This is a genomic window from Sinorhizobium chiapasense, assembly GCF_036488675.1.
GTDB classification, from domain to species: Bacteria; Pseudomonadota; Alphaproteobacteria; order Rhizobiales; family Rhizobiaceae; genus Sinorhizobium; species Sinorhizobium chiapasense.
In genome coordinates, this window is record NZ_CP133148.1 from 3,401,377 (window position 1) to 3,485,000 (window position 83,624).

At 62.2% G+C, this 83,624-nt stretch carries 83 protein-coding genes, 1 tRNA gene, 2 rRNA genes and 1 pseudogene (2 of these 87 only partly in view); 33 read left to right on the top strand and 54 right to left on the bottom strand.

Annotated elements, in window-relative coordinates:
* The 4 genes in view from RB548_RS16320 to mnhG are tightly spaced (at most 2 nt apart) and all read left to right on the top strand, a layout consistent with a single transcriptional unit that may run on beyond the window.
* Positions 1-30: the end of a monovalent cation/H+ antiporter subunit D gene (locus RB548_RS16320; protein WP_331372292.1), read on the top strand. Its footprint begins 1,587 nt before the window's first position; 30 of the gene's 1,617 nt are visible here — the last part of the coding sequence; the start codon falls outside the window, past its left edge; it ends in the stop codon at positions 28-30.
* 2 nt (positions 31-32) lie between these two features.
* Positions 33-521, top strand: coding sequence for a Na+/H+ antiporter subunit E (locus RB548_RS16325; protein WP_331372293.1), 489 nt, complete (start codon positions 33-35; stop codon positions 519-521).
* Positions 514-795, top strand: a complete 282-nt coding sequence (locus RB548_RS16330; protein ID WP_153436990.1) for a K+/H+ antiporter subunit F — start codon at positions 514-516, stop codon at positions 793-795. The genes RB548_RS16325 and RB548_RS16330 overlap by 8 nt, the downstream gene beginning before the upstream one ends.
* The gene (gene mnhG, locus RB548_RS16335; protein ID WP_331372294.1) at positions 792-1,163 is read left to right on the top strand and encodes a monovalent cation/H(+) antiporter subunit G; all 372 of its coding nucleotides are present in this window, start codon (positions 792-794) and stop codon (positions 1,161-1,163) included. Before RB548_RS16330 ends, mnhG begins: the two co-directional genes overlap by 4 nt.
* A gap of 166 nt (positions 1,164-1,329) precedes the next feature.
* On the opposite strand, the gene cobM is transcribed toward mnhG, so the two are convergent.
* Complete coding sequence (gene cobM / locus RB548_RS16340; RefSeq protein WP_331372295.1) at positions 1,330-2,088, bottom strand: precorrin-4 C(11)-methyltransferase; 759 nt, start codon at positions 2,086-2,088, stop codon at positions 1,330-1,332.
* 59 nt (positions 2,089-2,147) lie between these two features.
* Positions 2,148-3,383, bottom strand: coding sequence for a precorrin-6y C5,15-methyltransferase (decarboxylating) subunit CbiE (gene cbiE, locus RB548_RS16345; RefSeq protein ID WP_331374994.1), 1,236 nt, complete (start codon positions 3,381-3,383; stop codon positions 2,148-2,150).
* Between cbiE and RB548_RS16350 the strand changes: the two genes are divergently transcribed.
* Positions 3,361-4,161: a cobalt-precorrin-6A reductase gene (locus tag RB548_RS16350; protein ID WP_331372296.1), complete on the top strand. Its 801-nt coding sequence runs from the start codon at positions 3,361-3,363 to the stop codon at positions 4,159-4,161. The two genes, cbiE and RB548_RS16350, sit on opposite strands and share 23 nt — an antisense overlap.
* On the opposite strand, the gene RB548_RS16355 is transcribed toward RB548_RS16350, so the two are convergent.
* From RB548_RS16355 to ung, 6 genes are all read right to left on the bottom strand, one after another.
* Positions 4,125-4,889, bottom strand: a complete 765-nt coding sequence (locus RB548_RS16355; RefSeq protein WP_331372297.1) for a precorrin-3B C(17)-methyltransferase — start codon at positions 4,887-4,889, stop codon at positions 4,125-4,127. The two genes, RB548_RS16350 and RB548_RS16355, sit on opposite strands and share 37 nt — an antisense overlap.
* Positions 4,886-5,638, bottom strand: coding sequence for a precorrin-2 C(20)-methyltransferase (locus RB548_RS16360; RefSeq protein WP_331372298.1), 753 nt, complete (start codon positions 5,636-5,638; stop codon positions 4,886-4,888). Before RB548_RS16360 ends, RB548_RS16355 begins: the two co-directional genes overlap by 4 nt.
* Entirely contained in the window at positions 5,635-6,267 is a 633-nt protein-coding gene (locus RB548_RS16365) for a precorrin-8X methylmutase (RefSeq protein WP_331372299.1), read from the bottom strand. The genes RB548_RS16360 and RB548_RS16365 overlap by 4 nt, the downstream gene beginning before the upstream one ends.
* 2 nt (positions 6,268-6,269) lie before the next feature.
* Positions 6,270-7,646 (bottom strand): precorrin-3B synthase, encoded by a 1,377-nt coding sequence (gene cobG, locus RB548_RS16370; RefSeq protein ID WP_331372300.1) that lies wholly within the window; start codon positions 7,644-7,646, stop codon positions 6,270-6,272.
* 115 nt (positions 7,647-7,761) lie between these two features.
* A complete protein-coding gene (cobF, locus tag RB548_RS16375) occupies positions 7,762-8,532 on the bottom strand; it encodes a precorrin-6A synthase (deacetylating) (protein WP_331372301.1) in 771 nt (256 codons plus the stop codon).
* Positions 8,533-8,749: 217 nt separating this feature from the next.
* Positions 8,750-9,457: a uracil-DNA glycosylase gene (gene ung, locus RB548_RS16380; protein WP_331372302.1), complete on the bottom strand. Its 708-nt coding sequence runs from the start codon at positions 9,455-9,457 to the stop codon at positions 8,750-8,752.
* Between the two features lie 199 nt (positions 9,458-9,656).
* Between ung and modA the strand changes: the two genes are divergently transcribed.
* The 3 genes from modA to modC all read left to right on the top strand — a co-directional run bounded on the left by modA (position 9,657) and on the right by modC (position 12,399).
* A complete protein-coding gene (modA, locus tag RB548_RS16385; protein ID WP_331372303.1) occupies positions 9,657-10,445 on the top strand; it encodes a molybdate ABC transporter substrate-binding protein in 789 nt (262 codons plus the stop codon).
* A 191-nt stretch (positions 10,446-10,636) separates the two neighbouring features.
* Positions 10,637-11,329 carry a molybdate ABC transporter permease subunit gene (gene modB / locus RB548_RS16390; RefSeq protein ID WP_331372304.1) on the top strand — a complete coding sequence of 231 codons (693 nt, stop codon included), beginning with the start codon at positions 10,637-10,639 and terminating at the stop codon, positions 11,327-11,329.
* Complete coding sequence (modC, locus tag RB548_RS16395; RefSeq protein WP_331372305.1) at positions 11,326-12,399, top strand: molybdenum ABC transporter ATP-binding protein; 1,074 nt, start codon at positions 11,326-11,328, stop codon at positions 12,397-12,399. The genes modB and modC overlap by 4 nt, the downstream gene beginning before the upstream one ends.
* Positions 12,400-12,431: 32 nt before the next feature.
* Here the strand turns inward: modC and RB548_RS16400 are convergent, their stop codons facing one another.
* The 3 genes from RB548_RS16400 to RB548_RS16410 form a co-directional block, all read right to left on the bottom strand.
* The gene (locus tag RB548_RS16400; RefSeq protein ID WP_331372306.1) at positions 12,432-13,127 is read right to left on the bottom strand and encodes a hypothetical protein; all 696 of its coding nucleotides are present in this window, start codon (positions 13,125-13,127) and stop codon (positions 12,432-12,434) included.
* 148 nt (positions 13,128-13,275) lie between these two features.
* Positions 13,276-13,668, bottom strand: coding sequence for a winged helix-turn-helix domain-containing protein (locus RB548_RS16405; RefSeq protein WP_331372307.1), 393 nt, complete (start codon positions 13,666-13,668; stop codon positions 13,276-13,278).
* A gap of 56 nt (positions 13,669-13,724) precedes the next feature.
* A complete protein-coding gene (locus RB548_RS16410) occupies positions 13,725-14,462 on the bottom strand; it encodes an SDR family oxidoreductase (protein WP_331372308.1) in 738 nt (245 codons plus the stop codon).
* Between the two features lie 272 nt (positions 14,463-14,734).
* Here RB548_RS16410 and RB548_RS16415 point away from each other — a divergent pair.
* The 5 genes and pseudogenes from RB548_RS16415 (at position 14,735) to lpdA (ending at position 21,356) form a co-directional block, all read left to right on the top strand.
* Positions 14,735-16,065, top strand: a pseudogene (locus tag RB548_RS16415) (NAD(P)/FAD-dependent oxidoreductase).
* A 358-nt stretch (positions 16,066-16,423) separates the two neighbouring features.
* Entirely contained in the window at positions 16,424-17,656 is a 1,233-nt protein-coding gene (locus RB548_RS16420) for a 3-methyl-2-oxobutanoate dehydrogenase (2-methylpropanoyl-transferring) subunit alpha (RefSeq protein WP_331372309.1), read from the top strand.
* A gap of 1 nt (position 17,657) precedes the next feature.
* Positions 17,658-18,671 (top strand): alpha-ketoacid dehydrogenase subunit beta, encoded by a 1,014-nt coding sequence (locus RB548_RS16425; protein WP_331372310.1) that lies wholly within the window; start codon positions 17,658-17,660, stop codon positions 18,669-18,671.
* A 2-nt stretch (positions 18,672-18,673) separates the two neighbouring features.
* Positions 18,674-19,954 (top strand): dihydrolipoamide acetyltransferase family protein, encoded by a 1,281-nt coding sequence (locus tag RB548_RS16430; RefSeq protein WP_331372311.1) that lies wholly within the window; start codon positions 18,674-18,676, stop codon positions 19,952-19,954.
* Between the two features lie 7 nt (positions 19,955-19,961).
* Positions 19,962-21,356 carry a dihydrolipoyl dehydrogenase gene (gene lpdA, locus RB548_RS16435; RefSeq protein WP_331372312.1) on the top strand — a complete coding sequence of 465 codons (1,395 nt, stop codon included), beginning with the start codon at positions 19,962-19,964 and terminating at the stop codon, positions 21,354-21,356.
* Between the two features lie 138 nt (positions 21,357-21,494).
* Here the strand turns inward: lpdA and RB548_RS16440 are convergent, their stop codons facing one another.
* From RB548_RS16440 to hmgA, 5 genes are all read right to left on the bottom strand, one after another.
* Complete coding sequence (locus RB548_RS16440) at positions 21,495-22,676, bottom strand: acetyl-CoA C-acyltransferase (RefSeq protein WP_331372313.1); 1,182 nt, start codon at positions 22,674-22,676, stop codon at positions 21,495-21,497.
* Positions 22,677-22,883: 207 nt separating this feature from the next.
* Complete coding sequence (gene purU, locus RB548_RS16445) at positions 22,884-23,768, bottom strand: formyltetrahydrofolate deformylase (RefSeq protein ID WP_331372314.1); 885 nt, start codon at positions 23,766-23,768, stop codon at positions 22,884-22,886.
* A gap of 166 nt (positions 23,769-23,934) precedes the next feature.
* Positions 23,935-24,588 carry a maleylacetoacetate isomerase gene (gene maiA / locus RB548_RS16450; RefSeq protein WP_331372315.1) on the bottom strand — a complete coding sequence of 218 codons (654 nt, stop codon included), beginning with the start codon at positions 24,586-24,588 and terminating at the stop codon, positions 23,935-23,937.
* Positions 24,589-24,604: 16 nt separating this feature from the next.
* Positions 24,605-25,621: a fumarylacetoacetate hydrolase family protein gene (locus tag RB548_RS16455; protein ID WP_331372316.1), complete on the bottom strand. Its 1,017-nt coding sequence runs from the start codon at positions 25,619-25,621 to the stop codon at positions 24,605-24,607.
* A gap of 83 nt (positions 25,622-25,704) precedes the next feature.
* On the bottom strand, positions 25,705-27,066 hold the full coding sequence (gene hmgA, locus RB548_RS16460; protein ID WP_331372317.1) for a homogentisate 1,2-dioxygenase: 1,362 nt from the start codon (positions 27,064-27,066) through the stop codon (positions 25,705-25,707).
* Between the two features lie 75 nt (positions 27,067-27,141).
* Between hmgA and RB548_RS16465 the strand changes: the two genes are divergently transcribed.
* Entirely contained in the window at positions 27,142-27,600 is a 459-nt protein-coding gene (locus tag RB548_RS16465; RefSeq protein ID WP_331372318.1) for a MarR family winged helix-turn-helix transcriptional regulator, read from the top strand.
* Positions 27,601-27,661: 61 nt separating this feature from the next.
* Here RB548_RS16465 and RB548_RS16470 read toward each other — a convergent pair whose 3' ends face one another.
* Positions 27,662-28,141, bottom strand: coding sequence for an Lrp/AsnC family transcriptional regulator (locus RB548_RS16470; protein ID WP_331372319.1), 480 nt, complete (start codon positions 28,139-28,141; stop codon positions 27,662-27,664).
* 132 nt (positions 28,142-28,273) lie between these two features.
* On the opposite strand from RB548_RS16470, the gene hppD reads away from it, so the two are divergent.
* The gene (gene hppD, locus RB548_RS16475; RefSeq protein WP_331372320.1) at positions 28,274-29,386 is read left to right on the top strand and encodes a 4-hydroxyphenylpyruvate dioxygenase; all 1,113 of its coding nucleotides are present in this window, start codon (positions 28,274-28,276) and stop codon (positions 29,384-29,386) included.
* 79 nt (positions 29,387-29,465) lie between these two features.
* Here hppD and RB548_RS16480 read toward each other — a convergent pair whose 3' ends face one another.
* On the bottom strand, positions 29,466-30,251 hold the full coding sequence (locus RB548_RS16480; RefSeq protein WP_331372321.1) for a helix-turn-helix transcriptional regulator: 786 nt from the start codon (positions 30,249-30,251) through the stop codon (positions 29,466-29,468).
* Positions 30,252-31,264: 1,013 nt separating this feature from the next.
* Between RB548_RS16480 and RB548_RS16485 the strand changes: the two genes are divergently transcribed.
* From RB548_RS16485 to RB548_RS16505, 5 genes are all read left to right on the top strand, one after another.
* Positions 31,265-31,960 carry a hypothetical protein gene (locus RB548_RS16485; protein ID WP_331372322.1) on the top strand — a complete coding sequence of 232 codons (696 nt, stop codon included), beginning with the start codon at positions 31,265-31,267 and terminating at the stop codon, positions 31,958-31,960.
* 148 nt (positions 31,961-32,108) lie between these two features.
* Positions 32,109-34,187, top strand: a complete 2,079-nt coding sequence (locus RB548_RS16490; RefSeq protein WP_331372323.1) for a hypothetical protein — start codon at positions 32,109-32,111, stop codon at positions 34,185-34,187.
* A gap of 17 nt (positions 34,188-34,204) precedes the next feature.
* Positions 34,205-36,310, top strand: a complete 2,106-nt coding sequence (locus RB548_RS16495; RefSeq protein ID WP_331372324.1) for a type I secretion system permease/ATPase — start codon at positions 34,205-34,207, stop codon at positions 36,308-36,310.
* Positions 36,307-37,656: an HlyD family type I secretion periplasmic adaptor subunit gene (locus RB548_RS16500; RefSeq protein WP_331372325.1), complete on the top strand. Its 1,350-nt coding sequence runs from the start codon at positions 36,307-36,309 to the stop codon at positions 37,654-37,656. Before RB548_RS16495 ends, RB548_RS16500 begins: the two co-directional genes overlap by 4 nt.
* A gap of 11 nt (positions 37,657-37,667) precedes the next feature.
* Positions 37,668-38,162, top strand: a complete 495-nt coding sequence (locus RB548_RS16505; protein WP_331372326.1) for a hypothetical protein — start codon at positions 37,668-37,670, stop codon at positions 38,160-38,162.
* Between the two features lie 8 nt (positions 38,163-38,170).
* Here RB548_RS16505 and RB548_RS16510 read toward each other — a convergent pair whose 3' ends face one another.
* Complete coding sequence (locus RB548_RS16510) at positions 38,171-38,953, bottom strand: bifunctional allantoicase/(S)-ureidoglycine aminohydrolase (protein WP_331374995.1); 783 nt, start codon at positions 38,951-38,953, stop codon at positions 38,171-38,173.
* A 491-nt stretch (positions 38,954-39,444) separates the two neighbouring features.
* Positions 39,445-39,948 (bottom strand): hypothetical protein, encoded by a 504-nt coding sequence (locus RB548_RS16515; protein ID WP_331372327.1) that lies wholly within the window; start codon positions 39,946-39,948, stop codon positions 39,445-39,447.
* Between the two features lie 307 nt (positions 39,949-40,255).
* On the opposite strand from RB548_RS16515, the gene RB548_RS16520 reads away from it, so the two are divergent.
* The 4 genes from RB548_RS16520 to tnpC all read left to right on the top strand — a co-directional run bounded on the left by RB548_RS16520 (position 40,256) and on the right by tnpC (position 43,543).
* A complete protein-coding gene (locus RB548_RS16520; RefSeq protein ID WP_331372328.1) occupies positions 40,256-40,783 on the top strand; it encodes a tetratricopeptide repeat protein in 528 nt (175 codons plus the stop codon).
* A 422-nt stretch (positions 40,784-41,205) separates the two neighbouring features.
* Positions 41,206-41,529: a transposase gene (locus RB548_RS16525; protein WP_040669324.1), complete on the top strand. Its 324-nt coding sequence runs from the start codon at positions 41,206-41,208 to the stop codon at positions 41,527-41,529.
* A 23-nt stretch (positions 41,530-41,552) separates the two neighbouring features.
* The gene (gene tnpB / locus RB548_RS16530) at positions 41,553-41,870 is read left to right on the top strand and encodes an IS66 family insertion sequence element accessory protein TnpB (RefSeq protein WP_158539472.1); all 318 of its coding nucleotides are present in this window, start codon (positions 41,553-41,555) and stop codon (positions 41,868-41,870) included.
* A 74-nt stretch (positions 41,871-41,944) separates the two neighbouring features.
* Positions 41,945-43,543: an IS66 family transposase gene (gene tnpC, locus RB548_RS16535; RefSeq protein WP_331371316.1), complete on the top strand. Its 1,599-nt coding sequence runs from the start codon at positions 41,945-41,947 to the stop codon at positions 43,541-43,543.
* 184 nt (positions 43,544-43,727) lie between these two features.
* On the opposite strand, the gene RB548_RS16540 is transcribed toward tnpC, so the two are convergent.
* From RB548_RS16540 to RB548_RS16605, 14 genes are all read right to left on the bottom strand, one after another.
* Positions 43,728-44,300 (bottom strand): hypothetical protein, encoded by a 573-nt coding sequence (locus tag RB548_RS16540; RefSeq protein WP_331372329.1) that lies wholly within the window; start codon positions 44,298-44,300, stop codon positions 43,728-43,730.
* A gap of 269 nt (positions 44,301-44,569) precedes the next feature.
* Positions 44,570-45,874 (bottom strand): ATP-binding protein, encoded by a 1,305-nt coding sequence (locus tag RB548_RS16545; RefSeq protein ID WP_331372330.1) that lies wholly within the window; start codon positions 45,872-45,874, stop codon positions 44,570-44,572.
* A gap of 15 nt (positions 45,875-45,889) precedes the next feature.
* Entirely contained in the window at positions 45,890-46,837 is a 948-nt protein-coding gene (locus RB548_RS16550) for a type II secretion system F family protein (protein WP_331372331.1), read from the bottom strand.
* A 7-nt stretch (positions 46,838-46,844) separates the two neighbouring features.
* Positions 46,845-47,798: a type II secretion system F family protein gene (locus RB548_RS16555; protein ID WP_331372332.1), complete on the bottom strand. Its 954-nt coding sequence runs from the start codon at positions 47,796-47,798 to the stop codon at positions 46,845-46,847.
* Positions 47,795-49,246, bottom strand: coding sequence for a CpaF family protein (locus tag RB548_RS16560; RefSeq protein ID WP_331372333.1), 1,452 nt, complete (start codon positions 49,244-49,246; stop codon positions 47,795-47,797). The genes RB548_RS16555 and RB548_RS16560 overlap by 4 nt, the downstream gene beginning before the upstream one ends.
* Before the next feature lie 20 nt (positions 49,247-49,266).
* Positions 49,267-49,869, bottom strand: a complete 603-nt coding sequence (locus RB548_RS16565; RefSeq protein WP_331372334.1) for a L,D-transpeptidase — start codon at positions 49,867-49,869, stop codon at positions 49,267-49,269.
* On the bottom strand, positions 49,866-51,008 hold the full coding sequence (locus RB548_RS16570) for a pilus assembly protein (RefSeq protein WP_331372335.1): 1,143 nt from the start codon (positions 51,006-51,008) through the stop codon (positions 49,866-49,868). Before RB548_RS16570 ends, RB548_RS16565 begins: the two co-directional genes overlap by 4 nt.
* A 27-nt stretch (positions 51,009-51,035) precedes the next feature.
* A complete protein-coding gene (locus tag RB548_RS16575; protein WP_331374996.1) occupies positions 51,036-51,608 on the bottom strand; it encodes a TadE/TadG family type IV pilus assembly protein in 573 nt (190 codons plus the stop codon).
* Positions 51,609-51,958: 350 nt separating this feature from the next.
* Positions 51,959-52,456 (bottom strand): TadE/TadG family type IV pilus assembly protein, encoded by a 498-nt coding sequence (locus tag RB548_RS16580; RefSeq protein WP_331372336.1) that lies wholly within the window; start codon positions 52,454-52,456, stop codon positions 51,959-51,961.
* Positions 52,453-54,069 (bottom strand): pilus assembly protein TadG-related protein, encoded by a 1,617-nt coding sequence (locus tag RB548_RS16585; protein ID WP_408642378.1) that lies wholly within the window; start codon positions 54,067-54,069, stop codon positions 52,453-52,455. Before RB548_RS16585 ends, RB548_RS16580 begins: the two co-directional genes overlap by 4 nt.
* 90 nt (positions 54,070-54,159) lie before the next feature.
* The gene (locus RB548_RS16590) at positions 54,160-54,516 is read right to left on the bottom strand and encodes a pilus assembly protein (protein WP_331372338.1); all 357 of its coding nucleotides are present in this window, start codon (positions 54,514-54,516) and stop codon (positions 54,160-54,162) included.
* Positions 54,482-55,972: a type II and III secretion system protein family protein gene (locus RB548_RS16595; RefSeq protein WP_331372339.1), complete on the bottom strand. Its 1,491-nt coding sequence runs from the start codon at positions 55,970-55,972 to the stop codon at positions 54,482-54,484. The genes RB548_RS16590 and RB548_RS16595 overlap by 35 nt, the downstream gene beginning before the upstream one ends.
* 64 nt (positions 55,973-56,036) lie before the next feature.
* Complete coding sequence (gene cpaB, locus RB548_RS16600; RefSeq protein WP_331372340.1) at positions 56,037-57,047, bottom strand: Flp pilus assembly protein CpaB; 1,011 nt, start codon at positions 57,045-57,047, stop codon at positions 56,037-56,039.
* 103 nt (positions 57,048-57,150) lie between these two features.
* The gene (locus RB548_RS16605) at positions 57,151-57,351 is read right to left on the bottom strand and encodes a hypothetical protein (RefSeq protein ID WP_331374997.1); all 201 of its coding nucleotides are present in this window, start codon (positions 57,349-57,351) and stop codon (positions 57,151-57,153) included.
* Positions 57,352-57,671: 320 nt separating this feature from the next.
* On the opposite strand from RB548_RS16605, the gene RB548_RS16610 reads away from it, so the two are divergent.
* On the top strand, positions 57,672-58,190 hold the full coding sequence (locus RB548_RS16610) for a prepilin peptidase (RefSeq protein ID WP_331372341.1): 519 nt from the start codon (positions 57,672-57,674) through the stop codon (positions 58,188-58,190).
* 47 nt (positions 58,191-58,237) lie between these two features.
* Here the strand turns inward: RB548_RS16610 and RB548_RS16615 are convergent, their stop codons facing one another.
* The gene (locus tag RB548_RS16615) at positions 58,238-58,390 is read right to left on the bottom strand and encodes a hypothetical protein (protein WP_331372342.1); all 153 of its coding nucleotides are present in this window, start codon (positions 58,388-58,390) and stop codon (positions 58,238-58,240) included.
* Positions 58,391-58,471: 81 nt separating this feature from the next.
* Here RB548_RS16615 and RB548_RS16620 point away from each other — a divergent pair, with 81 nt between their 5' ends.
* Complete coding sequence (locus RB548_RS16620; protein WP_331372343.1) at positions 58,472-61,033, top strand: GcvT family protein; 2,562 nt, start codon at positions 58,472-58,474, stop codon at positions 61,031-61,033.
* 121 nt (positions 61,034-61,154) lie between these two features.
* Here the strand turns inward: RB548_RS16620 and RB548_RS16625 are convergent, their stop codons facing one another.
* From RB548_RS16625 to RB548_RS16635, 3 genes are all read right to left on the bottom strand, one after another.
* The gene (locus RB548_RS16625) at positions 61,155-61,313 is read right to left on the bottom strand and encodes a hypothetical protein (RefSeq protein ID WP_283964825.1); all 159 of its coding nucleotides are present in this window, start codon (positions 61,311-61,313) and stop codon (positions 61,155-61,157) included.
* A 107-nt stretch (positions 61,314-61,420) separates the two neighbouring features.
* A complete protein-coding gene (locus RB548_RS16630) occupies positions 61,421-62,251 on the bottom strand; it encodes an AraC family transcriptional regulator (protein WP_331372344.1) in 831 nt (276 codons plus the stop codon).
* A gap of 70 nt (positions 62,252-62,321) precedes the next feature.
* Positions 62,322-62,621, bottom strand: coding sequence for a DUF1127 domain-containing protein (locus RB548_RS16635; RefSeq protein WP_331372345.1), 300 nt, complete (start codon positions 62,619-62,621; stop codon positions 62,322-62,324).
* A 315-nt stretch (positions 62,622-62,936) separates the two neighbouring features.
* On the opposite strand from RB548_RS16635, the gene RB548_RS16640 reads away from it, so the two are divergent.
* Both RB548_RS16640 and RB548_RS16645 read left to right on the top strand, forming a co-directional pair.
* Entirely contained in the window at positions 62,937-63,866 is a 930-nt protein-coding gene (locus tag RB548_RS16640) for a TauD/TfdA dioxygenase family protein (RefSeq protein ID WP_331372346.1), read from the top strand.
* A 146-nt stretch (positions 63,867-64,012) separates the two neighbouring features.
* Positions 64,013-64,267 (top strand): hypothetical protein, encoded by a 255-nt coding sequence (locus RB548_RS16645; RefSeq protein WP_331372347.1) that lies wholly within the window; start codon positions 64,013-64,015, stop codon positions 64,265-64,267.
* 76 nt (positions 64,268-64,343) lie between these two features.
* Here RB548_RS16645 and RB548_RS16650 read toward each other — a convergent pair whose 3' ends face one another.
* Entirely contained in the window at positions 64,344-64,589 is a 246-nt protein-coding gene (locus tag RB548_RS16650; protein ID WP_331372348.1) for a hypothetical protein, read from the bottom strand.
* Positions 64,590-64,930: 341 nt separating this feature from the next.
* On the opposite strand from RB548_RS16650, the gene RB548_RS16655 reads away from it, so the two are divergent.
* Positions 64,931-65,731 (top strand): alpha/beta hydrolase, encoded by an 801-nt coding sequence (locus tag RB548_RS16655; protein ID WP_331372349.1) that lies wholly within the window; start codon positions 64,931-64,933, stop codon positions 65,729-65,731.
* Positions 65,732-65,812: 81 nt separating this feature from the next.
* Here the strand turns inward: RB548_RS16655 and RB548_RS16660 are convergent, their stop codons facing one another.
* The 10 genes from RB548_RS16660 to RB548_RS16705 all read right to left on the bottom strand — a co-directional run bounded on the left by RB548_RS16660 (position 65,813) and on the right by RB548_RS16705 (position 76,445).
* On the bottom strand, positions 65,813-66,313 hold the full coding sequence (locus RB548_RS16660; RefSeq protein ID WP_331372350.1) for a cupin domain-containing protein: 501 nt from the start codon (positions 66,311-66,313) through the stop codon (positions 65,813-65,815).
* Between the two features lie 399 nt (positions 66,314-66,712).
* Complete coding sequence (locus tag RB548_RS16665; RefSeq protein WP_331372351.1) at positions 66,713-67,741, bottom strand: trans-3-hydroxy-L-proline dehydratase; 1,029 nt, start codon at positions 67,739-67,741, stop codon at positions 66,713-66,715.
* A gap of 19 nt (positions 67,742-67,760) precedes the next feature.
* Entirely contained in the window at positions 67,761-69,452 is a 1,692-nt protein-coding gene (gene lhpI / locus RB548_RS16670; protein ID WP_331372352.1) for a cis-3-hydroxy-L-proline dehydratase, read from the bottom strand.
* Entirely contained in the window at positions 69,449-70,450 is a 1,002-nt protein-coding gene (locus RB548_RS16675) for a 4-hydroxyproline epimerase (RefSeq protein WP_331372353.1), read from the bottom strand. The genes lhpI and RB548_RS16675 overlap by 4 nt, the downstream gene beginning before the upstream one ends.
* Before the next feature lie 13 nt (positions 70,451-70,463).
* The gene (locus RB548_RS16680; RefSeq protein ID WP_331372354.1) at positions 70,464-71,714 is read right to left on the bottom strand and encodes an NAD(P)/FAD-dependent oxidoreductase; all 1,251 of its coding nucleotides are present in this window, start codon (positions 71,712-71,714) and stop codon (positions 70,464-70,466) included.
* A gap of 7 nt (positions 71,715-71,721) precedes the next feature.
* Positions 71,722-72,444, bottom strand: coding sequence for an amino acid ABC transporter ATP-binding protein (locus RB548_RS16685; RefSeq protein WP_331372355.1), 723 nt, complete (start codon positions 72,442-72,444; stop codon positions 71,722-71,724).
* Positions 72,437-73,087, bottom strand: a complete 651-nt coding sequence (locus RB548_RS16690; RefSeq protein WP_331372356.1) for an amino acid ABC transporter permease — start codon at positions 73,085-73,087, stop codon at positions 72,437-72,439. The genes RB548_RS16685 and RB548_RS16690 overlap by 8 nt, the downstream gene beginning before the upstream one ends.
* Positions 73,088-73,099: 12 nt before the next feature.
* Positions 73,100-73,765: an amino acid ABC transporter permease gene (locus RB548_RS16695; protein ID WP_331372357.1), complete on the bottom strand. Its 666-nt coding sequence runs from the start codon at positions 73,763-73,765 to the stop codon at positions 73,100-73,102.
* 173 nt (positions 73,766-73,938) lie between these two features.
* Complete coding sequence (locus RB548_RS16700) at positions 73,939-74,745, bottom strand: ABC transporter substrate-binding protein (RefSeq protein ID WP_331372358.1); 807 nt, start codon at positions 74,743-74,745, stop codon at positions 73,939-73,941.
* Positions 74,746-74,927: 182 nt separating this feature from the next.
* Entirely contained in the window at positions 74,928-76,445 is a 1,518-nt protein-coding gene (locus RB548_RS16705) for an aldehyde dehydrogenase (NADP(+)) (protein WP_331372359.1), read from the bottom strand.
* A gap of 137 nt (positions 76,446-76,582) precedes the next feature.
* Between RB548_RS16705 and RB548_RS16710 the strand changes: the two genes are divergently transcribed.
* Positions 76,583-77,620, top strand: coding sequence for an Ldh family oxidoreductase (locus tag RB548_RS16710; protein WP_331372360.1), 1,038 nt, complete (start codon positions 76,583-76,585; stop codon positions 77,618-77,620).
* Positions 77,621-77,740: 120 nt separating this feature from the next.
* Here RB548_RS16710 and RB548_RS16715 read toward each other — a convergent pair whose 3' ends face one another.
* Both RB548_RS16715 and RB548_RS16720 read right to left on the bottom strand, forming a co-directional pair.
* A complete protein-coding gene (locus RB548_RS16715) occupies positions 77,741-78,703 on the bottom strand; it encodes a dihydrodipicolinate synthase family protein (RefSeq protein WP_331372361.1) in 963 nt (320 codons plus the stop codon).
* Between the two features lie 126 nt (positions 78,704-78,829).
* Positions 78,830-79,534 carry a GntR family transcriptional regulator gene (locus tag RB548_RS16720; protein WP_331374998.1) on the bottom strand — a complete coding sequence of 235 codons (705 nt, stop codon included), beginning with the start codon at positions 79,532-79,534 and terminating at the stop codon, positions 78,830-78,832.
* A gap of 471 nt (positions 79,535-80,005) precedes the next feature.
* On the opposite strand from RB548_RS16720, the gene RB548_RS16725 reads away from it, so the two are divergent.
* The 3 genes from RB548_RS16725 to RB548_RS16735 all read left to right on the top strand — a co-directional run bounded on the left by RB548_RS16725 (position 80,006) and on the right by RB548_RS16735 (position 81,441).
* Positions 80,006-80,161 (top strand): hypothetical protein, encoded by a 156-nt coding sequence (locus tag RB548_RS16725; RefSeq protein WP_408642379.1) that lies wholly within the window; start codon positions 80,006-80,008, stop codon positions 80,159-80,161.
* A 138-nt stretch (positions 80,162-80,299) separates the two neighbouring features.
* A complete protein-coding gene (locus RB548_RS16730; RefSeq protein WP_331372362.1) occupies positions 80,300-80,590 on the top strand; it encodes a glycine zipper 2TM domain-containing protein in 291 nt (96 codons plus the stop codon).
* A 203-nt stretch (positions 80,591-80,793) separates the two neighbouring features.
* A complete protein-coding gene (locus RB548_RS16735; protein WP_331372363.1) occupies positions 80,794-81,441 on the top strand; it encodes an HdeD family acid-resistance protein in 648 nt (215 codons plus the stop codon).
* A 219-nt stretch (positions 81,442-81,660) separates the two neighbouring features.
* On the opposite strand, the gene RB548_RS16740 is transcribed toward RB548_RS16735, so the two are convergent.
* The 3 genes from RB548_RS16740 to RB548_RS16750 form a co-directional block, all read right to left on the bottom strand.
* Positions 81,661-81,737: transfer RNA gene (locus tag RB548_RS16740), tRNA-Met, on the bottom strand.
* An 89-nt stretch (positions 81,738-81,826) separates the two neighbouring features.
* Positions 81,827-81,941 (bottom strand): 5S ribosomal RNA (gene rrf / locus RB548_RS16745).
* 222 nt (positions 81,942-82,163) lie between these two features.
* Positions 82,164-83,624, bottom strand: a 23S ribosomal RNA gene (locus RB548_RS16750); it runs 1,440 nt beyond the window's last position.

Consider the following 83,624-nt stretch of genomic DNA (forward strand, 5'->3'; position numbering starts at 1 on the left):
CTTTCCGCACCAAGGGCAGGAGGGCAATAGCAATGCGCACCTGGTTCCCCTATCCGCTGCTGTCGACCGCGCTGCTCGTGATGTGGTTGCTTTTGAACCAGTCGCTGGCGCCGGGCTCGATCCTCATCGGCCTCGTTCTCGGCATGGTGCTCGGCTGGGTGACGCTCAAACTGCATCCGGCAAGATCCCATCTTCACCGCGTCGGTCGCGCGGCCGGCTTCGCTCTTGAGGTCCTCGCCGACATCGTCCGCTCGAACATCGCCGTGGCGTCGATCATCCTGCGCGCTGGCCGCGTCCCCGCGAATGCCGGCTTCCTGACCGTCGACCTCGACCTCGAAGACGAGAACGCCCTTGCGCTGCTGGCCTGCATCATGACGGCGACCCCGGGAACGGCGTGGCTCGAATACGACCGCCGCCAGAAGACCCTGCTTTTCCATGTGCTGGACTTGCAGAGCGACGAGGTGTGGCGCGGCACGGTCAAGCGTTACGAAGCGGCGTTGAAGGAGATATTCCATGACTGAGCTCGCGATCACCTGGTCGGTGCTCCTCTCCCAGGTCATGCTCGGGCTGGCGATGGCCTGTGCGCTCTATCGTATCGCCAGGGGGCCACGCGCGCAGGACAGGATCCTCGCGCTCGATACGCTCTATATCAACGCGATGCTGATGCTGCTCTCCTTCGGCATCCGCAGTGCGAACACGATCTATTTCGAGACCGCCCTGATCATAGCGCTGATCGGCTTCGTCTCGTCGATCGCCTTCGCGAAATTCCTGATGCGCGGCGAGGTAATCGAATGAGCCATCTGACCGGCCTGCCGACCTGGGCCGCCTTCGGCGTCTGCACATTGCTGCTTTTCGGCGCGGCGACCACGCTGATCGGTTCGCTCGGTCTGCTGCGTCTTTCCAATTTCTACGAGCGACTGCACGCGCCGACAATTGCGACGAGCGGCGGCACGATCCTGATCTGCGTGGCGTCGATGCTCTGTTTCGCCGTGCTGCAAAGCCGCTGGATCTTCCACGAGCTGCTGATCATCTTCTTCGTCACCGTGACGACGCCGGTGACGCTGGCACTGCTCGGCCAGGCGGCGCTCTACCGCGACCGCTTTGAAGAACGAAACGGCGTGCCGCGCAAGCCCAACCCGGACAGCGAGAAAGGTACCGACTGATCGATTCTAACAAGTTAGAGCAATTCCAGGAAAAGTGTGTAACGGTTTTCCGTCCGGAATTGCGTAATTTCAAAGAGTTAGACCATTTCATTGTTTCAAAGAAACAATGAAATGGTCTAGAGCGGGATGCGGGCGAAAAACCGCACACACTTTTCCTCGTCCCGCTCTATTCGCGGCCGCGAAAGCGGCGCTGGTAGGCGGGGTCGTAGAGCGAACTCTCGCGGAAGTCCGCGGCTTCGAGGCCGGGTCCGACGAAGATCAGCGCCGTGCGTTCGATCGGCTCGAGCGCGACCCTGGCGGCGATGTCGCCGAGCGTGCCGCGCAGGACCCGCTCGTCCGGCCAGGACGCCTTGACGACGATCGCAACCGGGCAGTCGGCGCCATAGAACGGCGTCAACTCCTCGACGACCCGATCGAGCGCATGGATCGCGAGATGGATCGCCAGCGTTGAGCCCGTGGCACCGAAAGCGGCAAGCGTCTCGCTGTTCGGCATCGGCGAGGCGCGGCCGGAAATGCGGGTGAGTACCAGGCTCTGCGCCACGGCCGGAATGGTCAGTTCTCGGCCGAGCGTCGCGGCGGCCGCGGCAAAAGCCGGCACGCCGGGCGTCATGGTATAGGCGATGCGATGCTTCTCAAGCCGGCGGATCTGTTCGGCGACCGCGCTCCAAACGGAAAGATCGCCCGAATGCAGCCGGGCCACGTCCTCGCCGGCCTCTGCGGCGCGAACATATTCGGCTTCGATCTCATCGAGCGACATTGGCGCCGTATCGACGATGCGGGCACCGGGCGGGCAATACTGCAGCAGCTCGGGCGACACGATCGAGCCGGCATAGAGGCAGACCCGGCAGCGTCCGATCAGATCTCTCCCCCTGACCGTGATCAGGTCTGCCGCACCCGGGCCCGCGCCGATGAAATGAACCGTCATATCCTATCCTCTTACATTCGCTCGCCGGAACGCGGGCGGAAAGCCGCGCACAGTTTTCCTCATCCCGCCTTGACCCAGCACCATTGGGTGATCGGCATCGCCGGTCGCCAGCCGGTCATCGTTCCGACCGGCGAGGCCCGGGCGACGCCGATGCGGATCAGCGAGCCGCCAAGCCGCGCGTGCTGCGCGATCAGAACCGCCTCCATTTCCGTCGTTACCGCGTTCGCCACCAGCCGTCCGCCGGGGCGAAGCGCGGCGATCGCGGCATCCATCACGCCGGGCTCGCTGCCGCCGCCGCCGATGAAGATGACGTCCGGCGATGCAAGGCCCTGAAGCGCCCCCGGCGCTTCGCCCTCGACCACCGCCAGCCCGGGCACGCCGAAGCGCGTCGCATTGCGGCCGACGCGCGCGGCACGCTCGGGCGAGGCCTCGATGGCGATGGCGCGCATCGCCGGGTCAGCCAGCATCCATTCGATGGCGATCGAACCGGAACCGGCGCCGACATCCCACAGCAGCTCGCCCTTGCGCGGAGCCAGCGCCGAAAGCGTCAGCGCGCGCACTTCGCGCTTGGTAATCTGGCCGTCATGTTCGAACAGGGCATCGTCGAGACCGGCGGCGAGCGGCAACACGCGCGCGTTGGAATCGGCAACGACTTCAATGGCGCAGACGTTCAAGGAATGCGGGTCTTCGAGAGCGAAGCTCGATGCGATCTGTCGCGAGATACGTTCGCGCTCGCCACCCAGTGCCTCCAGAACGGTAAGCCGGGATTGACCGAAGCCGCTGTCGCAAAGGAGCGCGGCAAGCGCCTTCGGACCACCGCCGTCCGAGGTCAGCGCCAAGACACGAGCGCCCGGCTGCAGATGCGGCCGGATCAAATCGAGCGGGCGCCCATGCAGTGAAACCGTCGCCACGTCCTGCAATGCCCAGCCGAGCCTCGACGCCGCAAGGCTGAAGGACGATGGTGCAGGAATAGTGCGCATTTCCGCTGCATCGATCCGGCGTGCAAGCGTGGCGCCGACGCCAAAGAGGAACGGGTCGCCGGAGGCAAGCACGACAAGGGGGCTGCCCCGCCTTGCAACGATCGCCTCGACGGATTTTTCGAAGGGGCTCTGCCAGGCCTGGCGCTCGCCCGTTATCAAGGAGGCCACAAGCTCGAGATGCCGGGCTCCGCCGAAGACCACCGGCGCGGTCGCAATCAGCCGCTTGGCCTCGTCGCCGAGACCCGCTACACCATCCTCACCGATACCGATGATCACCAACCAGGGGGCGACGATGGCCGAAGCGCTGTTCGACATGTCAGCCATGGACAGACCTCGCATTCTGATCCTCGGCGGCACGACGGAGGCGCGGCAGCTCGCCGAGCGTCTTGCGGCCGATTCTCGCTACGATGCGGCCGTCTCGCTCGCAGGCCGTACCGCCGACCCGCGGCCGCAACCACTGCCGACCCGTCTTGGCGGTTTCGGCGGCGCAGAAGGGCTTGCCGCCTTCCTCAAGGCGGAGAATGTCGCGCTGCTGATCGATGCGACGCATCCCTTCGCCGCCCGCATTTCTCAAAATGCCGCTGCGGCGGCGGAAGCAACCGGAACGCCGATTTTTGCGCTCCGCCGCCCCGCCTGGGAACTTGAACGCGGAGACCGCTGGACGCGCGTCGAGAGCGTGGCCGAGGCCGTGTCCGCACTCGGTGGAGCGCCGCGCCGCGTTTTCCTGGCAATCGGCCGGCAGGAGGCGTTCCACTTCGAGAAGGCCCCGCAACATAAATATATCGTTCGCAGCGTCGACCCGGTGACTCCGCCGCTCGCCCTGCCCGACGTCACAGCAATTCTCGCCAGCGGTCCTTTCGCGGAAGCGGACGAGATCGACCTGTTCGAGGAACACGATATCGAGATCGTCGTCGCCAAGAACAGTGGCGGCACCGCGACCTATGGCAAGATCGCCGCGGCGCGCAAGCTCGGGATCGAGGTGATCATGGTCGAGCGCCACAAGCCCGCCGACGTATCGTCGGTCGGCAATTGCGATGAGGCGCTCGAACGCATCCATCAGAGGCTTTCCCCGGTAAAGGACCGCGGCGTGTAGACCAGATCGGGCTTGCCGTCGCGTGGAACGATGCGCGTTTCCGCAGAGCCGATGATCACGCAGGTGGCCATGTCGGCGCGGCTGGCATCGGCCTCGCCGAGCGGCATCACTGTGATGTGCTCATCCGGCCGGCCGGCCGCGCGGCCGAAGATGACCGGGACGTGCGGCGGCAGAACCTGCCGCAGGATGGCGAAAGCCTCTCCGAGCTGCCATGGTCTCGCCTTGCTGATCGGATTGTAGAGCGCGATCACCAAGCCGGCCTCGGCGGCAAGCCGCAGCCTTTTCGTGATCACCTCCCAGGGCTTCAGATTATCAGATAGCGACATGGCGCAAAAATCATGGCCAAGCGGCGCACCGATGCGCGCGGCGACTGCAAGCATCGCGGTCACGCCGGGCGTGATCACCAGATCGACCTTGCGCCACTCGTCTGGCCCCTTGTCGATCGCCTCGCAGACGGCGGCCGCCATGGCGAAGATGCCCGGATCGCCACCCGAAACGACGCAGACGTCCGCCCCCGCCGCGGCGCGGGCAAGCGCCGCCTGGGCCCGATCCAGCTCTTCGCGATTGTCGGAGGCGATGCGGTGCTGGTCGGCCCTAAGGTCGAGACGGTCGAGATAGGGACCATAGCCGAAGAACTCGGTCGCGGCGGAAATCGCCTCCCGGGTCTCGGGCGTCATCTGCGCCGGATTGCCAGGCCCCGTACCGACGATGAACAGCCTGCCGGTCATCGTCTGTTCTCCCGGGGACGGTCCGTCCATCCCGGTACGAGCACCAGCGAGAAATAGGGTGCCGCGTCGTCGGGCTTCTCGCCAAGTGGGATCATCGCGGAATTCTTCATCGTGCCGCGTTCGACATAAACGGCCGCGTCGAGCTTGCCGGCGGCAGCAAGCGCCCGGCGGATTTTCGGCAGGTTGCGGCCGACCTTCATGATCACTGCGGCCTCGGTATCCGCAAGGCGGCGTTGAAGCTCGCCCTCGCCCATCGTGCCGGGCAGAACGGAAAGGACATCATCGCCCTGAACGAGCGGCAGCCCTGCGAGCGACCAGCAGCCGGACATGGCGGTGATGCCCGGAATGACCTCGACCGGGAACCGGCCGGCGAGCCGCACATGCAGGTGCATGTAGGACCCGTAGAAGAGCGGGTCGCCTTCGCTGAGTACGGCGACGGTGCGCCCGGCGATAAGATGCGCCGCAACAGCCTCGGCGGAAGCATTGTAGAAATCGGTGATCTGGCTCTTGTAGGCGCAGTCGTCCTTGTCGATCTCGGTCGTCACCGGATAGTAGAGCGGCAGCTCGATGAGGCCAGGCTTCAGAAGGCCCTCGACCACCGCACGACCATTGCCGTTGCGTCCCGCCTTGGCGAAATAGGCGACGACATCCGCCTCGCCGAGCGCCCGCACCGCCTTCACCGTCAGAAGCTCGGGGTCGCCCGGTCCGGTGCCGACGCCAATCAATCTGCCCATCTCGACCGCGCTCACAGGCCCGGCCTCGCAAGAGAGTTGAGCGCCGCGGCCGTCATCGCGCTGCCGCCAAGACGGCCGCGCACGATCGCGAAGGGAACGCCGTAGGAATTTTCGGCGAGCGCGTCCTTCGATTCCGCCGCACCGACGAAGCCGACCGGCATGCCGAGGATCGCCGCCGGCTTCGGCGCGCCGTCGCGCAGCAGTTCAAGCAGGTAGAACAGCGCCGTCGGCGCATTGCCGATCGCAACGACGGAGCCGGCCATCCGTTCGCCCCAGAGTTTCAGCGCCGCCGCGGAGCGCGTGTTGCCGATCTCGGCCGCAAGCGTGACCGTGCGCGGATCTCGAAGCGTGCAGATGACGTCGTTGCCTGCCGGCAGCCGCGCTCGCGTCACGCCATGCGCCACCATTTCCGCATCGCAGAAGATCGGCGCGCCGCTCTTCAGCGCCGTGCGCGCCGCGGAAACGAAATCCGGCGAGAAGACAAATTGGCGCGCGGCCTCGACCGACCCGCAGGCATGCACCATGCGCACGGCGAGATCGGCCTCCTCCTCGGAAAAGCCGGAAAGATCGGCCTCCGCGCGGATGATCGCAAAGGAACGCTCATAGATGGCGTTGCCATCGCGGATATAATCGTAGTCCGGCATTTCTATCCCTGTTCAAACGCGGCGGCGATACGCGCGGCCCCGAGCCGTGTAAGACAGGACCGCGCCGATTCGCCAGCGTCTTTGTTTTTCCGCACCAGCGCACCGAGTTGCGCGAACGCGGACCTTATTCCATTCGCATCCGTGTAGGCGCTCGGCGCGACGGAAGCAGTACCATTTACGACAAGCGCATATCCTGATGGCGCACCGACAAGCGTCAGCTCCGCAGATGACGGTCGCGCGCATCCCTTGGAACAGCCGGAGAGATGCACGGTCACCGAACCGTCGAGCAACTCGGGTGCTGCGTCGACCACGACCCGTGCCACGGCTTTGGTTTCCATCATCGCGGACGCGCAGGCGCCCGAGCCGGCACAGGTGGCAACGTGATTGCGCGGATCATCCGGGGCAATGCGGAAGCCCAGCGAGAAGGCGAGGCGTTGCACTACCGCGGCGGCGGCACGATCGAGCCCGAGCACGAAAAGCCCATGTCCCGGTGCAAACCGGATCTCGGCCGCACCCAGTTCCTCGGCTTTGCACAGGAGGGCCGTCAGGCTGGCCGCATCGGCCTGGGCGAAGGCGAGGCCTACGCCAAGCACGGTGGTGCCATCGGCGAGCCTGTGTAGGCCGGCAACCGGCACCGCCGGTTCCGTCGCCAGGATCAGTCCCGCCGGCTGACGCGTTTCGCCTGCCAGTTCGTTTTTCACCGCCTCCGCATCGAGACCACGGCCACGCGCCGCATCACCCACGGCGGCGAGCCTGCGGAGAACGGCGAGGAGGCCGGGAACGGCCTCCTCGCCAGCGAACAGTGCGACCGGTCGCGCCATCCGCGCCGTTCCGCCAAGCGAAAGCAGCCAGGCCACGCCATCATCCGTTTCCACCGCCTTCAAACGAAGGTCGGCAACGATGTCGTCGAGATGACAGCGCCCGCCACCGTCGATGATGATCGAGAGCTTCGGCGCGAGTTTGAGAGCCGGATCGAGCGCGGAAACCGCCTCGCGCAGCGCCAGCGCCAACGGACGGGGATCGGCGATCTCATCCGTATCGACCCCGGCGAGCGGCGGCGTTTCGATCGCAACACCTTCGGCAACCGCAATGCCTGCTTCGCCGATTGCCGACGCCAATCCGGCAATGTTCGTGGCCGTCAGACCGCGGACCTGCAGATTGCCCCGCGCCGTCACTTCCAGGATGCCGTTGCCGAAGCGCTCGGCCGCGGCAGCAAGCGCCCGCAGTTCCGCTAGCGACAGGCTGCCGGTCGCGGGCCGCAGCCGGACCAGCAATCCGTCGCCGGTCTGCATCGGTTTCGCAAGCGACGGACAGGCGCCCCGCCGCATCGCGGCGTCGCGAGCGGCCCCCTCTGATCTGGGCGTGGCACAGCTTGTCATCGCTTTGGTCAATCCTCCCGGCAACAGGGCAATGGTCCCTGCCGCTTCGATGGACGCTATATCACAGGCGCGCGCTTTGAGAGAAATCAAAGGGCAAGCGATATTGCATCGCGGCCTAGTCGTCGAAATCGGCCCCTTTACGCAGCAGGTAAATATCCATGATCCAGCCGATGCGCTGCCGCGCCTCGGCCCGTACCTTAAGGATCTCCTCCTTCACGTCCGCAAGGCGGCCGGAGATGACGATCTCGTCCGGGGTGCCGAGATAGGCGCCCCAATAGATGATGGCGTCCGGGTCGTCGATCTTCTCGAATGCCTGCTCCCCGTCAAGCATGACGACGGCCGTTTCGCTCTTGTCCGGAAAGCTTTCGACAAGCCTCCTACCGGTGGTGATTTCGACCGGCTTACCGACGAGGTTGAGCGGAATGCGATGGCTGGCGCAGAGCGCCTGAAGGCTGGTGATGCCCGGGACCACCTCGAAATCAAAAGCTACACGCCCACGCGCTTTCACGCGCTCCACGATACGAATCGTGCTGTCGTAGAGCATCGGGTCGCCCCAGACCAAGAAGGCGCCGGTCTGGCCTTCGGCGAGGTCGGTGAGCAGCAGTGCCTCGTAGATGGCAGCGATGCTTCCGTGCCAGTCGTCGACGCTGCCGCTATAGCTCCGCCCCTCCGTCTGGCGTACCGGCACGGAGAACTCGACCGTGTGGCTTTCGCTTCTCGTCACGTAGCGCGCGCAGATCTCGCGGCGGACCTCGGCAAGCTCTGTCTTCTTCGCCCCCTTGGTCGGGATGAACAGCACATCGGCCTTGTTGAGGGCGTTGATTGCCTGAATGGTCACGTGTTCGGGATTGCCCGCACCGATGCCGATGATCAGGATGTGCCGCATAATTCTTCCGCCTCGCGCTGCGTCTTGTGGGGAGTCTTTGGCCGATCGGAGGCAACGGCGCAAGGTTTCTCAGCGACAGGCATCGGTGGGGTCGCGCCAGTCCTACAGCACCGCGCGTCTTTTCGGACGCGCAAAGGACGCTGTAGCACTTTGAAGTGCTGCATGTTTTGCCCTTTAATCGGCTACGATTAAAGGAAACATGCAGTAGCGATTGAGGTCAGTGACCGTCGGCAATCTCCGGCTTCTCCGGTAACCGCCAGTCAATCGGGTCGAACCCCTTGGAAACCAGAAAATCATTCGCCTTCGAGAAGTGCCGGCAACCGAGAAAGCCCGAATGCGCGGAAAGCGGAGAGGGATGCGCCGCCTTCAGCACGAGATGCCGGGACTGGTCGACAAAGGCCGCCTTTTTTTGCGCGTAGGAGCCCCACAGCATGAAGACAACGGGTTGCTGCTGCGCGTTGATTGCCCGAATGACGGCGTCGGTGAAACGCTCCCAGCCTCGGCCTTGATGCGAAGCCGCCCGTCCCCGCTCGACCGTCAACACGCTGTTCAGGAGCAGAACGCCCTGACGTGCCCAACTCTCTAGAAAACCATGGCGAGCGGGCGGTATGCCGAGATCGTCCTGGAGCTCCTTGTAGATATTGACGAGCGATGGCGGCGTGCGCACGCCTGGCCGCACGCTGAAACAAAGCCCGTGCGCCTGCCCGTCACCGTGGTAGGGATCCTGACCGAGGATGACGACACGCACCTTGTCGAGCGGCGTCAAATCGAGCGCGCGAAAATATTCGCTGCCCCTTGGGAAGATTTGGCGGCCGCCATTCTTTTCCTCGAGCAGGAAGCGCTTGAGATCGCCCATGTAGGCGCTCGAGAATTCCGGGGCCAATGCGGTCTTCCAGCTGTCCTCGAGCCTGATCGTCGGTTCCATACGGTTATCGAGCCTCATTTCTCGTCGCAGAAATTTAAGCCGTTGAGCGGGTGCTGCAAGCCGTTCTGCGGGATTTGGCTGTTCGATCCACCGTTCTGATTAGCTCTCTCGAAGAGCATTGTATTTCTCAAAATATAACGCTAACCAGAAGAGCAGATCGTTATATTCTTGAAAATATCGCGGACGGATGGAGGTGCCTATGCGGAGAGGAAGAAGATGCTGGCTCAAGGCACTGGCGCTGGCCTTGGGGATGGCCGTGACGGGCATGCCACTCGGTCCGGCGCAAGCGGTCGAAAACGTCACGGTCTTCGCGGCGGCGAGCCTGAAGAACGCGCTCGACGCGATCAACGCCGAATGGCAGAACGAAAGCGGCGGGCAAGTGACCGCTTCCTATGCCGCAAGCTCGGCCCTTGCGAAGCAGATCGAACAGGGCGCACCCGCGGACGTCTTCATTTCGGCTGATCTCGCGTGGATGGACTATCTTGTCGACAAGAAGCTGATCAAAACGGATACCCGGTCCAACCTGCTCGGCAACCGCCTCGTCCTCGTTTCCGCAGAGCCCGATTCGGGGACAGTCGACATCAAGCCCGGCTTCGACCTCGCCGCCCTCATCGGCGACGGCCGGCTGGCGATAGGCGCCGTCGACTCGGTCCCGGCCGGCAAATACGGCAAGGCGGCACTGGAAAAGCTCGGGATCTGGCCGGCCGTCGAACAGAAGGTGGCGGGCGCGCAGAGCGTGCGCGCCGCACTTCTCCTGGTCTCGCGCGGCGAGGCGCCCTATGGCATCGTCTACCAGACGGATGCAGTCGCCGATCCGGGCGTTAAGGTGGTCGGCACGTTCCCGGAGGACAGTCATCCGCCGATCATCTATCCGATTGCTATTACGGCCGACAGCAAGAGCGCCGACGCAGTCGCCTATGTGGAGTTCGTCAAGTCGGCCAAGGCCGCAGCGTTTTTCGAAGCGCAGGGCTTCACGGTTCTGAAATGAGTCGACGCGCGACACCGGTCCGCCGATGCGCGGGAGCCTGCTGAAATCATTATCGATTTATGGATAGGATCGGGTAGGTGTTTAGAGCGGGATGAGGAAAAGTGTGTGCGGTTTTCCGATCTCCGCGCCGCGGGTCGGACCGGACCTGCGGCGAAGGATTTGAGTGCGGAGGAATTTGGCGTTTGGATTGGATGGCATTGAGCGACGCCGAATGGACAGCAGTCCGGCTGAGCCTGCGCGTCGCGACCGTCGCGATGCTGAGCAGCCTCCCGCTGGCGCTGCTGGCCGCCATGGTGCTCGCGCGTGGGCGCTTCTGGGGCAAGTCGGTCCTGAACGGTCTCGTACATATGCCGCTTGTCCTGCCGCCTGTAGTCACCGGCTTCGTACTGCTGCTTCTCTTCGGCCGCCGCGGACCGATCGGCGCCTTCCTTGCCGAGAATTTCGGCATCGTCTTCTCCTTTCGCTGGACGGGTGCCGCGCTTGCCTGCGCGGTCATGGGCTTTCCGTTGATGGTGCGCAGCATCCGGCTGTCGATCGAGGCGGTCGACCGCAAGCTCGAGGACGCTGCCGCCACGCTCGGCGCCGGGCCGGCATGGGTGTTCGTCACGGTCACATTGCCGCTGATCCTTCCCGGCATCATCGCCGGCATGATCCTGTCCTTCGCCAAGGCGATGGGCGAGTTCGGAGCGACGATCACCTTCGTTTCCAATATACCGGGCGAGACGCAGACGCTTTCCTCGGCGATCTATACCTTTACGCAAGTTCCAGGCGGCGATGCCGGGGCGATGCGCCTTGCGGTCATCTCGGTCGTCATCTCGATGGCGGCATTGATGCTCTCGGAGGTTTTCGCCGCACTCGCAGCGAAACGATCGGTGGCGGCATGAGTCTTGAGGTCGAAGCCAGTCACCGGATCGGTGCCTTTACGATCGACGCCGAATTCACGTCCGACGGCAGCGTGACGGCGCTGTTTGGCCGCTCGGGGTCGGGCAAGACCTCACTCATCAACATCATCGCAGGACTTCTTCGTCCCGATGTCGGCCGGATCGTGCTCGACGGCGACGTGATCGCAGACAGCAGGAAGCGAATATTCACGCCGATCCACCACCGTCGCTTCGGTTATGTCTTCCAGGAGGCGCGGCTTTTTCCGCACCTGAGCGTTCGCAGGAACCTCGCCTATGGGCGCTGGTTCGCCAGCGCGCAAAAGTCCGCCTCGGAATTCGGGCGGATCGTTGAAATGCTCGGCATCGGCCAGCTTCTCGACCGTAGCCCCTCGACGCTCTCCGGCGGAGAACGCCAGCGCGTCGCCGTCGGCCGTGCGCTGCTCGCCTCTCCCCGCCTGTTGTTGATGGACGAGCCGCTCGCCGCGCTCGACGAGGCGCGGAAGGCGGAGATCCTGCCCTATCTGGAGCGGCTTCGCGACGAAACCAGAATTCCGATCGTCTATGTCAGCCACTCGGTCGCGGAAGTCGCCCGATTGGCTGAGCGCGTCATCGTGATCGAGAACGGTCGTGTCCAAGCATCCGGCGACGCGGCCGTCATCTTGAGCCAGCCGGCAGCGGTGCACGCGATGGACTGGCGCGAGGCCGGTGCACTGCTCGAGGGCGTGGTCGAGAGCCACGACAGCGCGCACAATCTGACGGTCGTCCGGGCGGGCGAGTGTCTCGTGCGCGTGCCGCAACTCTTCGTTCCGCCGGGCCACGGCGTTCGCCTGCATATCGCGGCGCGCGATGTAATGCTTGCCACCGTGCGCCCGGAAGGCGTCAGCGCGCTCAACGTGTTCAAGGGAACAGTCATCGATCTGTCGCCCGACGAAAAAGGCAGCATCGACGTTCGCCTGCAGTGCGGTGGCAATGTCATTCTGGCCCGCATCACCGCCCTGTCGCGCGATGCGCTCCAGCTTGCGCCCGGAAAATCCGTTCATGCGGTCGTTAAAACCGTGGCGCTCGATCACTAGATACGACTCGCGGCACCAGACCGCGCGCACCGTCAAACTGGATCGCGAATGTCGTCTGCGAAGGAGAACGTAAAGGACCTCTCAAATGAGGCCGCGTTTGGTTTGACGTCCTTGAAGTAGGACTTCAGTGGCAGCCCGGTGTCCTTCGAGACCCATATTCGCACTCTGGCCTTGCCGTATTCAAACTGCCGATCGTACTCATAGACGTAAGTCTGCATGGCGCCGACCGGCTCTTCGCCGCTGAGTTCGCAGTTAGATACTTTCGACATGGGGAATGGCTCTCGCGGTCCCACACTCCAAGGCCCTTTTTCGCGGCGCCAGTACTGCTTGGAGTTGATAAGGATGAACTCTTCGGACAACGTGTTTCCACTCGGGAAGATGAGAGTTTCGTTCACTTGTCCTTTCGCGACGGCGTCCAGTTTCTTGGCGAGCGCCCGTATCGGAGCGCACGCTTCATCCGCGGCAGTCGCTGGCAGCGCCACAGCCGTCAACCACGTAAGTAATGCAATCAGTACGACTCTCCAGTGGTCGGTTCCTTTCGCATAGCGCGCCAGCATTCGTCCCCCCCAGTTGCCCGCGTCAACAAAACGGCTCATGCTTTGCACGCATTGCGCGAACTTGGCAAGGCGAGTCGAACGTGCCACGCCAGATGCAGGCCTTGCCCGATCGCGCGATGTCCTGCGCATCGGCATTAGCGCCTTTGCTGTATCTGCCCCAATCCACTGCATTGCGGCTCTCGACCAGCCAGCGACTGACCTCGCGTCCGTCGGTGCGAAAGCAGCTACCCACGAAGCGCTTATATCAATCGCGTTCGAGGAACTCACAGCCCGTCGGGCAAGACTCGGCGAGAAACTGATCTGGATCACGCCTCTCGCATCACTTGTGCCGAGCTGCTTCCTCCGCAGAGACCGCAGCCTGATCGCGAACGGCCTCAAGCCAGTCGAGATCGTCCTTGATTGCGTTGCAAGCCTTTGCTTCCATCGCCCGGAAGCGCTGGATCAGCATGTCGCCGAAAGCGGTGACGGCGGCACCGCCGCCCTGTTTGCCGCCGCGCTGCGATTCCACCGAGGGCTCCTTGAACATCCGGTTCAAGGCATCGACGAGCAACCAGGCCCGCCGGTAGGACATGTCCATGGCGCGGCCGGCGGCGGAAATCGAGCCGGTTTCGCGGATGAGTTCCAGGAGCATGATCTTGCCGCGCCCAAGGCGATCGCCAGGCGGAAAGTCGATACGCAGGATCGGGCGGAGTTTGCTGTCTTCGTCACGCATGCGGCGAGCATAGAGTCTCGGCCGAAGTTCTGGAAGTCCGGCCGTATTGCGCCTTGTCAGAGGCTCATGCCGCCGTCGATCACATGCACCTGGCCGGTCGTATAGGCAGAAATATCGCTGCCGAGATAGACGGCGAGCGCTGCTATCTCCTCGGGCGTCCCAAGACGCCCCATCGGCTGGCGCGCGATGAAGGCGGCGCGCGCCTGCTCGTAGTTGCCCTGAGCCTTCATCCGCTCCTCAAGTGACGGGGATTGGACCGTACCCGGCGCAATGGCGTTGCAGCGGATGCCCTTGCCGATAAAATCGATCGCGACCGACTTGGTAAGACCGACGACCGCCGCCTTGCTCGCCGAATAGACGAAGCGGTTCGGGACGCCGATCGGCACTCCCGCCACCGACGACATGTTTATGATCGAGCCGACGCCTTTTTCGATCATGCCGGGCAGGAAGGCGCGGATCATCCGGAACATCGCTTTCACATTGAGGTCGAAGGCGAAGTCGTAGTCCTTCTCGCTAGCCTCCAGGATCGTGCCGGCATGGACGAAACCGGCACAATTGAAGAGAACGTCGATAGCGCCGGTGCGCGCTGCAAACTCGGCGATTGCCTGTTCGCTGAGCACGTCGAGCTTCGCCACTTCAATCCCCTCCGCCGCGAGTTCGGCGAGCTTTTCCTCGTTGATGTCCGTCGCGACGACCGAAGCGCCCTCGCGGTTGAAAGCCTCGGCCGCCGCACGGCCGATGCCTTGTGCCGCCGCCGTGATCACCGCCCGCTTGCCCGCCAGAAGCCCGCCCATGTTTCCTTCTCCAGTCCGTGTTTTAACTCGCTGCCCTGAGGCCCGTCTCATGCCCGCCAAGAGACATCGGAGCCTGCCGATCTGTCAAGCGACTGATCGTATTTTTATCTAAAAAAGACAGAGCCGTCGCGCGTCAGTCCAAGTGGGCGAAGCGCCCCTGAGTTGACGTGGCAATTGCGCATCGTAGCCAGCTAATTGGTCGCACGACCTTGATCGGCAGCGAGGAAGAGTGCAGCGATTGCCAGGCAGTCACCAAAACCCAAGAGGCACCTATGCCCGGTCCCGTTCTCGACCCCGTCACCACCGACAATTCGCTACCTCCGAAAGCCGAGGTCGTCATTGTCGCGGTGGCATCATCGGCGTCAGCACCGCGCTCGTTCTCGCCGAACGCGGCGTTCAAGTCGTGCTCTGCGAAAAAGGCGCGCTCGGCGGCGAACAATCGAGCCGCAATTGGGGTTGGGTGCGCGTCATGGGCCGCGACCGCCGCGAGATTCCGCTTGCCATGGCCGCACTGAAAGTCTGGGATACGCTCGATGCGCGCGTCGGCGGTGATACCGGATTTCGCCGCAGCGGCATTCTGTATGTTTCAGAGAGCGAACAGGATATCGCCAATCGTGATGCCTGGCTGGCGCACGCCAGGCAGCATGGCGTCGACAGCCGCCAGATCGGCCCGGATGAAACGCAGTCCAGGATGTCGGGAGCGACCACCCGCTACAAAGGCGCGCTCTTTACGCCGAGCGACGGCCGGGCCGAGCCGCAGAAGGCGGTGCCGGCAATTGCCGCGGGTGCGAGGCGCGCCGGCGCGCACATCGTCAGCGGCTGCGCCGTGCGCGGGATCGAGAGCAGCGCTGGCCGGATCAGCGCCGTCGTCACGGAAAAGGGTCGAATCGAAACCGCGACGGTCGTCCTTGCCGGCGGTGCCTGGTCGCGGCTCTTTTGCAAGGGGCTCGGAATCCGGCTACCGCAACTGAAGGTGCGCAACACTGTGCTCAGAACGACACCGGTTGACGGCGGACCCGAGGGCGCTGGCGCGACGGCGACCTATGCCTATCGAAAGCGGCTCGACGGCGGCTATACCATCGCCGACGGCGGTGCCAACCTGCATCCGATCGTCCCGGACAGTTTCGCTTTCTTTCGTGAATTTCAGCCTGCGCGAAAGGCCGAAGGCGAGGCCGTCCAGGTTGGCATGAGCGCGCAGAGCTGGCGCGAGCTCTTCGAGATCGCATCCGTGCCGCTCGACCGCCCGGGCGCCTTCGAACGCCACCGGATCCTCGACCCCCGGCCTGATCCGCGCTCCGCGTTAAGAGCATTCGAGGAGGCAAGAAAGGTCTTTCCGGCACTCCGACAGACTGCGCCACTGCAGATCTGGGCCGGTCTCATCGACGTGACGCCCGATGCCGTGCCGATCATTTCCCATGCTGAAGACGTCCCCGGGCTGGTGATCGCGACGGGGTTTTCCGGCCATGGCTTCGGTATCGGTCCCGGCGCCGGCCACCTTGTCGCCGACCTCGTCACGGGAGATCGGCCGATCGTCGATCCTGCGAATTTCCGGCTCTCGCGTTTTTCCGACGGCACGCCGCTCGAGATCGCGCCGCCGGTCTGAAGGCGCGCTTTCGAGCGTCGAAGTCCGAACCGACCGCGAAAGAAAATTTCTCGCAACAGCGGCGGCCGCCTGTTTCCCGCCCCGCATCCGAGACGCGACGGCAGTATTCTGTCTTTCTTCAAACGCCGGTCGGCCGAGACGGCGAAAACCCTTCATCTCCCCCCGAACTCATGGCAGTCTGTCAGCATGTATCCCCTTGGGAGAACGGGGATCGAGACGGCAATTGGCGGCGTTGGGCAGAGGAGTATGCCACCGGCGCGAGATCGTTGCCGTCACATGCCATGAGACCGGCAACACCGTTCTCCCGAAGCATTGATTTGCGTTCAACGCGCAATCCGGAAGGGAGGCCGGAATCCGCATGGATGAATTCAGCCGCTTGAGCTTGCATGTCCCCGAACCGGCCGTTCGGCCGGGCGGCCAGCCCGATTTCTCCAACGTCAAGATACCGAAGGCCGGCTCCGTGCCGCGCCCCGAGGTGGACGTTGCGCCGGAAGAGATCAGGGATCTCGCCTTTTCCATCATCCGCGTGCTCAACCGCGAGGGCGAAGCCGTCGGGCCTTGGGCCGGGCTTCTCTCCGATGCGGAGCTGTTGGCCGGTCTCCGGCACATGATGATGCTACGCGCCTTCGACGCGCGCATGTTGATGGCGCAGCGTCAGGGCAAGACATCCTTCTATATGCAGCATCTCGGCGAGGAGGCCGTAAGCTGCGCCTTCCGCAGGGCCCTTCGCAAGGGCGACATGAATTTCCCGACCTATCGACAGGCGGGTCTTCTTATCGCCGACGACTACCCGATGGTCGAGATGATGAACCAGATCTTCTCGAACGAGAGCGATCCGTGCCACGGGCGCCAGCTGCCGGTGATGTACACCTCGAAGGAGCACGGCTTCTTCACGATATCCGGCAATCTCGCCACCCAATACGTCCAGGCGGTCGGCTGGGCGATGGCCTCGGCGATCAAGAACGACACGCGCATCGCCGCCGGCTGGATCGGTGACGGCTCGACGGCGGAGTCGGATTTCCATTCCTCGCTCGTCTTCGCATCGACTTACCGGGCGCCTGTCATCCTCAACATCGTCAACAACCAATGGGCGATCTCGACCTTCCAGGGCATCGCCCGCGGTGGGTCGGGTACCTTTGCGGCGCGCGGCTTGGGTTTCGGCATTCCGGCGCTGCGCGTCGACGGCAACGACTACCTCGCCGTCTACGCGGTCGCCCGCTGGGCGGCGGAGCGGGCGCGACGCAATCTCGGGCCGACGCTGATCGAGTATGTGACCTATCGCGTCGGTGCGCATTCCACGTCCGACGACCCGAGCGCCTATCGCCCGAAGACGGAATCGGAAGCCTGGCCGCTCGGTGATCCGGTGCTGAGATTGAAGAAGCACCTGATCGTCCGTGGCGCGTGGTCGGAAGAGCGCCACGCCCAGGCGGAAGCCGAAATCACGGACGAGGTGATCCAGGCGCAGAAACAGGCGGAAAGCCACGGCACGCTGCATGCCGGCGGCAAGCCGTCCGTCCGAGACATATTCGAAGGTGTTTACGCCGAGATGCCGCCGCACATCCGCCGCCAGCGGCAGAAGGCAGGATACTGACATGGCCAGAATGACAATGATCGAAGCGGTGCGCAGCGCCATGGACGTCTCGATGGCGCGCGACGAAAACGTCGTCGTCTTCGGCGAGGACGTCGGCTATTTCGGCGGCGTCTTCCGCTGTACGCAGGGACTCCAGGCGAAATACGGCAAGACCCGCTGCTTCGACGCGCCGATCAGCGAATCCGGCATCGTCGGCACAGCCATCGGCATGGCCGCCTACGGGTTGAAACCCTGCGTCGAAATCCAGTTCGCCGACTACATGTATCCGGCCTACGACCAGATCACCCAGGAGGCCGCGCGCATTCGCTACCGTTCGAACGGCGATTTCACCTGCCCGATCGTGCTCCGCATGCCGACTGGCGGCGGCATCTTCGGCGGCCAGACCCACAGCCAGAGCCCGGAGGCTCTCTTCACCCATGTCTGTGGCCTGAAGGTCATCGTTCCGTCGAATCCTTACGACGCCAAGGGGCTCCTGATTTCGGCGATAGAGGATCCGGATCCGGTGATGTTCCTGGAGCCGAAGCGGCTCTACAACGGCCCGTTCGACGGCCACCACGAACGCCCGGTGACGCCCTGGTCGAAACATGAGCTCGGCGACGTTCCGGAGGGCCACTATACGATCCCGATCGGCAAGGCCGAAATCCGCCGCAAGGGCTCGGCCGTGACGGTGGTCGCCTATGGCACCATGGTGCATGTCGCGCTCGCTGCCGCCGAAGAAACCGGGATCGATGCGGAAGTGATCGACCTGCGCAGCCTGCTGCCGCTCGATCTCGATACGATCGTGCAGTCGGTGACGAAGACGGGACGCTGCGTCGTCGTGCACGAGGCGACGCTGACATCCGGCTTTGGCGCTGAGCTCGTGTCTCTCGTTCAGGAGCATTGTTTCTATCATCTGGAGGCTCCCGTGGTCCGGGTGACCGGCTGGGATACACCCTACCCGCACGCTCAGGAATGGGACTATTTCCCCGGCCCCGCGCGCGTCGGCCGTGCGCTCACCGAAGTGATGGAGGCCTGACAATGGGCGAATTTATCCTGAAGATGCCCGATGTCGGCGAGGGCGTGGCCGAGGCCGAGCTTGTCGAGTGGCACGTGAAGCCCGGCGACCCCGTGCGCGAGGATATGGTGCTCGCTGCGGTCATGACCGACAAGGCGACCGTCGAGATCCCCTCGCCCGTCACCGGCACGGTGCTATGGCTTGGCGCGGAAATCGGCGACACGGTCGCGGTCAAGGCACCGCTTGTGCGCATCGAGGTCTCGGGTGACGGCGCCGCTGCCACCGAAATCGTCACAACTGCCGTCCCGGCCGAGCCGGTGGTGAAGGAGCAGGCGCCTGTGCCGGAGGTGAAGAAGGCGGCGCCTCCAAAACCTGAACCGAAAGCGGTCGTCGAAACGACGGTTGCCGCGTACGAGGCGCGTGAGCCGTCGAAGAAACCGCTGGCTTCGCCGGCCGTACGGCTGCGCGCGAAGGACAGCGGCGTCGACCTCCGGCAAATAACCGGCACCGGACCCGTCGGCCGGATCACCCACGAAGATCTCGATCTTTTCCTGAGCCGCGGCGCGCAGCCGGCACCGGCGATAACCGGTCTTGTCCGCAAGACCGCAGTGGAGGAGATCAAGGTCATCGGTCTCAGGCGCCGCATCGCCGAGAAGATGACGCTCTCCACCTCGCGCATTCCCCACATCACCTATGTGGAGGAAATGGACATGACGGCGCTTGAAGACCTGCGCGCGATGATGAACCGCGACCGCAAGCCCGACCAGCCGAAGCTGACGGTCCTGCCCTTCCTGATGCGGGCGCTGGTCAAGACCATCGCCGAGCAGCCGGGCGTCAATGCGACCTTCGACGATGGCGCCGGCGTCATCCATCGGCATGCCGCCGTTCATATCGGCATCGCCACCCAGACCCCCGCCGGCCTGACGGTTCCGGTCGTACGCCACGCCGAGGCGCGCGGAATCTGGGACTGCGCCGCCGAGTTGAACAGGCTGGCGGACGCCGCCCGCACCGGGACCGCGACCCGCGACGAGCTGACCGGATCGACCATTACCATCAGTTCGCTCGGCGCCCTTGGCGGCATCGCCTCGACGCCGGTCATCAACCACCCGGAGGTGGCGATCGTCGGGGTTAACAAGATCGCCATCCGTCCGGTCTGGGACGGGACGCAATTCGTTCCGCGCAAGATCATGAACCTCTCATCGAGCTTCGATCACCGCGTCATCGACGGCTGGGACGCCGCGACCTTCGTCCAGCGGCTGAAGACGCTGCTCGAAACGCCAGCGCTGATTTTCGTTGAAGGATGACGCGATCATGAAGGAAATCTCCTGCAAGCTTCTGGTGCTTGGCGCCGGTCCCGGCGGCTATGTCTGCGCCATCCGCGCAGGCCAGCTCGGCGTCGACACGGTCATCGTCGAAAGGGCGAAGGCCGGCGGCACCTGCCTCAATGTCGGCTGCATTCCCTCCAAGGCGCTGATCCATGCGGCGGAGGAATTTCATAAGCTCCGTGCGGCGGCATCCGGCAAGAGCCCGCTTGGACTTTCGCTGAGCGCGCCGGCGATCGACCTCGCGCGAACCGTCGCCTGGAAGGACGGCATCGTCGGCCGGCTGAACGGCGGCGTCACGGGGCTGCTGAAAAAGGCGGGCGTCAAGGCGGTTGTCGGTGAAGCGCGCTTCGTCGACGGCAAGACCGTGGACGTCGAGACCGAGACCGGTCTGCAGCGCATTCGTGCCGAGGCGATCGTCATCGCCACCGGCTCGGCACCGGTCGAACTTCCCGACCTGCCCTTCGGCGAGAACGTTATCTCCTCGACGGGAGCGCTGGCGCTGAAAACGGTTCCCGAGACGCTGGCGGTGATCGGCGGCGGCTATATCGGCCTCGAGCTCGGCACCGCCTTCGCCAAACTCGGCTCGAAGGTCACCGTGCTCGAAGCCATGGACCGTATCCTGCCGCAATACGACGCGGATCTTTCGAAGCCGGTGATGAAGCGCCTCGGCGAACTCGGCATCGATGTTTTCACGCGCACGGCCGCCAAACGGCTCTCGGCCGATGGCCGCGGCCTGCTTGCGGAAGAAAACGGCCGCCCGTTCGAGGTGCCCGCGGAAAAGGTCCTCGTGACCGTCGGCCGCAGACCCGTCACGGAAGGATGGGGCATCGAGGAGATCGATCTCGATCGCGCCGGTAAGTTCATCCGCATCGACGACCAGTGCCGCACCTCGATGCGCGGCATCTACGCGATCGGCGACGTCACCGGCGAACCGATGCTCGCACATCGCGCCATGGCGCAGGGCGAGATGGTCGCCGAGATCGTTGCCGGCCGTAAGCGGAGCTGGGACAAGCATTGTATCCCGGCCGTCTGCTTCACCGACCCGGAGATCGTCAGCGCCGGCCTTTCACCGGACGAGGCGCGCGCGACCGGCATCGAGATCAAGATCGGTCAGTTCCCCTTCCAGGCGAACGGCCGCGCCATGACGACGCTTTCCGAGGACGGTTTCGTCCGCGTGGTCGCGCGTGCCGACAATCATCTCGTGCTCGGCATCCACGCCGTCGGCCACGGCGTCTCTGAGCTCTCGGCAACCTTCGCGCTGGCGATCGAAATGGGCGCGCGGCTTGAGGATATTGGCGGCACGATCCATGCGCATCCGACCCAATCGGAAGCCTTCCAGGAGGCGGCTTTCAAGGGATTGGGGCACGCGCTGCATATTTGAGGTGGAATTGCCCCTCATCCCGCTGCCGCGACCTTCTCCCCGCATGCGGGGAGAAGGGGCGATGCCGCGCGCTCCCAGTTCCCTCTCCCCGCGAGCGGGGAGAGGGCCAGGGTGAGGGGCAAAAGCCCCCAAACGCCCCTACTGCAGCAGTTCCAACCCGACCGCCGTCGCCTCGCCGCCGCCGATGCAGAGCGAGGCGATGCCGCGTTTGACGCCGTTCGCCCGCATTGCATTAAGCAGCGTCACGACGATGCGGGCGCCGGAGGCGCCGATCGGGTGGCCGAGCGCGCAAGCGCCGCCATGGATGTTGACGATGTCGTCGGAGAGGCCGAGATCGCGGATCGCCGCCATGGCGACGACCGCAAAGGCCTCGTTGATCTCGTAGAGACCGACGCTGCCCTTCTCCCAGTTGAGCTTGTCGATGAGCTTGTCGATGGCGCCGATCGGCGCTGTGGTAAACCAGGCCGGCTCCTGGGCATGGCCGGCATGACCGGCAACGATCGCAAGCGGCGTCAGCCCTCGCCTTTCCGCTTCGCTGGCGCGCATCAGGATCAGGGCGGCGGCGCCGTCGGAAATGGAGGAGGAATTGGCGGCCGTGACGCTGCCGCCGTCGCGGAAGGCGGGCTTCAGCTTCGGAATCCTCGCCGGATCGACCTTCGTCGGCTGCTCGTCGCGGTCGAGGTTGGCGTTCCCGCGTTTGCCGCCATCGACGATCGCCACCGTTTCATCGGCAAAGGACCTGTCTTCCGCCGCTTTCAGCGCCCTTTCGAGAGAACGAAGCGCGAAGGCGTCCTGGTCGGCGCGGGAGAACTGATAGTGCTGGGCGGTGTCCTCGGCATAGGTGCCCATCAGACGGCCGGAATAGGCGTCCTCCAGCCCGTCGAGGAACATGTGGTCCTTGACCTCGCCGTGGCCGAGCCGGAAACCGCCGCGCGCCTTGGGCAGCAGATAGGGAGCGTTGGTCATCGACTCCATGCCGCCGGCGGCGATCACCGACGCACTGCCGGAGAGAAGCGCATCATGGCCGAGCATCAGCGCCTTCATGCCCGAGCCGCAGACCTTGGAAACCGTGGTCGAGGGCGTTTCCGTTCCGAGGCCGGCGCCAAGTGCGGCCTGCCGGGCGGGATTCTGGCCGATGCCGGCCGGCAAGACGTTGCCCATCAGAACTTCGTCGACCGCATCGACACTGGCGCGCTCGAGCGCGGCCTTCAGGGCAACGGCGCCGAGTTCCGGTGCCGCCAGGTCCTTCAGTCCTCCCTGAAAGGCACCCATCGGCGTGCGCGCCGCCGAAACGATTACCACCGGATCGCGATTGCTCATCTTAGTCCTCCTCACAGAAACCGTGCGGCCCTCAGCCCCTCATCCCGCTGCCGCGACCTTCTCCCCGCATGGGGGGAGAAGGGATATGCCGCACCGCCTCGCCTGATCTCGCAGGCGTGGAGGGCTAGGGGTGAGGGGCGCCTGCACTTCATTCAATCCGGGAACGACTATAGCCGCCGGATGCGGCGAGGCAATGCTGCTTCCGCGTCACCCCATCCGTTCCGACGCATAGCTTCCCGGGCTCGGCGGGAAGACGACGACGCGGTTGCCGTTGATGAAGCAGCGGTGGTGGATGTGGGCGTGGACGGCCCGGGCCAGCACCTGGCTTTCGACGTCGCGGCCGATCGAGACGTAGTCCTCGGCCGACTGCGCATGGGTGATGCGGGCGATGTCCTGCTCGATGATCGGACCCTCGTCGAGGTCGGCGGTGACATAATGCGCCGTCGCGCCGATCAGCTTGACGCCGCGCTCATAGGCCTGCTTGTAGGGGTTGGCGCCCTTGAAGCTCGGCAGGAACGAATGGTGGATGTTGATGATCTTGCCCGACATCTTCTTGCATAGCGCGTCGGACAAGACCTGCATGTAGCGGGCGAGCACGATGAGTTCCGCGCCGGTCTGCTCGACGAGCTCCAGCAGCTGCGCTTCGGCCTTCGGCTTGTTCTCCTTCGTCACCTTGATGCAGTGGAAGGGGATGTCGTGGTTGACGACCACCTTCTGGTATTCGAAGTGGTTGGAGACGACGCCGACGATGTCGATCGGCAGCGCGCCGATCTTCCAGCGGTAGAGCAGGTCGTTGAGGCAATGGCCGAAACGCGACACCATCAACAGCACCTTCATCCGCTCTTCGGAGTCGCGGATCTCCATCGTCATCTCGAAGCGCGTGATGACCGGTGCAATGCCCTCGCGCAATTCCTCCAGCTTCGCCCCATCCTGGCTGATGAAGGTGAGCCGCATGAAGAAGAGACCCGTTTCGAGATCGTCGAACTGCGAGCTGTCGCTGATGTAGCAGCCCTTTTCCGCGAGATAGCCGGTGACGGCGGCGACGATGCCGCGTGTGGATTTGCAGGTGACGGTCAGCACATAGCTTTTCATCGATGGGTCTCTCGTTCTAGAGGTGTTTCCGGCCCCCTTATGCGGGCAGTCACGCGAAAACTAGCGTGACGATTTCAGGCCCGCCAATCCATTCGCGACATCGGCTGGACGGAACAGGCCACGGCGAACCGTGCAAGACAGCTCTGCTTGACGAGAGGCGAGTAGCCTAGGACTTCACCCGGTCGGGATGTGCGCTCGCGAAAGCGTCGATCTCGGCGCAGCGCCCGTCGATGGCAGCGATCCTCGGGCACGCAGAGAGATCGACGCCCCAGCGCCGCGCGTTGTAGACTTGCGGCACGAGGCAGATATCCGCCATGGTCGGCCGGTCGCCGTGGCAGAACTCTCGGGTAGACGGGTGGTCGAGCATGCGCTCGAAGGCAGCAAGGCCTTCGCCGATGAACTTGTGCATCCAGGCGCGCCGTGCCGCTTCGCCGTCCTCGGCACTGGCCATGACATAAACGATCACGCCGAGATTGCAGACCGGATGGATATCCATGGCGATGGCATGGGACAACGCACGCACCCGCTGCCGGCCGATCGCGTCGGCAGGCAGAAAGCCGCTGCCTTCCCTCGTCTCCGCCAGGTACTCGATGATCGCCAGCGACTGGGTAAATCGTTCGCCGTCGATATCGAGCACCGGCACCAGGCCTTGCGGGTTGCGTGCCAGGTGTTCCGGTCCGCGATGAGCCTTGGCGATGAGATCGACCGGAACGGAGGCGTAGGACTCGCCGAGCTGATTGAGGGCAATCCGTACGCGATAGCTCGCCGACGAGCGCCAGTAATCGTAAAGCACAGTTTCGTTCGCCACCTTTGCCTCCAATCCGGTCGCTCCTCTGTCAGGCGCGATCGGATTTCTCGACCGTCTGCTCGATGGCGCCGAAGATCGAATGGCCGGCTGCATCCTTCATCTCGATCCGGACCACGTCGCCGAATTTGAGGAACTGCGTTTTCGGGGCGCCGCTGTCGATCGTCTCGATCATGCGGATCTCGGCAATGCAGGAGTAGCCGGCGCCACCTGCCGCGACCGGCTTGCCCGGCCCGCCATCGAGTTTGTTGGAAACGGTGCCGGAACCGATGATCGTGCCAGCTGAAAGCGGCCGGGTACGGGCCGCATGCGCGATCAATTGCGGAAAGTCGAAAGTCATGTCGACGCCGGCATTGGCGCGACCGAACGGCTTGCTATTGAAGTCGACATGAAGCGGCAGGTGCAATTTGCCGCCGTCCCAGGCATCGCCCAGCTCGTCGGGCGTCACCGCAACCGGCGAAAAGGCGGACGATGGCTTCGACTGGTAGAAGCCAAAGCCCTTGGCAAGCTCGGCCGGGATGAGGCCGCGCAGCGAAACGTCGTTGACCAGCATGACAAGGCGGATTGACCGCCGGGCTTCTTCGAGGCTTGCTCCCATCGGCACGTCATCGACGACGACTGCGACTTCGCCCTCCATGTCGATGCCCCAGGCCTCGTCGCCCATGATGATCGGATCGCGCGGCCCGAGAAAGCTGTCGGAGCCGCCCTGATAGATCAGCGGATCGGTCCAGAAACTTGCCGGCATCTCGGCGTTGCGCGCCTTCCTGACAAGCTCGACATGATTGACATAGGCCGAACCGTCGGCCCACTGATACGCCCGCGGCAAGGGCGAGGCGGCATCGTGCTCGTGAAAGCGCATGGTCGGCTGGGATCCGGTCTCCATGCCTTCCGCGACGCGCGCGAGCCGTGGGCCGGCATGCGCCCAATCGTCGAGCGCCGCCTGCAGCGTGCGGGCGATATGGCCCACCTCGGAGCAACGGGTCAGGTCTTTCGAGACCACGACGAGCCTGCCGTCGCGGGTGGAGTCTTTCAGCGTCGCGAGTTTCATGGAGTGGTGTTTCCCGGTGTGTTCTGTTGATCCGCGTCGGACGGCGCGGATCATTGCAGCATGTCACGGATCGCCGGCAGAAGTCACTTGATTCCGGGCGTACCGTCGAATTTCCGCTCGAGCCCGGACCAACAGTCGATGTAATCGTCCTGCAGGGTCTCGAGTTCCGCGGCGAACTTCGTCAATTGCTGCGGGAATCGGGTCTCGAACATGAAGGCCATGGTGTTGTCGAGCTTCACCGGCTTCAGCTCTCCGTTCGATGCCTTCTCGAAACCGGTGAAGTCCGGCCCGTGCGGCAGCATCATGTTGTGCAGGCTCATGCCGCCCGGCACGAAACCTTCCTCCTTGGCATCGTAGCGCCCATAGATCAGCCCCATGAACTCGCTCATGATGTTGCGGTGATACCAGGGCGGGCGGAAGGTGTGCTCGGCGACCAGCCAGCGCGGCGGGAAGATCACGAAATCGACATTGGCCGTGCCCTCCTCGCCCGAAGGCGCCGTCAGCACGGTGAATATCGACGGGTCCGGGTGGTCGAACAGGATCGCGCCGACCGGAGAGAAGGTCTTCAGGTCGTATTTGTAGGGCGCGTAGTTGCCGTGCCAGGCAACGACATCGAGCGGCGAATGGCCGATCTCGGTGACGTGGAAGGAGCCGCACCATTTGACATGGACGCGGCACGACATTTCCTTGTCTTCGTAGGCGGCGACCGGCGTCTTGAAGTCGCGCGGGTTGGCAAGGCAATTGGCGCCGATCGGCCCGCGATCCGGCAGCGTGAACTTCGCGCCGTAGTTTTCGCAGATATAGCCGCGCCAGATCTTTTCCTCGCTGAGCCGCGTGACCTTGAACATCGTCCCGCGCGGCACGACGCAGGTTTCCGACGGCTCAACATCCATCTTGCCGAGTTCGGTGAAGACGCGGATGGCGCCGGTTTCCGGCACGATCAGCAGTTCGCCGTCGGCATTGAAGAAATAGTCGTCGACCATGTCGGCATTGAAGACATAGGTGTGCGCCGCCATCCCCGCCTGCGTCAGGACATCGCCGGCCGTTGTCATGGTACGGATACCCTCGAGGAAATTCAGCTTTTCCGAAGGCGTCGGCAACGGACTCCAGCGCAGTTGACCGAGCGCCAGCGAATGCTCGGCAATGTGCGGTGCCGTCTTCCAGTGCGGATGGTCGATCTTCTTGAAACGCCCGGTGTGCTTGACGCTCGGGCGAATGCGGTAGAGCCAGGAGCGCTCATTGGTGCCGCGCGGCGCGGTGAACGGAGAACCGGAAAGCTGCTCCGCGTATAGTCCATATTCGCACTTCTGCGGGCTGTTCTGGCCCTGCGGCAGGGCGCCGGGCAAGCTTTCGGTCTCGAAATCGTTGCCAAATCCGGGCATGTAGGAGAGTGCCCGTTCCGCAACCGTGCTGGCTTCGCTTTGCTTTTCCGCCTTGTCCAACATGGCTTGCGCCTCCTCTTCTCCTCGTTATATTGGTTACAATCGTAACTATTGATTTTGTAACTATCAAGGAAGGTCATGGCGACGGACGGTTTCGAGCTGGAGAACTTCCTGCCGTATCGGCTCAACCGTGCGGCGGAATTCGTCGCGCTGCGCTTTGCCGCCCAGTACAGGGCGCGCTACCAGCTTACCCGTCCGGAATGGCGAACGCTCGCTGCGCTCGGGAGCTCCGGCCGCAGCATGACGGCGACCGAGATCGGCGCGCATTCCACCATGCACAAGACGAAGGTGAGCCGCGCGGTGTTCAGCCTCGAACAGCGCCGCTGGCTGAAGCGCGAGGAGGACGGTCGCGACCGCCGGTTCGAGCATCTGGCGCTGACACCCGCAGGCGAGCAGGCCTACAAGGAACTGACCGAGCTCGCCAGCCGCTATCAGGCCGAACTGCTTTCGATGCTCGGAACGGAAGACATGGCGGCGCTCTCGACGGGCTTGCGCGCCGTTGAACGGGCGATGAAGAAAGCGACCGCACGGGGCTAACCGATCCAGCTGCATGATGCTCGTGGAATCCCACTCAGGACGACCGGTCGAAGGCCCACACCTACCCCCTCACGCGCTCCGGTATCGGCAGCCCTTCGAAACTCTTCAGCGTTTCGAGCACGATCGACGTCTTCACGTGCTGGACGCTGTCGTGCGGCAGAAGCACGTCGTTGACGAAACGCGAGAGCCCGGCGAGGTCCGGTGTCACAACGCGTAAGTGATAGTCCATCTCCCCCGTCAGCGCGTACGCCTCCAGCACCTCCGGCAAACCGGACACCAGCTTGCCGAAACGCTTGGCATTGTCGCGATTGTGCGTGGCGAGCGTCACCGAGATCACCACCATCAGATCGAGCCCCAGCTTCTGCCGGTCGATCTGCGCCTGATAGCCGGTGATATAGCCCTCCGCCTCCAATCGTGACCGCCGCCGCGAACATTGGGACGGCGAAAGCGCGATGCGCTCGGACAATTCGTTATTGGTCAGATTCCCATCGCGCTGCAGTTCGCCGAGGATCTTGAGATCGAATCCGTCAAGCTGCTCCATTCATGCGCCCTCGCCTGCTCTGCCGCACAATTCATGCGTTGAATCGCCAAAAACACGCAAGAATACAAGCATCATGCATCGGATCTGCGCCATACTCCAGCAAAGTTTGGAAGAATGAAGAGGAGGCTTCCGATGGGCCCGTTTCCGCACGACGCACCACCCCCAAAAATCAGCGCGGACAACCCTGCCGGGACGGACGGCTTCGAGTTCGTCGAATTCGCGCATCTCGAGCCGGAGAAGCTGAAAGAGCTCTTCACCCGCATGGGATACAGGGCCGTCGCCAAGCACCGGACGAAGGACATCACTGTCTGGCGGCAGGGTGATATCAACTACATCATCAACGCCGAACCGGGCTCTCATGCCATGCGCTTCGTCGACAAGCACGGCCCCTGCGCCCCGTCGATGGCCTGGCGCGTCGTCGATGCGAAGCATGCGTTCGAGCACGCCGTTTCCCAGGGCGCCGAGCCCTATACCGGAAACGACAAGTGCCTCGATGTTCCGGCGATCGTCGGCATTGGCGGCTCGCTGCTCTACTTCGTCGAAACCTACGGCGCCAAGGGCTCGACCTATGATGCCGAGTTCGAATGGCTGGACGAGCGCGATCCGAAGCCCACGGGCGTCGGCTTCTACTATCTCGACCACCTGACCCATAACGTCTATCGCGGCAACATGGACAAGTGGTGGGCGTTCTACCGTGAACTGTTCAACTTCAAGCAGATCCACTTCTTCGACATAGACGGCCGCATCACCGGCCTCGTCAGCCGCGCGATCACCTCGCCTTGCGGCAAGATCCGCATCCCCTTGAACGAATCCAAGGACGACACCAGCCAGATCGAGGAATATCTGAAGAAGTACAAGGGCGAAGGCATTCAGCACATCGCGGTCGGGACCGAAGCGATCTACGACGCAACCGACAAACTTGCGGAAAATGGTCTCAAGTTCATGCCCGGCCCGCCGGAGACCTATTACGAAATGTCGCGCGAGCGCGTCCACGGCCACGATGAGCCGATCGACCGGATGAAGAAGCACGGCATCCTGATCGACGGCGAAGGCGTGGTGAATGGCGGTATGACGAAGATCCTGCTGCAAATCTTCTCGAGGACCGTTATCGGACCGATCTTCTTCGAATTCATCCAGCGCAAGGGGGATGAGGGCTTCGGTGAGGGCAATTTCCGCGCCCTGTTCGAATCGATCGAGGCCGATCAGATCCGCCGCGGCGCACTTGGACCGCAGGCCGCCGAATAGGTTTCAACGCCGAGAAACACGGAAAGGCCCCTCGCCGGCAGCGAGGGGCCCTTCCGTTTGATAGCACCTCGGATCCTCGTCAGTTCCAGCGAGAGCCGAGCCGCGGTTCCGACATGCCGCGGTCCGCCTCATGCGTGAAATAGCGGGAGGCGGCCTCCGTCCGGTTGCGCACGTTCATCTTCTTGTAGATGTTGCGCACATGGACCTTGACGGTGTTTTCCGACAGGCCGAGACGATCGGCAATGATCTTGTTCTGTGTCCCCATGCAGATCAGATCGAGAATCTGCACCTCGCGCGCGGTCAGCACGCCCATGACATCGCGCTTCGGCTCCGGAGCAACAAAGGCTTCGACGACCGCTTCCCGCCGCGCGCGCAGAGCGTCACCCGCGAGTCTCACCGGCGCGAGGCGCCTGAGCAGCGCCGCCGGAAAATGTTCGCCGCCCTTCATCAGAAGATCGATGACGGTCAAGCAGACGTCCAGATGCAGATTGAGAGGCAGCACGCCGTGGATCAATCCTTCATCGACAAAGCCAGCGATCGACGAATCGAGCGCCTCGGCATCCTCCACCACAAGCCCGATCGCGGCCTTCGGGTGGAATTCATGGATCATCCTGAGAACGGACGGAAAGGTCGCCACCGGCAAGCGATAAAGCATGACCAGCCTGACATCGACGAGATTGCCGTCAAGCAGGCTCTCGGGATCGGACAGGCTGACTACATCCTGGCCCTGAAACCGCGCGCCGACCGCCTGCATCAGGCATTCAGCGAACAGATCCACCTTGGCGAGCATTACGATCTTACTTTTCGTGGGTAATACTTTGTTGTTGTCTTCAAAATCGCTCAGGTTCGAGCTCGTACGATACATTTATCCCCTCCTTGGGAAATTCCCATTTAATTTAATGGGTGTTCCAACCCCACTTGGAGCAGCCCCGCGTTGAAAAATTTCTTCAAATACTTCGCAATTATAACGAATAAAAAATTCGCTATAGCTAATGTATCGTAAAGATGGGGGAGGCGAAACCACCCAAAAGGGTTAGATGCCCGTCCGGTTCGCGTCTAAATCGTTCGAAAACGAACCAATTTTGGGCTAGTCGGCTTCGAAAGGGCGCCGAGCCAGACACCCCTGGTTTTCGAGGGGGAATTCCATGCGATCGCCGCAGCTGTAAAAATGGCGCGATGGATGCCGGCCTTTGATCTGCCAGCGACGCGCGGCGCACGAGCCACCGGCATAGCTACAACGGATTATGCTTTATCACGTCGAGGGTGGTAGATGCGGCCTGGGACAACCAGTATTGGCATGTCGCGACTTTGCCGCGCATAGACGGCAGCACCGTCCGAACCATCCTAACAATTTGAATTAGCCCATGAATTCCTGTTGCTCGCCGGCCGCCCGCGTGACCGCGGGCCAGATGGCAAACCGAGCCACCCTCAAACCCATTGCGCCAGATTCGCAAATGTTAACATTATCTTAACCGCACCGATCGGCATGGTGAAAGATTCAAAAAAGCCATTGAATACAAGAGACTAACCACAATTGATGTCTTTCGTTCCTGCGCATACAGGCTCACACTACTATCGTCGCGCTTGAGTTTGCACGACCCACGGACTGCTTTTGTATCACGCGTCGCAGCCGCGGAGTACATATATCGAGCTGCTACTCGACATATGATGTAACCAATATTTGTAGTACGTAGCAATTTGTGCAGAAGTACATACAAGCAATTATACTATGAATACAAAGGGAATATATCGGAACCCGACAGGCGAATTATCTTTTATAACGATTCGTCTGAACTTCAAAAGAGAGCCAGCTCCGCAAAAATCCTATAAAAGATGAAAGGGTTTCGGCGCTGGCTCCCTCTGCGAAGGGAGTTGTAGATGACCGATACCCCGTTAAAGGATTTTCGGGCCGACGACAGTATCAACACCGATGACGACTTGAAGATTGGCGCGCTTGCCGACGGGCTTGCGAGTGGCAGCGTCAATGCCCCAAAAGTCGACTTGGACGGAACGAGCCATCGCAGCGTTGCCGACGGCAACGACACCACCAGCAAGTTCGACGCAAAAGAAACCGGTGACGACAACCATCCCTCCGTTAGCGAGCCTCCGGCACTGGACGACACCAGCGGTTTCGGCAATGTCGGCATCGGCGCCGACGTCACCTTCAATCTCGGCGACGACCTTTCCTTCAGCTTGAACCTTGATCGCATCCTCGAGCATTCGCTGAGTGCCGTCGGGAGCGATGCCGGGTTCACCATCGTCCAGGCAAACAGCCTCGCTGATCAGGATCATGCCTATAGCGTCAAGATGAATGCCGACAACGCTCCGAATGCGGATGGCGGGCACGCGGAGAGCGGCGACGGCATGCACTTCGGCACGAGCTCCGACTGGGATCTCAAGGTCGGTCACGAGTTTGATGCCAGTGCCAAGGCCGATGCGTCCGCGACCCTTGCAAACGGGGAGTTCCATCAGGAGATCGTTCAAGGCGCGAACCTCCTTAGCAACGCCGTCGATGTCAACGTCGTCGGCGGCGACTTGCACGTCACTTCTATGGGGCAGGACAGCGACGGTTGATTGATCCTTGGAGACGAACGGATGTGCGCTGGCCGGCCGCACCGGTGCACAGATGGATGGTTGATTTGGGGTCGGTTCAACGCGCCTTGGCAGTCGCCGGTCGACCCGCCGAGGTCCCCCTTTGCTGCCGGAGGGAAGGATCGGGGTAATGCACGCGGAGAAGGTCAACGAAATCGTCGCGCATTTCCTTGGGCTGTTCGAGACGGCGACCGACGAGGCACGCATAAGGCATCAATATCTGCAGGGGAGCGAAACCTGGAAGCCCGCACCCGAGGACGCCGGCGGCGATACGCGGTTACCCCAGTTTAAGTGCTCCTTCGAACTGAAGGACTACGATCCGGACATTTCCTATCAACCATCCGGCTATCGGTTCGAGGGCCTCGATATCGCCGGACGCACGCAATTCGCCGACGACGACTCCCGCGATCCCGTCTCGCTGGGCGACCTGACCGTCCAGCCGAGGCTTTTCAGCACTGTGGCAGGCCCCTCCGGCATCGCACCGGACCACGCGGGACCGCAACACGCGCCGATCGTTGAGGAGAACCCGGAGGCGGTCAGCGGCCAAATCCTGCAGGTCAATCTCCTTCACGACGATGACGTTCTCAACATGAGCGGTTCACCGATCGAGGCCCGTGACACGAGCTACGTCACCGAAAAACTTGCGGAATACGTCGCGGAAGCGACGAGTGCCTCACCGCTCGCGCAACTGAGCCAGATCGACAGTGTTGACGCGCTTTCGGCACTTGCCGCGAATCTCAAGGCCCTCGCTGCGACCGCGCGCGCCGAAGAGCCGCAGACGCCGGACGGTCCCGCTACGCCCGTGGACGACACGCCGGTCCCGCCGTCTGGAACGGTCACGCCAGTCGTTCTGCCGGAAGATGGCACCGTGATTCTCGCGGCCGACGAGATCGAAGGCGTCCATGTAAACGGCACGCGTGTCGACGTTCTTCCGGAACTCGCCGACTTCCTGCCCACGGGCGCGAAAGGCGCCGATGAGGCCGTTCAGCCGAACAGCCACAATGGCGACACGCTGGAAGTCGAGGCGGGAGCCAACACGGTCGGCAGTTTCGCCGGTATCGTCAGTGCGAGCGCAACCGCGCCGGTGACGGTCGTGATGGGCGATTACCATCAGATCGACGTCATTTCGCAATCCTACGTCTATGCCGACAACGATGAGGTTGGTCCGTTCGGAGAGAGCACTTGCGAAACCGCCTCGCAAACTATCGCCATGAACATCGCGAATTTCGAGCGTCATGATTTCGAGACGCCGGCACGAGAGACGGCAGATGCCGCAGACCAATTGTCGACCTTCCCGACGAGCTGGCGCGTCAACGTCGTCGAGGGTGATCTGTCGATCGTCCACTGGATCGAACAGTATAATTTCGTCAGCGACAACGATACCGTCGCGATTACGACCAGCGGTGTGGAAACGACTGTGCTCACGGGCGGTAACGCCGCGGTCAATCTTGCTTCGTTCCTCGATTTCGGCACTCAGCACGACCTAGTGATCGTGGGCGGCCACATCCTGGACATGAACATCATCAGCCAGGTTTCGGTCCTTTACGACAATGATCAGATCCAGGGCATCTCCGCCGGCAACGGCATCACCCTCGATGAAGGCGGCAACCTCATCTGGAACATGGCATCGATCGAAAACATCGGCGACAACGAGCGCTTCGAGAGCGTGCCGGCCTATATGCACCAAGCCGTCGACAATATTCGCGAAGGCACGAACGACCTGCCGGAAGCACTGGCGCACGATCAGGACTTCGCGGGCTACACGGGCCTGCGTGTCCTCTACATCACCGGCAATCTTTATGACGTCAACGTCATCAAGCAGGTCAGCATTCTCGGTGACGCCGACGCCGTCGCCTACACGGCCGCCAAAACGCTGGAAGGGGTCGATACCGAGGTGACTGTTCACGTCGGTGACAATGCAGTGGTCAACGTCGCCCAGATCATCGATTACGACAGCTTTGGCCACACGACCCATGTCGGCGGCGAGCTCTATTCCGACACCATCCTTATCCAGTCCGGCATTGTCGACATTGGCCGCGATGGCGACACGCTGAGCTTTCAGCCGGACGGGCTTGTAAACGAGGTCATTGCATTTGTCGGTGAAGACGATCCGGCACTCGGCGTCGGCGACCGCGTCGGTGATGCCGCCGACGACACGTCGTGGTGCGACAATCAATGGAACGACGTCATGCACACGGTGCTGACCTAACGACGCGAGGGAGTGCCATGAACGACCTTTCCAAACGGTATGTCGATGGAGGCAAACCGTTGTCGCACTCCGCACCGGAGCTGAAACTTCCTGGCACACCCAAAATTCCCGTCGATCCCATCAACAATGCCTTCGAGGAATCGAAAAAGCCCGATCAGGACGCCGAAAGTCGATCGCCGCCTCAGGAGCAGCCGGGCACCGAAAAGAAAAAGGCGCGCGGGAGCGAAAGCGGCAAGAATGATGAGCTCAAGAGTCGACCTGATCGGCCGTTGTCGCCGACGATCAACAACGAACCCGGCCCTTTCAGGGAAGGTGAGCGCCGTCCGACCCCACGTGACACCGGCGGGAAGGGCGCGGCCGACAATGGCGGAGAGGGTAGGGATACGTTTCGTAGGCGCACGGAGCCGGTAAACTTCGCTGCAAGCCTGCAAGACTGCCTGGCGGCTGTCCAGCGCAACACGCTGGTCGTTGTCGTCTTCACCGTCGCGATCAACATCCTCGTCCTCGCCATCCCGATCTACCTGTTCCAGATTTCCGACCGGGTTCTGACAAGCCGGTCTCAAGATACGTTGCTGATGCTGACGATCGCCGTCCTCGGTGCCATCGTGCTGCAGGTCGTTCTAGATGCCATTCGGCGCTTCATTCTGATGCGGACCGCCGTCGAGATCGAAGTCCAGCTCGGCGCACCGATCCTTAGCGCCGCGGCGCGTGCATCCCTGCACGGCAACGGGCGAGACTACCAGGTGCTGAGCGATCTGCAGCAGCTTCGCGCCTTCATCACGTCCGGTACGCTGGTCTCGTTCCTCGACGCACCTCTGACCCCGCTGTTCGTCGTCGTCGTCTATTTGATCCAGCCGCAGCTCGGGCTGATTGTCGTCTCTTGCTGCGTCGTTCTTTTCGTCATTGCCTATCTCAACCAGAAGGCGACGACGCGATCGTTCAGCGAGGCCAACAGCTACCTCGGCCGCGCGAATTTTCATCTCGATTCGATGTCGCGCAATTCGCAGATCATCAATGCGCTGGCGATGATTCCGGAGGCGGTGAAGATGTGGGGGCACGAGACGGCCGGCTCGCTCAAGGCGCAGGTCTACGCCCAGGACCGCAACATCATGTTTTCCGGCGCCTCGAAGGCCGTGCGGATGTTCACCCAGGTGGCACTCCTCGGTTGGGGCGCGCATTTGGCGATGATGGGCCAGCTGACGGGCGGCATGGTCATCGCCGCGTCCATCATCGCCGGTCGGGCGCTCGCTCCGGTCGAAGGCGCGATCGAGGGCTGGAACCAGCTCAATCACTCGCGCGCGGCCTATGGCCGGATCAGGCAACTTCTCCTGGGTTCGCCCCTGAATTTTCCCCGGCTGCGCTTGCCGAACCCCGAGGGCCGGCTCGACGTCGAACGCATCCTCTTCGTGCCGCCGCCGCAGAAACGCGTGATTTTGAACGGCATATCCTTCTCGCTCGCCAAGGGAGAAGCACTTGCCATCATCGGCAACTCCGGCTCCGGCAAGACGACGCTCGGCAAGATGCTGGTAGGATCGATCCTGCCGACATCCGGCAGCGTGCGGCTCGATCTCATGGACCTGAGAAACTGGGATCAGCGCCAGTTCGGCGAAAGCATCGGCTATCTGCCGCAGGACGTGCAGCTCTTTCCCGGCACGATCAAGGCGAACATCTGCCGCATGCGCGACGATGTCGAGGATGCCATGATCTACGACGCGGCCGTGCTTGCCGACGTGCATGACCTGATCGCCACGTTCCCACAGGGCTACGAGACAGTCGTCGCTGCAGACGGCGCTCCCCTTTCAGGCGGACAGAAGCAGCGGATTGCTCTCGCACGGGCCTTCTTCGGCAATCCCAAATTCGTCGTCCTCGACGAGCCGAACTCCAATCTCGACAGCAATGGCGAGGCGGCGCTTGCCCGCGCGCTTCTCCATGCGAAGAACCAGGGCATCACGACCGTGACCATCACCCAGCGCCCGGCCCTTTTGCAATGCGTCGACAAGATCATGGTGCTCAACGAAGGGACCGTTGCCATGTTCGGCGCGCGAAACGAAGTTCTCGCCGCACTTGGCGCGGCATCGAACCACGACGGGGCACAGGCGCGTATTCGCGGAGGTCACCAATGAGCCAAGCCAAAAAGAGCGCCGATCCGCACAATGCCGTGGAGTGGTATTCGGCGGTCCCCCGCTCGATCAGACTCCACAGCTTCGCAGGTCTTGCCCTGATCGCCGCGTCCTTCGGCGGCTTCGGCTATTGGGCCTTTGCCGCACCGCTGGCAGCGGCGATCATCGCGCAGGGCAGTTTCGTCGCCAACGGTAACAACAAGATCATCCAGCACCTCGAAGGCGGCATCATCGAGGAACTGCTGGTCGACGAAGGCGACAAGGTCAGAGCCGGAGATATACTTGTGAAGCTCGACCAGACCCCGGCTCGCGCCAATGCGCGCATGCTCAACCTCAAACGCCTTCGCCTGGAAGCGGTGGTCGCGCGACTCCGGGCGGAAGCGATGGGCAGCGACACCTTCAAGGTACCGGACATCGTCGCCGAGCAGGCGGACGATACAGACGTACGGGCGATCATCGAAAGCCAGAACGTCATTTTTCAGAGCAAGAAGATCAAGCTGCAGGATCAACTGAATCTCATCGACCAGAATATTCGCTCCCTCGAATTTCGCGCCAAGGGTTACGATCTTCAGCGAGCCTCCTTCAACAAGCAGATGGAGATCCTGGCGGAGGAGCGTGAATCCAAAAGCAGGCTGGCCCAAAGCGGCCTGATCAGGCGACCTGAACTCCTGGCACTCGACCGGGCGATCGCCGACGCGATGGGCGAGATCGGCCGGCTCGAGTCGGAAGTGAGGGAGAGCCACACCCAGATCGATCGCTATCGCCAGGAAGCCGTCATTGCAATCAATACCAACAAGCAGACCGCGCTGGATGGCCTGGAAGGGGCGGAGGCCGATCTTGATGCCGTGCGCCAGCAGGTCCGCGAGGCGGCCGAAGTGCTCGACCGCGCCACCATTCGCTCGCCCGTCGACGGAACGGTCGTGCGCAGCTATTTCCATACCGCCGGCGGCGTGATCGCGACCGGGAAGCCGATCATGGAGATCCTGCCGGCCAATGTGCCGCTGATCATCGAGGCCCAGGTGCTTCGAACGGCCATCGATCAGCTCAAGGTCGGCGAGGATGCGACGATACGCCTTTCCGCGCTGAACCGCCGCACGACGCCCGTTTTGAAAGGCAAGCTCTTCTACGTCTCGGCCGATTCCATCGAGGAAGTGGCCGGCGGGCAACAACGCGACGTCTACATCGTCCGCGTAGAGGTACCCGCCAGCGAGATCAATCGCATCAACGGGTTCCACCCGGTACCCGGTATGCCGGCCGAAGTCCTGATCACCACATCCGAACGAACCTTCTTCGAATACCTGACGAAGCCGATCACCGACAGCATGTCGCGGGCATTCAAGGAGACCTGAGGGGAAGCGTCATGGCTGCGGCTCAGGAGGTGCTTTTGCTGGTTGGTCGCCTGAACTACGTCTGGACCAACACCGAAAGCCTGCTGATTTACATCATCGCGCACCTGCTGAAGGTCGACAAGGAATCGGCCATCATCGTCTTCCTGACGCTGAACACCACGCGCGCGCGCATCGACCTCACGGAGCGGCTGGCGAAGCTGCCGGCAACCCCGCCCGAAACGCGCGACCAGGTCCTGTCGATCACCGAGCGGCTGAAACAGCAGTCGAAAATGCGCAACAAGTACAACCACTGCATCTACTCCTTCGATGAGCAGGGCGAGATATCGAGTACGCAGCTGATGCGCCTGGTCGAGGGCGACAAGGAAATTCGCTACGGCAAGGTGGAGCAGCTCGACGCACGCGAACTGGCGCGTCTTGAAAACGCGATCCGCGAGATCACCGACATCAGCAAGGCGCTCTGGTCGTTCATCCGGTCGCGCCCCAATTTCGACGAGCGACTGATCTGAGGCCCGCCCTATCGCGACAGGCGCATATGCCGATTGACGTCCTTGTAGAGCAGGTAGCGGAAATTGCCCGGACCACCGGCGTAGCAGGCCTGCGGGCAGAAGGCACGCAGCCACATGAAATCGCCCGCCTCGACCTCGACCCAATCCTGGTTCAGCCGGTAGACGGCCTTGCCTTCGAGAACATAGAGCCCGTGCTCCATGACGTGCGTTTCCGCGAACGGGATCACCGCACCGGGCTCGAAGGTCACGATGGTCACATGCATGTCGTGGCGCATATCCGCCGGATCGACGAACCGCGTCGTCGCCCATTTGCCGTCGGTGCCGGGCATGGGTGCGGGTGTGATGTCGGCCTCGTTGATGAAAAACGCTTCCGGCGCATCCAGCCCTTCGACGGCCTCGTAGGCCTTGCGAATCCAGTGGAACCGCGCCGGCACGTTCCCATGGTTGCGCAGCCGCCAGGCACTTGCCGGCGGAATGAAACCGAAGCCGCCCGGGCGAAGCACGTGCGGCCGACCGTCGAGTTCGACGGTAATCTCGCCTTCCATGACGAAAAGGGCGCCTTCGGCCGCGGGATCGAGTTCAGGGCGATCGCTGCCGCCGCCCGGTGCGACCTCCATGATATATTGCGAGAATGTTTCGGCGAATCCGGAAAGTGGACGCGAGAGGACCCAGAGGCGCGTGTTTTCCCATAAGGGAAGGTAGCTTGTGACGATATCCATCATCACGCCCTTCGGAATCACCGCATAGGCTTCCGTGAAAACCGCGCGCCCAGTGAGGAGCTCCGTCTGCATGGGCGCGCCACCCTTCGGTGCGAAGTACGTCCGTTCAACCAATTCCTGTCCTCCACGACATTCAATTTCGGCGCTGACAGCGCGGCGCGTCTTATCAGACGCGCAAAGGACGCTGTAGCACTTTGAATTGCTGCACGTTTTATTCCTTAAATCGGCTAGAGCATCCCGCTTTCAAGTGGAATCGCTGAAAGCGGATAAGATGCACTAGAATCAAAGGCTAGAGCGTCCTTTGTGCGTTCACTTGAACGTACGGCGCTCTAGGATTTAAGGAAACATACAGCAGGGCTCACCGTTACATCTTCCATCGGAGAAATGCGATCGTGATCAATGTCGTATCGTGAAAGAAGCCGATGAATAGCCCGCCATCGGTAGAATCACTTTCTTCGGAGCCTGCGGAATGACGATCTCGCGCATGACCTGCCAACAGTGCAGGCCCAGCGAATGAAGTGCTCATGCGCGCCGCCTCACCGAACATCCGGCCGACAGTCACGCTATCTTGCGCGGATACGCCTGATGATTGCGGCATGTGAGCAGACACATGCAGCGAGGACGAGGACGAAAAGCGCAGTCCCAAGCGGCGAAGAGGCGAGCGGCACGAGGGCCCAGTCGCCCCGCAGCATCTGCGGCAGAGAGAGCCCCGAAAGCCCTGCCTGCGTGTTCGCAGCCCGGACCGTGGCAAGCGCCGTCGCGATCAGGGCGACGTGCGCGTGGACGAAACGCATGCGCGGATATCGGTCCGGCCGGATCGCCAGAAGGACGCCGAAAAGCGCTGCGAGGACCAGAATTGCGGCAGCACCCCAAAACCCAATGCCTGGAACGGCGAGAAGCATGAGGACCGGCTCGCGCATGACCGGAAGTATCGTCATGTAGAGCAACCAGGCAAACTCGCTCGCGGGATAACGAGCGAGCAGAACCATGCTGGCCAGAAACATCGCCGCCAAGCCATAGGCGCCGCACGGGCCGAGGCGGAGGAACGTGAGAACTAAAGCGCGCATGCGTTTGCATCCCCTTTGACTGGAGCGCGATCGCTCTGACATTCTTCATATATAAGACGACGCTTAACTGGGGCTTACCGATCGTCACCTTCCTGTTTGGACCGGCGCGACCGATTTTCCGGCAACTCGGCCGGAACATTGTTCATTGTCTATGTGTCCCAATTGCCGACGCGGGCTTGAGATCCACGATGTGTCTCTTTAATGCGACTCATTGTTTCAATTCTTCATTTATTAGCATTTTTTGAGGAAGATTTCCCGTGAGTGCTTGCATGCGCAAGGCTACGTTACCCAAAAACTGGGGGAATGAATGGCAACTTCTCAGATCAGATCGCGGATCAGATGCCTGACCTTATTGCTCGCGGGCGGGACCCTGCTGGCCGGCTGCCAATCGGCCGCTCTCGATGACATAGCGGCGTTCGGCGATAGCGCCAAAACACTCGAGGATGATTCGGCGGTCGCCTTCTACCGGAACGATGAACTGGTAACCAAGGGAAAGTTGCAGTTCCAGGAGAAGAATTACGGCAAGTCCTATGCCATCTACAAACGGGCCGTTTCGGTCTTCCCCAAGGACCCGTCCGCCTGGCTGGGCTTCGCCGCCTCCGCCGACATGATCGGCCGGTTTGATACCTCCGACCGGGCCTACCAGCAACTCTCCGGCATGATCGGCAACACGGCGGTCTACTACAACAATATCGGATATTCGCATCTTCTGCGGGGCGACTTGCCCAAGGCTCGGCGCTACTTCCTGAAGGCGTACGAACTCGATCCGACAAACGAGACCACGGCCAGAAACCTGGAACTCATGAAAAACAGCGTGAAGTTCGCGCAGCGGTAGGTCCGCGCAGGGGGACAAGCGGTTTAGCAGACGGCCAAAGCGTCCGGATCGGAAACCATAGCCGATGAAAGCGTGGCGAAGCTCCGCTCCATCTGATCCACGCTACTGCATGTTTCCTTAAATCGTACCCGATTTAAGGACAAAAACATGCAGCAATTCAAAGTGCTACAGCGTCCTTTGTGCGTCTGATAAGACGCACGGCGCTGTAGAGCAGTTCCAGGAAAAGTGTGTAACGGTTTTCCGTCCCAAACGAGTTGGATCATTTGATCTGTTTCAATGAAACTATGAAAAGATCTTCTGTAAGCGGTGCATTGACCCCGTCTGGCGATAGCGGTGGATCGGGTTTATTCGTGTGAGCTCAGGGAATGAGCTTGGTATGAATTGCTATGTCTGAACCTATGTCCGAACATAGAACGTTCCATATGATCGAAGCCGTTGCGGGTCGCCTGGAGGGCGCGCCGCGAGAGGTTCGACGTTGGTCAAATGAGTTGAAGGCTCAGGCGGTAGCCGAAAGCATGGAGCCAGGTGCGAGCGTTTCTGCGATAGCGAGGCGCATAGGGATCGACCCATCGCAATTGTTCACGTGGCGGCGCAATGCCCGACTGAAAGCGGAGGCTGTTGTTGATACGGCTCGGGGCGAAAGCTCCACCGCGGACATCATGATCGGCGACGCTGTGATCCGGGTGAATGTCGCGATCGACGAGCCACATCTCGTCAGGCTGATCCGCGCGGTACGCTCTGCATGATACCGGCTGGTACGAAGGTGTTCTTGGCCAGTCATCCCGTTGACTTCCGCAAAGGTCCAGACAGTCTTTTGGCGCTGGTGCGTGATGCTGGAAGTGATCCCTTCAATGGCTCGCTCTACGTTTTCCGCGCCAAAAGAGCAGACAGAATAAAGATCGCCTGGTGGGATGGCTCAGGCGTCTGCCTATATTCGAAGCGGCTCGAAAAAAATCAGTTCGTCTGGCCGAAGATCGGACCGGCCCGCGTGCAGCTCAATCACGCGCAACTGCTTGCACTCGTTGACGGCATGGACTGGAAACGGGTCCGCTCGGCTACGGTGAAACGACCGGAATTTGTTGGGTAAAAGCCCTGCGGCAGAGTGAATCAGGCGGCTGAAACTGAGGGTAAATCTCGCCGAAACATGCTCTACATAAGGGCATGAAACCAGCCGATCTCGAGCTTCCTGATGACGTTGATGCGCTGAAAGCCATGGTCATGGCGATGGCAGCAAAGGCTGCGCGCGCCGATGTTCTGGAAGACGAAGTCGCTGATCTGAAGGCCCGCAATACGGACGCGGACGAACAGATCGCCAAGTTGAAGCTGATCCTCAAAGCTTTCAATCGATACAGGTATGGCCGCCGTTCGGAAAAGCAGGGCAAGTCCATCGAGGCAGACCTGGACGAACAGGGCGCGTTTGTCTTCGAAGAAATCGACATTGGCATTGCCGCGATTGAGGCGCTGGTTTCCAAGGGCCGCAATCCAGGCGCTGCAAAGCGTGCGCCGCGCCCGCGCAAGGGCTTCCCGCCGCACCTGGAGCGGGTCCATGTAGTCATCGAGCCGGACGAACTGCCCGAACACGCTGGCAAACAGAAGGTCCTGATCGGGGAAGATACCTCCGAGCGGCTTGATGTCATTCCGCCGAAGTTCCGGGTGATCGTCACCCATCGCCCGAAGTATGCCTTCAAGAACGAAGACGGCGTCATCCAGGCCTCAGCCCCGGCGCATATCGTCGAAAGCGGCATTCCGACGGAAGCGCTGCTCGCCTATATCGCGGTCTCCAAATATGGCGACGGGTTGCCGCTCTATCGACAGGAGGCGATCTTCCTGCGCGACCATGTCGAGGTCGAGCGCGGTATCATGGCGCGGTGGATGGGTAAGCTCGGGTTCGAACTCGAGATCCTCGCGGACTACACCTTCAGCCAGATCAAACGAGGTGAACGAATATTCGCCGACGAGACGACATTACCGACACTTGTTCCCGGATCGGGGTCGGCAAAGACAGCGTATTTATGGGCGTACGCGCGGGACGATCGACCGTTCGGCGGCAGTGGTCCGCCGATGGTGGCCTATCGTTTTGAAGACAGTCGATCCGGCGATTGTGTCGCGCGGCATCTCGAAGGCTATCGCGGTATCCTGCAAATCGACGGATACACTGCCTATAACCGTGTTGCCCGCCCCGACCGCGGAAACGACGGCGCTCTATTGGCAGGATGCTGGGCGCATGGTCGCCGTCGGTTTTACGAACTGCACGCGAACGACAGTTCCAAGGTGGCAACGGCGACAATCGAAAAGATGGGCGCACTTTGGTCGATTGAGGAAAAGGTGCGCGGACAAAGCCCCGATGTTCGCGCAGCCGCCCGCCAGGAGGCCTCCGCTGCAGTCGTTGCCGATCTCTACAAACTCTGGCAGGACACGCTGCCCCGCATCTCTGGAAAATCAAAGCTCGCCGAAGCCATTCGCTATGCCCTTCATCGACGGGAAGCCTTCGAACAGTTCCTCCATGACGGGCGCATCGAAATAGACTCCAACATTGTTGAGCGTGCAATCAGACCCCAGGCAATTGTTCGGAAGAACAGCCTATTTGCCGGAAATGCAGGGGGCGGAAGGACTTGGGCCACACTCTCTACGCTCATCCAGTCCGCCAAGATGAACGAAGTTGATCCGCTGGCCTGGCTGACGCAGACGCTTGAGCGTATCGCCGCAGGTTGGCCATCAAGCGATCTCGACGCTCTGATGCCCTGGAACTTCAAGAAGTAACGGCCTCACGTCACCGCTTACGATCTTCTGCATGTCTCCTTAGATCGACCTCGATTTAAGGACAAAGACATGCAGTAATTCAAAGCGCTACAGCGGCCTTTGCGCGTCTGATAGGACGCGCGGCGCTGTAGAAGGCTTCGACGCGATCTTCGTAGAAGCCACCTCCTCGCGAAAATCCGAGGATTTACCGCACCTTTCGCAGAATTAGCTTACCCTCGGGCGAGACTGAGCGCTCGTAATGCGGCAAGTCCGCGACGGATACGCCTTCGGCATCGGCCAAGGCGAGGCTGTCATCCGCGGCCTCAAGTCCGACGGAGACCGTGGTCCCTGATGGCTCCAACCGTTGTGTCACGCCCTTTCCGGGCGCGCTCATGATCAGGCTTCCGCCGGAGGCGACCAGACCGGAACGCATGCCGACATCGAAATCGGCGACCTGTTTGCGCAGGCTTTCCAAGCGCTGGCGAACGATTGCCACGTCCTCGCCCTTGGCACTTCTGGCGATGTGCCGGCCCTGCTTGTCGACCAGTTCTTTCAGGCCGTCGATCGAGCGCTTGAGCGCGGCAAGCGTCTCGCGGCTTTCGCGCACGTCGGCCGCATTCTTCGCCGTGTAGAGGAGAATGCCGGCATTCAGCGGCAGCAGCAACAGGGCCATCGCAATCAGGGAGGCCCCTCTCGAACGGCTTGGCTCTTTCGCCGGTCGCTCGCCGCGTTGCCTCGCGCCGTCAGACTCGACATCGACATCCGGAATACTGGTCATCCGCGCTACTCCGCCCCAAGCAGGTCAATCCCCGATTTCTCTGGCATCAGTATTTCAGGCATTCCTTAATAAGGTACGCAACCCTAGAGCGCCCCGTGTTCAAATCAACACGCAAGGGACGCTCCAGAACTCTGCTTTCAGTGATTCCACTTTGAAAGCAGGATGCTCTAGAGCGCCGTGCGTTCAAGTGAACGCACAAAGGACGCTCTAGCACTTTGATTCTAGAGCATCTTACCGCTTTCGGTGATTCCACTTGAAAGCGGGATGCTCTAGTCCAGCGTGAACACACCCTCCCACGCCCGCTCCAGCATCTCCAGCGAAGCCACCTTCGGCATCGCGTTGAACTCGCAATACGACCTGATGAAATCCAGCAGGTACTTCGGGTGGTAACAGGACGCCAGCGATACACCGCTGTACTTACGCTCATAGAACAGGTGCAAATCACTGGCCTTTATGTCTACCGCGACTTGGCGCGCATAAGAGCCGAAGATCCGGATATATTCGTCCCGCGACGGGTTATTCACAAATATCTTGTACTTGAGGCGCCGCAGCCCCGCCTCGTCGGAGAGATCCTTTGGCGCGATATTGGTCGAGAAAACCACAAGCTCGTCGAACGGAACCTTGAACTTCTTGCCCGTATGCAGCGTGAGAAAGTCGTATCCACGCTCAAGCGGCACGATCCAGCGATTGATCAACGCTTGCGGCACCACCTGCTGCCGACCGAAATCGTCGATGATGAACACGCCTCCCGAGGCCTTCAGGTGCAGCGGGGCCTCATAGACGTTCGAGCCGTCGCTGAAGGCGAGGTCAAGGAGGTCCAGCGTCAGTTCGCCGCCGGTCTTGATCACCGGTCGCCGGCATTCGACCCATCGCTGGTCGGCCTTGGGATACGGATTTCCCGACGCCTCTCCGACCGGCTGGTGCACGGCCTCGTCGTAGAAGCTGATCACATAGCCGCCGACCTCGACCGCGTAGGGCACCCAGATCGTCTGGACAAACAGCCGCGCGGAGCGTTCGGCAATGCTGGTCTTGCCATTGCCCGGCGGTCCGTAGAGCAGGATGGACTGGCCCGAATTCATCGCCGGACCGAGCTTCTCGACGAGTGACGGTGACAGCACCAGCCCCTCGAGACTTTCGATCAACCGGTCCTGGGTCACCCGCTCGTGGTGGATCGATTGCAATTCGAGCTGCCGGCAGAAGGCATCGAGCGACACCGGCGCCGGCCCGACATATTGCGATTGCCGCAACGCCGCCTGCGCGTATTCGAGCCCCTTCGTCGAAAGCGCGTAGCGGATGTCGGACTTGACGTCTTCTCCGGCGAGCCCCCTCGCCTCGAGGAAGGCAAGCTTGACCAGTTCCTTGACGAGCTGATTGACCACCGCTTTCGGCAATTTCATCCGGCCAGCGAGATGCGACGGGGTGACGGTATCCTGCTCGGCCGCGCATTTTGCTGCCAGGCGCAGCATGAAGGACGGTTCGAGACCGGTTTCCTTCGCACCAGCGGGCGCCAGCGGCATTCGGGGATCGAGCGTCAGCGCGAAGTCTTCGCGGCCTTCGTCGGGCGAATAGTGCATGGAGACCTCGCTGTTTTAACCGCCGGGCTTGAGGCCGGAGAGAAGACTGACGACACGAAGGACGATTGGCACGAGCACGATGATGAGGCTCACCGGAAACAGGAAGGCGCCGAGCGGCAGCAGCATCTTGATCGGCAGGGCATTGGCCTTCTCCTCGGCCCGCACGACGCGCAGGTCGCGCATTTCCTTGCTGTAGACGCGCAGCGTCTGGGTCACGCTGGTTCCCAGTTCCTCCGACTGGCGGAAGAGGACGGAAAGCGCGCGCGCCTCGTCGATCCGCAAGCGCGCGGCAAGGTTGGCCAAGGCCTCGCGCAGCCGGCGTCCGCCTCGCACTTCCAGCATCATGATCGAAAGATGCAGGCCGAAATCCTTGCGCTTGTCGACGAATTCCCGGGCGACGCGGTTGGCCGCCGCTTCCAGACTCATGCCCGCATCGAGGCAGACGATCAGCATGTCCATGAAATCGGGAAACAGGCGGCGATATTCCCGCTCCTTCGCATCGCCGCGCCGGTCGATATAGATATTGACCAGGACAAAGGCGATGCCGGCCGCAAACATCGCCATCACCAGGATCGCGAGCTGCGACAATTCGGGAAGGAAGCGGCCGAGAGCCCAGACCGTTGCCGCCACGATGCCCATGCATACGGCGGCGCGGATGACCTGAAATACCGTCACCGCGCTGGCACTGAAATAGCCGGCGCGGATCAGCCGGTTCTGGGTGGAGTTCGCGTTCGTGTCGCGTCGGGTGATCTCGAAATAGCGGCGGATCAGGCGATTTTCCGCCTCGCCGAGATCTGCGATTGCGGCATCTCCCAGATGGAATTCCTCACTACCCGCCTTCGCGCTCGTTTCCGACAGCCGGACGCCGACCTCGCGCCGCCGGAAGACCAGTTCGGACGCTGCGCCGGAAAAGATCAGCACCGAGAAGAAGACGATGAGGTAAATCCCGTACTCGCTCGACATCGCGGCCTCAGTACTCGAAGTTGACCATCTTGTAGAGAATGACATTGCCGATCGCCATGATGACAAGCAGCACGGTGACGACGATCGACCCGTAGCCGCTGTCCCAGACAGGATCGAAATAGGTCGGCGAGAGCGCCTTGATCATCGCGTAGAGAAGGAACGGATAAAGCGACATGAAGATCGCGGTGATGCGCCCTTCGGACGAGATCGCCTTGACCTTGGCCTTCAGCATCGACCGGTCGCGCAGCGTTTTCGAAAGGTTCTGCAGTATTTCGACGAGATTGCCGCCGGTCCCCGCCTGTACGCTGAGCGAAATCGCCAGGAGGTTCAGGTCCTCGACACCCACGCGGTCGGAAAGATTGACGAGCGCGTCGTCGAGTGTCACGCCATAGGTCAGCTCGTCCGACAGAAGGCCGAACTCGCTGCCGATCGGATCGGGCATTTCGCGCGCGACGAGCGCGATCGCCGCCGGCAGCGGGTGCCCGGCCGCAAGGCTTCGATTGGCCACATCGAGTGCTTCGGGAAGCTTTTCCGTAAATTTGCGCATGCGGCTCGCGCGTGCACGCCAGACGACAAGCACGGGAATAAGGAAGCAAACCGCGAGAAAAACGGGAACCCGGATCAGGTTGCTCGGCACGAGGAACTGGACGACGAGCCAGCCGAGGAGCGCGCCGGCGATCGCATAGAGCACAAATCGCTTCGCATCGAACTTGATGCCAGACTGGGTGTAGAACTGCCTCAGCCGCTGCATCAGTGGAAGCGATCGCCAGTCCTCGCCGGCACCGCGCTCTTTCAGCATGTCGCGATAGGCCTTGCCGTGATCCTCGCTCCCATCGAGCAGGCTCAAGCGACGGTTCACCGCCCTGTGGCGTTCGGACGTCCGGAAATAGCCGCGCAGCAGGGCTTCGGCGGAAATCAGCGCCGCGATGAACACGGCGGCGTAAAGCAGGATGAGCGTCATGATTGGGCAGGTCCCGTTTGCAATGCTCTGCCGGGCTCGAAGATCGCTGCCGGCACGGCGATCCCGAGTTCGGCGAATTCCTCGATGAAGCGCGGGCGCAGGCCCGTCGCGCGGAACTCGCCTTGGATGCGGCCGTCCTCTCCCGTGCCCGTCTTCTTGAAGCGCATGATCTCCTGCATCTGGACGACGTCGCCCTCCATGCCGGTGATCTCGGAAACCGAGACAATCCTGCGGCTGCCGTCGCTCAGACGCTGCACCTGAACGATGAGCGTGATGGCGGAGGCGATCTGCGAACGGATGCTGAGCTGGGACATCGGCATGCCGGCCATGCCGACCATCTGTTCCAGTCGACCGACCGCATCACGCGGGGTGTTGGCATGGATGGTCGTCATCGACCCTTCGTGGCCGGTGTTCATCGCCTGCAGCATGTCGAATGCCTCCTCGCCGCGCACCTCACCGACGATGATGCGGTCGGGCCGCATGCGAAGCGCGTTTTTCAGGAGCTCGCGCTGGCGGACCTCGTTGCGGCCGTCGAGCGTCGGCGGCCGGGTTTCCATCCGGCCAACATGCGGCTGCTGGAGCTGCAGCTCGGCCGCGTCCTCGATGGTGATCAGGCGCTCTGCCGGCGAAATCTGCGACGAAAGCGCATTGAGCAGCGTCGTCTTGCCCGAGCCGGTGCCGCCCGAAATGATCATCGACACCTTGCCCTTGACCGCGGCACTCAGGAGGATGCGCATGGCGTTCGCCATCGCCCCGTTTTCGACAAGGCGCTCCAGCGTCAGCGGCTTGCGGGTGAACTTGCGGATCGAAACAAGCGGGCCGTCGACGGAGATGGGCCGGATCGCCACGTTGACGCGGGATCCATCCTTGAGCCGGGCATCGACCATCGGCGTCGATTCATCGACACGGCGGCCGACGGCCGAGACGATCTTGTTGATCACCCGGAGCAGGTGATCCTCGTCCTTGAAGCGGACCGCGGTGCTCTCGAGCCTGCCCCGACGCTCCACATAGACGCTCTTGTGGCCGTTGATCAGGATGTCGGCGATGGTCTCGTCGGCGAGCAGCGGCTCTATCGGCCCGAGGCCGAGCATCTCGTCGGTGATGTCGCGGATCAGGTCGTTGATTTCCACGGCATTCAGCGGGAAATTGTTGCGCCGGATATAGTCCTTGACGAGCGGCCTGATCTCGGTCGCGATTTCTTCGTTGTCGAGTGTGTCGAGAATACCGAGGTTGATCCTGTCGAGCAGATAGCGGTGCAGGTTGACCCGTTCGGCGACCATGTCCCGGCCGAGCGACGCATCTTCGGCCACGGCAGCCACCGCAGCGGCGGGCGTCGGCGCGGCCGTGTTTGCGACCGGTCCGGCGGGAAGAACTTCGAGGCTTTTCGGTTCTTCGCGCTCCCCCGGCTGAGGCTGCTTGTAGAAACGTCCCATGAACCCGGTTGCCATCAGCCTTTCACTCCGTTGGACTATTTCACGATCACCGTGGTTCCGACTTTCACCCGGCCGTAGAGATCGATGACGTCGGCATTGCTCATGCGGAAGCATCCGGAGGACGCAAAATCGCCGACCGTCGACTGGTCGTTCGTCCCGTGGATGCGATAGAGCGTGTCGGCCTTTCCCCGGTAGAGATAGATCCCGCGCGCGCCCATCGGATTGAGCGGCCCGGCCGGCACGAGTTCGGGAAGCCCCGGCACACGCGCCTTCATCTCGGCCGGCGGCCGCCAGTCGGGCCATTCGGCCTTTCGGCCGACCTTCACGACGCCCCTCCAGCGGAAACCGTCGCGGCCGACGCCGATCCTGTAGCGGATCGCCCGGTTGCCAGAGACGACGAGATCAAGCGTCCGGTTGTCGTTGACGATGACGACCGTGCCGGCCGGGTATTTCTGCTCCGCGGTCACCACGACGCCCGTGGCCGGCCCCAGGCTTCGTGGCACCAGGCCGGTCGCCAGAGCCGCGACCGGGGAAACCGCAAGAGCGAGCGCGGCGGCGGCGAACGTCGCGCATACAAGCGCTCCGGCGGTGCGCTGGTCTGGCGTTTGCTCGCCGCTCACCCGGATGCGTACGATCATCTCACAAGCGCTCCGAGCTTGCTGACGGCCTTGCAGAAGCCGGAGCGCGCGTTCACCTCGAAGGGCAACACGCCGCGGTTCAGCGCTTCGCTCAGCGTGTCCCAGTCATAGGCGACGATGTGGGCACGCGTGTCCTTGAAGACCTTGTCCACTTGCTGCCGGCGCACGCCAAGACTGAAGAGCTTGGTGCGGTATTTGTTGATGACGACAAAGATCGAATCCGCATTGCCGCGCAGCCGCACAAGGTTGAGAAAGAGATCCTTGGCCTGGTGGAGCGCCGGGATCGTCATTTCGGTGACGATGTAGACGCTGTTGACCGACGAAAGCACATCGGTTTTCCACGGTGTTTCGTAATGCGGCATGTCGATGACGGTGTGATCGCTCTCGAAAGCCGCGACGTCCAGCATGCGCAGCACCAGTTCGGCGCCCTTGGCCGCGAGAAGCACCGACGGCTGCTTGAACGACAGCAGCGAAAAGCCGCCCGAGTGACGCTTGCGCACGAGATCGATGAATTCGAGATCGACGCGCGACGGATTGGTGATGACGGGCTTCAGGTCGTAGTCGCTGACAAGGTTGAGATAGTAGCCGAGCGACCCTGAGGAGAAATCCATGTCGAACAGATCGACCCGCGGCGCCGCGTTTTTCGTGGGCTGGGCAAGCGCATGAGCGAGCGACGAAGAAATGACGCTGGCGCCCGCGCCGCCGACGGCGGAAACGACCGCGTGAACCCGGCTGTCGGACGCCCCGCTTCCGGGCGCATGCGTCGAGATCATGTCGATCAGCGAGCGGCGCTCCAGCGGCTTCTTCAGCCAATCGTTGCCGTTCAGCCGGAAGAGCTGCCGCAGCATCTCGTCCGCCAGGTCTTCAGAGACGACGACGAGCGGAATATCGCGGTGGCGGCCGCGGAAGGCAAAAAGCTCCGGCCGGTTCAGCATTTCGCCGTTGTCGACATCGAGTACGATCAGATTGAACTGCGTCGGATCGAACCGCGCCGCATCACCCAGCGCCTTTAGTGCCATATGGCGCACTTCATAGCGCGACAGCGAGCCGAACGTGTCGAGCATGAAGCTCGCAGCCGCCGCGTCGTCGGAGAGGACAAGGATCTTGGTGGATGCTGCGAAGTTCATATGAGCTGTCATCTCGCTTTCCCACGCACTATCAAGGGTTCAGCAGGTTGAGCACGTCTTCAGGTCTTCGGTCGTAATCGTCACCGGATGGGCGGGAACGACGATGTCATCGAGCCCGAGCAGGCCGCCTAGGATGGGCAGGTCGAAGGTGATGTTGCGGACTTCGAGGCGCATCGTCAGCACCGGACCAGTAGGCCGGCCCCAATAGCCGAGGCCGGAGCGTTGATAGGTCACGACCAGCTTGTCGGGGGTAATGCGCCAGTTGAGATCGCAGATGCCGGGGCGCGGGTCGCCGACCGCGCAATCGCCGTCGCTACCCGTGACGATCCGCGTCAATTCGGCGCTGCAATTCGCAAGAGCGGGCCCGCAAGTGGAGGAGATCGCGGGATTGTTGGGCGTCCCCGTGCCGTTGTTCAACGGATTCTCTGCTTCCACCGGAAAGACCTCGTCGAAATCTGAGGTCAACGGGTTGGAGACGGCAGCCAGTCTCGCGCCATATTGCAGCGCCTTCACCGTCTGGTTCCATTGCGACATGGCATAGCCGAACTCGACGAAGGCCGCGAAGACCAGAAGCACGATGGGAAAGGTGATCAGCGCCTCCGAAAGGGCGATGCCGCTTTCGTCCTGGCGGAACCCTGTCTTCCGGGTGGGAAAGGCCGATCCACTGGGCGTCGTCGCGCAAGCCGCACCGCCCTCATCCCTGTGCTTGTCACAGGGATCCAGCCACGGTGCGTCTGCACCGTGAATAACTTCCTCAGGCTCGACATCGAAACGAACACCGCCGCGTCGCCGGCGTTGATTCTTCTGCGCCGCCGACTCGGCGCTGCTGGATTCCTGTGACAAGCACAGGAATGAGGGGAGGGTGAGCACGCAAGCATCGCCTTGCACAGCGCGCCTGGCCAGCGGAGCGCCCTGCCCCATCAGGTCGGTCAGAATCCATTGCCGTTGACCTATCCGATTGGTTACCATCCGATATACCTCTCTTCATGCGAGGCGCTGATGGTGATTGCGTCGATGCCGAGCCAGCCGAACAGCGGCGAGGCTTCGTACTGATGCGTCGTGGAAACGGTGAAGTTACCGTCTATATCGATCACGACATTGCCGTCAGCATCGACGGGCACGGTAATATCGGCAAGGCTGGGTCCCCAACCGGGCACGCGCAGCGTCGTCGCATCAAGACTTTGTGTCCCATAGAGGGCGATACGCTTTGCGGTTTCCACGCTGCAATCGGAATTGAAGGTTGCGGTATTCCGACAGCGCGACAGATAGCGCCCGGCATCGCGGAGGCCCGCGTCGATCTGCATCCGCTCCCAGAAAATATTGCCGAATTCCAGGATGCCCGCGGCAAAGAGCGTGACGAACGGTACCGCCACCAGCGCCTCGGCAAGCACCGCGCCCTCCTCCTTCGCGAGGAAGCTCGGACAGAGCCGAAGGCGGATGAAGTTTCGGAGCGCCATCATCGGACCAACTCCGCTTCTTCCCGGAGGAACTCGTCGAGCGTGCCACGCCCGCCCCTCCCGGTAATGTCGATCATTTCCAGCGAAAGATAGCGCTCGTCGCTTTCCTTTATCGCCGGCTTGGTCAGGAACATGCGGGCGAAGGCCACGGCCCTGGTGGCTTTGTGACCGTTCAGGTGGCCGACGGACGCCTCGTAACCGCAATTGACGATAGCCGAAAAAATCTCGCGCCGGTCACCGTATGCAGGGTCTGTGTAATCCGCTAGGTCCGGACCCGAATAGCACTGGTTGCTTATTGTGGGGGCGCCGGTCTCGCCGTTCGCGGAAGCATGGCTGATGAGTGCCGGGTTCGCCAGTTCGTAACGATAGACGTCGTAGGCGGAAGGCTGGGTCGGCCCCGCACCGCCCTGCACCGGATAGCTCGAATAGTTGTCGAGGATCGTGCTCACCGAGGGCGCCGCTGTTCCCTGCGCGACGTTCCAGTATGTGCCATACTGCCAATTGTTACTGCTGCTGATCTTGCCGCCGCCGATGGCGTTCATCGTAGCCCCATAGCCCAAGGGCACGGCCATGCTGGGATCGCCGACAACGTCCCCGACCATGACCGGCGAATAGCCGTCGCAAGACTTGCTGCCGCTACCCTTGCCCGATTGTGCCTGGGCGGAGCGTACGTTCTGGGCGGGGCGATAGCGGTAGTTACCGTTCACCTTGTTGAACGACGAGGAGTAAAAGCCGAAGCGCGTATTGACGCCGTCCTCGACCGGGCCTGCTTTCGCGCCCGTTTCCGTATCCAAATTATCCTGCGTGTAGCACGTGCCCGGGTTTCCGGTGGCGAGAGCTTCCGCGAGCTCCGACGCCCCGTTGCCTAAGGGCGTCCTGAGGAAGCCGAAATTGCCAGGCCCGGGATTGGACGACGAGGTGCTGTGCAGCTCGATCTGCCGCCCATAGAGATTGCCCGCCGCAAAATTGTCGTGCAGCGCTTCCGCGGCCTCCTCGGCTGCGGTCTCGCTGGTGTTGCCCGCAGGCTCGTATGGGTTGCAGATGAAGATCGGCGTCACGTCGCAGGCGCTCGCCCGGTACACGGCCACCGCCTCGGCCGAAACGTTGATCGTGTCGCGATTGAAGCCGACCGGCAGCGGGAAGATCGTCGTCATCGCCTGGTCCTTGGCGACGACCCAGGCATAGGACGCCAAATTGGAATCGGTCGTCACCTTCGAAAGATCGATGGGGCTGTCGTCGCTGTTCGGGATTTCGGTCAGGAACCTGACCGTCACTGTGCTTGTCGCATCGCTTTCGGCGTCGTAGGCGACTGTGATGTTCGAACCGAGTGACCAGCCGGTCCCTCCGCCGCCAAAGGCCGCGCTGTTGGCGAGTTTCTCGATTGCTGCCTGGGCCCGCGGGATGGCGTTGTCTCGGCCGTCGAGTTCGCGGGCGCCGGCGAGCGCCATGGCGTCGACGGCGTTCTGGAGGTCGGTGTGAAGATTGCCGCTGCGCCCGACATCGATGACGAGCAGCGAGAAGCCGAGCAGGAGCGGCATGGAAATCAGCGTCAACGCAATGACGTAGCCACGACGGTCGTCCCAGAAGCTCTTGATAGCCTTATGCAACATTGGCATGCCCCTCGGATCGCGGCGGTGCGGCCGCCGTGCTCTTCTGTTACATTCCCTTCCGGCGCCCCCGCCGTTCACTCTTTCTAGCGGCCACAGTCAGTATCCCCCGCCGTTGCCGCCGCCGTTACCGCCGCCCGTCCCGGCCGGCATCGTGGCCGCCGGCAGGATCACGGCCGTGGGCGCCGGCGCGGCACCGCCCTGCCCTCCGCCTTGATAGTTGCGGATGACCCGGTTGATCACCTTGCCGTCACTGTGAATGCGCGTGTTCTGCGCCACCCGCGGGAAAGGCTCCTGGATGTGGATGCCCTTGTTGGCCTCCACCGCGTTTCCGAGCCCAAAGGTGATTGAATCCCTGTGGTTCAGGTAGTCGGCGCAGCCGGAGACGAGGCTCGCGGCGGCGATGACCAGCACTGCGCCTTTATTTTTTCGCAACGGCAAGTTGGCCTCCCACATCGAGATCGAGACGGTGACCGTACGGCCCCTTCACGCCTTCGCCATTGCGGAAGCGCCTGAGCATGTCCTTGTCCACCTCCAGGATGCCGAGCACGAACAGCTCCCAGTCGTTCGACGAACGCGTCTGGTCGAGCGGGCTGTAGAGGTCCTCGCCGGGTGCGGATGGCCGCACGATGTGCGGCGTGACGATGATGACGAGATCGGACTCCCTTTTCAGGAAGCTCGTCGAGCGGAACAGCGCGCCGATCACCGGAACCTGCGACACCCACGGCAATTGTTGAACGTCCTTGGCATTGATCGACTGCAGCAACCCGGCCATGGCGAAGCTCTGGCCGTCGCGCAGCGCCACCGTGGTCTTCGCCGCGCGCGAGATGAAGCCGGGATTGCCGTTGACGTTGATCGAGGTATCGAGCTCCGAGACTTCCGGCTCGATCCTGAGACTGATGAGCCCGTTGTCGAGCACCACCGGCGTGAAGGTGAGCCTGACGCCGAAGGGCCGGTAATCGGTTTCGGTCGCGACCGTGGCGCCGTTGGCCACCGTCGTCTGGATCGGCACCTCGCCGCCGGCGTGGAAGCTCGCGGTCTCGCCGCTCATGGCGATCAGGTTCGGCTGCGCCAGCCGGCGCACCAGTCCCTTCTGCTCCAGCGCATTGATGACGACGTCGATCTGGCCGCCCGCAATCTCCAGCACCTTGGCGATCAGCTGTCCGAACGGCTGCATGCCCGTCGCCGCACCCGCGGCATCTTCCAGCGTGCGGACGAGCTGGCCGTCGTCGTTGACAGCAATACCCTGGCTGGTCGTCGCCTTGCCGATGCCGTTCCGGCCCTGGCCGGACCAGCCGATGCCGAGGTCGCGGCCGGTCTGACGCGAGGCCTCGATCACCCGGACCTCCAGCATGACCTGCTGGGAATCGGCCACCCGCAACTGGTTCAGCACCGGCTGTGCGGAGTAGGACTGGGCGATCTCCAGCACGCGCTGCAGCTCGACGGCGTCACGCACGGTACCGGTCAGGCGAATGCGGTCGTTGGAGTTGAACACCCGGACTTGCGCGGAGGGTGCGGCGGAACGAATGGCCGCCGCAGCTTCGCTGAAATCACTGGCGACGCGGATATCGATGACGCCGAGAAGGTTTTTGTCGTCGTCATAGACGGAAATATTGGTGGCGCCGATCTGCTTGCCGCGGATGAAGAGCGACCGGTCGGAGAGCGGCACGACGTCGATCAGTTCGGCACTGCCGATGACCAGATCGCCGAACGGCTTGGCGGTCCTGATCGTCATCGTGTCGTTCGGCGGCAGCGTCACCTGCTGCACGGATCCGCCGAGGTTGATGAATTTTTCCTGGGCATCCGCCTGCCCGGCCGAACCGGGTCCCAGAAGGCCAAAGGCCGAAATTGCCGCGACCAGTGCCGCGAGGGACCTGGCTCTCGCCGCCCCCTTCATGCTTCCCCTCAACATTCCTGCCTCAGCCCCTCTCCTCGCAGTCCGGCCCGCCGCCCCTAACGGAGGGCCGCAATTAATGTCACTGGATCAGGCCCACCCGGTGCTCCTCACGTTTGGTCGTGTTCCAGACGCCCACGGTCGCCCACTTCGGCTCCACCGGCAAGACGGGCTCAACCTTGCGCTCGACGATTTGCACCTGTTTTTCACGCACAGGCGCATTCATCCGGTTTTCGACCGTGTTCAGCCTGTTGCCGAGTTCGTCGCCGACCTTTCGCACCAGCCGCTCGATTACCTCGAAGCGACCATCGTCCTTCTTCTCGGCGATGTCCTTGCCGAGCTCGGCCGACATCAGACCGCCGCCGAGATCGGCAACCGTGATCGGCCTTGTCTGTTCAACGGAGGCGGAAGCGATGTTGCGAAGCGTGAGCGACAGCGTGCCGATCGTGGCACCGAGCGTCAGACGCTGGGCCTCGTCGGTCGTCACCTCGAAGGTCACCGTCTTGACGACGGAAGGTTCGTCCTTGCGCTCGTCCGCGGTCTGGTCCACCGCCAGTACCTTCACCCCCTGGAGCAGCACGTCGACATAGGTCTGTTCGCTGTTGTTTTGCTGATTGCGCACGACCCGGGTCAGAAGCACGTCAACGCGATCGGACGGCCTGACGAAACCGGCAACGCCGAGTACGTCATTGACCCGAATAGAGACGGCCTTCATGCCCTGATCGAGTGCCGCAGACAAAGTGGCCCGCTCACCGGCGCCGGTGATCTTTGAGGCAAGCACCGGCTCGCCGGGATCGATCGCCTCCATGGCATAGCGCGGTGCGTCGTCATTGCCGACGACGGTTTCGATTGTCTGAAAGGAGCCTTCGGGCCGCTGCTCGGAAGGCCAAGGGATGGCTTTGAGATTTTCCGGCCGTACACGGTCCCCGAAGCGCATGGGCTTGGCGGCGACGACCAAAGTCTTTTCCTGGAGTTTTGGACTGCTGGCTGCCAGCCGCGCTTGCTGATCGGTGAGATAGGTGCGCGTCGCAAACACCGCGACGCCGGCAAGTAAGATGGCAATAGTAAGACTTAGAATTGTAGAGTAACGCATCTCCGATACTCCATACTCAATCGAAACGCATTTTTTTCGATAACGACTAATTTAGAAGTGAGGGGTTAACAAAAACCCCTCTCTCTCGGATATTGCTCGATCTTTACGGGGTCGGAGCGACGTATTTAGTCTGATTCCAAAATGTGCCCCACGTAGTCCATGCAGCTTCCATATTGTTGCCCGCCGTTATCACCACACCGACAACACCGCCGACCAGAAGCCCCAGAAGAATAAGATATTCAGTCAGGGCCACGCCCTCTTCCTCCCGCGCGAAAGCGGATACTTTAGACACAAAAGCTTTCATCGAGAAATTACCTCCAAAATATTTGGCGTACCGCATTTCCCCCGGCCCGCCCGTCATCGAGACCACCTCTCCGACTATCATGATTAATAATCCCTTAATTATTATATCGTCAACTGCTGAAATGTAACCGCTTTCGGCATCTCTATTTTATGGTTAAAATCGAAACTGGCAAACGGTTGGAATATTTCACAACACGTCTGCCGCAATGCGACACACCGAAATATTTCTTGATGTTTTTCTAGCCCGAAAGACTTAGAAAAACTGTGAGGCAATCGCTTTTATTGGTGACATCAGGCAACAACGAAGGAGAAAAGCGAAACATGATACAAACAGTCAACATTTTTACTGTTCTATCAGTATTACTTTTCCTCTATGCCGCCTGGAGCGACTTCCGCAGTTGGAAGATCCCGAATGCCGCCGTTCTCGCTCTCGTCGGCCTTTATGCCGTCAACGCCGCAGTGGCGCTAATGACGACCGACGATATCGGCGCGGCGCTCTTTTCCTTCACCGGGATCGGCGGCGATGTCGGAGCCGGCCTCCTGCTCTTTGCGCTGGGCTTTGCTCTCTGGCTCTTCCGGCTCTTTGGCGCCGGCGACGCCAAGCTCTTCCTGCCGATCGGCCTCTTCGTCGGCTGGAACGGCATGCTGCCCTTCGCGGTCTTCCTTCTGATCGGCGGTATTTTCACGATGCTGGCGTTGAAATTGCCGATGCCGCTGCAACTGGCGCATTTGTCCTTTTTCATGCGCGTCGAGGAAATCCGCGCGACACGCAAGATCCCCTACGGCGTGATCATGGTCTTCGCCACCATCGCCGCGCTTACCCTGCGCTACAAGGTCTGACGGTGCGCCCGCCCCTGCGCTAACTGCGCCACAGCAAACGTCGCGTATTAAAGGCGCACGCGAAGGTCGCTGGATTTCTCCTGTGAGTCGGAAATCATTTCGCTTCTCTTCGGCGTTTTTCTCACGATATCAGTGACATGCCCGCCCTGATATTCATGCTGCGCCGGTCCGCGGCCGGCATCGATCTGGTCGTGCAGCATGATGATTATGTCGTAGACAGGCTGTAGTCGTGGCGCTGCAAGCCCTAATATCCGGCTTCCAAACTAACTAGGGTCGCACTCATGGCAGAGTTTCCGCAAAAGGCGAAGGTCGTAATCATTGGGCTCGGGGGCATCGTTGGCGCGTCGATCGCGCAACACCTGATCGAGCGTGGATGGGATGATATCGTCGGCATCGACAAATCCGGCATCCCGACCGACATCGGCTCGACGGCGCATGCCTCCGACTTCTGCTACGCGACCAGCCACGATTTCCTGTCCTGTTGGACGACGCTGTACTCGGTCGATTTCTACGAGAAGATGGGCCATTACGCCCGCATCGGCGGCCTCGAGGTCGCGCGCGTCGGCGACGACGGCCGCATGGACGAGATCAAGCGCAAGGTGGCATCGGGCAAGGCCTTCGGCACACGCGCGCGCCTGATCGAACCGGCGGAGATCAAGGAGAAGTTTCCGCTGATCGAGGAAAGCATGGTGCAGGGCGGCCTCTGGGATCCGGACGCCGGCCTCGTCATCCCGCGCTCGCAGACCGTCGCCGGCAAGCTCGTCGACCAGGCTGTCACCGCCGGCAAGCTCCAGGCCTTCGCCAATACGCCAGCGCAGTCCCTCATCGTCAAGGGCGGCCGCATCAAGGGTGTCGTCACGCACCGCGGCACTATCGAGGCCGATTACGTCATCGTCTGCGCCGGTCTCTGGGGCCGGCTGATCGCAGAAATGGTGGGCGAGGACCTGCCGGTCATGCCGGTCGACCATCCGCTCACCTTCTTCGGCCCCTACAACGAATTCGAGGGAACCGGCAAGGAGATCGGTTGGCCGCTTCTGCGCGATCAGGGCAACTCCGCCTATATGCGCGACACCGGCGACCCCAAGACCGCCGAAGGCGGCCAGATCGAGTGGGGCTATTACGAGGAGACGAACCCGCGGCTCTGCCATCCGCGCGAGCTTCTCGAAAAGCATGAGGCCCGTCTTTCGCCCTCGCAGCGCGACCTGGAAATGGAACAGATCCTGGAGCCCCTGGAGCGGGCGATGGAACTGACGCCGATCCTCGCTGAACTCGGCTACAATGAAAGCCACTCCTTCAACGGCCTGCTTCAGGTGACGACGGACGGCGGGCCTTCCGTCGGCGAAAGCCAGAAGGTGAGAGGCCTGTGGTACTGCGTCGCCATCTGGGTCAAGGACGGTCCAGGCTTCGGCAAGCTCGTCGCCGACTGGATGACCGACGGACGCACCTCGATCGACCACAACAAGATCGATTATTCGCGCTTCTACCCGCACATGCTTGAGGAGAAGTTCATCGAGGGCCGCTGCGGCGAGGCGGCGCGGAAGATCTACAATCCGGCTGTCCATCCGCGCGAACCCTATGACACTGGCCGCGGCGTCCGCCGCTCGCCCTTCTGGGAGCGCGAGAAGGAGCTCGGCGGCTACTTCATGGAGCTCGGCGGCTGGGAGCGCGCCCACGGCTACGCCGCCAACGAACACCTGCTCGAGAAATATGGCGACCGCGTTCCGGTGCGTGAAAACGAGTGGGACAACCGCCATTTCTGGCGCGTGTCCAATGCCGAGCATCTCGCCATGAGCGAGGACTGCGGCATGGTGAACCTGTCGCACTTCTACATGTTCGACGTGGAAGGGCCGGATCACGTCGAACTGATGGAATGGATCTGCGCGGCCAGGATCGGCGGCGACGCCAATATCGGCAAGGGCATCTACACCCACTTCCTCGATGACGAGGGCATGGTGCGTGCCGACCTGACCGTCATCCGCATGGCCGACCGCTGCCGTGTGATCGACGGTGCCGACGCCGGCCCGCGCGACTTCCACTATGTGCGCCGGATTGCCGAGGACAAGGGCTTCAACGTGACGGTCACCGACGTCACCGAGAAATACGTGACGATCGGCCTTTGGGGGCCGAACGCGCGCACGGCCCTGCAGAAGGTCGTCGAGAACCCCGAGGGCCTGACGCCGGAAAACTTCCCCTTCGCCGCGATCAAGCCGATCCGGATCGCCGGCAAGGACGTGACCGCATTCCGCATCTCCTATGTCGGCGAACAGGGCTGGGAACTGCACATGGCCTATGGCGATGCGCTGGCCGTCTGGGACGCACTGCGGGCAACCGGCGTGATGGCCTTCGGCGTCGAAACCTATGCCAACAGCCGCCGCATGGAAAAAAGCCTGCGCCTGCAGAACGCCGATCTCCTCACCGAATACAATCTGCTGGAAGCCGACCTCGCCCGCCCGAAGGTCAAGGAGGCCGATTTCCGCGGCAAGGCCAAGCATCTCGAACATCGCGCCCGCCCGCATCAGCCGGCGATGCTCTGCACCCTCGTTATGACGGACAATGTCGATTCCAAGGGTGTCGCCCGCTATCCGGTCGGCATCCTGCCGGTGATCGATCCAGAGACCGGCGAGACGCTCGTCGATGAACTCGGCCGCCGGTCGTTCACGAGCTCGATCGCCTACGGCCCGACGATCGGCAAGAACATCGCGCTTGCCTATCTGCCCTGGTCCTATTGCCAGGTGGGCCGTAAGCTCACGGTGGAATATTTCGGCGAGACCTATCCGGTCGAGGTCGCGGGCGTCGGCTACAAGCCGCTCTACGACCCGGAGAACCTCAAGCCGCGGACCTGAGTCCCCTGCTTTACAGCGTCGGACCGATCTCGACGCAATTGACGACAAGCGAGCCTACTCAAACCGAGCAGGCTCGCTTTTTTTGCGGGGCACAAGGGAGGTGGCTTAGATCGGCCGGTGATTATCTCTCGGCCTTGGCTGAGGCCTTCGCCGCTTCGGCTTCGCCAATTGCCGTGGCGCATTCCTCGCAGCAGACTTCCACGGTCTTGCCGCCGAGCTTGACCTTGATGCTCTGTTGATCAAGCTCGCAATCGCAGGCTGCACAGGTTTTCGGGGTCATGCTGCTCTCCTCTTTCGTCGTTGCTTCGACGCCCACAAGAAAACCATGCCTGCTTGCATTGCGCTGTCAGATCTTTTAGCGACCTGATGCTTCAAACACGACGCGTTTCAACGAAGGCGAAGGGTACGCTGAAATTCGGCCGGCGTGCGACCATAGGCCTGTTTGAAGGCGGAGCTGAAATGGCTGTGGCTGGAAAAACCGAGCTCGAGACCGAGCGCGGTCAGATCATGATACGAACCGAGCAGGTCGAGAGCCCGCGCCAGTCGCAGGCGCAACTGATAGCGGTAAAGCGGCATGGCCTCGACCTGCTGGAAGACCTGGGTCAGGTAGACCGGCGAGACGCCGACCTCTTTCGCCACCTCGCCCAGCGTCCAGCGCCGGCCAAGATCGGCCGAGAGCACCAGCTTCGCCCGATCGACCAGTTTTTCACCGCCATAGGTGCCGGCCGCCCCGTGCGAAGTCCGCTCGCCGAGGGAGCGCCTGATGAGCGTCAGCGTGAGGGTCTCGGCCTCCAGCGTCTCTGCAATGCCGCGACCAAGGCTATAGCGCAACAGTGCGACCAGCGCCTGAGCGCGCGCATCGATCCTCCGGCGCTGCCGCCTGAACGAAACGCTTGCGCCGGAACGCAACTGCGGCTGCGGCGCGAGCTCAGCAAGGATTTCTTCGCTGACTTTCACATCGACACAGGCGTCTCCGCCAGCGATCGGATGGCTGATCCGGTATTCTTCGCCGTGATTGAAGAAAAGCACCTGGTTCGATTCGGCTACGGTATCGCTCCTGCCGACATGCCGCATGAAAACGCCGCGGTATGGGTAGACCAGGCTTGTCGAATGCGCGCATTCCTCCGCACTCTTGCCGCGGCATGATCCGTCGCAGACCACGTCTCGAAGCGTGACGGTCGACGTCGCGAGAATCGTCTGGCACGAAAACTGGGACATGGCGGTCCTGCTCGAGCGGGATGAGGAAAAGTGTATGCAGTTTTCCGCCCGCATCCCGCGTCTCGACTTATTAGAATTGATCACGATGATTTGGGTCGGTTCGAGCCAAATCATCGTGATAATCGCGTTTGTAGAAATCGTTATAGGCAGCCCCGCGGGAGAGGCCAATATCCTTCAACTGATAGTCGGAAAGCTGAAGCAGGTCCAAGCGCCCGCGTCTGGTATCCATCCAACGGGCAAGCCGAGCCAGCAGCCGGAAGGCCATGCTCCGCCCTTCGAGCGCAGCAAAGGCGGGAACCTTCGGCTGCGGCGGAATCAGTTTCGACACGACGTGGGCTTGGTTCAGATAAGCCGAGGTGCTGTTCGACATCGAATGATCTCCTCTCATCGTCTTCGCGAGAGGAATCTGACGGAAGGCCGCGCCCGGCGCTGTCAGATTATTTAGTGATCAGCGCGGATCCACGGGCGGACGGTGGTCGCCCGTTTGCACGAAGGGTTCGGCGGCGGGTGAGGTTGGCGTTTCAACGAACGACCGGAATTTAGCAAATTTTGTCTATCTATTTAATGGATTATTCTGTTCGATAATTTCGTAGTTTTTGCCGATGTGACTTTCGAACGCCGGGCAGACGCGTCGCGGGCTGACCGTGACTTGCTGCCTTCTTCCAGGATCAATCAGGAGATTTCCATGAATAACCCAGTTCTCGCCAACGAGACCATTCCTGAGCCCAACGTTGTGCCGCTGACCGGTCGCGTCGGAGCCGAAATCAAAGGCATCCGCCTTGGCGGAGATCTTTCGGATGCAGCGATCCGGTCCATCAACCAGCTTCTTCTGAGGCACAAAGTGATATTTTTCCGCGACCAGGAGCATCTCGACGATGCCGAGCAGGAGCTGTTCGCGCGGCGCTTGGGCGACCTCGTACCGCATCCCACACAGGGTGCCGTGGCTGGTACGGCCTCCATCCTCAATCTCGATTCCAGTCGCGGCGGCGGCAGGGCGGACCAGTGGCACACCGACGTGACTTTCGTGGATGCCTATCCGAAGTTCTCGGTGCTTCGCGGCGTCGTCATTCCGACTGCCGGAGGCGACACAATCTGGGCAAACACGCACGCCGCTTACGAAAGCCTGCCGGCGCCGCTCAAGCTGTTGGCCGACAATCTGTGGGCCATTCACAGCAATGTTTATGACTACGCCGCCGTGCGTCCGCGCGCCACTGCGGAAGAGAAGCAGCATTTCGAGGAAGTCTTCACATCGACGATCTACGAGACCGAGCATCCTGTTGTGCGCGTCCATCCGGAAACCGGAGAGAGATCCTTGCTGCTGGGCAATTTCGTCCAGCGCCTCGTCGGCCTCTCAAAGAGCGACTCTGTAAAACTTTACGAGGTGTTCCAGTCCTACGTGACGGCCCCGGAAAACACCGTGCGCTGGCGCTGGAAAGCTGGCGACGTTGCCATCTGGGACAACCGCGCCACGCAGCACTATGCGGTCAACGACTATGGCGACCAGCACCGGGTCGTACGCCGCGCCACCGTTGATGGTGACGTGCCTATCAGTGTCGACGGCCGGCGCAGCGTAACCCACATCAAGGCAGCCAAGCCGGCGGCGAAGGCAGCTTGAACTCATCCCCCGGGGACATTATCGCGCCGCGCGCCTTATCAGACGCGCAAAGGACGCTGTAGCACTTTGAGTTGCTGCATGTTTCCTTAAATCGGTTACGATTTAAGGAAACATGCAGTAGCGATCGGACAGAGGAGAAAGGGAAAATGAACGACGACCCTGGACCGAGAAAAGTGGACGCTGAATATGCGATAGAGTACCTCCAGGAAAACCCGGAAGCCGGGCTTTGCTGCGAGAATAACCGCTGCTGGATTACGCCGAATGCAAACGAAACCGATGAGCAGATCCTGCTTCTTGACGTGATTGAGGCTGAGCGGCTCAAGGATGATCCGCGCCTTCGACTCGTGTCTGGAATCGCTCACGCGGGCCGGTCGCTCTGGACCGTTCGGAGAATGACATAGCTATTTGCCGTTCGGAGGTTGAAGATCAGCGGAGCCGGTCGGAGCTTAGTTTGTCGGGGCGCTTCGCCGGCGGCAATCACGGGTCGCCGTCTCCCCGTAAACGGGAGCGCTGGTACATGGTCAGCGCCCACTCCGTTGAAACATCGTTCCGATGGAAAATGTAAACGTTGCCGTCGCTGCCCCTGACCTTGAAGTATCGGTAGTCGGCGCCATGCCACTGATCGATGTTTTCGGTCACTTCGATCGGCCGGCCGTTGAGATAGAATCGGCGAAGCTTTTCGGCGCCGCCTTCCTCGATATAGGTCTCGACGTGAACTTGCATGGCGCGCCCACCGTTGCCACGGCGCCGACTTGTCCATCAAACGAAAAGCGCGAGTCCCGCCTCATGCCAGACGGACCGGGATCTTCCTACGGTAAATTGGACAGATAGTTCAGGATGGCTGAGAAGAAAGGGTGCACAAACCCTGGCCCCGAAAGGATTGGAACCTTCCCGCTTCAGTAGCGAAGACGAAGCCAGGCGCGACGCTCTCACAACGGCTTTGGAACGCCGCGAGCGAGACGAATAGCCGAGGACGGCTGCAGCGCGTCTGAAAAAGACGCGCGGCGCTGTAGACAGCGTGCCGGTACCTTATATGTGCAATGGAGCCGCAGGTGGATGTTGTCGTGACCGCCACAAAATTCCTGCTGATGTTGCCGCTGATGGCGGCCTTCGCCTATATGTCGCTTGTCGGCCTGACATATGTATCGCAGCGCACCCTCCTCTATCCCGGCGCAAGCCGGGCACCGGCTCCAGAGCCCGCGATCTGGGGCGAGACCGTTTCTATCGGCACGCCCGACGGAGAGACGCTTTACGGGCTCTACAGCCAAGGCAAACCCGGCAAGGCGTCGGTGCTGTTCTTTCTCGGCAATGCTGATCGGATCGGCAACTACGACTTCCTCGCAGAGGCGCTGGCCTCACGGGGCATCGGCCTGCTCGCGATTTCCTATCGCGGCTATCCGGGATCGACCGGCACGCCAAGCGAGTCCGGGCTGCTGACCGACGGCCTCGCCGCGTTCGACTGGCTCTTGGAACACTCCGGAAGCGAGATCGTTGTGCTCGGTCAGTCGCTCGGAAGCGGCGTCGCAGTGAATACCGCCCGGCAAAGACCAGCTTCCGCCGCCGTTCTCGTTTCGGCTTACCTGTCGGTCCTGTCACTTGCTCAGGCGCACTACCCGTTTTTTCCGGTCAGCGTTCTTCTCAAGGATCCTTTCCGTTCGGATCTGAGAATAGCAGAGGTGAGGCAACCGAAACTGTTTATCCACGGCCGGCGTGACGCCATCATCCCGCTGTCTTCCGGCGAGGCCCTGTATGCCATTGCTTCCGAGCCCAAGCAGATGCTGATCTACGACGGCTCTGGGCATAACGACCTCTGGCACGCCCGCATGGTCAGCGACATCGTCCGCTTCGTGGAGGCGCTGCAATGACATGACTCTTGCGCCGCAAGCGGCTCGGGCACCGGTCCGAGGGTTCGGAAACCAGCATCCTTCAGGTCCGTTGGGAAGCCATCAAGCCGGATGTTTGTGGATCGGATCGACCCAATAGACTTCATCCGGCTTCTCCACCGGTTCGACATCGGTGATGTTGACCACCACGGCTTCATTGTCGGATCGCACCAGGACACATTCGAGCACGTTGTCGGGATCCGCATTGATTTCCTGGTGCGGGACATAGGGTGGCACGTAGATGAAGTCGCCGGGACCGGCCTCCGCCACATATTCGAGTCGGTCGCCCCACCGCATGCGCGCCTTGCCGCGAACGACGAAGATCACACTTTCAAGATGACCGTGGTGGTGCACGCCGGTCTTGGCATTTGGTTCGATCGCCACGGTGCCAGCCCAGATCTTCTGTGCGCCGACACGGGCGTGGTTGATGGCCGCCTGCCGGTACATGCCCGGCGTCTGGGGTGTGTTGTCATCAAGTTGGTCACCCTTGATGACGCGAACGCCGTCGTGCTTCCACCGATCCTCTCCATCGTGGTGGTCGTGGTGATGGTCGTGATCCGCCATTCTGTATCTCCGTCTCTTGGCATTGGCAGTGCCGCAGTCTGAAGGCGGCACAAGCCACTAGAGCGCCGTGCGTTCAAGTGAACGCACAAAGGACGCTCTAGCACTTTGATTCTAGAGCATCTTATCCGCTTTCAGTGATTCCACTTGAAAGAGGGATGCTCTAGTTTCTCGGCGCAAAGAACATCATGCGCCCTGCTCGCTGCGGCTTCGATGCGCCGTCGAGCAGATCATCCTCTACAATTTCGGTTCCAATGCTCGATCCTCGGTATCGTCGGAGCAGGCGGCATCGGCTTTCTGCTGGCTGACCGTATGCACGCGTTCCGTTGGCCGGAAGCGATCATCTTCCGCATCACCGCCACTGTCTACATCATCGACGCCGTTTCAAGTACGCAAGCCGGCTCAGCGAGCGCCCCAGGTGTCGGTCAGCCGGTAACCCTCGGGCCAGGGATCGGAAGGGTCGAGCATGTGCTGATGAACGCCGGTGATCCAGGCGCGGCCCGAGATTTCCGGCAGGATCGCCGGCCGGCCGCCGACCTCGGTCGTGCCGACGATACGGCCTGCGAAGGTCGAGCCTATCAGCGATACCGCCGTCAGCCTGTCCTCCGGGCCCATCTCGCCGCGGGCGTGCAACACGGCCATGCGTGCAGAAAGCGCCGTGCCGGTGGGCGAGCGGTCGACCTTGCCCGGCTGGATGGCAACGGCCGCTCCGGCGCGCAGGCCCTCCGCCGTGCGCTGCACGGGACCCGCAAAGAGGCAGAAGGAGAAATGCCGCCAGTCGGGATTTTCGGGGTGGTGCAAGCCGAACTGCGCGTTGGCGGCATTGGTGATCCTGACGCCGAGGCGGGCGATGTCATGGGCCTCCTCCGGCTTGAGGCTGAAGCCCATTGCGGCAGCATCGACGATAACGAAGCTGTCGCCGCCATAGGCGGTGTCGACGGTCAGCGTGCCGAGGCCTTCGACCTCGAGCTTTGCGTCCAGCCGCTCCGCAAAGCTCGGCAGGTTCTGCACGAAGATGCGTTCGGCCTTGCCGTTGCGGCATTCGGCGCGGACGCGCACGAGACCGCCCGGTGCTTCGAGCGTGATCTCCGTCACCGGCTCCTGCATCGGAAGGATGCCGCTGTCGAGGAGCACCGTGGAGACGCAGATCGAATTCGATCCGGACATGGGCGGCGTGTCTTCCGGTTCCATGATGATGAAGGCGGCATCCGCCTCCGGGTGCTTTGGCGGAACCAGCAGGTTGACGTGGCGGAAGACACCGCCGCGCGGTTCGTTGAGGACGAAGTTGCGCAAGGTCTGGTCGCGGGCGATCCAGCGGCTCTGTTCCCAGATCGTCTCGCCCGGCGGAGGCGTAACGCCCCCGACGATCACATCGCCCACCTCGCCTTCGGCGTGGGCGGAAATGACGTGAATGGTTTTCGTGCTGCGCATCGCGAACTCCCTTCAGGTTTCAGGATAGCCAGTCCGGCAGCCGCGCCGGAACGCGCCCGGTCAGAGCCGCGGTGATGCAGTCGGCGAGGCTGCCGAAGCGCACCGTGCGGCCGGAAAGGCCGGGCCCATAATGGGCATATTTGCCCGAATTGGTGATCAGCGCGCGGGTTTTGGTCGGGAAGACCGGCTCGGAAATCGAGCACCAGCAAAGATCCGGCAGGACCTGCACGCCGCTCATCTCGAGCCGGCCGAGCGTGCCCTCGCTCCGCGCCTCGGCAATCACCTGGTGCGCGGCCGTGACGATCACCATGACCTCCGGATGCCGCTTGCGCCCACCGAGCGCATCGGCTAGTGCGCGGCATTCGCCAAGCGAGGCATGCGGGCTGCCGATAGCGACGAGTTCCACCTCGTCCGGTCCGTCGTTCAGGCTCGACCAGGCGACGGCCATGTCGGCACGGGTGATGGTCGCGTAGTCGGCGTCTTCGGCGCCCGCGCCATCCGCCTCGGGCGTGACCCCCTCCACATGCAGCATCGGCGCGGCGGAGGTGGTGCCGAAAGCGGCGCAGAGCGCCTTGAGGTCGTCGCGTGTGGGCTGCGCCAGGGCGAGCCCGCGCAGCAGCGGTATGCGATCCGGCGCAACGCGACCGGCGAGATAACCGATCAGCGGCCAGAAAGCGTCGTCCACGTCTTCGGGCAGGTCGACGTCGATCACGCGTCGGGCCTTCCTGTGTTCGTCCAGATAGACGCCGGAGCGCGGCGCGCGTCCGGTCAGCGCGATGCAGAGGTCGAGAAAATCGGGATGCTTCGCCGTCCGTGCGCCGAGCACGCTGTTGGCGAAGATCACAGCATTGGATTCCGCCCAGGCGATGGATTCGCCGGCGCGCGGTGCGCTGTCGAGCAGATAGGGCGAGCAGGTGAAGGTCGGACGGCAGCCCATGCGGACATAAGCGTCGGCCAGTCGCGCCGCCGGGTCGCCGAAGGCGGCCGGAACGCCCTGCGCCTGCCAATTGGCGCGGTCGACCGAAATGGCGTTCATGGTCGTCGGCACGCGGACCTCAGCCCCCATCTCCGCCATCTTCTCGGCGAAAGTCAGGTTCGCCGGACTCGCATAGATGCAGCCGTCGATATGGCCCTGCACCACGTCTACGAGCTTTTCTGCCCCCTGCTGCGCCGCCATGGCGCAGATGATGCGCATGGCCTGCTGGACCGCGACGCCCTCGCGGCCATCCAGCATGGCGCGATCGGTCTCGGAAAGATCAAGCGAGGCCGTAGCCGGTGGTTCGACCGTGATCGTCAGACCATCGGTCTCGATCGCAGTGTCGCTGATCCGCGCTGTCTTTGCTTGCGAAAGCGCCTCAAAGGCCTTGCGCGAGACCCGCAATACCGGCAGCGGCTTGCCGAACATCTCGGCGGCGATCAGTGCTCCGAGGGTCAGGACGTCCTCGGCTTCGCACAATACCAGCGCGGCCGGGGCGCGACCCGTCAGCGCGAGATCGAGCAGGACGCCCGAGCCCGTGCAGGAGCCGCGGCTCGACGGCATCAGCAGGATGCCGCCAGTCAGACAGCTGCCGTGCAGCGGATGGTGCACATCAATTACGCGGCCAGTTGCCGGGTCGACTCCGCCCCAGAAGCTCAGCGCTTCCTCGGTGGCGACAATGGGGCCGCGGGCGGTGCCGGCGAGAATGCTGCGGGCGGAGATCGATCGGGTCATTTTACGACAAATCCATGAGCAAAGGGGTCGCGGTCATCGATGAAGATCGTGTTGATGCCGGTCATCCGCGCCCATCCGGCGATGGAAGGAATGATGGCATCACGGTCGGCGACCTTGGTCGCGGCGTCGACGCGGCCCTTGAACAGCGAGCCGATGATCGATTCATGCACGAACTCGTCGCCGACCTTGAGCTTGCCTTTGGCGGCAAGTTGCGCCATGCGCGCCGAGGTGCCGGTACCGCAGGGCGAGCGGTCGATGGCCTTTTCGCCGTAGAACACGGCGTTGCGCGCATGCGCCTCCGCCTGCGTCGGCTCGCCCGTCCACTGAATGTGGCTGAGGCCCCGGATCTCCGGATGCTCGGGGTGGACGAATTCATATTTGGCGTTCAACGCCGCGCGTAGCTTCGGGCTCCAGCCGACGAGTTCGCCGGCCGTATGGTCGGCCATGTCGCGGAAGTTCTTCTGCGGCTCGACGATGGCATAAAAGTTGCCGCCATAGGCAACGTCGACCACGATTTCACCCAGGCCCTCGACCTCGGCGGTCAACCCCTCGGCATAAAGGAACCCGGGCACATTGGTCAGGCGCACTTCCTCGACGAAGCGCCCCTCCTGGCGATAGGTGATATCGACCTTGCCGGCCGGCGCGTCGATCGACAGCTTGCCGGGTTCGCGCGGCGTGATCAGCCCGTTCTCGATCGCCATGGTGATCGTGCCGATCGTGCCGTGACCGCACATCGGCAGACAGCCGGAGGTCTCGATGAAGAGCACTGCGACGTCGCAGTCCGGTCGCGTCGGCGGGTAGAGGATCGAGCCCGACATCATGTCGTGCCCGCGCGGCTCGAACATCAGGCCCGTGCGGATCCAGTCGAACTCCCTGAGGAAGTGGGCGCGCTTCTCCAGCATGTTGGCCCCCTCCAGTCGTGGCCCGCCGCCGGAAACGAGGCGGACCGGATTGCCGCAGGTGTGGCCGTCGATGCAGGAGAAAGTGTAGGTGGCCATGGTCGGTGCCCTGTCAGAATCTTTGAGGCGAGAAGGGTTGGATGTCGATGGCCGGCCTCTGGCCGGTCAAGAGATCCGCGACGAGCCGGGCAGTCCCCGCCGATTGCGTCAGGCCGAGGTGACCGTGGCCGAAGGCGTAGATCACCTGCGGCGTGGCGCGGGCGCGGCCGACCGCCGGCAAGCTGTCGGGCAGTGACGGGCGGAAACCCATCCACTGCACGCCGCCTTCGCTTTTCAGCCCCGGCAGGAAGGCTTGCGCCTTCTTCAGCATGGCTTCTGCGCGCCGGAAGTTCGGCGGCAGCTTCAAGCCACCGAGTTCGACGGCGCCGCCGACCCGGATGCCGGTCGAAAGCCGCGTGACGACGAAGCCGTGGCCGCCGAAGGTGACCTGGGTGCGCAGGTCAAAGGCGTTCGAGGGAAGCGTTGTATTGTAGCCGCGCTCGGTTTCGAGCGGAATGCGCTCGCCAAGGGTGCGGGCGATACGGTGCGAGAAGGCGCCGGCCGAAAGTACCACGTGGCGCGCGCGCCGCGTCTTGCCGTCCGCCGCCGTCAGTTCGACCCCGCCCTCGACCGGTTTCAGTGCCGTGATCTCGGCGCGTTCGATCGCGCCGCCGCGGGCGCCGAAATGGTCCGCCAGCGCCAGTGTGTAGAGCTTCGGATCGGCGATCGAATACCAGCCGGGCGTGAAGGTGCCGTGGGTGAAGCGCTGTGCGAGGCCGGGCTGGATCTCGCGCATGGCCGAAGCGTCGAGGTGGCGGAACTCGATGCCGTGCTCCGCCCGCGCCTTCCAGCCGGGCAGCGAAGCCTTCAGTTCGGCCTCGCCTTCATAGACCTGAAGATTGCCTTCCTTGCGCAGCATCGGCAAGGTTCCGGTCGCCGCAAGGAAGGGCTCCAGCTCTGCCTTTGACAAGTCCATCATTGCCGTTTGTGCTGCCGTCGAATGCGCCACCCGCTTCGGCGAGCAGGCGCGCCAGAAGCGGAACATCCACGGTGCGATCTGTGCGGCGTAGGTGGGCGGAACGGTCAGCGGCCCGAGCGGGTCGAGCAACCACTTCGGTGCCTTCTTGAGGATACCGGGCGAGGCGAGCGGCAGGATGTCAGTGAAGGCAAAAGCCCCGGCGTTGCCCGCCGAGGCGCCGGCAGCGGGGCCTTCCTGATCGACCACGGTGACCGATAGGCCCCGTGCCTGGGCCGCGATTGCGGCGGAAAGGCCGACAACGCCGGCGCCGATTACAATCACGTCAGGGTGAGCTGCATCCTTCATGATCGCCTCAGTGCGTCGCTGCCAGGAACTTCTGCAGTTCGGGATCCTTCGGAGCGCCGAAGAGCGCTTCCGGCGGCGCGATCTCTGCCATCACGCCCTTGTGGAAAAAAGCCACCCGGTCGGAAACCTCGCGGGCGAACTTCATCTCGTGCGTGACGCAGATCATCGTCATGCCCTCGGAGGCGAGCATGCGCAGCGTGTCCAGCACTTCGCCGACGAGCTGGGGATCGAGCGCCGAGGTCACTTCGTCGAAGAGCATGTATTCCGGCGACATGGCGAGCGCGCGGGCGATTGCCATGCGCTGCTGCTGACCGCCTGACATGCGGGTCGGGTAGACCGAGAGCTTCTCGCCGAGGCCGACATGGGTGAGCTGCTTGACGGCAATCTCCTCAGCCTTCTCCTTGGAAAGACCGAGCACCTTGCGCGGTGCCAGCATGACGTTTTCAAGCACGGTGAGGTGTGGGAAGGCGTTCCACTGCTGAAAGACGATGCCGACCTTGCGGCGCAGCTTGTTGAGGTCGGTCGTCTTGGCGTGGACCTCGGTGCCGTCGACCACAATGCGGCCCGCATCGATCGGCTCGAGGCCGTTGATGCAGGTGAGCAGCGTCGACTTGCCGGAGCCGGAGCCGCCGATGACCGTCACGACTTCACGCTTCTCGACGGTGAGGTCGATGCCTTTGAGAACCTCCAGCGAACCGAAGGATTTGCGGACGTTTTGGATCTCAATCATTGGACCACCGTTTTTCAAGATAACCGCCAAGCCGGGCGATTGGGAAGCTGATGAGGAAGTAGATGGCACCGCAGATCATGAGGATGAGGAGCGGTTCCTGCAGGCGGGTGACGAGCACCTGCGAGGCGCGCAGCAGTTCGATCAGGCCGAGCCAGAGCACGAGCGCTGAGTCCTTCATGACACCCAGCGTCAGTCCGATCCAGGACGGCAGCGAAACGCGGGTGGCGAGCGGTGCCACGATGTAGCGCATGTCCTGCCACCACGTCATGCCGAGTGAGCGGGCGGCGCGCCGTGTCGTCGGAGGCACCGAGGCGATGCCGCCGCGCACGATCTCGGTGCAATAGGCGGCCGTATAGAGCGACAGCACCACGCAGGACGTCGTGAACGGAGGCCAGCCGAGCTTGGCGATTGACTGGAACGCGTTGCCGAGGACCAACTGGATCAGCAGGGGCACCGAGCGGAAGACGTCGAGCACGAAGGTGAGCGGTACCGACCAATAGGCGCCGATCTGGTTGCGCACGACGCCGAAGATGACACCGAGTACGGTGCCGGCCGCGACCGAGACGGCGGTGACCGCGAGCGTCATCAACGCACCCTGTGCGAGAAAGCCGAGGTCACTTATGGTGAGGGCGGTATTGAACATCTCTCACCTCTCTCAGTAGCGGAACAGGCGCGACGCGAGCGCACGCGCCGCCAGCGTCACGGCCTTGGCGATGACGTAGTAGATTACCGCGGCAATGGCGAAGAACTCGAAGGTGCGGAACGACCGCGCGTTCAGCTCCTGGGTGACGCCGGCGAGATCGGAATTCATGCCGACGGTGACGCCGAGGGACGTCATCAGGATCGCCCAGACCATCTGGTTGGTGGCGGGCAGGAATGCAACACGCAGCATCTGCGGCAGGACGATGTAGCGGAAGGCCTGCACCGGGGTCATCCCGAGCGAGCGACTGGCGCGCGTCTGGGTGTCCGGAATGGCCTTGAGCGCCCCGCGGAAATTCTCGGCAAGGTAGCCGGCATTGTTGAAGGCGATCCCGACGAGCAGCGCCGTATAGGGGCTCAGATGGATGCCGAAATTGCCGAGGCCGAAATGGGCCATATAGATCTGGAACAGCGCCGGGGTGTTGCGGGCGATCTCGACCCAGGTGGTGGCAATGCCACCGAGGACGCGGTTCCCCGACAGCCGGCAGGCCGTCAGCGCGAGCGCGAGTGCGAGGCCGATGACCATCGACAGCAGCGCCACCTGCAAGGTGATCAGCGCTCCGTCGAGCATCTGCGGCAGGGCCTTCAGTGCCTGGTTCCAATGGAAGGTATAACTGAACATTTTTCGTCTCGCCTTTTCGGAAACGAATAGCGGCGCGAGGCTACAGCGCCGCGCGTCTTATGAGACGCGCAAAGGACGCTGTAGCACTTTGAATTGCTGCATGTTTTTTCCTTAAATCGACTACGATTTAAGGAAACATGCAGTAGGCCCCGCGCCGCCAGAGAAGCGGCTGATCAGCGATAGACGCCGTTGACCGTCAACTCCGGCATTTCGCCGCCAACCCACTTTTCGTAGAGCTCCTTGTAGCGGCCGGTACGAACCTGCTGATTGATGAACAGGTTGAGGTAGTTGATGAGGCCGTATTCCTCGCGGTTGGTGAAGAGCGCCACGTAGTCGGTGTCGAACGGCGCCTTGCCAACCACCGAAATGCCGGGGAACTTGCCGGTCTTCACATTGGCCTGTGCGACGGTCGAGGTCGACACGGTCGCATCGATCTGCCCCTGGCTCAGCGCAAGGAAGACGTCAGCCTGCGTCTGGTACGGGCGGAACTCGCCGGCGCCCCAGGCCTTGACCTGGTTTTCCAGCGCGATCGCTTCGAACGTGCCTGCCGTGGCACCGACGACCTTGCCCTTCATGTCTTCGAAGGACTTGATGCCCGACTTGTCGTTGGAGGTAACGGCCATTTCGAAGGCGAAGTACGGCATCGTCATGCCCACGGTCTTGGCGCGCTCCAGCGTGTCCGAGGTCGAGGCGACGCCGACGTCAACACGACCCGACATGAGGGCAGGAATGCGCTCCGGGAACGGCGTTTCCACGATCTCTGCCGTTACGCCAAGTGCCTTGGCAAGGTCGTTGCAATAGTCGACATCGAAGCCGATCGGATTGTTGTTCTCGTCGCGAGAACCCATCGGCGGGAAGTCGAGCACAACTGCACAGCGAAGCGTGCCCGAACCAATGATGTCATCGAGTTTGTCGGCATGGGCCGGGCTGGTCAGAGCTGTGGCCGCAACGAGGCCGAACGCGAGCACCGAGGTCTTCATTATCTCTCTCCCTGGAATGGTGTGCCGTCTTACGGCGCGCGCACTATTCCGCATCGGAGACGACAAATCAATCCAAAAAATACAAGTAAAATACAAAAAGTATATAGGCAGATACCTGGACGCAATTAAAGGGAGCTTTCCCTTGTGGAAAAGCTCCTTTTATTGCCCGCACGCCGTTTGCGTCAGCCGAGGAAATCCTCCGGCAGCAGGCCTTCCGGCATGTTCTGATAGGCCACCGGTCGCAGGAAACGTCGAATCGACAGCGTGCCGACGCTGGTCGCTCCGAAATTGGTGGAGGCCGGATAGGGTCCGCCATGCACCATCGAATCGACCACTTCGACCCCGGTCGGGAAGCCGTTGACCAGCACCCGCCCCGCCTTCCGCTCGAGTACCGGGCGCAGGCGCCGGGCCGCGTCCAGGTCGGCGGAATCCATGTGGATGGTCGCGGTCAGTTGTCCCTCGAACCCGCGCGCGAGTTGCTCCATCTCGTCGAGCGAGCCCACCCGGACCACGAGACCGAGCGGTCCGAAGACCTCCTCGCCGAGCGCATGATCCGAGAGGAACTGCGCCCCGGTCGTCTCGAAGAGGTTGGGCGAGGCAGTGCGATCGGACGACGGGGTGACGAGCAGCGGCTTGACGGCGTTGCGGCTGGCAAAGCGCGCCTGCCCGTCATGATAAGCTTTCGCGATGCCGTCGGTCAGCATCGTCTGCGGCGCGACCTTGGCGAGCGCCTCTACGGTGGCGGCCGTGAAGCGGTCTGCGGCAGCGCCATCGACGAGGACGGCGATGCCGGGATTGGTGCAGAACTGCCCGGCGCCCATGGTCAGCGAACCGGCCCAGCCTTGGCCGAGCGCCTCCGCCCGGCTGTTCAGCGCTTCCGGCAGCAGGAACATCGGGTTAACCGAGCCGAGTTCGCCGAAGAACGGGATCGGTTCGGGCCGTGCGGCGCAGAGATCGAAGAGCGCACGGCCACCGGCCAGCGAACCGGTGAAGCCGACAGCCTTGATCATTGGATGCTGCACCACGGCGTGGCCGACTTCACGGCTACCGCCCTGGATCAGCGAGAACACGCCGGGATGGACGCCGGTCTTGCGGATCGCTGCTTCGACGGCTTGGGCGACGATTTCACCGGTGCCGGGATGCGCCGAATGGCCCTTCACGACCACCGGGCAGCCTGCGGCAAGCGCCGCGGCGGTGTCGCCGCCGGCTGTCGAGAAGGCGAGCGGGAAATTCGAGGCGCCGAAGACGGCGACCGGACCGATCGGCCGCTGGATGAGCCGTATCTCCGGACGCGGCGCCGGCTGGCGGTCGGGCATCGCCGCGTCGAAGCGGCGGTCCAGGTGCTCGCCCTTCTCGATGTGGTCGGCGAACAACCGGAGTTGCCCCGTCGTGCGGCCGCGCTCACCCTGCAGCCGCGCCTCGGGCAGGCCGGTCTCCTGGCTGCCGATCTCGGTGATGGCATCGGCACGGGCTTCGATCTCATCCGCAATGGCGCGCAGGAAGGCCGCGCGCTCGGCACGCGAGGAATAGCCAAAGCTCCAGAAGGCCTCCTCGGCCGCCTCGCAGGCGCGGTTCACCAGTTCGACGGTGCCCATGGCAAAATGATGCACCGGGCCGTGGGCCGGGGCGGAGGCGAAGGTACCCGCCCCATCGAGCCATTCGCCGGCGACGAGGTGTTTTCCTTTTGGGGTAAAAACCATCTGACGTTCCTTTCTCATAAAATCGGGCGCTTCGGCAAATATCACCCCCGCGAACGAATTGCACTTGTCGAAACTTTGTATACTGTTTGTATGCATGACATCAACCGCCGCCGGCGGTAGCGACAAGAGGCAATATGATGAGTGAGACCACAACCCTTTCGATCAGTGCGCTGCACGAGTGCGTCGAGACGATCTTCCGCAAGGCGGGGCTCAACAGCGTTCAGGCCGGGGCGCTTGCTCGCGTAATCGTCGCCGGCGAGCGCGACGCCTGCAAATCGCACGGTATCTATCGCATCGAAGGGGCCCTGCGGACGGTGAAGGCGGGCAAGGTGAAACCGGAAGCCGTGCCGGAACTCGAACTGCGGGAGGGCTCGGCGATCGTCAAGGCGAACGCCAGGGGCGGATTTGCCAATCCGGCCTTCGAGCTCGGTCTGCCGGCCCTGGCCGCACGCGCCCGGGCGCTCGGCCTCGCCGCACTCGTCATCAATGATTGCACGCATTTCTCCGCGCTTTGGCCTGAAGTCGAAGCACTGACGGGAGAGGGGCTCGCCGGTCTCGTCATGTGCCCGAGCTATTCGACCGTGGCGCCCACCGGCGGCAACAAGCCGCTCATCGGCACCAATCCCTTCGCCTTCGGCTGGCCGCGCGAAGGCAAGCCGCCTTACGTCTTCGACTTCGCGACCTCAGTAGCAGCGCGCGGCGAGATCGAGTTGCACCGGCGGGCGGGACAACCCTTGCCGGAGGGTTGGGCGATCGATGCGGAAGGCAGGGCTACGACCGATCCTGAAGCCGCGCTGGCCGGGGCCATGTTGCCGTTCGGCGGCCACAAGGGCTCGGCGATCGGAACGATGATCGAGCTTCTCGCGGGCATCATGATCGGCGACCTCACGAGTCCCGAAGTGCTTGATTACCTCGGCACGACCACCTTGGCGCCGTTCCACGGCGAACTCATCATCGCCTTCTCGCCGGAGGCCTTTGCGGCCGGACGACCGGGCAATCCCTTTGCCCGCGCGGAGGTTCTGTTCGACGCGATCGTCGGCCAGGGGGCCCGCCTTCCCTCGCAGCGGCGCTTCGTGGCGCGCGCCAGGTCCGAGGCAGAGGGTGTCGTCCTGACACAGGCCGAGATCGACCAGCTCGACCGGCTCCTCGCCCTTGGCTTGGACGCCGTCGCATAAGATGGGCGCCTGCACCTCTTGAGCCGTGGTCTCAGGCATGCTCGGACCATCAAATTGAGGCGGTCAAACGAAAAGGCCCTCCGATCGGAGGGCCTCTTGTTTTGTGGGCCGATGCGGCGATCAGGCTTTGTACTTCTGTACGGCGCCCGGAAGCTTGCTCCACTCGGCATACCAGGTCTTGAAGAGCTTGAACTGCGCCTCGACATACCCGCGCTGGCTTTCAGACAGCGCATCGGTTTCGTTGAAGTGCAGCGTGTATTCCTTGTCGCCGTTCAGCACCATCATGTGCTTGAAGTAGAGAACCAGATCCGGGCCCTCGTCGAAGGAGGAAAGCACGGCGAGCGCCTGCTCCAGTTCCAGCGCGCGCTGGCGTGCCTCGACATCGCCCTCGGCGGCTGCCCGCGACAGGTTGCACATATGGATGACTTCCTTCGGCAGCACGCAGCCGATGCCGGTGATGGCGCCGGTTGCGCCGCAGTTGACGAAGCCGTGGAACACGGCGGTATCGACGCCGACCATCAGCGAGACGCCGTCGTCACGGCTGGTAATGTTCTCGGCCGCATAGCGCATGTCGGCGGCGCCGCCGAATTCCTTGAAACCGACGAGGTTCGGATGCTCGGCGCGCAATGCGAAGAACAGGTCGGCGCGGGTGGCGAAGCCATAATAGGGGCTGTTGTAGATAACCGCCGGCAAATCCGGAGCGGCCGAAAGAATGGCCTTGAAGTGGTTCTTCTGGGCGGCGATGACCGAGCCACGCGAAAGCACGCGCGGGATGACCATCAGGCCCTTCGCACCGACCTTCTGGGCGTGGGCCGTATGGGCGACGGCGGAAGCGGTGTTGACGGCGCCGGTGCCGACGATGACCGGGATGCCGGCCTTGACCAGACGCTCGACGCCTTCCATGCGCTGTGCGTCGGTCAGAAGCGGCCAGTCACCCATCGATCCGCAATAGACGACGGCGGACATGCCCTCGGCGATCAGCTCCTTGCCCTTGCGCACGAGGGCATCGAAATCGGGGGTGCGGTCGTCCTTGCAGGGGGTCATCAGCGCGGGGATGACGCCGGAGAAAATCGTTGCCTTCATTTGAAACTCCTCATGGCTTGTCGCGGGGACACGTGCGTGCGCGCCGTCATTGGCGCCGCTTCCCTGCCTTTGAAGCGGACAATAGCGTCTTGTATTTTACTTGTCGACATGAAAAATACAGGATCGCTAGAGGGCGATGTCGAGCTTGTTGTTTCGGGTGAACAGTTTCTGCACCTGCTCGACGATCTGCTCTGCATGCGCCTTGCCGAGACGATCCGCCGCCTCGACGTCGCGCGCTTCGATCGCCGCGATGATTTCCGCGTGCTCGTCGACGAAGCGCTGCGGGAACTGTTCCTCGTAGGATTGATAATAGAGGCGGAGGATCCGCCGCCCTTCATCGAGCAACCGGCGGAACAGGCCGGTGAAATAGGGATTGCGGCCGGCTTCCGCGATTGCCGCGTGAAAAGCTGCATTGGTGGCGATCATGGCCAGCGCGTCGCGCGACTGGACGGCCGCGGCATAATCTTCGTGGAAGCCACGAATGACCGGCAAATCTTCCGGACGGTGGTTCTGCGCCGCAAGCCGGGTCGTCACCCGGTACATCAGCACCAACGCCTCGAAGAATGTGTGCAGGTTGAGGAAATCGATGCTCGACACCATCGTCGATCGATTCGGCAAGGTGTCGATCAGGCCCTCTCCTGCCAGCCGCACCAGTGCCTCACGGATCGGCGTGCGGGAGAGCTTGAAGCGCTCGGCCAGCTGCACCTCGTCGATCGGGCTGCCGGGCGGCAGGACAAGATCAAGGATCTCGTCGCGGAGAAGGTCGTAGACCATCTTCACGCCGGAGCCCCGCTTGCGTTCTGGGAGGGAATTGTTGTCAGTGTCGGTCATTTGCAAATCCTCTTGTCGACAAAAGGAATACTTTCCCGCGACAGCAGGATCAACAATTTCCGGGCGGGCCGTAGCGCAGCTTAACAGGAAGTAGACATTCAGCACGCTGCCCCATGCGTCGACACCGCCGTTCGTCGCCACACTTAGAGCGCTTCGCAGTTGCGCCCAAACTTGAAGGGCTGCTTGGAGTCTCAGCTTAAGATTCTCGCTTTTGGCTGCCAAGCGACCACACACGACGTTGTGGCGGCATCTCGGCAGATAATCGATTCCCTCTAGGAATTTTGACGGTTGCACGTTAACATTGCGTCGAGCGACCCCAAGCACCTTATGGAACGTGGTGCCGGAGGCGGATAACCGCTTCAAGTCGAAATACGATAAGCAGATCCACAAATTACCGGGCATCACGAGCGATACCAGATCTGGTCGGCGTCCGAGCCGGCCCTCGATATCGGTCAGCCCGGGAGCAGTGCGATGGCGACCAAAGCCGAGCAGAAGCTGTACCTGTTCGCTCTGAACGCGCTGGTTGGCGGTTCCATGGTCGGCTCAGGCGCCTTCTCGCTCCGGCGGACAGTCGGCATCGCAACAGGGCCGTCTGGCGCAATCATCGCCTACTGCCTTTCTCCTTAAATCGACCTCGATTTAAGGAGAAAGGCATGCAGCAATTTAAAGCGCTACAGCGACCTTTGCGCGTCGATAAGACGCGCGGCGCTGCAGTTGCATTGCCGGATCTTGCAGAGATTGGCCACTCTCATAAAGGAGCATGCCATGACTCGACGCATAATACTCCCCCTCACACTTGCGACTGTCGCCGCCATTGCCATTGGCTGCGCCACCGAACAGAACCAACGCGGCTTGAGCGGAGCTCTGGTGGGCGCCGGAACAGGCGCGGTGGCGGGCCAGCTGATTGGGCGGAACACAACGAGCACGGTCGCGGGCGCGGCTGGCGGAGCTCTGGTGGGGGCCGCGGTCGGGACTGCAACAACCCCGTCTTACAATCGTGGCAACTGCAGATACAGACAACCGGACGGCACAATCATCATCGCGCGGTGCCGGTAAGACCGTCCAGCCTCGCGCTCGCTCTGATGTCGGGCGAGGCGAGCGGATTGCGGTTGAGTGCCCGCGCGGACCGTCCACGTTGAGCTTTCCGAATTGCGCGACAGGTTGCCGCCAACGGTGAAAGAGATATCGCCGTTTGGCGGCTGTCCCTCCGCTGTCGGAGCATCATAATGGGAACGAGCGGCCGGAGCCACGAGGAAGCCATGGCATCTTACGACACCATGCCGAGCAATGGAGGTGGGCCGAGCAATGCAGCTGGCGACCCGAGCGGCCCCCCGGCTTCGGTTCGCGTGGTGCTGGGCGGTGTCATGTTTCTGGCGGGATTGGTCGTCCTGGCGGATGTGGCGTTTGCGCCGATCGTTACTCCGGCCTTCATCGGAACCGCTGCGATCCTGGTCGGCGCATTCGAAATCGTCCACGCCTTCTGGGCGAGACGATGGGGTGGCCTGTCATGGCAGACGCTGCTGGGGGTTCTCTATATCGCCCTCGGCTTGCTGCTCACCGACATCGCCGGATCGAACGTGATGCAGTTCCTGGCATCCTTCGTGACCCGGTCTGCGCGCACACATGAGCTGTTTCAAACCTACGCGATCGGCCTGCTGTTCCTCTTCTCGGGCATCGTCAGAATTCTGCTCGGCGTAAGTCACTGGCGTGAGGCAGGGACCATGATGCTGTCGGGAGTCTTCGGCGCCGGCGCGGGGTTGGTCATCCTGGCCGATTTCCCCAAGATGGCCCTTTGGGTCCTCGCGCTCTTGCTCGGGATCGATTTCCTGGTGCATGGCGTGGCGTGGCTGAGATTTTTCCCTCACCCGAACAAAGGCAGAGACAAGGCGGTATCACCGCCCGTATGACCTGACTGCCGCGACGACCGCGCAAACCACATGATCCGATGTCGCCTACTGGGTGTTTCGTTAAATTGTAGCCGGCTTAAGAGGTAGGCCGATGTAGCAATTCACGGTGCCGGGGCAGGCCGTGCGGGTGTGACGCGGGGCGCGGGCTGTGGCTCTGCACGCCGGGCGCGGTTGGCGAAAGCAAAAAAGGCCCGCGCGCTGCGGGCCTTTTTTAGGAATTGGTTGCGGGGGCAGGATTTGAACCTGCGGCCTTCAGGTTATGAGCCTGACGAGCTACCGGGCTGCTCCACCCCGCGTTATCCTGGGTATTGGTTCGGTGTTGTTATGCCGGTTGCCGGCGTATGTGCGAGAAGATGTTTGTTTGGTTTAATCTTGCGTTTTGCAGACCTGGCAGCGACCTACTCTCCCGCGTCTTAAGACGAAGTACCATCGGCGCTGGGGCGTTTCACGGCCGTGTTCGGAATGGGAACGGGTGCAGCCACCCCGCCAGAACCACCAGGTCGGCAAAGCGCAAGCATTTGCTCCCCGACGGGGAGCAAACTTTAATCGAGAAGCTGGTGAAGTTTTCACTTCGTTTTGAACACGTCTTTGTCTGTGCCTTCGGCCGAAGGCCGCAAGCGCAGAGCGCGTCGCGCCTTTTGGCGCGCGCCGTCCGCAGCGAAGGCCGAAGGCCGACAGCGTGAGGACAAAAAGCTCATCTTCGATGAGCATGAGCAATGGGAACGATCAAGCCGATCGAACGATTAGTACCGGTAAGCTTCATGCGTTGCCGCACTTCCACACCCGGCCTATCAACGTGGTCGTCTTCCACGGTTCTCAAGGGAATACTCGTTTTCAGGTGGGTTTCCCGCTTAGATGCCTTCAGCGGTTATCCCTTCCATATATAGCTACCCTGCTATGCCCTTGGCAGGACAACAGGTCCACCAGAGATATGTCCATCCCGGTCCTCTCGTACTAGGGACAGATCCTGTCAATATTCCTACACCCACGGCAGATAGGGACCGAACTGTCTCACGACGTTCTGAACCCAGCTCACGTACCGCTTTAATTGGCGAACAGCCAAACCCTTGGGACCTGCTCCAGCCCCAGGATGCGATGAGCCGACATCGAGGTGCCAAACAACCCCGTCGATATGGACTCTTGGGGGTCATCAGCCTGTTATCCCCGGCGTACCTTTTATCCGTTGAGCGATGGCCCTTCCACGCGGGACCACCGGATCACTATGACCGACTTTCGTCTCTGCTCGACTTGTCAGTCTCGCAGTCAGGCGGGCTTATGCCATTGCACTCGACGAGCGATTTCCGACCGCTCTGAGCCCACCATCGCGCGCCTCCGTTACTCTTTCGGAGGCGACCGCCCCAGTCAAACTACCCACCATACACTGTCCCGGATCCGGATGACGGACCGCGGTTAGACATCCATGACGATAAGGGTGGTATTTCAAGGATGGCTCCACAAGAACTGGCGTCCCTGCTTCAAAGCCTACCACCTATCCTACACATGCCGACACGAATGCCAGTGTAAAGCTATAGTAAAGGTGCACGGGGTCTTTCCGTCTGACCGCAGGAACCCCGCATCTTCACGGGGAATTCAATTTCACTGAGTCTGCGTTGGAGACAGCGGGGAAGTCGTTACGCCATTCGTGCAGGTCGGAACTTACCCGACAAGGAATTTCGCTACCTTAGGACCGTTATAGTTACGGCCGCCGTTTACTGGGGCTTCGATTCAGAGCTTGCACCCCTCCTCTTAACCTTCCAGCACCGGGCAGGCGTCAGACCCTATACGTCGTCTTGCGACTTCGCAGAGCCCTGTGTTTTTGATAAACAGTCGCTACCCCCTGGTCTGTGCCACCCCATCATGGTTGCCCACAATGAGGTCACGCTTCTTCCGAAGTTACGCGTGCAATTTGCCGAGTTCCTTCAACGCAGTTCTCTCAAGCGCCTTGGTATACTCTACCTGACCACCTGTGTCGGTTTCGGGTACGGTCTATAAGGTGGAGCTATTTCCCGGGACCGCGTCCAGGCCTGGACAATCCAATAAGTCCAGACAAGTTAAGCGATCCGTCACTACCACCAGGCCCACGAATATTAACGTGGTTCCCATCGACTACGCGTGTCCGCCTCGTCTTAGGGGCCGGCTAACCCTGCTCAGATTAACTTTAAGCAGGAACCCTTGGTCTTTCG

Coding starts and splice junctions, on each gene's coding strand:
- RB548_RS16325 (WP_331372293.1), top strand. CDS start 33: ATGCGCACCTGGTTCCCCTATCCGCTGCTGTCGACCGCGCTGCTCGTG.
- RB548_RS16330 (WP_153436990.1), top strand. CDS start 514: ATGACTGAGCTCGCGATCACCTGGTCGGTGCTCCTCTCCCAGGTCATG.
- mnhG (WP_331372294.1), top strand. CDS start 792: ATGAGCCATCTGACCGGCCTGCCGACCTGGGCCGCCTTCGGCGTCTGC.
- cobM (WP_331372295.1), bottom strand. CDS start 2,088: ATGACGGTTCATTTCATCGGCGCGGGCCCGGGTGCGGCAGACCTGATC.
- RB548_RS16350 (WP_331372296.1), top strand. CDS start 3,361: ATGGCCGAAGCGCTGTTCGACATGTCAGCCATGGACAGACCTCGCATT.
- cbiE (WP_331374994.1), bottom strand. CDS start 3,383: ATGTCGAACAGCGCTTCGGCCATCGTCGCCCCCTGGTTGGTGATCATC.
- RB548_RS16355 (WP_331372297.1), bottom strand. CDS start 4,889: ATGACCGGCAGGCTGTTCATCGTCGGTACGGGGCCTGGCAATCCGGCG.
- RB548_RS16365 (WP_331372299.1), bottom strand. CDS start 6,267: ATGCCGGACTACGATTATATCCGCGATGGCAACGCCATCTATGAGCGT.
- cobG (WP_331372300.1), bottom strand. CDS start 7,646: ATGACAAGCTGTGCCACGCCCAGATCAGAGGGGGCCGCTCGCGACGCC.
- cobF (WP_331372301.1), bottom strand. CDS start 8,532: ATGCGGCACATCCTGATCATCGGCATCGGTGCGGGCAATCCCGAACAC.
- ung (WP_331372302.1), bottom strand. CDS start 9,457: ATGGAACCGACGATCAGGCTCGAGGACAGCTGGAAGACCGCATTGGCC.
- modA (WP_331372303.1), top strand. CDS start 9,657: ATGCGGAGAGGAAGAAGATGCTGGCTCAAGGCACTGGCGCTGGCCTTG.
- modB (WP_331372304.1), top strand. CDS start 10,637: ATGGCATTGAGCGACGCCGAATGGACAGCAGTCCGGCTGAGCCTGCGC.
- modC (WP_331372305.1), top strand. CDS start 11,326: ATGAGTCTTGAGGTCGAAGCCAGTCACCGGATCGGTGCCTTTACGATC.
- RB548_RS16400 (WP_331372306.1), bottom strand. CDS start 13,127: ATGCAGTGGATTGGGGCAGATACAGCAAAGGCGCTAATGCCGATGCGC.
- RB548_RS16405 (WP_331372307.1), bottom strand. CDS start 13,668: ATGCGTGACGAAGACAGCAAACTCCGCCCGATCCTGCGTATCGACTTT.
- RB548_RS16410 (WP_331372308.1), bottom strand. CDS start 14,462: ATGGGCGGGCTTCTGGCGGGCAAGCGGGCGGTGATCACGGCGGCGGCA.
- RB548_RS16420 (WP_331372309.1), top strand. CDS start 16,424: ATGGATGAATTCAGCCGCTTGAGCTTGCATGTCCCCGAACCGGCCGTT.
- RB548_RS16425 (WP_331372310.1), top strand. CDS start 17,658: ATGGCCAGAATGACAATGATCGAAGCGGTGCGCAGCGCCATGGACGTC.
- RB548_RS16430 (WP_331372311.1), top strand. CDS start 18,674: ATGGGCGAATTTATCCTGAAGATGCCCGATGTCGGCGAGGGCGTGGCC.
- lpdA (WP_331372312.1), top strand. CDS start 19,962: ATGAAGGAAATCTCCTGCAAGCTTCTGGTGCTTGGCGCCGGTCCCGGC.
- RB548_RS16440 (WP_331372313.1), bottom strand. CDS start 22,676: ATGAGCAATCGCGATCCGGTGGTAATCGTTTCGGCGGCGCGCACGCCG.
- purU (WP_331372314.1), bottom strand. CDS start 23,768: ATGAAAAGCTATGTGCTGACCGTCACCTGCAAATCCACACGCGGCATC.
- RB548_RS16455 (WP_331372316.1), bottom strand. CDS start 25,621: ATGAAACTCGCGACGCTGAAAGACTCCACCCGCGACGGCAGGCTCGTC.
- hmgA (WP_331372317.1), bottom strand. CDS start 27,066: ATGTTGGACAAGGCGGAAAAGCAAAGCGAAGCCAGCACGGTTGCGGAA.
- RB548_RS16465 (WP_331372318.1), top strand. CDS start 27,142: ATGGCGACGGACGGTTTCGAGCTGGAGAACTTCCTGCCGTATCGGCTC.
- RB548_RS16470 (WP_331372319.1), bottom strand. CDS start 28,141: ATGGAGCAGCTTGACGGATTCGATCTCAAGATCCTCGGCGAACTGCAG.
- hppD (WP_331372320.1), top strand. CDS start 28,274: ATGGGCCCGTTTCCGCACGACGCACCACCCCCAAAAATCAGCGCGGAC.
- RB548_RS16480 (WP_331372321.1), bottom strand. CDS start 30,251: ATGTATCGTACGAGCTCGAACCTGAGCGATTTTGAAGACAACAACAAA.
- RB548_RS16485 (WP_331372322.1), top strand. CDS start 31,265: ATGACCGATACCCCGTTAAAGGATTTTCGGGCCGACGACAGTATCAAC.
- RB548_RS16490 (WP_331372323.1), top strand. CDS start 32,109: ATGCACGCGGAGAAGGTCAACGAAATCGTCGCGCATTTCCTTGGGCTG.
- RB548_RS16495 (WP_331372324.1), top strand. CDS start 34,205: ATGAACGACCTTTCCAAACGGTATGTCGATGGAGGCAAACCGTTGTCG.
- RB548_RS16500 (WP_331372325.1), top strand. CDS start 36,307: ATGAGCCAAGCCAAAAAGAGCGCCGATCCGCACAATGCCGTGGAGTGG.
- RB548_RS16505 (WP_331372326.1), top strand. CDS start 37,668: ATGGCTGCGGCTCAGGAGGTGCTTTTGCTGGTTGGTCGCCTGAACTAC.
- RB548_RS16510 (WP_331374995.1), bottom strand. CDS start 38,953: ATGCAGACGGAGCTCCTCACTGGGCGCGCGGTTTTCACGGAAGCCTAT.
- RB548_RS16515 (WP_331372327.1), bottom strand. CDS start 39,948: ATGCGCGCTTTAGTTCTCACGTTCCTCCGCCTCGGCCCGTGCGGCGCC.
- RB548_RS16520 (WP_331372328.1), top strand. CDS start 40,256: ATGGCAACTTCTCAGATCAGATCGCGGATCAGATGCCTGACCTTATTG.
- RB548_RS16525 (WP_040669324.1), top strand. CDS start 41,206: ATGATCGAAGCCGTTGCGGGTCGCCTGGAGGGCGCGCCGCGAGAGGTT.
- tnpC (WP_331371316.1), top strand. CDS start 41,945: ATGAAACCAGCCGATCTCGAGCTTCCTGATGACGTTGATGCGCTGAAA.
- RB548_RS16540 (WP_331372329.1), bottom strand. CDS start 44,300: ATGACCAGTATTCCGGATGTCGATGTCGAGTCTGACGGCGCGAGGCAA.
- RB548_RS16545 (WP_331372330.1), bottom strand. CDS start 45,874: ATGCACTATTCGCCCGACGAAGGCCGCGAAGACTTCGCGCTGACGCTC.
- RB548_RS16550 (WP_331372331.1), bottom strand. CDS start 46,837: ATGTCGAGCGAGTACGGGATTTACCTCATCGTCTTCTTCTCGGTGCTG.
- RB548_RS16555 (WP_331372332.1), bottom strand. CDS start 47,798: ATGACGCTCATCCTGCTTTACGCCGCCGTGTTCATCGCGGCGCTGATT.
- RB548_RS16560 (WP_331372333.1), bottom strand. CDS start 49,246: ATGGCAACCGGGTTCATGGGACGTTTCTACAAGCAGCCTCAGCCGGGG.
- RB548_RS16565 (WP_331372334.1), bottom strand. CDS start 49,869: ATGATCGTACGCATCCGGGTGAGCGGCGAGCAAACGCCAGACCAGCGC.
- RB548_RS16570 (WP_331372335.1), bottom strand. CDS start 51,008: ATGACAGCTCATATGAACTTCGCAGCATCCACCAAGATCCTTGTCCTC.
- RB548_RS16580 (WP_331372336.1), bottom strand. CDS start 52,456: ATGATGGCGCTCCGAAACTTCATCCGCCTTCGGCTCTGTCCGAGCTTC.
- RB548_RS16585 (WP_408642378.1), bottom strand. CDS start 54,069: ATGCCAATGTTGCATAAGGCTATCAAGAGCTTCTGGGACGACCGTCGT.
- RB548_RS16590 (WP_331372338.1), bottom strand. CDS start 54,516: ATGTGGGAGGCCAACTTGCCGTTGCGAAAAAATAAAGGCGCAGTGCTG.
- RB548_RS16595 (WP_331372339.1), bottom strand. CDS start 55,972: ATGTTGAGGGGAAGCATGAAGGGGGCGGCGAGAGCCAGGTCCCTCGCG.
- cpaB (WP_331372340.1), bottom strand. CDS start 57,047: ATGCGTTACTCTACAATTCTAAGTCTTACTATTGCCATCTTACTTGCC.
- RB548_RS16605 (WP_331374997.1), bottom strand. CDS start 57,351: ATGAAAGCTTTTGTGTCTAAAGTATCCGCTTTCGCGCGGGAGGAAGAG.
- RB548_RS16610 (WP_331372341.1), top strand. CDS start 57,672: ATGATACAAACAGTCAACATTTTTACTGTTCTATCAGTATTACTTTTC.
- RB548_RS16615 (WP_331372342.1), bottom strand. CDS start 58,390: ATGCTGCACGACCAGATCGATGCCGGCCGCGGACCGGCGCAGCATGAA.
- RB548_RS16620 (WP_331372343.1), top strand. CDS start 58,472: ATGGCAGAGTTTCCGCAAAAGGCGAAGGTCGTAATCATTGGGCTCGGG.
- RB548_RS16625 (WP_283964825.1), bottom strand. CDS start 61,313: ATGACCCCGAAAACCTGTGCAGCCTGCGATTGCGAGCTTGATCAACAG.
- RB548_RS16630 (WP_331372344.1), bottom strand. CDS start 62,251: ATGTCCCAGTTTTCGTGCCAGACGATTCTCGCGACGTCGACCGTCACG.
- RB548_RS16635 (WP_331372345.1), bottom strand. CDS start 62,621: ATGTCGAACAGCACCTCGGCTTATCTGAACCAAGCCCACGTCGTGTCG.
- RB548_RS16640 (WP_331372346.1), top strand. CDS start 62,937: ATGAATAACCCAGTTCTCGCCAACGAGACCATTCCTGAGCCCAACGTT.
- RB548_RS16645 (WP_331372347.1), top strand. CDS start 64,013: ATGAACGACGACCCTGGACCGAGAAAAGTGGACGCTGAATATGCGATA.
- RB548_RS16650 (WP_331372348.1), bottom strand. CDS start 64,589: ATGCAAGTTCACGTCGAGACCTATATCGAGGAAGGCGGCGCCGAAAAG.
- RB548_RS16660 (WP_331372350.1), bottom strand. CDS start 66,313: ATGGCGGATCACGACCATCACCACGACCACCACGATGGAGAGGATCGG.
- RB548_RS16665 (WP_331372351.1), bottom strand. CDS start 67,741: ATGCGCAGCACGAAAACCATTCACGTCATTTCCGCCCACGCCGAAGGC.
- lhpI (WP_331372352.1), bottom strand. CDS start 69,452: ATGACCCGATCGATCTCCGCCCGCAGCATTCTCGCCGGCACCGCCCGC.
- RB548_RS16675 (WP_331372353.1), bottom strand. CDS start 70,450: ATGGCCACCTACACTTTCTCCTGCATCGACGGCCACACCTGCGGCAAT.
- RB548_RS16680 (WP_331372354.1), bottom strand. CDS start 71,714: ATGAAGGATGCAGCTCACCCTGACGTGATTGTAATCGGCGCCGGCGTT.
- RB548_RS16685 (WP_331372355.1), bottom strand. CDS start 72,444: ATGATTGAGATCCAAAACGTCCGCAAATCCTTCGGTTCGCTGGAGGTT.
- RB548_RS16690 (WP_331372356.1), bottom strand. CDS start 73,087: ATGTTCAATACCGCCCTCACCATAAGTGACCTCGGCTTTCTCGCACAG.
- RB548_RS16695 (WP_331372357.1), bottom strand. CDS start 73,765: ATGTTCAGTTATACCTTCCATTGGAACCAGGCACTGAAGGCCCTGCCG.
- RB548_RS16700 (WP_331372358.1), bottom strand. CDS start 74,745: ATGAAGACCTCGGTGCTCGCGTTCGGCCTCGTTGCGGCCACAGCTCTG.
- RB548_RS16705 (WP_331372359.1), bottom strand. CDS start 76,445: ATGGTTTTTACCCCAAAAGGAAAACACCTCGTCGCCGGCGAATGGCTC.
- RB548_RS16710 (WP_331372360.1), top strand. CDS start 76,583: ATGAGTGAGACCACAACCCTTTCGATCAGTGCGCTGCACGAGTGCGTC.
- RB548_RS16715 (WP_331372361.1), bottom strand. CDS start 78,703: ATGAAGGCAACGATTTTCTCCGGCGTCATCCCCGCGCTGATGACCCCC.
- RB548_RS16720 (WP_331374998.1), bottom strand. CDS start 79,534: ATGACCGACACTGACAACAATTCCCTCCCAGAACGCAAGCGGGGCTCC.
- RB548_RS16725 (WP_408642379.1), top strand. CDS start 80,006: ATGGCGACCAAAGCCGAGCAGAAGCTGTACCTGTTCGCTCTGAACGCG.
- RB548_RS16730 (WP_331372362.1), top strand. CDS start 80,300: ATGACTCGACGCATAATACTCCCCCTCACACTTGCGACTGTCGCCGCC.
- RB548_RS16735 (WP_331372363.1), top strand. CDS start 80,794: ATGGCATCTTACGACACCATGCCGAGCAATGGAGGTGGGCCGAGCAAT.